Source organism: Allomesorhizobium aridi (assembly GCF_043769475.1).
Classification (GTDB): Bacteria; Pseudomonadota; Alphaproteobacteria; order Rhizobiales; family Rhizobiaceae; genus Allomesorhizobium.
Window position 1 is genome coordinate 3702501 of sequence record NZ_CP171729.1, and the last position, 112613, is coordinate 3815113.

Sequence of the window (112613 nt, forward strand, 5' to 3'; positions counted from 1 at the left end):
ACGACGGTATATATCGTGCAGCCTACGCCTACGGCATGTCCCGCGGCGTGACCAAGCAACTGATCAAGCTCCTGGCGTCGGACGTCGATTTCCAGTCGCGGCTGAACCCGGCCGATCGCGTGGAGGTGTTCTTCTCGCAGCCCGACGGCGACGATTTGATGTCGGAAGATTCCGAACTGCTTTACGTGTCGGCGACTTTCGGCGGCAACACGCGCAACTTCTACCGCTACAAAATGTCGGACGGAACGATCGATTATTTCGACCAGGACGGCCGCAGCGCCAAGCAGTTCCTGCTGCGCAACCCGCTCCCCAATGGCCGCTTCACGTCGGGATTCGGCGGACGCAACCATCCGATCCTCGGGCGTTCCGCCATGCACACCGGCGTGGACTGGGCCGCACCGCGCGGCACGCCGATCATCGCCTCGGGCAATGGTGTCGTGGAAAAAGCCGAATGGGCCGGCGGCTACGGCCGCCAGACGATAGTCCGACATGCCAATGGCTACGAAACCTCGTACAACCATCAGAGCGCCTTTGCCAAGGGCATCAAGGCCGGCGCCAAGGTCCGCCAGGGCCAGGTCATCGGCTATGTCGGATCCACCGGCCTTTCGACAGGCAACCACCTGCACTACGAACTGATGGTCAACGGCCGCAAGGTCGATCCGATGCGCGTCAGGCTGCCGGTCGGCCGGGTCCTGAAAGGCGACGACCTCGCGAAATTCGAGAAAGAGCGCAAGCGCATCGACGACCTGCTCAAGGAAGAGAGCGGCGGCCCGCTGAAGGTCGCGAGCGCCAAGGCCGAAGGCTGATCCATCCGCGATTGCGATATCATTCCGCCGAAGCCGTATCCCCGGCTCGCTCCGCATCTTCGGTGCGGCCGCCTCCGGGCACAGTCAGCCAGGCGGTCAGCGCCGAGAGAACGCAGAGCGCGGCCGTGACCCAGGCTATGGCGGCAAAGGCGGCATCGCTTGCGGCGAGCCGGATGCTTTCGACTTCAGCCGGAAGCGCGCTCGCCGGTTGCTCGCCAAATCCTGGAAGTGTACCGCCGCCCTCGCCCAGCAACGATGCGTAGCGGAGCGCGGCAACGCCGCCCATCACCGCGACTGCAAACAAGCCTGCCATGCGGGCGACAGCATTGTTGATGCCCGAAGCGGCCCCGGTGTCGCTGTCGGCAACGGCCGTCATGATCGCCGTCGACAGCGGAGACACGACAAGCGCCATGCCCAATCCCATCAGGGCCATCAGGGGGAAAATGCCTAACCAGAAGCTGTGGACGCCGCCGCCCGTCAGAAGAGCAAGGCCTGCAAAGGCGGTCGCCACCACGAGGCTGCCGGCCGCGATCGGCAGACGCGCGCCGATGCTGTCGGAGGCCTTTCCGACCGGCCCCGAAAGAACTGCGATCGCAAGCGAAAGCGGCAGGAAAATGAAGCCGGACTCGGCCTCGCTCAAACCCCATCCCGCAATCAGCAGCATAGGCAGATAGAAAAGGATCGCCGAAAGCGCGAAGTAGAGGAAGAACGTCGAGATGTTTGCTCCCGAAAACGGTCTGCTGGCGAACAGGCCGAGATCGACCATAGGTTCTCGCTGACGCCGCTCCCAGACGAGGAATGCCGCCATGACCACCAGGCCGGCGGCCACCCAGGCGGCGGAGTGCAGCAGGCTCGCCGTGCCGAAAACGGTGAAGCCGTAGGCAAGCGCGCCGAGCGAGGCCGTGGCGAGCGCCGCGCCGCCGAGATCGAGGGCGCGCGTTGCGCCCGGCGCATCCGCCGGCACCTTTGCCGCCAGGAAATAGATTGCCAGACCGCCGAGCGGAAGGTTTACGGCGAATATCCAGCGCCAGACGCTGTCGTCGAAGGAAGAAAGCAGCACGCCGCCGATCACCGGCCCCAGCGCCGTGGTGAGCGCCGAGGACGCCGCCCAGATGCCGATTGCGCGCCCGCGCTCCTTCTTCGGGTAGGCCTTTGCGATTATGGCGAGGCTGCCGGGCACCATGATGGCCGCGCCCACTCCCTGCGCGGCGCGCGCGAAGATAAGAAACAATGGGTCCGGAGCAACCGCGCAGATCATCGAGCCGCCGATGAACAGTGCAATGCCGACGATCAATGTGCTGCGCAGGCCGAACTTGTCGCCCGCGGCCCCGCCGGCGAGAATGAGCGCCGACAGCGTCAGCGCATAAGCGTTGGAAATCCACTGCGCTTCGACAAGGCTGGCGCCGAGGTTGCTGCGCATCGCCGGAATGGCGATCGCCACCACCGACCCGTCGATGAAGCCGAGGGCCGAAGCGAGAATCGCCGCGACCAGCACATAACGGCGGCGTTCCTTCGGGCAGAACGTCCCATCGCTGGGCGGAGCCATCGTCTCTGGGACAGCGCCCTCATGTGCTTCGCAAGGCGATCGCATGCGCCGAAAATAGCGCAACGCGCAACCGCAGCAATCCCGTCAGATGGAAAGAGCCGATACATCCGCAAGGTCCGGGACCGCGCGGAATTATTCGACGAACTCGACCGTGACACCGGGGCTGACCAGCTTTGCCAGCTCCTGCGCGTCCCAATTGGTCAGGCGCACGCAGCCATGGCTTTCGGTCTTGCCGATCTTCGACGGGTCCGGCGTGCCGTGGACGCCGTAGGTCGGCTTGTTGAGCGCGATCCAGATCGAGCCGACGGGTCCGTTCGGGCCGGGCGGAATGGTCAGGATCTTGTCGTTGTTGCCCTGCTTGAAGTTCACCTTCGGATTGTAGGTGTAGTTGGGGTTGAAGGCGACCCGCGACACGGTGTGGGTGCCGGTCGGCGACGGCGTCTCCGTCGATCCGATCGTCGCCGGATACGCCGTGACCAGCTTTCCGGCCTCGTCGTAGGCGCGGACCTGCTTGCGGCCCTTGTCGGCCACGATGCGCTGGACCTTCCTGGTGGCCGGCGCGCCGACATTGGCGACGCGGATGATGGTTCCCGGACGGGAGAAATTGGCCTCCGGATTGAGCGCCTTCAGATAGGTCTCGTCCATATGGAATTTTTCCGCCAGCATTTCCGAAACCGAGGTGAAGCTCAGATTCTCGAGTTCCGCCTTGCGGCTGTAGTCGGCCGGAACGGCGGCGACGAACGGCCCGGCGGCATCGGCGGCGGTGATCGTGTAGGTGGTGAACGGATCGCCGCCGGAGGCCGCCAGCGCTGCCTTGATGCCCGCCGAATCGGTCGACCGCAGGCTGGTTCCGGTGATCTCGCGGTAGGCGTCGAAGGCCTTGTCGACATTCGAGCCGAACTTGCCGTCGATGACGCCCGGCGATGCGCCGGCCCGGTCCATCAGCACCTGGATGCCGGCGACATCCTCGCGCGCGGTGAAGCTCATCGGCGGCGGCGTCACCGGATCGACGACAATGGTGTCGCCTGGCGCGGAAGGATCGGCAGGCGCTTCCTCGAGCGGCTCGCGTTCGACGACGCGGGGCTCTTCCCTGAGTTCGGGCAATGCGCGACGCCCCGGCGCCGGCGGAAATTCATCGACGAACGGTTCGCGCGCGGCATCGGGATAGTCGTATTCGTCGACCGGCGGCGGAAGGAGGCGATAATCGCCGAGCTTGCGCCGGCGCAGGCGCTCCATGTCCTCGGGGTCGTCGAGATAATAGCGCTCTTCCCGATCCAGTTCCTGCTCGCGCAGCGCGCGGCGCAGCGCCTGGCGGTTCATGGGGCGGACGCGCCGCGGCGGCTGCACGGCGATGATCTCGCCGGTATAGGCGTCGATGATGACGCGGTTGCCGTTGCCGTCGTAGAATATTTCCACATCGCCGGCCTGCGCGAGATGGACGCCTTCGGCCTGGCCGGCCGTTAGGCCATCGCCCCCGCGATCCGCATCGGCCGATCGGGACGCCAGCGCATCGGGCGAATGGACGCCGGCGAGGAGGACCGAAAGCATCAAAACCTTGCCGAGCATCTGTCCCTGTGTCTCCAGTGCGTTGCCTGCCGGCCGGGAGCATCCAGCCTGCAATGCTGTTTCAGCTTAGAAGTTCCAATATGAACCGGGCATGAAAATGGCCGCGCTGTGGCCGCATCCATGCATTTCAATGACCACGCATCTTACCGGCCCGCGACAGGTCGCGCTACGCCATCCGACGCCTGGGATAGCTCGCTTTTCACCCGCTTCGGCAACGCCCGGAAAATGAGGCCGTGGCTTTCGCGGATGTAATCCTTGAGAGCCTCGGCATCCATGCTTTCGCCGGTCCGGCGCTGGATCCATTTCATGCCGCGCGAGGCGAGATAGGGCGCCGGACGGCAGCCCGGCTGCTCCCTCAAAATTTCAAAGGCGAATTCGGAGCATTTGAAGGTGACGGCCAGTTCTTCCCCGCCGCTCCACCCGGCGATGGCGAAAACCTTGCCGCCAACTTTCCAGACATGCGCGCCGCCCCACTGGACGACATGGGTCGCGAACGGAAGCGAGGCGCAGAAGCTGTTGTATTCGTCGAGGGTCATGGTCCCTGTCTTTCGCACACATGGAGGAGCCTTGCCACGCTCCGGAGTTTCACCGGCCTGGCTATTGATTGTCTCCCGGCAAGTGCAGGTCCCAGGCATCAGGATGTATCCGGGTGTTCCAGCGCCCAGAAGGCCAACCCATGGGCGGCGGTCAGAACCTCGTCGACCTCATGGGAAGGCCGCCGGCGAGAGCCGGGCGGGCGTCCTATCCGCAGCGGCCAAACGCGGCGAACCCGGCCGCGAGCGCGGGGCTGTTTGCCTTGCGCACCTGCGGCGTCGCGGTGTTCCTTATCCCGCGCGGCGGCGTCCGCCCCACGAACCCGCCAGCGGGCGAAGCGCATGGCCTGTCGCGGCAGGTCGTCGAGTGCTGAAGCCAGCGCCTCGAGCCGGCGGCCAAGACGGCCCGCGTCGACCGCATCGTCGGGCGCGGGCGGGCGGCGGTCCGCGACGGGAAACGGCTGGGTGAAGCCGGGAAGAGAGATGCGCGGCACGCCGTTCTGCTTCGGCCGGCGCGGGCGGAACGGATGCTGCGGCGGATCGAAAAGCGGCAGGCTCAACGCGCGCGGCTTGGTACAGGCGGATGGGGAGCCGCCTGGGATCGCGGAAGGCATCGTAATGCCGGTTCCGACACCGTTGCGCAGGATCGTCGGAATGATCCTGGTTTTGCCAGGCGTCGCGGGGTCTGCCTTGCGCGGACGCGGCAGCGTCACGACAAGCCCACGCGCTAGCGCGATGATGAGCCGCCGCGTGGCGGACTCCGCCGGACGCAGGAGGCGCAGCACGGCGAGGCGGAGATGGCGCTGCAGGGCCGGGGACAGTTTGCTTTTTTCCGCCTGCGCCAGACCTCGAGGCGACGCGCCTTCCTGCGGAAAGAAAGTAAACTGTCCCCCGAGGCCAGCCATGGCGACGAGCGCCGCCACGATGTGCGTCAGCGCCTCGCGGTGCTTCTCGATCGCTGCATTCCAGTCCATCGCCGCCCTCCCGCCGCCGCCCTCCCCTGATCCCCGTCCGGACCCGGGCTTCCGCGAGGGCGGTGCGGGGATTATGCGCGCGGGGCGGAGGGGTGGGGAGAAAGGTGGGAGAAAGACTGCTGACAGATGGTGACAGTGCGGAGGGCTTTGCCCCAACTGCCGACGCTCGGCATTGAGACGATGCACATCCTATTTCACATCGAAGGCCGCCGGTTCGCTTTCGGTGTGAACTGACCAGAAATTGGCCATTCCGTTGAGCGGCTACTACCTCGGGCTGTATACAAAATTCGATCTGATCTGATTGCCGTCAGATCGCCTCCTCACGAGCGCTGAAGCAACTAAGTGGCGAGGTCGAAGAAGTTCTCTACATCGGCCAGCCACCCATCAATGATACGCACTCCAGTGCTCGGCCGCCCTCGCACAATTAAATGCTCCGGCATGTTCACGCCGACGATCCCCAAATTGGCGGCAAAAGCCTGAACGGCTTCGTACGTATTCCTTGCGCGATGGGCAAAGAAATGTCGGCATATTTTTGCCTCTGCGAAGATCTCCGCGTTCAGCGATAGAGCAAGAGTGAAATTCGGCAAATTCGAAGTCGCATAATCCATGAGTACTTTCTCTGCCATCTTCGGGTCACGGAAAACAATTTCGTCCTTTTCTAGAATTGTTGATGGACTTCTATTATTTGAATAACGCGTCGGATTAAGAGATCGGAAGATAAATGCGGCAGCTTCTTCAGTTGACGCAGGATGGACCGTAGCGGTTATTCGTGCACCCGCAGCAGTACGGCTCCGAAGCAAGGAGCTCTTCGTGTACTGCCGCAACCCGACAACGACCAAATTGTCGAGCTCTATCGTGACGAATGCTAGAGCTCGCCTATCTTCGGATGCGAGTGGTACGTTGATAGACGATACGATCTGTCGAAGGTATCGCACGCGCGAAATTATCGAATCTCGCAGTTTAACTAAGTCAGTGGCGCACTGCATTCAGACAGCCGCATCTAGGTAAAGGAAGCGCACCGCCTTAGCACGACCGACATTTGTCCCTTTCGTGGCTTCGACAAACTCTGTGAGCGTGGGGTGACTCTCCGGATCCCTCAACCCGTCGATCAAGATGGCCAAATCAACCGCACCTGTCTGAAGCGCGGCGGCAATGTCCGGCGCTGCCTCAACTGCCTTCTGCTTGAGATCTAGATTAAAGTGACGATCAATGAAGATCAGCGCGAGACTTTGGAACATGTACCCGCGTTGCAATTCGCGCTCGCCAACTGCAACCTCTTGGACTGCACGTTCAATGCCGGCCTCAAGGTAAGCGAAATACTGATCTTCCTCCCCGAACGTCGTATTGAAACGCTTGTAGAGCGCATCAATCTGCGGACCCTTGGTTGTCACAAAACCGTTCAGGATCGTGTGGATAATTTCCGAGTAAAGCCGACTGTCTCCCATTCGTATTATGTCTCGACGGCTGAGAACTCCAACGGCGCGAAGCGGTTCGGAGAACCGATGCGCCACGCGCTGTATGAACCACTTGAATGGACCCTGAAACTTGGCGTTCCTTTGCTCCTCGTCATTTAGTGTCCGTTCCAAAAAGAGTTGAGTGATTTCAGCAGGTTGTGATTCCGTCGGATTTGCGAGATTCGATGGAGATCACGATGGCCTGGACTGAAATCACCCGTGCGCATTATGAGCGGCGTTGCGCCCGTTACGCAAGCGATCTGACCGATGCGGAGTGGGCGCTGATTGCGCCGATGATGCCGTCGGCGAACCGCATCGGCCGGCCGCGCAAGACGGACCTGCGCGAGGTCGTGAACGCACTTCTTTACCTCGCCTCGTCGGGCGGCGCGTGGCGATTGCTGCCGAAAGACTTCCCACCCTTTTCAACGGTGCAGAAGTACTTCTATCGCTGGCGTGAGGAGGGCCTGTTGCGGACCATCAGCAACAGCCTCGTCATGGCGGCGCGCGAGGCCGAGGGTCGGGAAGCGAGTCCGACGGCGGGCGTGATCGACAGCCAATCGGTCAAGACCACGGAAAGCGGCGGAATTCGGGGCTTCGACGCAGGAAAGAAGATCAACGGGCGCAAGCGTCACATCGTTGTCGACACCATCGGGCTGATGGTCGGTCTCGTCGTCCATGCCGCCGATATCCAGGACCGGGACGGCGCACCGGCTGCCCTCAAGACCATTCTCGAACGCTGGCCGTGGCTGCGACACGTCTTCGCCGACGGCGGCTATGCCGGGCCGAAGCTTAAGGGCGCGATGCAAAAGATCGGCACGTTCACCCTGGAGATCGTCAAGCGGACGGACAAAGCCAAAGGCTTCGAGGTCCTGCCGCGCCGCTGGGTCGTGGAGCGCACATTCGCATGGCTGGGGCGATGCCGCAGGCTGGCTAAGGACTGGGAGAAATCCATCGCCTCCGCAGAAGCCTGGTTATACGTCGCCCACATTCGCCTGCTCACACGCAGGCTCGCAAGAGCTTGATATCAAAACATCCTTTTTGATTCAGGCTCTTAGTGTCCGTTCCAAAAAGAGTTGAGTGATTTCAGCAGGTTGTGATTCCGTCGGATTTGCGAGATTCGATGGAGATCACGATGGCCTGGACTGAAATCACCCGTGCGCATTATGAGCGGCGTTGCGCCCGTTACGCAAGCGATCTGACCGATGCGGAGTGGGCGCTGATTGCGCCGATGATGCCGTCGGCGAACCGCATCGGCCGGCCGCGCAAGACGGACCTGCGCGAGGTCGTGAACGCACTTCTTTACCTCGCCTCGTCGGGCGGCGCGTGGCGATTGCTGCCGAAAGACTTCCCACCCTTTTCAACGGTGCAGAAGTACTTCTATCGCTGGCGTGAGGAGGGCCTGTTGCGGACCATCAGCAACAGCCTCGTCATGGCGGCGCGCGAGGCCGAGGGTCGGGAAGCGAGTCCGACGGCGGGCGTGATCGACAGCCAATCGGTCAAGACCACGGAAAGCGGCGGAATTCGGGGCTTCGACGCAGGAAAGAAGATCAACGGGCGCAAGCGTCACATCGTTGTCGACACCATCGGGCTGATGGTCGGTCTCGTCGTCCATGCCGCCGATATCCAGGACCGGGACGGCGCACCGGCTGCCCTCAAGACCATTCTCGAACGCTGGCCGTGGCTGCGACACGTCTTCGCCGACGGCGGCTATGCCGGGCCGAAGCTTAAGGGCGCGATGCAAAAGATCGGCACGTTCACCCTGGAGATCGTCAAGCGGACGGACAAAGCCAAAGGCTTCGAGGTCCTGCCGCGCCGCTGGGTCGTGGAGCGCACATTCGCATGGCTGGGGCGATGCCGCAGGCTGGCTAAGGACTGGGAGAAATCCATCGCCTCCGCAGAAGCCTGGTTATACGTCGCCCACATTCGCCTGCTCACACGCAGGCTCGCAAGAGCTTGATATCAAAACATCCTTTTTGATTCAGGCTCTTAGAGGAACATTGCTCGCATTCATCCTCCTGAATGATTCTTGTATCTCAGCCGGCTGAACTCCACGAAACTCATCGATCGGCAAGCTATAAGATATGAAACTTGACTGATATTCTTCAGAAAGCTGATTGTAATTCTTTCCTCTTAATTCCTCAGTGTCGAGCTTTGAGGAAAGCCTGAATTTTCTATTAAAAAGCTCTGTAGGGTATGACTCCTCTGCTGACCGTCTACGATTTCTTTGACCGTGCTACGGGTTCGGAGGTCAACCTTAGAGTACAGGAAGATTTTTGGTATAGGATATTCGAGAAGAATGGATTCTATGAAGAATGATCGTGCATAGGAGGCCCAAATTCCAGCATTCCTTTGGTACTCCTCGTTCACCGTGATAATGTTATCGTTAAGCGCTTTGCAGTAGTCACCTACTGACATCGGCGAATAAACAGCCAGCATGTCATTCCTTTCTGAAAAATACTGTAAACTCGTTCTTTGGCTTACGTGCATCTTCGTGAGCCCTAGAATTTACGAGTGATATCGAGCGGCGGGAGTCTAATTCAAAGGTCAAATGATGGCGCAATCCAAATTCTTCGCCCAGCGAAATTATCGCGGCAGCAAGGTTGACCTCAACCTCTTTGTAATGGCTGGATTGCACAACCATGCAGCCAAAAGCGCCCCCCTTCAGCACTTTTGCAATATTCCGCATCGACGCTTGTAGGTCAACGAAATAGGTCGAGAAAAAGCGGTGGTAATATGATGCAGATGCCTTCGATGCATGGGTTTCAATCCGCTTTAGAAGTTCTCTAATGTCGGTGGGAAGGCGCTCCAAACTGTGTGCGGGTCTTTCGCTTGTCAGAGGCGAGCCAAGCATAGAGCGCCGGAGTCGCTGCATGTCTGGAACAGCGTCGAACTCTTTTAGAAGAAGGAATTCCGGGAGTGTTGCTTGCACGTAGTCGAGTCGGGTTAGGTAGGGCGGCGAAGTCAAGATACCGTCGAAAGCATCCTTGCGGCCCAGAGACTTCCGTGAATCACCTCGTTCGATCGAAATGACAACACCGTCAGCATCGTCTTGCGTGCTCCGCCAAAGGGAAATTTCCCGAAGAAGCAATTTCCACGATGCAAAGAGTTCGCTTCTGGTCAGAGATAATCCGTCGAAAGTGGCGCCCTTTTTAAACCACGAAGGATTCTTCGTCCGACTTAAATTCAGTAAGCCCCTCGCATAGGGGAACAGAGCAGCAATTGCGACGCTGTGTGCAGATTCGTTGCTCACGGGCAGTTCCCTAAATGCCGAGCCAACCGTTTGTATGTCGATGAATTGGTCTCCGCTGACGATCTCGTCAACCGTACTGATCAGTTCCTCCGCTTCCTCGAAGTCAACGCTTGATGCCACGCGCGCGCGGCCGAGATGCACCATAACAGGGTTTATGTCGTACCCTTGGCAGGACACTCCGAAACGCGCACATGCCGCGGCGGTCGTTCCAGATCCGTTCCACGGATCGATGACTAACGCGCCGGGGGGAAGTTTGAGCTCCCCCAAAGCCCACTCAGCGAAATTCAAAGGATAGCCAGCGTAATAGCGATAGAATTCGTTATTCGAGCGGCGTGACGGGAGCTTCGATGAAATCGGTACGGAAGCGATGACAGCTACTCCACTTCCATCCGCAACGCTGCGATGAACGCCCCCTGCTTGATCGACACCTTGCTGTACTCCCCTGTCCTAGTTGGCGATTCAAAGAGGCTCCGTAGCTTCCGCCGCGTCCAGCTTGCCCTTATTCTAGGTTGCTGAGAAAGCCTATTCCTCGCCCATCCGCAAGGCCGCGGTAAAGGGTTCGTGGGATCCACCAATGCATATTCCCGCGCTCGCCTTCCCATTCTTTTTTCTCATGACAGTTTCTTCTTGCGTATCCCTCCGAAGCAGTTCGCCGCGGTGTTCGGGTCAAAAGCCGCCAACAAAAAATGCCCCGCCTTGGACAGGGCATTTTGGTTTCTCGGATAGGCTGATGCCCCTCACCCGGATTGCCAGCGGCGGCGCTTCGCGCCGCCGGGCAATCCGACCTCTCCCGCTCCTTCGACAAGCTCAGGATGAGGGAGAGGTAAGGGCCGCGTCTTACGCCGCCTTCTCCGTCTCAGCCGGCTCGCCGGCCTTCGCGCGGAAGTTCAGCCGGTCGGAGCCGGCGGTGACCTTTACGGTCGAGCCGTCGAGGATTTCGCCCAGCAGAATGCGTTCGGCGAGCGGGTCCTGCAGTTCTTTCTGCATGACGCGCTTCAGCGGGCGCGCGCCATAGGCGGGGTCGTAGCCCTTGGCGGCCAACCAGTCGATCGCTTCCTGGTCGAGCTTGAGCTGAATCTTGCGGTCGGCGAGCAGGGCTTCCGGATGGCAGCAATGGGGCCACAGGAGGATGGTCAGCTTTCAAGTTGGATTGGCTTGAAAGGAGACCAGCGCGTTGGATGTGGTAAAGTCAGCTTCGCGCCTCTCGGTGCTGAAGGTTGCAAGGCCGCCTGGATAGGGTCGGGGCGCCTCGGAGATCTTTGCGTCCGAAACCAACCATTCAGCCACGGTCAGCCCGCGAGGCGCGCACGAAACAACGTGGAGCCGTCCGCCAGGCGCGACCTGGAGATATCCCGGAATCCAGCCTCGGTCATCCACGCGCGATACTGACCTTCAGTGTACGATTCGCCGTGGCGATAGAGGTTCAAGAAGGTGAGATTGAGAAAGACACCCTCAGGCGGGCCGAGGCGGTCGTCGTCGACGACACCCGACCCCGCAATTGCGATCTCGCCTCCGGGTGTGAGGCAACGCGCAGCGTTCAGGATCGAACTGCGCGCCTGGTCCGGCGGAAGGACCTGGACGACGGCCTTCAGGATCGCCAGATCGTGCCGACCGATCGATGGCGCGACAGTTATGTCCCCCTCTTCGACAACCACGTCGTCGGCACCGTATTCCGACAGGATATCTGGCGCGACCGCTGCGACCGTTGGCAGCTCCATCAGCGTCGCCGCGATCTGCGGCCGCCGCTCGCGAAGTCCGACGAGAATGGTCCCGGGGCCCCCGCCGATGTCGATCACCGAACCGATCGCCGAGAGGTCGATCTCGCGGGCCAGATGTCGGCCGAAAATCACCCCGCCCGGTGCGAGCATGCGGCTGAAGGCCGCCGCTGACCTCGGGCCCCGCTTCGGAAAAGTCGTGAAGCGCGGCCGGCCGGTTCTGTCGCAGCGACTCTGCGGTCAGCAGGTCGGCTCCCCAGAGCTCGCGCAGGAGCGCATGATCGCCGCCGCGATAGGTCGGCTTGGACGCGTCGAGGAAGGCCGACGCTTCGGCTCCGTTGCGAAATCGGCCATCCTTGACTTCGAGGAGACCGATGCTGGCGAGCGCGTAGAGGAGCCGCGACAGACGATCGGGCTCGACTTTGAGCGCGGCCCCAAGGCTGTCAGCAGTCACCGCGTTGCCACCGAGCCGGGTGAAGATGCCAAGGTCCAGCCCGGCGCGAAGCGCCAAGGCGGGGGGCACCGCTGCGATCAGCTTGTCGATCCGATCAGAATCCACCATGCCACATCCCCTTCCGCGATCCAGGACGTAAGCGGATCAACAGCTTTTGATTGCGGCTTCTTTACGAGCGGACAGTCAGCTCGGCGTGGACAGCTTTTGAGACAATGGCCGGCGACCTGCTGCGCATCAGTCGCGCGATACAGACAGTCCCGCGAGAAGCGGCGCGTACGCGGCGAGCCTGCGGGATACGAACTCAGTGAAGAGCCGCACGCGCTTCGTCTTGCGTGTCTCCCCCTGCGTGAGAAGCCAGAGCGTTCCATGCATGTGCAGATCGGTGCCCGGCACCCTCACCAGTAGGGGGTCGGCATCTCCGACGAAGCACGACAGTGTCGTCATCCCGAGCCCTTGCCGTACTGCAACGATCTGCGCCTCGCCGTCCGTGGTCCTGAACGGAATCCCCGTGGTGCGAACCTCACCCTCGCTGGCCCAATCCGGGATGCCATGAAGGCTTATGACGATCCACCGGATGGGATCAGGCGCGCCCGCACGCCACGCGGCTAGCCGATCGCGGGACATGTAGACGCCGCCGAACAAGTCCGGCCCCTTCAGGCCGTGAAGGTTGAGCGGCAGGGTTTTGCGGTCGTAGACGACGCGGATCGCGACATCGGCCTCTCGGTTGGTCAGATTTGCCAGTTCGCCGGACGACAAGATTTCCATCTCGATGTCCGGATGCAGACGCGCAAACTCAGCGAAGTCGGGCATGAGCAAGTGCGTCGCGAGGGTCGGCGCCAACGTCACCCGCAAGAGTCCGCGTACGCCCTGGTCGCGCCCGAAGATCTGCGTCTCCAGCCGGTTCGACGACGCCTCCATCTGCTCCGCGAACTCGAGGACCTCCTCGCCCGCAGCCGTCAGGCGGTAGCCCGAGGGCAGCTTCTCGAACATCTGCGCCCCGAGGCGTTCCTCGAGCTGAGCGATGCGCCGCAGCACGGTCGAGTGATTCACCCCGAGGCGCTCGGCGGCGGCCCGGACCGAGCCCCCACGCGCGACGGCAAGAAAGTAGCGAACGTCGTCCCAGTCGATCATGGTGCAATCCCGCACCGCTGGGGTGCGCCTTCCAAAGCCCGTATCTAACACATCGAACAGCAGTACGGGCGGTCATCATAGCCTATGTCGACGAGCGCGGCCCAATTCCGAACGGCGGACACCGATCGTCGCGGCTGGCGCCAGTCGTCCAGCCGGATCGATTTCGCACCACCGATGTGCGCGCTTCCGCACTCAACAACTGACGCCTGCGGACCCATTTCGACGTTCTCGGAGGCAGATGCTGTCCCGACACCACGAAAAAGGAGAAGTCATGGGAAAGCTAGACGGTAAGGTTGCAGTCGTCACGGGTGGATCGAGCGGCATGGCGCTGGCGAGCGCCAAGCGGTTCGTTGAAGAAGGCGCCTATGTTTTCATCACGGGCCGGAGGCAGGAGGCGCTCGACGAGGCCGTCAAGCTGATTGGCCGGAACGTGACCGGCGTGCGCGGCGACGCGGCCAATCTCGACGACCTCGACCGCCTGTTCGATACGGTCAAGCGGGAAAAGGGCAAGATCGACATCCTGTACGCAAGCGCCGGCACGGGCGAAGCCGTCCCACTGGGCGAAATTACCGAGCAGCATTTCGATGCGGCCTTCAACCTGAATGCGCGCGGCACGCTGTTTACGGTTCAGAAGGCGTTGCCGCTGTTCAACGATGGCGGATCGATCTTCATGACCGGGTCAGTTGCTTCGATCAAAGGTTTTCCCGGTTACAGCGTGTATGCGGCGAGCAAGGCGACGCTGCACGCATTCGCACGCGGGTGGCTCAACGAACTCAAGGGCAGGAATATCCGGGTGAACGTGCTGCACCCGGGGCCGATCGCCACACCGATGCAGGACCAGGTTCTCACCGAGGAGGCGAAGCAGATGTTCGAGTCCCTGATCCCGCGGGGAAAGATGGGTCGTCCTGAGGAAATTGCGGCGGTCGCGCTGTTTCTTGCTTCAGACGATTCGAGCTTCGTGAATGGGGTGGAGCTGTCTGTCGACGGCGGCTTCTCGGCCATCTGAATTCGCGCCGGATCGCGGGAAGCGGCTGACCGGCGGGAACTAGCGTGTCCATGGTGGAACGGCGAGACGTCTGCGCAAAGGTCGCCACTCAGCAGAACGGATAACCCAGCGCCGTTGAAGGCCGGGGAATCAATACCAACACGGATCGGAGAAGTATTATGAGCTATGCGATTTTAGGATTCGGTAAGATAGGCCAGGCCCTCGCCCACGCCTTCGCCCGTAAAAACATCGACGTGACCGTCGCGAGCCGCCGGCCGCCCGAGGCGTTGGCGCCGCAGGCCCGGGCGATTGGACCCACGGTCGTCGCCAAGTCGCTGCGGGATGCACTCGAGGCCGACACGATCATCCTGGCGGTCCCATTCGGGGAGCATCGCGAGGTTGCGAAGGCCCTGCCGAGTTGGGAAGGCAAGACGGTCATCGACGCGATGAACGCGTTTCCAGCCCCTGAAGAACTGGATGGTCTCCCGGCCTCCGCCTTCGTCGCGAAGGCGTTCACAGGCGCCAAGTTCGTGAAAGGTTTCAATCACTTGGTTGCGGCCACCCTGGCTGCCGATCCGATAGTCGAGGGCGGGCACCGGGTCGTCTTTCTGTCGAGCGACGACGAGGACGCGATCGCTCCCGTGGCGGCCTTGGCGAAACAGCTCGGGTTCGCACCCGTCAAGCTGGGAAAGCTCAACGAGGGTGGCGCGCTGGTGCACGCACGCGGCCGCACTTGGGGCCAGCTCATCTTCCAGGATTTGTTCAAGAAGGAGCAGTAACGGATTTACTGTCCACTGTCAGAGCTGGTGCCTGGTTGCCAAAGCCACCAACAAAAATGCCCCGCCTTTCGACGGGGCATTTTCGTCTCTCGGATAGGCTGATGCCCCTCACCCGGAGGTAAGGGTCGCGTTTACGCCGCCTTCTCGGTCTCGGCCGGCTCGCCGGCTTTCGCCCGGAAATTCAGCCGGTCGGAGCCGGCGGTGACCTTTACGGTCGAGCCGTCGAGGATTTCGCCCAGCAGAATGCGCTCGGCGAGCGGGTCCTGCAGTTCCTTTTGCATGACGCGCTTCAAAGGCCGCGCGCCATAGGCGGGGTCGTAGCCCTTGGCGGCCAGCCAGTCGATCGCGTCCTGGTCGAGTTTGAGCTGGATCTTGCGATCGACGAGCAGGCTTTCCAATCGCTTGAGCTGGATTTCGACAATGCGGCCCATGTCCTGCCTGCGCAGCCGGTGGAACAGGATGATCTCGTCGACGCGGTTGAGGAACTCCGGCCGGAAGGAAGCCCGGACCATGTTCATCACGTCGTCGCGCACCAGATCGACATCCTGATCCTCCGTCAGGTTGACCAGGTATTCGGAGCCAAGATTCGAAGTCATCACGATCAGCGTGTTGCGGAAGTCGACCGTGCGGCCCTGCCCGTCGGTCAGCCGGCCGTCATCGAGCACCTGCAGGAGCACGTTGAAGACATCGGGATGCGCCTTTTCGATCTCGTCGAAAAGGATGACCTGATAGGGCCTGCGGCGCACGGCCTCGGTAAGCGCGCCGCCTTCCTCATAGCCGACATAACCGGGAGGCGCGCCGATCAGCCGGGCGACGGAGTGCTTTTCCATGAATTCCGACATGTCGATGCGCACCATCGCGCTCTCGTCGTCGAACAGGAAGTTCGCCAATGCCTTGGTGAGCTCGGTCTTGCCGACGCCGGTGGGGCCCAGGAACATGAACGAGCCGAGAGGCCGGTTCGGATCCTGCAGGCCCGCGCGCGCGCGGCGCACGGCCTTCGAAACGGCCTGCACCGCCTCGCCCTGGCCGACGACGCGCTTGCCGATCTCGTCTTCCATGCGAAGCAGCTTCTCGCGCTCGCCTTCGAGCATCCTGTCGACCGGAATGCCGGTCCAGCGCGACACGATGTGGGCGACGTGGTCCGGCGTGACCACCTCTTCCACCATGCCGACCTTGCCGTCCTGCGCCTCGGCCGCCTTCAGCTTCTTCTCGAGTTCCGGAATCTTGCCGTAGGCCAGTTCGCCGGCGCGCTGGAATTCACCCGTGCGCTGAGCGATGGCGAGTTCGTTGCGCGTCTCGTCGAGCTGCTTCTTGAGGTCCGCCGCCAGGCCGAGCTTCTGCTTCTCCGCCTGCCATTTGGCGGTAAGTTCGGCCGATTCCTCCTCGAGCCCGGTTAGCTCCTTTTCCAGGCGCGCTAGCCGGTCCTTCGATGCCTCGTCCTTCTCGACCTTCAGCGCCTCGCGCTCGATCTTGAGCTGCATGACGCGGCGGTCGATCTCGTCCAGCGCCTCCGGCTTGGAATCGACCTGCATTCTGAGCCGCGAGGCCGCCTCGTCGACCAGGTCGATCGCCTTGTCGGGCAGGAAACGATCGGCGATGTAGCGGTTGGACAGCGTGGAGGCGGCGACCAGCGCCGAGTCCGAAATGCGCACCTTGTGGTGCTGCTCGTATTTTTCCTTGAGGCCGCGCAGGATGGAGACAGTATCCTCGACGGTCGGTTCATCGATAAAGACAGGCTGGAAGCGGCGGGCGAGTGCTGCATCCTTCTCGACATGCTTCCGGTATTCGTCGAGCGTGGTGGCGCCGACGCAGTGAAGCTCGCCGCGCGCCAGCGCCGGCTTGAGCAGGTTGGAGGCGTCCATGGCGCCCTCGGCCTTGCCGGCGCCCACCAGCGTGTGCATCTCGTCGATGAAAAGGATGATGCCGCCGGCGGCCGCGGTGACTTCGGAAAGCACGGCCTTCAGCCGCTCCTCGAACTCGCCGCGGTATTTTGCCCCGGCGATCAGCGCGCCCATGTCGAGCGCCATCAGCTGCTTGTCCTTCAATGATTCGGGAACGTCGCCGTTGACGATGCGCAGCGCCAGGCCTTCGGCGATCGCGGTCTTGCCGACGCCGGGCTCGCCGATCAGCACCGGATTGTTCTTGGTGCGGCGGGACAGCACCTGGATGGTGCGCCGGATCTCGTCGTCGCGGCCGATAACCGGATCGAGTTTGCCGGCGCGCGCATCCGCGGTGAGGTCGCGCGCGTATTTCTTGAGCGCGTCGTAGCCCTGTTCGGCGCTCGCCGAATCGGCGGTGCGGCCCTTGCGGATCTCGTTGATGGCCTGATTGAGCGCCTGCGCGGTGACGCCGGCCTTGGCCAGGATCTCGGAACTCTTCGCCGACTTCTCGACGGCGAGCGCAGTGAGCAGCCGCTCGACCGTGACGAAGCTGTCGCCGGCTTTTTTTGCCAGTTCCTCGGCGGTGGAAAAGACCTTGGCCAGGGGCTGCGCCAGATAGAGCTGGCCGCCGCCGCCCTCCACTTTCGGCATCGCCTCGAGAGCTGCCTCGACGGCGAGCTTGACGTCGCGCGCGCGGCCGCCGGCGCGCTCGATCAGCGATGCAGCGAAACCTTCGTCGTCATCGACGAGGACCTTCAGGATATGTTCGGGGGTGAACTGCTGGTGGTTGCGGGAAAGCGCCATTGTCTGGGCCGATTGTATAAAGCCCCGGACGCGCTCGGAATATTTCTCTAAATCCATGCCTGTCTCCTTGGATCACCGGCCCGCTTTGCGGCGCCGGATCAGCTTGCGGTGACGAGCCCGCTCTTCGAGCCGGGCCCATTATGGCAGAGATATGGGACGCAGATGGATTTCCCTCAAGGTCGGGCAACCCTCGCTCGAAACAAAAACGGCGGAGACAATTGTCCCCGCCGCAATATGCCTGAATTTCAGTGTCGCGATCAGCTTTCCGCCGGCGTCAGCGCGGCTTCGCCGCCGGTGTCTTCCGCCGCTGCGGGCGCTGCCGCTTCGGCGCCAGCCTCGCCTTCATTCGCGGATCCGGCCTCGGAAGCCTGGTCGGGGCGGCGTTCGCCACGGCGTGGACGGCGTCCGCGACGCGGCGCGGCATCCTGCTCGCCTTCGTCGCCGTTTCCGTTGGCCTGCGAAGCCTCGGGAGAAGCGGCCTCGGCCGCAGGGCTGGCCTCAGGGCGCGGGGGGCGCGGCGTATGCGGACGACGCTCGCGATTGCGTCCGCCGCCCGGCGCGCCGGCGGCTTCCGAGTTCAGTGCGACCTCAGCCGGAGTGCCGTCGATAACCGGCTGCGGACCCGAGCCATTACTCACCGGCGCGGACTGAGGAGCGGCCCGCGACTGCTGCGCGGGCTCTTCATTCTCGACATTGCCTGTCGAGGCATTGCCGGCGCTCTCGAACTCGTCGCGGTCTTCATCCTGGTCGTCGCTGAAATCGTCGCGATTGTGCTGGACCTGCTGGATCGGCATCTGCGCCTGAGCGGCCGCGATGATGCGATTGTAGTGCTCGGCGTGCTGGAGATAGTTCTCCGCCATCACGCGGTCGCCGGAGCTTTGCGCGTCGCGGGCCAGCGTGGTGTATTTTTCGGCGATCTGCTGAGCCGACCCACGGATTTTCACATCCGGTCCGTTGCTCTCGTAGTTGCGCGTCAGGGGGTTGGGCCCCTTGCGGTTGGGATTGTTGCCTCCGCCGCCGCCACCGCCGCCGTTATTGCCGCGACCGCGCATGCGCCTGTTCTGCTGTTGTGGCCTCATTAGACTCTCTTCAATTTGAAATACATTTCACGAACGGGGGCGCCTCGGCAGCCAGCCGTTTCGTACTTTTCCGACGGTGTTCGCCCGCATCGATTGCGTTGGCGTCACGTGCCATCCCATTCCGGTCTCTGTCACTTGCCGGGCGATCCCCGTACGAAGCTAAAGCGTCGTTCACGCAAGAAGGCAGCTTGTTTGTTCAAATAGGGAACCGAATCGGTAACAGCACTGCCTGCTTCGTCTCATCCGGTAGTTCGACCCTAGCTGCATTCGCCACCATTGCCAAGGCTTTTTTAAGCGTCTTCCGGTCTGCTTTCCTGGAACATAAGGACGCGGTCATTTCCTGCGAGATCCCGCACGGCTTTCGTCAACCGGTACCCTGCCCCTTGAAAAATGCCCGTTACGGCGTCCTTCTGGTCATAACCGATTTCAACGCCGATAGTTCCGCCGGCTGCAAGACAGCGATGTGCGCCGTCCGATATCAGGCGATAGGCATCAAGCCCGTCTTCGCCGCCATCCAGCGCCCTGCGCGGATCGAAATCTCGCACGCTCGTCTGCAGATGGATGATGTCGTTTGTCGGTATATAGGGAGGGTTCGAGACGATTGCATCGTATCGGCCGAAAATATTTGAGAACCAGTCGGAACGAACAGCGGTAAAGCGGTCGGCGAGCCCGAGCCGTTCGGCGTTTCGAGCCGCGGTATCGAGCGCGCCCTCGGAAATATCTACGCCTTCCGCCACCGCGGCTTCGACGCTGCGCAGAAGAGCCAGCGCGATCGCGCCGGTTCCGGTGCCGAGGTCGAGAATGCGGCATTCGCCCTTGCGGGCGGCCACCGCCCGCACGAAAGGCAGCATGGCTTCGACCAGAGTCTCGGTGTCCGGCCTCGGCTCCAGCGTCTCGGGCGAAAGCAGGAGGTCGAGGCCGTAGAATTCGCGGTGGCCGAAGATGCGGTGGACCGGCTCGCCGCTGATTCGGCGCTTCACGGCAGCCTCGACGACCGCGGCCGTAGCATCGTCAATCTGGATATCTGGCCGAACAATCAAGTCGCTCTGCGACAAGCCCGTGACGTGCTCCACTATCAGGCGGGCATCCAATTCAGGAGTTTCCACGCCAGTTCTGGCCAATCGCTCGCGCGTGTCTCGTTGAATTGCCACAAGAAATTTCATGTCATGCCATTAGCAATAACCATCAGACGTCATCTATTTCGGCGCGATAGCCCTTATCTATGCGCTCGACTAGGAGCGGCGCACTGATAATTCCTCGAAGCGGATACCTTTTCTCTGCATCCGTCAAAAGCCGGTCAAGGCGAACCTCATCTTGCCCATCCCATAGCCACCAAGAACCACGTTCCCCATTCCTGCCGTAGCCTGTGGTTCGGAAGGTAGGAAAGGCTTGATTTCGCGGGGCGACGGGTACATTGGCAACAATCGCAAAAAGGCCTTGATTAATGCCCGTCTGAACCAGGAAGAACGTACTGAACTGTGGTTCTTGATCGACCACAGCCGAGAACTCCTGCGGCTTCCGGTCATAAGTGCCAGGCATTACTCTAATGAGAAAGCCGTACTGCGTATGCTTGTGGCTGACCTGAGCATAGGAGACGCCCTGCGACGATAGGATTTGCATTACGTCGCCAATGCGAACCCGTTTGGCCATCTATCGGCCGCCTATGCATAACCAAGGCAAGGCGATCTTCACCGGCTTGTCTCGATCTGCGCGAGCAGCTTTGACTGGTGGTCGGAGATCAGCGCCGAAACGAGTTCGTCGAGTTCGCCCATCATCACCCGGTCGAGCTTGTAGAGCGTCAGGTTGATGCGGTGGTCGGTGACGCGGCCTTGCGGGAAATTGTAGGTCCTGATCCGTTCCGAGCGGTCGCCCGAGCCGACCTGCAGCCGGCGGCTTTCGGACCGCTCGCTGTCGGCCCGCGACCGCTCCATGTCGAACAGCCGCGCGCGCAGGATCTGCATGGCGCGGGCGCGGTTCTGGTGCTGCGACTTCTCGGCCTGGACCACCATGATACCGGTCGGCAGATGGGTGATGCGCACTGCCGAATCGGTGGTGTTGACGTGCTGGCCGCCCGAGCCCGAGGCGCGCATCGTGTCGATGCGGATGTCTTCGGAGCGGATCTCGATGTCGACCTCCTCCGCCTCGGGCAGCACAGCCACCGTCGCGGCCGATGTGTGGATGCGGCCGCTGCCTTCGGTCTCCGGTACGCGCTGGACCCGGTGCACGCCCGATTCGAACTTCAAATGGGCGAAGACGCCCCTGCCCGACACGGTGGCGATGATCTCCTTGTAGCCGCCCGCCTCGCCTTCGCTCGCCGATGCGACCTCCATTTTCCAGCCGCGCGTGGCGGCATAGCGCTCATACATCCGGAACAGGTCGCCCGCGAAAAGCGCCGCCTCGTCGCCGCCGGTTCCGGCGCGGATCTCGAGGATGGCGTTCTTCTCGTCGGCCGCGTCTTTCGGGAGGAGCAGAATCTGGATGTCCGTCTGCAGAGCCTCGATGCGCTCCTCCACCGCCGGCAGCTCGGTCTCGGCGAGCTCCCGCATCTCGGCGTCGGTCGTCCTGTCGGCAAGCATCGCCTTCAGATCGGCCTCTTCCTGTTCGGCGGCGCGCAACTCGCGGATTTTGGCCACCATGTCCTGGATGTCGGAATATTCCGAGGCCATCTTCACATAGGCGTCGGCATCCGGCCCGGCCGACATCTGCGCTTCGAGCATCTCGAAACGCTTGACGACTTGATCCATGCGGTCGTGGGGCAGGGAAATCATCTTGTATGCCTTGTTGCCATCTGACCGGCATGTAGGAGGCCGGCAGGAGGGCTGCCAATATCGGAGATCGCGAAAAAGCTCAATGTTGTCGGAAGGTGGCTGCTGGTCCGAAGCGTGGATGCGCGCCAGAGCAGTGAGAGCCCGTTTGATAATTCTACTCCGGCGGGCACCTGACGCAGTTTTCTCCGCTTCCGGTGCTCACGGACCCAAATGTCCGCTGCGCTCCGGTTCTCGAAAACCACGCCATCTGCCTCGCCAGAGCGAATTCTCAAACGGGCTCTGAGCACATCTGGACAAAACCGATTTGTTCTTGATTTCCAGCAAGTAATTAAAGAATCTTCCTTTAATCGACAAGGTCGACGGTGTCATTACCAAGCGACGTCATTGTATTTTTCTAAATATAAGCTTATTGTCCGCTTCAAATGCACGGACGCTGGGCAGGCTTGTTGCCGGCTCACGTGTCTCAGAGACTGCGAAAAGTTCGGCAAACGAAAGGAGCAGCGGGATCATGGCGCAGGTCGTGGTGACGATGAAGACGATCGACCTCAGGAAGGCCGAGCAGCAGCCGGTCACGGGCGAGGACGTCAAGACGCTGCAGGCATTGCTGAACCTCTTCCTCACCGCCGGCGATGTTGGCGAGGACGGCACTCCGATCCCGCCACTGACAGTGGACGGGACAGCGGGCGGCAAGACCAAGCAGGCCACGCTGGCCTTTCAGACGGCGGCCCATCTCGCCACGGACGCCATTGTCGGCCCGCTGACCTGGGGAAAGCTCATCGAACAGGACTTCTGAGGCGTGCAGGCGGAAGAAGGACGGCAGGATCGACATGCCAACGACAATCAAGCTGGGCGACACCGGGGACGACGTAAAGCGGCTTCAACGGGTGTTTGCCCGTACGAAGGTGCTGGGAGCCGACAAAGTCGACGGGGTCTTCGGACCTGAGACGGAGGCGGCCGTGAAGGATTTTCAACAATCGAACGGGCTGGTGGTGGACGGCATCGTCGGTCCGATCACGTGGAGCCACGTGCATCCGTACCGTGAGTCATCGCCGACGCTCCAGGCCGGATCGCTCGGGCCGGTGGTGGCCATGCTCCAGGGCGTGCTCAAGACCGGATTCGGCTACGCCGGCGCCATCGACGGCGTCTACGGCCCGGCTACCGGGGCCGTCGTGCGCCAGTACCAGACAAACTCCGGGCTCCCGGCCACCGGGGTCATGGACGAGCGCACATGGATGGCGCCGGCCGGCGCCGCCGGCGCAACGCTCGAAAGCCTTTCGGGCCTGACCCTCTGACAGTCGCCCGCGCCAGTCGGGTTCATGTTTCCAGCAAGGAGGCACACCATGGCAGAACCGGTACTGAAAAAAGGATCCACCGACCCTGCCGTCAAGGACCTGCAAGAGGCGCTCAAGACCCTGGGATTCTGACCCCGGACCGGTTGACGGCGTCTTCGGGGAGCAAACCGAGAATGCGGTCAAGCAGTTTCAGCAAGCGCGGGAAATCCCGGTCGATGGCGTGGTCGGCCGGGTGACGTGGATAAACATAGACGAAGCCGACCAGAGCCATCCCGTGCTGACGTTGAGTTCGATCGGCCTGCCCGTCCGCCGGCTGCAGAGCCGGATGAGCGCAGTCGGATACGACATGGGCGGTGTCGACGGCCGCTTCGGCCCCAAGACCGAAGCGGCGGTCAGGAAGTTGCAGCAGGACTTCAACCTGACCGTCGATGGCATCGTCGGCCAGCAGACATGGCAGGTCGTCGACGCACTGGAGGATGAAGGCGGCACCGGTTGATCCCGGTGCAGGTGTGATCGATCGCGCTGTCGCCTCGAAATTACCCGCCGGCGCAGTGCAAGCTCGGCAGGCGTCCCAGCGGTCGCGATCAGCCGCTAGAGCGAGGTACCCGATTTCGGAATCGGGCATCTCGCTCTAGCTTTTTTGTTTTCGCATCGTTTTTGCCGAAAACCGGCATCCACTTTTCGGCACGATGCTCTAGAAAGAAAGCATGCCGCTTACCAGCGCCTGCCAGGTGACCGGGCCAACGATGCCGTCTACCGCTACAGAAGGAATGTCGGCCGCAAGGGCTTGCTGAAAACCACGTACCGCAGCATCCGTCACCGGTCCGAAGATCCCGTCGATCTGCGGGCCATTGCTCGGATCGCCGGACAGGTTGCGGAACTGGAACTCCTCCTGCACCCCTCTGACTGCGTCGCCCTGGCTTCCCTTCTTGACCTGCACGACAAGAGCGGCCCAGGTCAGCGGACCGACGATGCCGTCGGCCGCCAACCCGTGGCTTGCCTGAAACGTCTTCACCGCAGCTTCGGTGCTGGGACCAAACTCGCCATCAACGGCGACATTCTGGCCCCGCGCGCGCAGCAGATGTTGCAGTGTCTTTATCGGGTGCCCGTTGGAACCGCTCTTGACCACGGGCCATGGGCTGATGGCGCCAGACATTATCGTCCTCCCCAGTGACATTGAACGAAAAACGAAGTCGATCAGCCCCGGCCGGAAGAATACCATGGTCGTCAACGGATCGGCGCCGTCGTGGTCAAAACCGATATCCACGGTCCGTGAAACCGGCGCGCTGATCTCGAACTCGGTCCGGTGGGCGCCGATATCGACGACGACCACTCCGGTCGCGCCCTGATGAGGCCAGGCTTCGAAGACGAGGCTGAGAACGGACGGGCCCGAGGGCAGATTGCGGGCGGAGAAATTGCAGCCGGCCATGAACTCCGTCGGAAAGCTCGAAGGCAGCCGCCACCATATCTGGTCCACGCCCGGCCCGGCGCTGTATGTGCCGTCGAATGCGTCCAGCCAAGCCTCCGGCGCCGACTGATAGGGCGCCTGGGGCGTAATGCGGTACAGCGGCGTATCAAAGACCGCAGCATGCGCTTCGAAGCCGAGCTGTGCTAGCCGCTTTGCCCGCGCCGCTGCCGTGAGTTCGCGTGGGACGGTTTTCGTGTCGATTCTTCGGCCTGCAAGATCGACGGCATCGTGGAGATGGCGCTCGATTTTCGGAAGCCCGGACCTTTGGGCCGCCCGCACGACACTGATGGGTTGTCGCTGGTCGGTGCCGGACCGGGTACCCATCGCCGTTCTCCAAGGCCCAGGAACGTTTGTGACAGTACAACTTTCCGCGCCGCTGAGAAATCGGAAAATCCGCCGGTCCCAACTTGCGCCATAACCCGATCAAATCCGGAATGTCTGCAACGGCTCGCCAGCCGCTCTCCTGGACCTTCTGCGCGTCACCTAAAGCGGGATGCCGCGGTCGTCGGCGAAGGTGTGGAGCAGTGCGCGCTTAGGGAGTGGCAAACGGTCATCGGTTTTCGCCAGCCGCCTGAGACTTTCCGATGGTACGTTAAAACTGCAAATTGAGGCGGAGACTTGAGAGTCGTGGAACTAACAGACGAAAGGCTCGACCAGATCATCATGTCGGTGACATTGGCCAATTGGCAAAAAGTGGCGATGATCCTCGCAAGATCACTCCACCAAATAGGCGACGCGCATACAAGTTTTGAGAAGCTCGCGGCGCGGATCAAGTTCCTAGTGCGTGCTGGTCGTCTTGAAAGGCAAGGCGATCTTTCCAGTTGGCGACATAGCGAGATACGCATTCCGGTGCGTGCTCAGTAAACAATCAGGAATATCTGCAGAGGGCTCCGCCAGCCGCAACCTCGACCTTCCGCGCGTCGCTACAGCGGTATTCCCCTGTCGTCGGCGAAGGTGTGGAGCAGCGCCCGCATCGGGAGATTGGCGGCTGGTCCGGCCAGATTGTCGGCCAGGAAAGCCTGGAGTTCGGCCAGCGGCAGTTCGGCCAGCATGGCCTTGACCGGGCCGATCGAGGCCGGCGACATCGAGATGGAACGGTAGCCGAGGCCGACCAGCGCCATGGCCGAAATCGGGCGGCCGGCGAGTTCGCCGCACAGCGTGACCGGCGTGTGGTTGCGTTTGCCGCTGTCGGCGATCTGCTTGAGCAGGCGCAGGAACGGCACCGACAGCGGGTCGAAACGGTCGGCGAGCTGCGTGTTGCCGCGATCGGCGGCCATGACGAACTGGAACAGGTCGTTCGATCCGACCGAGACGAAATCGACGGCATGCATCAGTTCGTCGAGCTGCCAGAGCAGCGACGGCACCTCCAGCATCGCGCCGAGCTTCAGGCTGGTGGGCAGATGATGGGCGAAGCGCGACAGGTGGCGGACCTCGCGGTCGATGATCTCGCGCGCCTGGGCGATCTCGCCGAGTTCGGTCACCATCGGCAGCATCATGCGCAATTCGCGGCCGCCCGCGGCCTTCAGGAGGGCGCGTATCTGGGTGCGGAGCAGCCCGGGCCGGTCGAGCGTCAGGCGGATCGCGCGCCAGCCGAGCGCCGGGTTTTCCTCGTGCACCGCGCCCTTGAAATAGGGCAGCACCTTATCGCCGCCGATATCGATGGTGCGGAAGGTGACAGGCTTGCCGTTCGCCGCGTCGAGCACGTCGCGGTATAGCCGCTCCTGCGCCTCGGCGCGCGGAAAGGTCGAGGCGACCATGAACTGCAGTTCGGTGCGGAACAGCCCGATGCCGCCGGCGCCCGCCTCGGCGAGCTGCGGCAGGTCGACGGCCAGCCCCGCATTCATCATCAGGTCGATGTCGACGCCGTCCTTGGTCCGCGACGGCTTCTTCCTGAGCTCGCGATAGAGTTCCTGCCTGCGCGCGCGGAACCGCGCCTTTTCGGCATAGGCAGCCTCGAGGTCGGGCTGCGGCCTGAGATGGATCGAGCCCTCGTCGCCGTCGACGACGATCGCGTCGCCGTTCTCCGCCATCGAGACGGCGCCCTTCATCTGGCCCGCCACCGGTATGCCCATTGCGCGCGCCACGATGACGACGTGGCTGGTGACCGTTCCGTCTTCGAGCACCAGGCCGCGCAGCTTATCGCGCGGATAATCGAGGAGCTCGGCAGCCCCCATCGACCGCGCGACGATGATCGCGTCCTTCGGCAGCGCCGAGGCGATGTCGTCGGGCGAGCGGCCCATAAGCTGGCGCAGGAGCCGGTTGGCGAGATCGTCGAAATCGCTCATGCGCTCGCGCAAATAGGGATCGGTCATGTGCAGCATGCGCGCCCGCATATCGCTCTGCACCTTTTCCACCGCCGCTTCGGCCGTCAGGCCGTTGCGGACCGCCTCCTCGAGACGGCGTACCCAGCCGCGGTCGTTGGCGAACATGCGGTAGGCTTCCAGCACCTCGCGGTGCTCGCCCTCGAACGCCACTTCGCGGCGCGACAGCATGTCGTCGATGGAGAGCCTGAGCGAGCTCAGCGCCTTCTCCAGCCGGCCGATCTCCTCGTCGCTGTCCTCGTTGAAGAGGTTGGTTACGACGATGCGCGGCTCGTGCAGCACGACGTGGCCGAGGCCGACGCCCTCGTTGAAGGACAGGCCCTTGAAGCTGACCGGACGGCGCAGGTCGAGTTCCAGCCCCGGCCGCGTCAGCCGGGCGAGATCGCCGGTGGCGATCATCTCGGCGATGACCATCGCCGTCGTCTCCAGCGCCTCGACCTCGTCCTCGCGGTAGTGGCGCTTGGTGCGGTTCTGCACTACCAGCACGCCGAGCGTGCGCCCTGCCCTCAGCACCGGCACGCCGAGGAACGAATTGTAGATTTCTTCCCCGGTTTCCGGGAGGTAGGCGAAGGCGGGATGCTCCTGCGCGTTCGGCAGGTTCAGCGCCCGCGCGCTGGCCGCGATGGTGCCGACGAGGCCCTGGCCGAGCCGCAACTGCGCCAGGTGGACCGAACCGGGGTTGAGGCCTTCGGTGGCATAGAGTTCGAGGACCGAATCGGCGCGCAGGACGTAGAGCGAGCAGACTTCGGCGACCATGTTCTGGGCTATGTCGTGGACGATGCGGTCGAGCCGGTCCTGCGGCTCCAGCGGCTCCGCCATGAGCTCGCGAAGCCGTTTCAACAGAACGCGCGGGCCGCCGGCCATGTCACGCATCAAGCGTCGTCTCCAAAAACCTCAGTTCCGGCGCCGCTCCGCGCCGCCGGGCGAATCCGAGACAGCAAACTCGTCTGACTACTGCTTATCCAGACCGTAGACGGAATGCAAAGTACGAACCGCAAGTTCCGTATAGGGGCCGTCGATCAGGATCGATATCTTGATTTCCGACGTGGTGATGGCTCGGATGTTGATCGACTTGTCGGCCAGCGCCTTGAAGGCGGTGGCGGCGACGCCCGCATGGCTTCTCATGCCGATGCCGATGACCGAGACCTTCGACATGCCCTCGTCGTGCTGGATCACGTCGAAGCCGACGGTTTCCTTTATGCGGTCGAGCACGGCCAGCGCCTTGTCGACGTCGCCGGACGGCACGGTGAAGGTCATGTCGGTGCGCGAACCGTCCTCCGAAATGTTCTGGACGATCATGTCGACATTGATGTTGGCCTCGGCCAGCGGCCCGAAGATGCCGGCGGCGACGCCGGGGCGGTCGGCGACGCGGCGCAGCGATATCTGGGCCTCGTCCTTGGCGTAGGCAATTCCGGTTACGACCTGCTGTTCCACGATTTCATCCTCGTCGCAAATTAGCGTTCCGGGCGGATTTTCGAAATCCCCCATGCCGGGCGCATCCGGATCGTCGAAGGACGACCGCACGAATGTGCGCACCCTGTGCACCATTGCAAGCTCGACCGAACGCACCTGCAGCACCTTGGCCCCCAGCGAGGCCATTTCGAGCATTTCCTCGAAGGAGATCTTGGCCAGCCGCCGCGCCTTCGGCTCGACGCGAGGATCGGTGGTGTAGACGCCGTCGACATCGGTGTAGATGTCGCAGCGGTCGGCCTTGACCGCGGCGGCGATGGCCACCGCGCTGGTGTCGGAGCCGCCGCGCCCGAGGGTCGCTATGCGGTTGTCGGGACCGATGCCCTGGAAGCCGGCGACAACGGCGACCTGGCCCTCGCCGAAGCGCGTGATCAGGAACGAACCGTCGATATCGAGGATGCGCGCCGCGCCGTGCGCGTTGTCGGTCTTGATCGGGATCTGCCAGCCCTGCCAGGAGCGCGCATGCACGCCCATGTTCTGCAAGGTGATCGCCAGAAGCCCGGCTGTGACCTGCTCGCCCGAGGCCACCACGGCGTCATATTCGCGGGCATCGTGCATGGGTGACGCCTCGCGCGTCCAGGCGACCAGCTCGTTGGTCTTGCCGGCCATGGCCGAGACCACCACCGCGACCTCGTGGCCGGCATCGACCTCGCGTTTGACATGGCGCGCCACATTGCGAATGCGGCTGATGTCGCCGACGGAGGTTCCGCCGAATTTCATCACGATGCGCGCCATGAAGACTTGATGCCTTTTTCGTGGGTGCCCGAGCCGGAAGCCCAAGGGATTGAATGAAGGAAACCGCACTGATGCCCGGCGCGGAAGTCGCGGCCTCCTTATCCAAATCGTCCTGTTTCCGCAAGAAGCGCAAACGTATCCCTCCCCGGGAGGAGAGGGATACGCGAGTGGGCATCGTCACCGTGAGCAGATCTTTACGCGCCTTGCGCGCCTCGCGGCAGCTTCGACTGGCGCCGCCGCAAAACAGTCACAGCCGTTCCAGGTTCAGGAAACCGGGGGTCCCGCGCCATGTCTTTGCGAGTTCCGCAGCGGCCTTGCTCTGGGCAGCCGCATCGCCCTTGGATTTGGCTGCCTGCTCAAGACCGTAGAGCGCCCAGGCGCTGCCACGGGCGTGCTCGAGCCGCGGAGTTGAACTCCTTCTCCGCTTCTTCCGGCTTGCCGTCCTTCAGAAGGGCCGCACCAAGCGATTGCCTCACCGGGTAATACCAGAAGGGCGGTTCCATATATGGGATGGTGTCCTCGGCTTCGGCGGCCTTGCGCCAATGGCCGATTGCCGCGGTGTTGTCGCCTTCGGCCTGCGCGATGCGCGCGAGAACCACACCTTGCGCCACATCGAGAACCGGACGCGCGGGAATGGCCCAGGCGTCGAGCGTCGACCAGTCCGTCTCTCTGGCAATGCGCTGGATGGCCTCCGCTTCCTTGCGGGCACCGGCGGTATCCTTGCTGGTCGCAAGCGCCACGCCTCGGGCGTAGTGCCACATCGCCTTCACATAGGGCGGCGCGCCGGGTGGCTCTGGCAGCGCCATGACCTTGTCCGGATCTGCATATTGCGCCCACGCGAAGTACGGAGCGGCCTTTACCGGCTGCGCGATGGGAATGGCGGTTGCGACCTCGTTGGTCAGCCACTTGTCCAACTTGTCAGCCTCGGCAAGCACAGTTTCCTTGTCGCCAAGAAGCTGCGCCGAAACCAGTACGAAATGCACATTATGGGAATAGTAGCCGATCGGATAGACGCCCATCGCCCCTGTCTGCGAGATATAGGTCTCGTCGACCTTGGAGGCCGCCTTGTTCGCCGCGAGCGAGTCGACATAGCGGCCGACGCGATAATAGATGTGGCTGGGCATGTGGACGATGTGTCCGGCGCCCGGCATCAGGGCGGCGAGCCGGTCTGCATATGGTTCGGCCCGCTCCGGCCGGTCCGAAGCCTCAACCAGGTGGATGTAGAGGTGCATCGCCCAAGGATGATCGGGGGCCTTGGCGAGAACGCTCTCCAGACGTTTCTGGACATCGGCTGTCCGCCCCTTTGGCTGTTTGCCACCCGGCTCCCAGTAATCCCAGGGCTGGGTGTCCATTCCCGCCTCTGCGGCCAGCACCGCCAGTTCGAGATCGTCCGGATACTTGTCCGACAGGGCGGCCATCGCTTCGGCGAAAGCCAAGTCGAGCTTCGGCCGTTCCGCCGTCGGATCATCCGAATAGCGGGCAGCCATCGCTTCGATCAGCGCTTTTTCCTTCTCGCTTGCGCCGTCGGCAAGGCTTTGCGCCTTCCTGAGTGCGGCGATGGCCGGCGCGTTCGCTTCAGGGGCCATCGGCACGTTGATGTTTGGTCCCAGCACCAGCGCCTCGCCGAGGAAGCACAAGGCGCAATCCGGATCGAGGCGTTGAGCCTTGCGGAACGCGCGCCTGCCTTCCGCGTGATTGAAGTTGGCGGCCATTCTGAGGCCTTGGTCGAAATAGCTCTGCGCCTCCTCGTTCGCTGTGGTGACGGGGTAGGTCAGCGTGCCGAGGTTGGTCCACAGCGGTGGTTCCGCCTCCTCATAGGCCTTCATTGCCTCGGGGGACTGGATCTGTGTCGGAATGTTCGCGACACGGCAGTGAGGCGCCGCGGCAAGCTCGGCTGGAATTTCGGGAGCGCCGAAATTGGCAGCGGCCGCGCCCACTCCAAGGCCGACGAAGACAAGCGTAGGCAATCCTGCGTTCTGCAGGAGATCATGCATCCTCATGGGAGCCCTCCACATTTGTCTGTTAGTGACAATCCGCACAGGATTGCCACCCCCGAATTATCCGCCCGGAATGCTTGGTTGGCAAATCAACTAACGAGGCGAAGCATAGTGGAGGGAGCATTACTCAGGGGGAAAGCGTCCCATCTGGCGCCGTCTCTGGCGCGGGGGTGAAACTTCGGATAAAAGCCGTCAATCGGGCCGGGGACCTGACCATGACTTTCGCGGCAATTGAAAATTACGCCCGGCCGGCATTGAAGCCGTTCGCACGTTATCTCAATTATGGCGTCAGCGATCCCGACAAGCGCCAGGAGCGCGGCGCCGCACTCCTCAACTTCGTCAGCCTTGCGGCGGTTTTTTCCAATACCGGGTTTGCCGTCATCTACCTGCTGATCGACCCCGAGCGCTATTTTCCGTTCATTGCAGCGCTGCTGGCGTTTTCCCTGATCTGGCTACTGACGCCGCTGCTGCACCGGTTCGGAACGCTTGCTGCAGGCACCTATCTGTGGGCCACGGCCGCCGTGGGTCTGTCGACCTATGCGCTGATCGCCGGAGCGGATGCCGGCCTGCAATATTTCCTGCTCGCCGGGCCGGGCATACTGATCATGATCCTCGGATCGAGCCGGCTTGCGCTCGCCTCCATGTATTTTTCCGCATATCTCGTGGTTTTCGCGATCATCGAACTCGCCTTCCCGCGCCAGTCGGCCATCATGCCGATGCCGGGAAGCATGGCGACGTTCACCTTCATCCTGTCGGTCTCGATGTCGGCGATCATCAACTTCATCGCCGCCTTCTACACATTCCAGCGCGCGGAAGCCTCCGAGGACGCGCTGGAGGCCGAACATGAGCGGTCGGAGCGGCTGCTGCTCAACCTGATGCCGGCCTCGATAGCCGCGCGGCTGAAGCAGCGGCCGGGCGAGATCATCGCCGACGACCTGCCTGCCGTGACCATCCTTTTCGCCGACATCGTCGGCTTCACGCCGCGCGCCGCCCGGTTGCCGGCAGACCGGCTGGTGTCGTTCCTGAACCGGGTCTTCTCCGAGTTCGACGTGCTTGCCGAACGGCACGGCCTGGAAAAGATCAAGACGATCGGCGACGCCTATATGGTGGGCGGCGGCCTGCCCGAGCAGAGAGGGGCACGCAAGCGCGGTGGCCGAGATGGCGCTCGACATGCTGGACGTGGCGCGGGCGCTGTCGACGGAGTTCGGCGAGGAGATCGCCGTGCGCATCGGCATCCACAGCGGGCCTGCGGTGGCCGGCGTGATCGGGTCGCGCAAGCTGTTCTACGATGTGTGGGGCGACACGGTGAACACCGCGGCGCGCATGGAGCAGCACGGCCAGGCGGGCATGATCCAGGTTTCGCAGGAGGCGAAGCAGGCGATCGGCGACGGCTACAGCTTCAAGGAGCGAGGCGCGGTCGGCATCAAGGGCAAGGGCCGGATGACGCTATATTTCCTGACCGGCCGCATCGAAGCCTCCGACAGTTCCACTCCGGCAGCCGCCTGACGAGCTTTTCCACGAAAAAATACGCTGGCGGCCATCCGGCGCGAGCCTTTGCAATAACAGGCCCGATGCGACTTCCGGAACACCGCGGCGGCGACCCGCCGCGATTGCCGCCTTGACAAGCGCGCCTCATATCCCGACTTGGTTCTGCTCGAAGGAGACCACGCCATGCACGAACCGACACGATCCACGATCGATGCCGGAGAAGTGGAACGCTTCTCCGCGCTGGCCGCCGAATGGTGGAACCCGAACGGGAAATTCCGGCCTCTGCACAAATTCAATCCGGTCAGGCTTGCCTATATTCGCGACCAGATCGCCGCCAGGTTCGGGCGCGATTCGCACGCGGCGCGACCCTTCGAGGGCCTGCGCATCCTCGACATCGGCTGCGGCGGCGGCCTGTTGTGCGAGCCGATGGCCAGGCTTGGCGCCGAAGTGGTCGGCGCCGACGCTTCGGAGACCAATATCGAGGTGGCGCGGCTGCATGCGGCGGCAGCCGGCGTTGAGGTCGACTACCGCGCGACCACAGCCGAAGCGCTGGCGGACGCGGGCGAGAAGTTCGACGTCATCCTCAACATGGAAGTGGTGGAGCATGTCGCCGACATCGAGCTGTTCATCGGCAAATGCGCGGAAATGCTGAAGCCGGACGGCATCATGTTCGTCGCCACGATCAACCGAACGTTGAAGGCGCTCGGTCTGGCGATCGTCGGGGCCGAATACCTCCTGCGCTGGCTGCCGCGCGGCACGCATCAATACGGCAGACTGGTGCGGCCGGAGGAACTGGAAAAAGCGCTTTCCAACGCCGGCATGACGATAGCTGACCGCACCGGCGTCACCTACAACCTGCTTGCCGATCGCTGGCAGCGCTCGCGCGACATGGACGTGAACTACATGGTGCTGGCGGAGAAGCGCCGCCCATCGTGAGGGCGGCGGCCGACGGCGATGGCGTCAGGCTGCCTCTATGTCGGTAAGCGGGAAATCGTTCCCCTTGAACATCAGCGGTTGGCCGAAGTGCCGGGCGCATGCATAGGCGAAACAATCGCCCATGTTGAGTTGCGCCGGATGTCTGCCCTTGCCGAAGCGGTCGAAGGCGTCGAGCGCGATGTTTGCGGCTTCGCGTGGAATCGGCAGCATCTGGATACTTGTCAGTTCCAGAAACCGATCGAGGCCGGTGGCCGCATCCTTGATCGATTTGCCGGTGAGTCGCGCCACCGCCACGGCCGCCTCCCAGACCGCGACCGGCGACGTTACGCGAACCTTGGCCTGCCGCATCCTTGCCATGAGTTCGAAGCCATCCGCCTCGTCGGCCAACATCGTTGTCAATGCCGAGGCATCAACGAACATCACTCGTCCTCATACAGGCTGTCGATGAAGGCCTTGTCCGCCGGAAGGCCTTTCTCCGGATTGCCGCTAGCGCGAAAATCGCGGACGAACTTCACCCAGGTATCGATCTCTGACGGCTCGGCCTTCGCGCGCGCCAGTTCGTTCTCCAACGCCACGTGCACCGCTTCCGTGAGACCAACCTTCCTTAGCTTCGCCACGCGGCGAGCCAGCGCATCGGTCTCCGCATTCTTTATGTGAAATGCCATCGGATATCCTCAGAGTGTATCAAGATACACCCGCAGGATACACTATACAAGGTCGAAGCCGCTCAATTCTGGCGCTGCGCCTTGGTCGTCATGATGACGCCGATCGTAACGATTACCGCGCCGAGCCAGGTCAGAAGCTGGTAGCGCTCGCCGAGGAAGAGCACGCCGGCGATCAGGCCTATGGCGGCGGCGACATAGCCGATCTGGCTCAGATAGACCGGGCCGCCGACTGCCTGCAGGCGGAAGAAGAAGGCGAACATCGCCGCGGCCGCGGTCATCTGCGCAAGGACCACGACGGGCATGCCGGACAGGACGGCGAACGAGCCTGCTCCTTCTATCGATAGCAGACCTGCGAGCAGCATCGCCGCCGCCGCGAGATGACTGCCGACGGCAAGCTCAATCGGCCCTGCGTCGCGCGGCCAGTCGAAGGTACGATAGATGTTGCCGGCGGCGAGGAAGAAGGGGATCAGGAGGCCCACGGCCACCCAGAACAGGTCCGCCGGCGCGCCTGCCTCTCCGCGCGTCGCCGCCACCATCACCGCGCCGACGAAGCCGACAGCGATGCCTGCAACGCCGAGCAAATTGGGGCGGCGCACGCGAAGCAGGATGGACAGGACCAGCGTGATCACCGGCGACAGCGTGAACATGATGCCGGTGTAGCCGGCGCCGAGATGCGGAATGGCCGAGAACATCAGGAAATTGGGAATGGCGTAGGAGACCGCCGCCGTGATCGCGAAATAGCGGACCTTGTGCGCGTTGAGGACGATGCGCTTTCCTCTCGCAAGGAGCATGGCAAGAAGCACGCCGCCCGCGCCCAGGGAGATGACGAAGGCCCACAGCATGCCGGATGCGCCGGTCTCTGTGGCGATCTTGCCGAAGGGCAGCGAAAGGCCGAGCAGGCCGCCGGTGACGAGGAGGAGGGCGAAGGCGGAGTTCCAGAGGTGTTTCATCGACTTTCCCGAGGCCATGCCGGCCGGTTCGACAGCGGTTTGATTTTCTGCAAATCGGGTGTTGGCCAGCGCCGTTCTCTGCGATATGATTTAATGAAAAGATTCTTGATGTCAAGATACTTTACGGTGAGACAATGGACAGAGCCGCAAGGGCTGTCGAACAATGGCAAAAAGAACGTCCGGACCTCGACGTCCGTCCGATGTCGGTACTGGGGCGATTGAAAGAAGCGGCCTCGCTGATCTCTCGCGACCGGCTCAATCCCCTGTTTGGCCGGTTCGGCCTGCAGGCGGGCGAATTCGATGTGCTGGCGACGCTACGGCGTTCCGGCGCGCCTCATGCGCTGACGCCGACAGCACTTTACGAGGCGACCATGGTGACGTCCGGGGCGATGACCAACCGGCTCGACCGGTTAGAGAAAGCGGGGCTGATTGCACGCGGCCCGCACCCGGAAGACCGGCGTGGCGTGATCGTGCAACTGACGGAGAAAGGCCGCGCGCTGATTGACGAAGCAGTCACCGCGCATGTCGAAAATGAGCATCAGGTGCTGGCCGGGTTGACGCGCGCGGAGCAGGATCGGCTGGCGGAACTGCTGGAAAAGTTGATCAGGAGCGTGGGTTAGAGTTTTTTCGGCTCGGTCTGCGCAGCCCCTCACCTGCCTGCCGGCATCCTCTCCCCGTAAGGACGGGGAGAGGATGACAAGCGGTAACGCTGGCGACTCCCTCTCCCCGTTCTTCACGGGGAGAGGGTAAGGGTGAGGGGGCAGCTCAAACCAACCAGAAACGCTCCAGGCTCCGAGACCGCCGCTCAGTTCCGGTCCTCAGGGAAAACCGGGATCGGCATGAATTCGACGCCGTCCTCGATCAGGCCGCGCGCCTCCTCGGTGGTGGCTTCACCGTAGATGCCGCGCGGATCGGTCTCGCCGAAATGGATCTTGCGCGCTTCCTCGGCGAATTTGTCGCCTACATAGTCGGCGTTTTCGCGCATTTTTTCCGACAGCGCCTTCCACTGCGCCATCGCCTGCTTCTGCGCCTCGCCCATGGCAAGCGCGATCTTTTCCTGCTTGCGGCCGGTGGAGACGGCGGGCGCCATCAAGGCCTTCTCGACGTTGTGCGAGCCGCAGGCCGGGCATTCGACGAAACCGCGTTTTTTCTGCGTCTCGAAATCGTCATTGTTGCGGAACCACGCATCGAAGCCGTGCTCGTGCTCGCATTCGAGCGAAAACCGTATCACGACGCCGCTCCCTTGAGCGCGGCCTCGGGCAGCCCGGCCTGGGCGATGCCGAATTCGCGCGCGTTCTTCAGATTGGGTATTTTCTTGCGGGCGGCAGCCGAAAGCGCGGTGTCGATCTCGGCCACGATGACGGCGGGCTTGTCATGCGCGGCTTCGGCCAGCACGCGGCCCCACGGGTCGACGATCAGCGAATGGCCGTAGGTCTCGCGGCCGTCCTCATGCAGGCCGCCCTGCGCGGCGGCGATTACGAAGGCGCCGTTCTCGATGGCGCGGGCGCGCAGCAGCACATGCCAGTGCGCCTCGCCGGTCTGCCGCGTGAAGGCTGCAGGGACGGTCAGCACATCGGCGCCGGCGAGCGCCTCGGCGCGGAACAGTTGCGGAAAGCGCAGATCGTAGCAGATGGCGAAGCCGAGCCGCGCAAAGGGCAGGTCGGCGACGACGCCTTCGCGGCCCGGCTCATAGGCGGCGGATTCGCGCCAGCTTTCGCCATTGTCGAGATCGACGTCGAACATGTGGATCTTGTCGTAGGCCGTGACGAGCGCGCCGTCCGGCGCAAACAGCAGCGCGCGGTTGGCGAGCTTGCCGTCGGCGCGCAGGATCGCGGTCGAGCCTATGTGCAGGAAGACGCCGAGTTCGGCCGCGAGCCGTGCGGATGCAGCGGCGATCGGGTCGCGGTCCTGCGTCGTGAACAGCGCATTGCGCGCCTCCCGGTCGCGCACGATAGCGCCGGTCATCTCGGGCGTCTGGATGTAGGTCGCGCCTTGCGAGGCCGCGTCGCGCACCAGCGCCTCCAGGTCTATGGCGTTGCGCTGCGGATCGGTGCCGGAGCGCATCTGGATCGCGGCGGCCTTGAACATGCTCATAATGCTGGTTCCTACTTCAAGGCGCCGGTGGCGAGCAGACCGTCGAGGCGGCCCTGCGCATCGAGCGCGTGCAGATCGTCGGAGCCGCCGACATGCACGTCGCCGACGAAAATTTGCGGGAAGGTCGAACCGCCATTGGCGCGCTCGATCATCTCGCGGCGCAGTTCGGGCGAGAACGAGGCGTCGTGCTCGGTGTAGGCCACGCCCTTCTTGTCGAGCAGCCGTTTGGCCGCCGAGCAGTAGCCGCACATCATGCGGGTATAGATCGTCACATCAACCATGATCGGTCCTGTTGGCTGAAACTTATATAGTCTGCGCTTCGCCGGGCTGAAAGTCCCCCGGCAGGACGCGCGCGAAGGTCAGCACGTCGACAGCTTTGGCGCCGCTTTTCCTGAGCGCGCGGGCAACGGCCGAGACCGTCGCGCCGGTGGTGTAGACATCGTCGACGACCAGCACGCGCCTGCCGCGAACCGCGATGTCGGACGCCGGCGGCACGCCGAAGGCGGCGCGGACATTGTCCTCGCGCTCCTGCCGAGGCAGCCCGACCTGCTGGCGCGTGCGCTTGACGCGCCTGACCGCGTCCGGTTCGAAGGGCAGGCCGGACATCGCCGCGACCGTGCGGGCGAGTTCGGCCGACTGGTTGAAGCGTCGCTCGAGGAAGCGCCGCCAGTGCAACGGTACCGGCACGACGACATCGGCGTCAGCCAGGAGTTCGGCACCGGCCCTCAGCATCCAGCGCGCCATCCACGGCGCAAGATCTGTCCTGTCGTGGTATTTCAGGCCCTGCACCATCTGCCGCGCCACGCCGGAATATGCGACCGCCGCCCTCGCCCGCGCGAAAGGCGGCGGGCTGACGATAGCCTCGGCCGACAGGAAGCCTTCGCCCATATCCTGCGAGAACGGCGTACCCATCACCGCGCACCACGGCTTTTCCAGGAATTTGAGCCTCGGCCAGCATGCGGCGCACAGCGCGCCCGGCTGCGAGACATGGCGGCGGCAGCCGGCGCAGACCGGCGGAAACAATATTTGCGCCGGCCATCTCATGGCGGCCAGGGCAAGCGACTTGATCTGCGGCATCGGATCGGTCACGAGGTTGCTGCGTTGACCGACCATAGCAGAAGTGCTGGGAGGCGCAGCCGTCTTCCGCGAACCCGCCGGAAAGGATTTCGCCCGTTGCAGAAGCTGTTCGACACGGAACTTTCGATCGCGCGCAAGCGCCGGGCGCTGGCGCAGGCGGTTCCGGGCGCGGATTTCCTGATGGAACGCGTGGCGGAAGACCTTGGCGAACGCCTTTCGGCCGTCGAGCGGCGTTTCGGCAAGGCGGCTGCGCTCTACTGCGTGACGCCGGCCGCGCGCGATGCGGTGCTAGCCAGCGGCAAGGCGGACGAGGTGATCCGGATCGAGGCGGACGTGGCGTTCCTTGCCGGCGGGCCAGGCATCGTGGCCGCGCCCGAACATCTGCCGCTGGAACCCGGCAGCATCGACCTAGCTGTCTCGCTGCTGGCGCTGCACGAGGCCAACGACATTCCCGGAATGCTGGTGCAAATCCGGCGCGCGCTGAGGCCCGATGGCCTCTTTCTCGGCTGCATGGCCGGGGCGGCGACGCTTTTTGAACTGCGCGACGCGCTGCTCGCTGCCGAGGTCGAACTTCACGGCGGCGCAAGCCCGCGGGTAATCCCGTTCACCGACGTGCGGGATGCAGGGGCGCTGCTGCAGCGCGCCGGCTTCGCGCTTCCGGTCGCCGATGTCGAGACGGTGACGGTGCGCTACGACAATTTGTTCGGGCTGATGACGGACCTGCGCGCCATGGGCGCGGCCAGCGCGCTGGAGGCGCGCTCGCGGAAGCCGGCGACGCGGACGCTGTTTGCCCGCGCGGCGCAAATCTACGCGGAGCGCCATTCCGATGCGGACGGGCGGATCAGGGCGACGTTTTCGCTTGTCTGGATGTCGGGCTGGACGCCTGATCCCTCGCAGCAGAAGCCGCTGAAGCCGGGTTCGGCGCAGGTTTCGCTGGCAAGGATACTGGGCGATGAGAAGGGGCGGTGACCGGCCGCCTGCGCGGCTTTCAACGATCGGAGCCGTCGGCCTTACTGTGAAAAGACGTTGACAAGCTTGTTGCTGTTGTCGTTCCAGAGCACTCCCAGCACGTCGGAGAAGCCGCCGACGCCGCCGAAGATCGCCACCGCTATAAGCGTCGCGATGAGACCGTATTCGATCGCCGTCGCCGCCGAGTCGTCATTGAGAAATCGCCGGATCAATGGTCGCATAGGTCGAACTTCCTTTGCGCTTTACCCTACCGTCAACGTGTTAAGAAAGGTTAACGCCGCAGGCTTAACGGGCGGTGAAGCAGAGAAGCCGACTCAGCAATCGCCGCTGCGCGCGCCGTCGGAGTGGATGACGCAAACCGCGTCCGGAGACGACTGCAGGACACTCCTGCGGATCGTGTAGGTTTCGCCGCGCCCAATGCTGCCTGTGCTCATCAGGTCGATGTCGCCCGCCAGCCTGTCGGAGTTCCGGCCTTCGAGCAGCGGAACCGCGATGAGCGCCAGCGCCACTGCTGCCGAGCCGAACAGCAGCGTGATGCGCAGAGCGCCCCATTCACTTGCGGAGTCCATGCTTATTCTCCCTTGGCCATCGGATATCTGTCGACGCTTCCTTCAATTTTTCATGGTTGGATAAACGTTCCATTAACGCTGAATGGGCGGTCAGCTCGAGGGAGCAAGGTGCGGCAAGGCCCTGGTCTTGCCGCTCAACGCGGCCCCAAGCGGCAGAATTCCCGGCAGCAGGGCGACCAGCGGGCCCATCGCAAGCGCGCCAGCCGGATTGAGCGCAATCGTCGCGAAGGCTGCGGCGGCATGGATGCGCGTCGCGAACTGCCGGCGCCATGCGGCGGTGTAGAGCCTGCCGGACTTCTCGCGCGCCGTCCCGTCATATGCATCGAAGCGCGCGAGCGTTGAGGCCAGCAGCCAAGCCGACTGCAGGGCCATGGAAATGCCCTCGGCGACGATCGGGTGCGATTCGCCCGCGCTGTTGCCGACGCGGAAAATATCGTCTGCGTAGCACGGGCGGATGCCCGGCCGGATCGGCCCTGCGGCAAGCCACCGCCCGTCGAGGGAAGCCGATGCCAACGCCCCGCGCACGCCGCGGCACGAGGCCAGTATATGGCGGTGAACCGCCTCGGCGGCCGAAACGCCGCCATAAAGCCGGCGGAACTCGGCCAGCTTGTCGCGCCGGACGCAACAGGACAGCGACAACCGGCCATGGTCTGCCATGATCATGCCGCCATAGCCGCCCGGAAAGACCAGCAAGGGCATCAGGTCGGTGGGAAGGGCCGAATTCACAAAATGCGCCTTGAAGCCGAGAAGGTCGGACGGGCGGGCGCTCTTCGGCAACTGGCTGGGCAGGCTTCCCTGCTCCCACGATCCGTGGGCGGCTATGACGACCGGCGCGCACAGCCTCAACTCGCGGTCTCGCGATGCGATACGGACGATGCTGCGATTTCCGTCGGTGGCGATGTCCGTTGCGCGGTACGGCTGGAAGACTTCCGCCCCGGCACGGCGCGCAGCGTCCAGAAACATCCCGTCCAGAATATCACGGCCCAGCGCCCGGCCGTAACCGCCATTTCCGGCAGGCGGCATTGCTGCCGTCACGCACCGTTCGCCGACGAAAAGCGCGATGCGCCGGATTTCCGGCCCGGCTTCTTTCCGCCAGGCATCGCCGATGTCCAATTCGTCGAGGAGGGCGATGTTGGTCGCCGAGATGAATTCGCCGCACACCTTTCGGCGCGGGAATTGCGCCTTTTCGACGATGGCGACGCGGCGGCCCTGCCGCGCGAGCGCCAGCGCGATGCAGGCGCCCGCCGGACCCGCCCCTATGACGACGGCGTCGTGAGTCATGCGCCCTCCGACACCGCCCGCGTCGCGGCGAAGACATGCGTGAACAGGCCCGCGGCGCGTTCCTCCAGACGGTCGCGCTCCGCCGGCCAGAGCGCGGAGAGTTCAAGGCCGCGAAAGCCGGCGCGCACGCTTGCCGGTGCATCGTGGCGGGTGACGGCGCCGGCGCCGGCCGCCCAGAGCAGGCGGGAGGCAGTGAGCGCAAATCCGCTGCGGCGCGGCTCGGCCGCGACGAAGACAGGCGTCAGCGGCCGCAGCGCCAAAAACAGGCGGGCGAGATCGGCATCGGCGAAATGGTGCAGGAAGAGATTGGCGGCGACGGCGTCGAAACGGGCGGCGCCGGCCACGCTGAGCCAGTCGAAAACGTCGGCGGCGACTGCCTCGACACGCCAGCCGAGCTTTCCGAATGCGGCGCGCCGTTCCGGCGTGACCAGATCGGCGCGGTCGAGCAGGGTCAGGTCCACGCCGGGCCAGCGCTTTGCAAGCCGGCGCGCGACGCCGAGCATGAACACGCCGTCGCCGGCTCCGATTTCGAGGATGCGGTGCGGCGGCCGGACGCGATCGGCGAGCAGGCGCGTCATGATCGTCTGCTGGAACATCAGGGCGTTGACGCGGACGAGATCGCGACGCGCAGCGACGGCGAGCGGATCGGCCTCGCACAGCCCGTCCAGGATTTCCGGCTCCACCAGGCGATGCGCGAGGCCGGGCATGGTTCACCCCGCCGTCCGGAAAAGCATCGTCTCGGCGGTCAGGCCCGGCCCGAACGCCATGGCGCAGCCGAGGAGACCAGGCGCGGCGGCGCCCAGCATCCGCTCCAGAACGAACATCACGGTGGCCGACGACATATTGCCGTTCGCCCGCAGCACTTCACGCGAATCGTTCAGTGCATGCGGGTCGAGACCGAGCGCCCGCTCGGCTGCGTCCAGCACGGATCGCCCGCCGGGATGGATGGCCCAGAGGTCGATCCCGGCTGCCGGCCGCCCGCCCAGCATGTCGCCGATGCCGCCGGCGAGAATTTCATGAAGCGCTGCCGGCACCTCGCCCGACAGGTGCATGTCGAAGCCGTCGTCGTGGATGTGCCAGGTCATCAGTTCCCGGCGCGCCGGCGCGATCGCCGCATGGAAGCCTTCGATCAGCAGGCCCTTGGCTTCGGCAGTGACAAGCGACGCGGCGCAGCCATCGCCCCACAGGCAGAAGGAGAGCAGTTTTTCCAGATCGTGCGTCTCCTTGATGTGCAGCGTGCAAATTTCGAGATTGACGACAAGGACCCGCGCCTCTGGCTCGGAGCGCACGATGTGGCGCGCCAGCTTCAAGGCGTTGATGGCCGCGTAGCAGCCCATGAAACCGATCATGGTGCGCTCGACGGATGACGGCAGGCCGCATCGCGCCACGACCTCGAGGTCGACGCCCGGCGCTGAAAAGCCGGTGCAGGTGGTGACGACGAGATGCGTGACGCGCGAACGGTCCTCGCCAGCCAGCAGCCGGTCGACGGCCTTCTGCGCCAGCTCCGGGGCGGCGCGCTCGAACATCTCCATCCGCTGCCCGGTTCCCGGAAACGCGCCGCGCCTGAAGACGCCGTCGAGGTCGAGCGCCGTTGCCAGCGGATCGCCGCTCGGCGCGAAGCAGGAATAGCGCCGCTCTATGCCGGCCTTGTCGGCCATGCGGTTGAAAATGGCCTGACTGCGCGGATCGGCGGCGAGAAGGGAGACCGCGAAGTCCAGGAAGAAGCGGTGCACTTCATGGTCAGGCACAGCCGTCGCGAGGCGGTTCACATAGGCGTCGGCTGGCATTGGGGTTGTTTCCGGCTGCTTCACGTTAGAAGTAACGTTTTCGCCGGGGCGTTTAGTTCCGCGCGTGGGTTTTTAGGGAAACCGTGGAGCGCCTCGACATCTCTCTAGACCGATTCTGATTTCCTCCCGCGTCGAGGCCTGGATTCCAAAATCGGTGCAAGGCAGGGCGTTACACGCGCTCTTCCTTAAGTGGCTACCGCCACATGCGGCACAACCAAAGCCTCGCCAGTCCAGCCAGCTAAAGCAGGTCGATCAGGAACGGGATCAGCGGCTCGTCGGCCGGCGGCATGGGATAGTCGCGCATCTGTCGTGGGCGCACCCATTTGAGCGCCTGGCCTTCGTGCGGGTGGGGCGTGCCCCAGAAGCGCCGGCAGACGAAGAGCGGCATCAACAGGTGAAAACTGTCGTAGGAATGGCTGGCGAAGGTGAGCGGCGCAAGGCAGGCGACCTTGGTCTCGATGCCGATCTCCTCGCGGATTTCGCGGATCACGGTCTCTTCGGGCGTCTCGCCCGGCTCGACCTTGCCGCCCGGAAACTCCCACAGGCCGGCGAGCGGCTTGCCCTCGGGGCGTTGCGCCAGCAGCACGCGTCCGTCGGCGTCGACGAGCGCGCACGCGGCAACCAGCAATATGGGCTTGCCGCCGATTTCGCTCATCAGGCCTCCGGCGGCCGGCGATAATGATAGCGATAGATCTCGGAAAAGCCGATCGAGCGATAGAGGCCGAGCGCCGGCTCGTTGTCGGCCTCGACCTGCAGCCAGGCCTCCCGCGCGCCGCGCAGGCGGGCCCATTTCAGGGCGGAGAGCACGATGCGCCGGCCATGGCCCTTGCCGCGCCAGGCGGCGTCCGTAGCGATCTCGAACAGGCCGGCGAGGTCGCCGTCATGCACGCAGATGGCGGTGGCGAGCGGCTCCTCGTCGTCATGCTCCAGCACGAACAGCCCGGCTTCCGGCTGGATCGAGCTGATGATTTCGGAGAGGCCCGGCCGCAGCGAGGCGTCGAGGCCGTGGACCTTAAGCGCAGCACCTATGAAGCGGCCCATGTCCTTAAGCGGAATCTGGTCCATCGCCTCGCTCACGGCCGCGTCGTCGAGCGGCATGTGCATGACCAGCGACTGCGAGAATGTCGACCAGCCCTCCCGGTCGAGGTGCCGCGACAGCGTCAAGCCCGAAAGCGGCGACATACGGAAGGTCAGGGGCCGGCCGTAGGCATCGAAGCGGCGCGCGGCGCGGGCGATGCGCTCCCCGATATTGACCACGTCGCCCGGATCGAGCGGATTGACCGAGTTCAGCCGCTTGGCGGGATGGCCCGCGGTCAGCCGCACGACCCAGGTGCCGTCATAGTGCACGGCCGCCGCCGGCCAGGCGCGGAAGCCCGCCGCCTCGTAGCGGCGAACCTGGGCGAGTTCGGGAATGAAGGATATTTCCGACACGCGGCGTCAGCTCCGGTAGTCGCCATTGATGGCGACATATTCCTTGGTGAGATCGCAGGTCCACACCGTCGCCTTGCCGCGCCCGATGCCGATATCGGCGCGGATCCTGATCTCGTCGCGCTTCATATAGGCCGAGGTGGCGGCTTCCGAATAGTTCGGGTCGCGCTCGCCCTCTACCGCCAGGCGGTTGTCGCCGAACCAGATCGACAGGCGGTCACGGTCGGCCGGCTCGCCGGACTTGCCGACGGCCATGACGACGCGGCCCCAATTGGCGTCCTCGCCGGCCACCGCCGTCTTGACCAGCGGCGAATTGGCGATGGAGAGCGCGATCTTCTTCGCCGAGCGCGAGGATTTCGCGCCGGTGACGGTGACCTCGACCTGCTTGCGCGCGCCCTCCCCGTCGCGCACCACCTGCAGCGCCAGCGATTTGAGCAGCCTGTTCAGCGCCCGGCGGAACTGCGCCAGCCGCGCATCCTTCGGGTCGGCGATCGCAGGCGCGCCGCGCTTTTGAGCGGCGCCGGTGGCAAACAGCATGAGCGTGTCGCTGGTCGAGGTGTCGCTGTCGACCGTGACGGCGTTGAAGGTGGCGCCGACGCCCTTCGACAACAGGTTTTGCAGCACCGCGGCCGAGAGCGGCGCGTCGGTCGCCACAAAGGAAAGCATCGTCGCCATGTCGGGTGCGATCATGCCGGCGCCCTTGGCGATGCCGTTGATCGTGACGTCGGCGTCGCCCAGCCTCACCGTGGCGGTGGCGACCTTCGGATAGGTGTCCGTCGTCATGATCGCCTTGGCGGCCTCGGTCCACAGGTCGGGCTTGGCGTCTCTCGCCATGCCGGCCAGAAGGTGGCTGAAACGGCCGGCATCGAGCGGTTCGCCTATAACGCCGGTGGAGGCGAGAAAGACCTCGCCTGGTGTGCAGCTAACGGCTTCAGCCGCCGCCTTGCCGGTCAGGGCGGTCGCCTCGCGGCCTTTCTTGCCGGTGAAGGCGTTGGCGTTGCCGGAATTGACCACCAGCATGCGCGCCTTGCCGCCGGCCAGGTTTTCGCGGCAGAGGTCGACCGGGGCGGACGGACATTTGGAGCGGGTGAACACGCCCGCCGCCGTCGTGCCTTCATCGAAGACGATCGCCAGGAGATCGGTCCGGTTCTTGTATTTTATGCCGGCTTCGGCGGTGGCGATGCGCACGCCCCCGATCGCCGGCATTTTCGGATATTTCTTGGGCGCGAGCGGTGAAATGGCGGTTGACATGGGCGTCTCGGTCGGCAAGGGCAGGAAAACGAAGCTCGTTTGCCCGATAGCGCTTGCCGGCGCAAGGCGTTTTGCGACGACGCCGGGCTCTATGATCGGAGGACACGCGACGCGCCTGAAATCAATCGGCCTTCATGCCGGACGCCACGGCGTCGACGAAACGGGCGACAATCGATCCGTCCTTGTCGAGCGCCGGATTGAGGATGGTGATGTTCATGCCGATAACCCGTCCGGTCGCAAACGCCTGCCGCAGGACATGGACGAGTTCATCCCAGGCGAGCCCCCTTCCACGATGTGATCCACCGCAGGCATGATTTCGGCGTCGAGCACGTCGGCATCCAGGTGCAGCCAGAAGCCGTCGAGCCCGGCGAGGCGATCGAACGCCTGCTGCGTTGCCGCGGCAATGCCCACGTCGCGAATGCGCGCGAGATTGATCAGCTCGATGCCGCTGTCCTCGATCCGCTGGCTGCCATACTCGTCGGAATCCTGTTCGTCGCGGCGGCCGAACGCGACGACATCCTCTTCCCGGATCAGGGGCGAGCGGCCCTCCGGCCTGGCGAGAACCGTGTCGTGGCGGCCGACGGCGATTGCAAGCTCCATCGAGGCGACCTCCCCCTTCGGCTCCGCCGAGGGTTGGAAGAAATCCGCATGCCCGTCGAGGAAGAGCAGGCCGGAACGTCCGCGCCGCCGCGCGGCAAGGAGGCATCCGAGCAGTATCGAGCAGTCGCCGCCCAGCACGACCGGCATCTCGCCTCTCGCGAGCAGCGGCTCGATCGCATTCGCCAGCGCGACGGTATAGGCGGCGATCCCGGCGAGGTTCAGAACGCCTGTCGCGGCATCGATCGTCTCATCATGCGGCGGTGGGGGAACTTCGCCGCCGAGCCGCGCGCCGATCCTTTCGGCAAACCCGGCGGCGAGCAGCGCCTTGGGCAGCATTTCCACGCCCCCCGACGACAGGCCCAACCTCGACGGGGCTTCCAAGATGGTCCTTCCCTTCATGCCGGGTGAACGGTCTCGACCCGCTGCGGTTGCATCGCTCCTGCCATCCACTGACTTGCCGGCTAGGCGATCAGCGGCTGGCTGGATTGATGAAGCCGCGAAACAGCTTCTGCACGCCTGGGATCAGGCCCCAGATGATGGTGACGACCATCAGCGGAACAATGACCAGCGTGCGCTGCCACGTGCTCCAGCCTTCGGTCAGCGGAATGACTAAATAGAGCAGCCCGGTAATGAGCGGATAGACGCCGAGCATCACCAGCAAGGCGAAGCGCGGACGCGAGAAGCGGGTGGATGCGGGGGAAGCCGTCATTGGGAATCTCCATCGAAACGGTACGTTCCGTTAAATAGAACGAACCGTTTCGTTTCGTCAAGCCTGTGTGCTACGTTGCGCCGAAAATTCAGGGAAATTGATGGAAAAGCCACCCGAAAAAGCGCGCCGCTCGATCGGCGCCAAGCGCAATCCGGACAGCGCCGATGCCATTCGCGATGCGGCGGAGGCGGTCTTGCTCGAGGCCGGCTATGCCGGTTTTTCCATCGAGGCGGTCGCCCGTCGCGCCCGCGCCGGCAAGCCAACCATCTATCGCTGGTGGCCTAGCAAGGCTGCACTTCTCCTCGACGTCTATCAGCGCCAGAAGCGCGACATCGACTACGCCGATACGGGTTCGGTCGAGGAGGACATGTTCCGCTTCCTGAAAAGCCTGTTCAGGCAGTGGCGGGAGACGCCGGCCGGCAGCATCTTCCGCTCCTTTGTGGCAGAGGCGCAATCGGACGAGACCGCTTCCGCCGCGCTTGCGGACTACATGAGGGAGCGTCGCGCCCACAACGGCCGGATGGTCGAGCGGGCCAAGGCCAGGGGCGAAGTCGCAGCCGGCGTCGATTCCACTCTCATCGCCGACCTGCTCTCGTCCTACGCCTGGATCCATCTTCTGACGAACCGGCTCGACGAAGACGACGAGACGATCCGCAAGGCGGTGCGGGTCATCGTCAAGGGCATGCTCGCCAAAGCCTGAGATACTTCCGGCCAGGGACGCGCGGCGTTCACCTAAATCTAGTTGGTGGCGACCGCTTCCAGGACGCGGATCTGATCGGCTGTCCTGCTGATCTCGACCTTCACCGGCGGCATTCCCGCCGCGCGCGGCGTCGACAGCGTCATGGTCTGGCCGGATACCAGGACCGTCTCGAAGCGAACAGGCGGCGCGCTGACGTCGTTCTGGGCGAGGGTGGCGACCACATGGTAGCCGTCCGGTTCGACGGTGTAGTAGGCGACGCCGGACATGGCGCCGAGATCGATGCTGCGCGAGTGCATCGGCTTCAGGTCGCCGGCCGTGGCAACGCCGCCGAGTGCAAGGACGGAAAAAAAGCCGCGACGGCAATACGCTTGAATGTCATGTTCCGCTCCTGTTTCAGGCCGATGCGCGGCCCTCTTCTTCAGTGGCGCGGAGAACTATGGCCCGGATGTTTCAGGCAAATGTCGCGGCCCGAGCGGTTTGTTTCAGGAGCAGAAACGAAATTGGTACGAGCCTGATTGCGGCTCGTACCAATGATGATGGCCTACGCGGCGGCGCGCGGCTGGCGATTGACGCGTTACTGCGCGCCGTCGACCTGCTCGATCGCCTTTTTCAGCTCGGCATCGGCGATGTCGACGTTGGCGGCGTCACGCAGCGACTTGACCAGCGCGAAATAGTTCTCGCGCAGCAGGAGCGAGCGGATCTGGTCCTTCACCTGGTCGAATGCGGGCAGGCGGCACGTGAAGATATCGCCCATTCCGAGCGTTTTATCAGCGTTTTAACAATTTAGGCGCAATTTTGGCCGCGGCCGGCATCGGCGGGACCTGCCCGTGCTGGCAGCAGCCTGGGGCAGGCTTTCCGCGCGGGGATATTGCAGCATGTCCGACACAACAATGCCGTTGACCACGCCTCTGGCATGGCTGCGCAGTCCTCGATTCGATCTCACGTTTATCGTCGGCCTCCCGCTTCTCGCCATGCTGACCGGGCTTGTCATCATCTGGCAACCGGATCTTTTCATTCCGATCCTGATCCTCGATCTCTGGTTTCTCGGTTACCACCACGTCATTGCAACCTATACGCGACTCTGCTTCGACCGAAAGAGTTTCGCCGAACACTGGTCACTGCTCGTGGTGTTCTTGCCGGCGGTAACTGTCGGCACACTGGCCGTCGCCTATTTCGTCGGCCTGTGGATCATAGTCTCGATCTACTTCTACTGGCAGTGGTTCCACTATACGCGGCAGAGCTGGGGCATTTCGCGCGCCTATCGCGGCAAGGAACGCGGCGCGCGCTATGAAGATGGTTGGCTCGACCAGGCGATCTTCTACGCGTTGCCGGTGCTGGGCATTCTGCACCGCTCGAACCAAGACCCCGGGCTCTTCATCGGCCTGGAACTCAGAGTCATTCCTGTTCCGTCTGTGCTGGTCGATATCGCCGCAGTTGCCACGATCTTGCTCCTGGCCATCTGGGGGTATCACCGCCTACAGGCTTGGCGGGAAGGCCGTCTCGCCCAGTTGCATACGCTGTACATGATCACCCATTTCGGCATCTTCGCCATGGGTTACCTGGTGATCGGCGATATCACGATCGGATGGCTGGTCATCAACATTTGGCACAACGCCCAGTACGTCCTGTTCGTCTGGATGTTCAACACCCGCCGGTTCAAGGACGGCATCGATCCCGAGGCGCGGTTCCTCTCCTACATCAGCCAGCCGCACCGGCTTTGGCTCTATCTCGCCACCTGCCTTGCGATCACGGGCGTGCTCTATTGGGGCCTGCTCGGCACGCTGGACGCGATGCTGTTCACCGGCCTCAGCGCAACCATCGTGCTCTACCAGATCGTCAACTTCCACCACTATATGGTTGATGCCGTGATCTGGAAGGTTAGAAAGGCGCCGATGAGGAAGACGCTCGGCCTAGACCTTTGAACATCGATGGCTGAAAGCCGCAACAATCCGTGGCTCGATCTGGTTCGTTGCGCCGCGATCCTCCTCGTCCTGTTTCGCCACGGTGAACGGGCGGTCACGACGACTTCCAACGGCGGCCAAGGCTTCGTCGAGACGCTTTTTCTCAACGGCTGGGTCGGCGTCGACCTGTTCTTCGCCCTGTCAGGCTATCTGATCGCCCGTCACCTGGTCGGTGCGGGCATCGGCACCGGCCGGTTCGCGCTCGGCCGCTATCTGGCCCTGCGCGCACTGCGCATCGTGCCCGCCTACGTTGCCGTGATGGCGTTGATAATTGCCGGCGCCTTCCCGTTTTTCGAGATCGGCAGGGAAGCGCTTCCCATGCGTGTCGCCTACCATCTGCTCTTCCTGCAGGATTACCTACCTTCGAACATCAATGTCGTTTTCTGGTCGCTTGGCGTCGAAGAGAAATTCTATCTGCTGGCGCCGTTGCTTGTCGCGGCTCTGCTACGTCTGCCTATGATCGCCAAAGCGCCGCTGCTGGTTGCATGCTTTGGACTTCCCTTGATTTTCCGGTCGGCCACGTTTCAGGGTCTCGACTCCTCGATCGGCTATACCGAGTTCTTCCAGATGTTCCGCAGCCCGTTCCACATGACGCTGGAAGGTTTCGTGGTCGGCGTTGCAATCGCCATGGCGGAGCACGCCGGATTGATACGCCCGCGGCGTGGGAGAGGACTGGCGCTGCTGTCCGTCTCCGCGTCGATACTTTGCGTCTGGTTGGCCAGCCACGACTTCATGGCAAGGATCGGCTTCCACGATGCAGCCTTGCAGCCGGCACTGATTGCCTTGCTGGCCGGCGCAATAATCCTTGGCGCGGTAATGCTGGCAGGTTCGCCGATGCCGCTCACACAGCCGGCGCGGGCTCTATCGCGTCTCAGCTACAGCCTTTATCTGGTTCACCTGCCGCTGATCCCACTGGCGAAAGCGTTGTCCGGGACCCAGGGGGCGCCCGGCTTCTGGGCGATCTACCTGGCCGCCAGCCTCGCCGTCGCGGTCCTGTTGCACCGCGGGGTGGAGAAACCCTTCCTTGATTGGAAGGACCGTCTCGCTGCGCGGCCCGTGACGGAACGCGGGCACGGCGCTGCCTACCCTGTTGCGGTCGGCAGCGACAGACCCTGAAGCCAGACTTTTTCCTGCGTTAGCAGTCGGAATATTGGTCCGAATTACTGCTGCTTTTCCATCTGTTCGACGGTTGTCTTCAATGCCGGATCGGCGATGTCGACCTTGGCGGTGTCGCGCAGCGACTTGACCAGCGCGAAATAGTTTTCGCGCAGCAGCAGCGAGCGGATCTGGTCCTTCACCTGGTCAAATGCGGGCGGCTGCTGCGCGCGCTTGTCCTCGACCTTGATGACGTGGAAGCCGAACTGGCTCTGCACCGGCTGCTTGGTATAGGCGCCGACATCGAGCGCGAATGCCGCCTTCTCGAATTCGGGCACCATCTGGCCGGGGCCGAAATAGCCGAGATCGCCGCCCGTGGCTTTGCCGCTGGGGTCGGTGGTGTTTTCGTTGGCGAGCTTTTCGAAATCACCGCCCGTGTCGAGCTGCTTGATGATCGCGTCGGCTTCTTCCTTGGTCTTGACCAGTATGTGCCGGGCCTTGACCTCGTTGACCGGCGGCGTGTTCGACATCTCGGTGTCGTAACGCTTGCGGATCGCCTCGTCGGTGATCTTGGAGGAGACTTCGCTGTCGATGACGGCGCTGTGCAGCGCGCGTTGCTGCAGGAAGGCCATGCGGCGTTCGAATTCTGGATCCTTGTCGAGGCCCTTTGCCTGGGCTTCCGAGGCGAGCAGCCGGATCTCGATGACGGCCGAGAGGGCGGCGGCCCGGCGCTGTTCGGGCGGAAGCTGCGCGAATTGCTGGTCGAGGTCGGCCTCTGCCAGCGCCAGGTCGGCCTGGGTGATGGTCTGGCCGTTGACGGTGGCGACAACCGTTGCCGGGTCGGGAGCCGCCTGTGCCGGGGCCGCCGGCGTGGCGGGAGCCGGTGCGGTTTCCTGCGCACCTGCGCCGATCGCCGAGAGGACGCTGATGCCAACGGCCATGCCGATGCCGGCAAGCGCGGCGCGTGGGTGCTTGATGCTCATGACTATACTCCGATCCGGTAACTGAACGCGTTTCAATCAGCCTGAATGTGGCGGAATTCGGCGCGCCGGGCAGCATCGCTGCAACGTTGACATCGCTTGTGCCCCCTCTTATCTGTCCTTCGTCTTTGCGTCCAGAACCGTTTTCCGGGCGCTTTTTCACGTTCGAATCTGCCTCGGCACATTCTGGCGGGTTCAGCCGGCGCCCGGTCGGCATATACGGATTGAAAGAGTACTTGATGGTCAGTCTCGGCGGCATCGCCCGTAAGATTTTCGGTTCCTCCAACGATCGCCGCGTCAAGGCGACGCGGCCTCGGGTGGAAGCGATCAACGCGCTGGAAGGCGAAATGCAGGCGCTCTCGGACGAGGCGCTCAGGGCCCGCACCGACCAGTTCCGGCAGCAGTTGGCCGAAGGCGCCGACCTCGAAGACCTGCTCGTTCCGGCCTTCGCCACCGTGCGCGAGGCGGCCAAGCGCGTGCTGGGGCTTCGGCCCTTCGACGTGCAGCTCATCGGCGGCATGGTGCTGCACGGCGGCAACATCGCCGAGATGCGGACCGGCGAGGGCAAAACGCTGGTCGCCACGCTGCCCGTCTATCTCAATGCGCTCGAAGGCAAGGGCGTCCATGTCGTCACGGTCAACGATTACCTCGCCAAACGCGACTCCGAATGGATGGGTCGCGTCTACAATTTTCTGGGCCTGACCGCCGGCGTCATCGTTCACGGCATGACCGACGACCAGCGCCGCGCCGCCTATGCCGCCGACGTGACCTACGCCACCAACAACGAGCTCGGCTTCGATTATCTGCGCGACAACATGAAATACGAGCGTGCGCAGATGGTGCAGCGCGGTCACAATTACGCGATCGTCGACGAGGTGGACTCAATCCTGGTCGACGAGGCGCGCACGCCGCTGATCATTTCCGGTCCGCTCGAGGACCGTTCGGAAATGTACAACACGGTCGACGCCTTCATCCTCAAGCTGGAGCCGGCCGACTACGAGATCGACGAAAAGCAGCGCACCGCGATCTTCACCGAGGACGGCACCGAGAAGCTCGAAAACATGCTGCGCGAGGCCGGCCACCTGAAGGGCGAGTCGCTCTATGATGTCGAAAACGTCGCCATCGTCCACCACGTCAACAACGCGCTGAAGGCGCACCGCCTGTTCAGCCGAGACAAGGACTACATCGTCCGCAACGGCGAGATCGTCATCATCGACGAATTCACTGGCCGCATGATGCCCGGCCGGCGCTATTCCGAGGGCCTGCACCAAGCCCTGGAGGCGAAGGAGCATGTCCAGATCCAGCCGGAAAACCAGACGCTGGCCTCGGTGACGTTCCAGAACTATTTCCGCATGTACAAGAAGCTGGCCGGCATGACCGGCACGGCGTCGACGGAAGCCGAGGAATTCGGCAACATCTACGGCCTCGAAGTGACCGAGGTGCCGACCAACCTGCCGGTCATCCGCATGGACGAGGATGACGAGGTCTACCGGACGGTCGAAGAGAAATACAAGGCAATCATCCGCGAGATCCGCGAGGCCAACTCCAAGGGCCAGCCGACGCTGGTCGGCACCACCTCGATCGAAAAATCCGAGCTACTGGCCGAGCGCCTGCGCAAGGACGGTTTTCACGATTTCGAGGTGCTGAACGCCCGCCATCACGAGCGCGAGGCGGCGATCGTCGCCCAGGCCGGCAAGCCCGGCGCCATCACGATTGCCACCAATATGGCCGGCCGCGGCACCGACATCCAGCTCGGCGGCAATGCCGACATGCGGATTGCCGAGGAGCTTGGCGACATGCCGGCCGGGCCCGAGCGAGAAGCCAAGGAAAAGGCGATCCGCGAGGACGTGCAGCGGCTGAAGGAAAAGGCGCTCGCCGCCGGCGGGCTCTACGTGCTGGCCACCGAACGGCATGAATCGCGCCGCATCGACAACCAGCTCAGAGGCCGCTCCGGCCGCCAGGGCGATCCGGGCCGCTCGAAGTTCTTCCTGTCGCTGCAGGACGATCTGATGCGCATCTTCGGCTCCGAACGCATGGACGGCATGCTGCAGAAGCTCGGCCTCAAGGAAGACGAGGCGATCATCCACCCCTGGATCAACAAGGCGCTGGAGAAGGCGCAAAAGAAGGTCGAGGCGCGCAATTTCGACATCCGCAAGAACCTGCTGAAATTCGACGACGTGCAGAACGACCAGCGCAAGGTGGTGTTCGAGCAGCGCCTCGAACTGATGGACGGCGAAAATCTCTCCGAGACCATCGCCGAGATGCGCGAAGGCGTGATCGAGGAACTGGTCGCCAAGCACATTCCCGAAAACGCCTATTCGGAACAGTGGGACGCCGTCGGCCTCAAGGAGGGCGTGCTGCAGTTTCTGAACCTCGACCTGCCGATCGACGATTGGGTCAAGGAAGAGGGCATCGCCGAGGAGGACATCCGCGACCGCATCACCGAGCGCGCCAATGCGGCAGCCGCCGAACGCGCCGAACGGTTTGGGCCGGAAGTCATGGCCTATGTCGAACGCTCGGTCGTGCTGCAGACGCTAGACCATCTGTGGCGCGAGCACCTGGTCAACCTCGACCATTTGCGCTCGGTCGTCGGCTTCCGTGGCTACGCCCAGCGCGACCCGCTGCAGGAATACAAGGGGGAGGGTTTCGAGCTTTTCCAGGCCATGCTTGGCAATCTACGCCAGGCGGTGACGGCGCAGCTGATGCGCGTCGAACTGGTGCGCGAGGCTGCCGATGCGCCGCCTCCGCAGGCTCCGGAAGCCTATGGCCAGCACTTCGACGCCACGACCGGCGAGGACGATTTCGGCGACACGGCGGTCGCCGTGATGCAGGATCTGCGCGTAGTCGCACCAGAGGACCGCGACCCGGAGCGGCCCGACACCTGGGGCAAGGTCGGCCGCAACGAGGCCTGCCCTTGCGGCTCCGGCAAGAAATACAAGCACTGCCACGGCGCGTTCGCCTGATGCCGGCGCGCCGCCGCGCGCTTCAGATGCCGGAGCCGTCGATCTGGATCTCCTCGCCTTTGTAGGGATCCGGTCTGGAAAGCGGCTCCCGGCCGGGATTGGGCGTCGGCAGCGGCATCCAGCAAATCAGCTCCGGTTCGGCATAGCCGACGACCGCCCCGGGCGTGGAGTCGGCGGCGCGCCAGCCTTCCATGCCGAACTGGTCGGAGCGCGCCCAGTAAACCACATCGACATCGGCATCGCCCTGTTCGACGGGCCTTATCGTCGCCAGGAACCGGCTGCCATCCCTCGGCGCCGTCGACATGTGCAGCCATTTGTCCGGTTCGCTCATCGGCTTCTCCCCTGCCTCATTGTCGTGCGCGAAGGAGACCTGGTCAATGTGGGATGGACGCCGCCAATGCGATGAGGTTGCGCAGCGCTTCCACCCCGAGCCGGTTCATGTGCTTGCGGCCGAGCGCGATGTCGATGCGCATGGCGAGTTCCTCCGCATCGGCGCCGCGGATATCCGATAGCCTCTCGATGCCGATTTCCTCGAGATAGGAAATCATGCGCGGCCCGATCGAATGGGCCTTCAGCATCCTCGCCCGTTCAGCCGCGTCGATCATCGCCAGACTCCCGCCTTTCCAGGTCGGCATGGGGTGTGGCCGAACCGTTTCTTAACGTGTGTTGTCTAGACCGAAACAGGTGCGGCATGATCCCGAAAAGTTGCAGACTTTTCGGACAAGATCATACGCCCACGTTGAATTGGCGGAAATCGGAGAGTTCTCGCGTGCGCTTTTCCGCGGCAACGACGGCAGAGCGGCTTTTGCCCGAGCGCCTCGCTGAGCGCGCACGGCCGCTGCTCGGCCAGATCGATGCGGCCCTGTTCACCGCCGACGAGCGCGGCGAAGCCGGCCGCATGTCGCTCATCGCCTTCTCGATCCGTATCGTCAGCGCCGCGATCGCCTTCATCAGCCAGGTCCTCCTGGCGCGCTGGATGGGCAGTTTCGAATACGGCATCTTCGTCCTTGTATGGGTGACGATGGTGATAGCCGGCAATATTTCCTGCTTCGGTTTCCACACCTCCATCATCCGCTTTATTCCCGAATATCGCGAGCGCGGCATGACGGCCGAACTGCGCGGCGTGCTCCTGACCAGCCGGCTGTTCGTGCTGCTCGCCTCCACCGCAATAGCGATGCTCGGGGGCTTAAGCGTCTGGTATTTTTCCGGCGCGATCGAGAGCTACTACGTCGTGCCCTTCATCCTCGGGCTGATCTGCCTGCCGATGATCGCGCTGTCGGATGTCGTGCAAGGCATTTCGCGGGCGCATTCCTGGGCGGTGTCGGCGCTGTCGCCGACCTATCTGATCCGTCCCGTGCTGATCCTCGCCTTCATGGCCGGCGCGCTCCTGGTGGGCTACGAGCCTTGCGCCGAGACCGCCCTCATCGCCGCCATCCTCGCCACCTATGCCACCACCATCATTCAACTGGTCAGCGTCACCGCGCGCGTCGACCGCCGCCTGCCGCACGGCCCGCGTGAAATCCGTTTCCGGATGTGGTTCGCCATCTCGCTGCCGATCTTCCTGGTCGAGAGTTTTTTCTTCCTCCTGACCAATGCCGACGTGCTTATGGTCGGCTTCTACATGCAGCCCGACGACGTCGCCGTCTATTTCGCCACGGTGAAGACGCTCGCGCTGGTCCATTTCGTCTATTTCGCCGTCAAGGCCGGCGTCGCCCAGCGGTACGCCGCGATCGCTCATGGCGAGCCGGACAAGCTTGCGAGCTTCGCGCGAGAGACGGTGGCGTGGACGTTCTGGCCGTCGCTGGTTATGGCGCTGGCGGTACTGGCGCTCGGCAAGCCGATGCTGATGCTGTTCGGGCCTGGCTTCGACGCCGGCTATCCGCTGCTGTTCCTGCTCGTCTTCGGCGTCGTGGCGCGAGCGGCTGTCGGCCCCTGCGAAAGCCTGCTCACCATGAGCGGCTACCAGAATGTCTGCGCGCTGGTTTATGCCACGACGCTCGCCTTCAACATCGGACTGAGCGTGCTTCTCATCCCCAGCCTCGGCCTCTGGGGCGCGGCGATCGCCACCTCGCTCGCCATGATCTTCGAGGCAGGGGCGCTCTCCTTCACCGTCTGGCGCAAGCTCGGCATCGCGATGGCGATCTTCATGCCGGCTGCCGCCGGCCCGGAGGCGCGCTGATGGCCGCTATCCCGCTGCTGGAGGAGATGAGCGCCGGCCCGTCGGGAACAATGATTTCCGGGCTTGCCGGCATGGGCGGCGCCGCCGTCGAACCGGGGCACATCGAACTGCTGGAAAGCCATCGTCCGCCGCGGCGGCTGGCGATATATTCGGCTTCGGCGGGCTTCGACCTGGTCGAGGAACTCGACTATCTCTGCTCGCGCACCATCGAGCCGAACGTGTTCTTCAACCCCCGCTTCCTCGCCCCGGCGATGCCGAGGCTGGAGGACCGCGAGGTGCGGCTGGCCGTCATCCGCGACGGCCACGACTACAAGAACCGGCTGCGGCTTCTCGTGCCGTTCTCCGTCGAGCGGCCGGCGACGCCGCTCGGCGTCTCCATCATGCGCACATGGGCGAGCCCATTCGGGCCGCTGGGGACGCCGCTGGTCGACCGCGACGACCCGGAAGGCGTGATCGAGGATTTCTTTTCCATGCTGTCGCGCCCGCATCTGAAGCTGCCAAAAGTGCTGGTGCTGCCCGATATGCGGCTCGACGGCGCGGTGACGGCAATGCTGAAATCGGTCGCCGAAACGCGCAGCCTGCCGCTGGTGACCACGACAGAGGCCGAGCGGCCCTTCCTCGAAAGCACACTAGACGGCAACGCCTATTTGAAAGCATCGCTGCGCTCGCATCACGACCGCGAATTCCGCCGGCTGAAGCGCCGGCTGGCCGATCTCGGCACGCTCGAACACATTGTCGCGCGCGGCCCGGAAGACATCCGTCACGGGATCGAAGCGTTCCTGACGCTGGAAGCGGCCGGCTGGAAAGGCCGCAAGCGCACCGCCATGGCGACCGACCGCTACCGCGCCGCCTTCGCCCGCGAGGCCGTCCACCGCCTTGCCGAGCAGGATATGTGCCGGGTGCATTCGCTGACGCTCAACGGCGAGGTCATCGCCTGCCTTATCGTTTTCGTCGAGGCGGGCGTGGCCTATACCTGGAAGACCGCCTATGACGAGGCCTACGCCGCCTTTTCGCCGGGCACGCTGCTGATGATCGAGGTGACGAAGCAGCATCTCGACGATCCCAACATCATGACGACCGACTCCTGCGCCGTGCCCGACCACCCGGTGATGACTAGGCTGTGGTCGGAACGCAAGACGATGGGAACGATCGTCATCGGCATGACGCCCGGCGCAGACCGCGCGACGCGCCAGGCGGCTTCGCAACTGCACCTCTATCGCGAGACCCGTAACATAGCCCGCCTGCTGCGCAACCGGGTGCGAGGGCTGCTGAAGAGGCGGTAAGGCTCCGCCAGGAAGCTGCTGTTCGCTATCACCAAGGCGGAAGGCAAATTTTGCCTGCGTTTCGCAGCAGTTTTGGTTTATGCGCCTCGGTATATCCATGGATTACGGGCATATTCCCTGCGAAAATCCGACGATTGATCGTCTAGCAGACCAGCCTTCAATTGTCGAAGCTCCCCGAAGTTAAGCATTGCCAGCGTGGCATGTCGTGGTGGCCCGGTTTGATAGCCGGCTCCGCGGGCGTGCTCGCCTTTAGCGGCACCTTGCCGGCAACGCGTGCCGCGCTGTCGTTCTTTACCCCGCTGGCGATCACGAGCGCCCGAATCGAAATTGCTGCCCTTCTTGGTGTCGGGACACTGGTGGCTATAGGGCAATTGCGTTTGCCGGACAGAGAATATTGGCTCGGAATTTTGTGGACGGGGCTGGGGCTTGCCGTCGGCTATCCGCTCTTTGTCGCCATCGCCCTTCAACATGTCCCGGCCGCGCATGGCGCCGTCGTTATCGGCCTCGCCCCGGTCGCCACGGCGTTGATTGCGGTGTTCCGACTGGGCGAACGCCCCGGGCCGGTCTTCTGGCTGGCATCCATCACAGGCGTCGGCGCCGTGCTACTCTTTGCCTTGCATCAGGGCGGCGGCGTCACCCTTGCCGACGCATGGCTCGTCGCCGCTATCGCGAGCGTCGGCCTGGCCTATGTCGAGGGTGGCCGCGTGTCGCGTGCGCTCGGGGGCACCGTGACACTCTGCTGGGCTATGATCGTACTTGCTCCATTCGCAGCGATCCCTCTCATTCGTGAGTTGTGCCTCCTCGACTGGACACAACCGATCGGGACAGCCGCTTGGATCGGCTTCTGGTACGCTGGTGTCGTCAGCATGTTTCTTGGCTCGGTATTCTGGTATCGTGGCCTCGCCGCCGGTGGGGTAGCGCGTGTTGGCAAGTTGAACCTTATCCAGCCGCTTCTGGCGCTGTTCTGGTCAGCCCTATTGCTTGGTGAACGCGTGACCGGAACAACTGTTCTTTGCGCCGTCGTCGTGCTCGGCGCGATGATCGTCTGCATCAAGAGCCGCGTGCCCGTCGCTATCCAGGCGGACGCAAAGTGATCAGAGGCTCGACTTCCCGGCTTCCTGCCTCGCCCGATCGCGAAAAATGCGGCGGATGACCTTGCCGGTCGTGGTCAGCGGCATCTCGTCGACGAACTCGACCTCGCGCGGATATTCGTGCGCCGACAGCCGCTCGCGCACCCACAGCTTGATCTCCTCGGCCAGCGCCTCGCTGGCGACGGTCCCGTCTTTCAGCACGACATAGGCCTTGACGATCTCGGTGCGCAGCGCGTCGGGCTTGCCGACCGCGGCAGCGAGCGCGATGGCCGGGTGGCCGGTCAGGCAATCCTCGATCTCGCCGGGTCCGATGCGGAAGCCCGCCGACGTGATGACGTCGTCGTCGCGGCCAAAGAAATGCACGTAGCCGTCCTCGTCCTCGATGCCCTGATCGCCGGTGGTCATCCAGTCGCCGATGAATTTTTTCGCGGTCGCCTGCTCGTCGTGCCAATAGCCGAGGAACATCACCGGATCGGGCCGCAGGATAGCGATCTGTCCAGCCTCGCCCGCCTTCATGCGGCGGCCGTCCTCGCCGATCACCGCCACCGTATGACCCGGCACGGCCTTGCCGATCGCGCCGGCGCGGCTGACGCCGATCGCAGCGCAGGACGACAGCACCAGGTTGCACTCGGTCTGGCCGTAAAATTCGTTGATGGTGATGCCGAATTCAGAGCGCGCCCACTCGTAGGTCTCGCGGCCGAGCGACTCGCCGCCGGAACCCACCGTGCGCAGATCGAGCCGGAAGCGACGGCCGATATCGGGCACGGTCCTCAGCATCCGCAGCGCCGTCGGCGGGATGAAAGCGTTCCTGACCCGCATCTTCTCGGCAAGTCCGAGCGCTTCTTCGGGATCGAATTTCTCGAACCGTCCGGCAACCACCGGCACGCCGAAATAGAGGCCGGGCAACAGCACGTTGAGCAAGCCGCCCGCCCATGCCCAGTCGGCCGGCGTCCACAGGAGGTCGCCCGGCTGCGGCAGGAACTCGTGATGCGTCTGCACGCCGGGCAGATGGCCGAGGAGAACGCGGTGGCCGTGCAGCGCGCCCTTGGGCGGGCCCGTGGTGCCGGAGGTGAAGATCATCATCGCCGGGTCGTCCGGACCTGTGTCCTCGGCAACGAAATGCGGTGAATGGTCGGCGACCAGCCGGTGGAAATCGATCGCGTCGCCATCCGCGCCGTCGATCGACACGATCAGTTCGAGGTTGGCCGGCCTGTCGCCGATCTTGCGGATTTTCGCGTCGCCACCGGCATTGGTGACGATCGCCCGGATGCCCGCTGCCTGCAGGCGGTATTCGAGCGCGTCCGTGCCGAAGAGCAGGGCCAGCGGCACGGCGATAGCGCCGAGTTTGTAGATCGCGACATGGGCAATGGCGGTCTCGAAACATTGCGGCAGGAGCAGCGCCACCCGGTCGCCGCGCCGGATCCCGAGCGCGCGCAGTCCGTTGGCGAGCGCGTTGGAGCGCGCCGCAAGTTCGCCGAAGCTCAGGCGCTGAGCTTCGCCCTCGGCCCGGTAATCGAGCAGCGCCGTGCGGCCCGGATCAGTTGCGGCCCAGCGGTCACAGACCGCGACGCCGATGTTGAAACGCCCGGGAATGTTCCAGCGGAAATCGCGGTAGAGAGTGGCATAGCTGTCGCGCCGTTCAAGCATCGGGAATGGTTATCCCGGCGCGACGCCCTTTGACAACCTGACGCAACGGAACGGGCGATTAGCCCTTGCCGGAATTGCCGACGCAGGCGCTCAAAACGTGAATGGTGACGGTCACCTGTGCAATGGCGTCGAAGCCTGCGCGCTTTGTCCTATGGAACCATCCGGCCGGTCTGCATATGTTAAAGGGGCGGCGGGATGAACCGGGGCGGGATGAACCGGGGAATGAGGTGGATCTCGATTTTGCCAGGTTTGCGTTGGGCATGGTCGTCGGCGTCACCGTCGGCGCGCTCATCGGATACGTAGTCGGCGACCAGGTATTCAACGACGCCTCGGTCGGGCTTGGCTTCGGCGTGGTCGTGGGCGCCGGCGTCGGCTCGCTCATCGGCATCATCGCGAACTCGTAGCACGCGGCGGGCGGCGCCGGTCGGCCGGACGATGATTGCGTCGGGAAAAGTGGTGCCCCCTGCCGGGATCGAACCAGCACTCCTTTCGGAACCTGATTTTGAGTCAGGCGCGTCTACCAATTCCGCCAAGGGGGCGCACGCGCAAAGGGCGCGAACGGCTGCGGACTATACGGCCAAGCCCCGCCGCGTCAACTGCCGTGCACGATTTCGTGCCGCGCCGACCATTGTGCAATGCGTCATTTGTTTCTAGACAGGCACGGCAAAACCAGAGGGGCGCGGATGCTTCGAACATTGTACGACTGGACCTTGTCGCTCGCGGCGCGCAAATCCGCCGAGTGGTGGCTGGCCTTCATCGCCTTCGTCGAAAGCTCGGTGTTCCTGGTTCCGGCAGACGTGCTCTACCTGCCGATGGCGCTGTCGCGGCCGGACCGCGCCTACCGATACGCCCTCGTCGCCACCGTCGCCTCGGTGCTGGGCGGCATTGCCGGCTGGTTCATCGGCTTCTACGCCTATGAGACGATCGCCCGGCCGGTGCTGGAATTCTACGGCAAGCTCGACGCGTTCGACGCGTTGCGGCTGTCGACGGGCACCGGCTTCATCCTGCTGATGCTGGTAACGTCAGGACTCGCGCATCTGCCGCCGATCAAGGTGGTGACGATCCTGGCCGGCGTCATCGGCTTTCCGCTCGGCTGGTTCATCCTGTCGGCGATCGTGGCCCGCGGGGCGCGGTTCCTGTTCCTCGCCTGGCTGCTGCGCAACTATGGGGAACCCATCCGGCACTTCATCGAGAAGCGGCTCGGGCTTATCGCCGGCGGGGGCGCCGCCGCCCTCATTTCGCTCTACATCCTCGTCAGATACGCGTTCTGAACGGAATGATGATGCCCATGTCGTCGCTGACCAAACCCACCAGCAGCGTCCAAACGGTGACCGCACTGCTGCTCCTCTTCGGCATGGCGGCGACCGTCGGGATTGCGCTCGGCTTCGAGCACATAGGCGGCTACATACCCTGCAAGCTCTGCCTGGAGCAGCGCTGGCCCTATTATGCCGGCGTGCCGCTGATGGCCGTGGCGGTGCTCTCGTCGCATTTCCACTGGCCGGCCTGGATGACGCGCGGCCTGCTGCTCATCGGCGCACTGCTGATGCTCTACAGCCTCTATCTCGGCGTCTTCCACTCGGGCGTCGAATGGGGCTGGTGGGCCGGCCCGACCGATTGCGGTGTAGTCGCGGCGCCGACCGACACGGGCGGCGCCGGCGTTCTGGATGCGATCGACACAGTCGTTCCGCCTGCCTGCGACAAGGCCGCGCTCCGGGTGCTGGGGCTTTCCTTTGCCGGCTGGAACGCCGTGGCGAGCCTCGCTCTCGCCATCGTCGCGTTTCGCGGCGCGTTCGGAAAGGGCGCGTAAGCCACCTCCCTTTACGCCATGCTCCACGCCGCCTTATATCGGAGGTCGGCAAGGGGCCGGCCGCCAGGGCCGGCCACGACACGACCGGGGGATCTCCCATGGCGAGAACGATCGACCGCCAGCGGCGCGAAAGCGAGTTGCGGCTTCGCCTGGCCATCCGCGCCGCCCATATCGGCATCTGGGACTGGAATCTCGAGACCGGCGAGATAAACTACTCGCCGCGCGCCCGCGAGATCTACGGCTTCGCACCCGACCAGCCGATCACGGATGAACTGGTCAGCGCCATGACGCATCCGTTCGATCTTGCGCGCAACGTTGCGATAACGGGCCGCGCAATCGACCCGACGACACAGGACAAGACGGTCTCCTACGAATACCGGATCAGGCTGCCCGGGACCGGCGAGATCCGCTGGGTGCTGGCCCATGGCGAAGCGCTGTTTGCGGAAGTGGAAGGGAAGAGAACCGCCGTTCGGTTTATCGGAACGCTCCAGGACATAACCGACCGCAAGAACAGCGAGGCTGCACTCGCCAAGAGCGAGACGCGCCAGCGGCTGGCGATCGATGCCGCCCGGATGGCGATCTGGGACTACGATTTCATAACCGATACGTTCCGGGGCTCGCCCGAACTCAACCGCATCTATGGCCTCGACCCGGCGGCGAAGCCGACAGCGGAAGACCTTCAGGCATGTTACGCGCCGGGCGAACAGGAACGGATACGGCAGGAAACCCAGAAGGCGATAAGCGAAGGAGAGAGGCAGATCGAAGTCGAATTCCAGTTGCGCCGGCCCGGCGGCGATCTGCACTGGGTCCTGCTCAGGGCCGAAGTGACGCTTGCCGACGACGGATCCTACGAGCGGGCGATCGGCGTGCTGATGGACATCGACGCCAGGAAGAGGAACGGCGAACGGCAGGCGCTGCTGCTGCGGGAACTGAACCACCGCGTCAAGAACTCGCTGAGCGTGGTCCAGTCGCTTGCGGCGCAATCTCTGCGGGGCGACAAGGCCAAGCCGGAAGCCGTACGGGATTTTCGTGATCGCATAGAGGCGCTTGCGAGGGCCAATGACGTGCTGCTGCAGCAGGATTGGGTGGCTTTCAGCTTGCCTTCGCTGGTGGCGCAGATCATCGAGCCCTACCGCGACGACGAGCATCGGCGTTTCGTCGTCGAAGGCGACAATCTCGACCTGCCGCCCTCGCTCAACGTGCCTGTGGCGCTGGCGCTGCACGAACTGTGCACGAACGCCGCAAAATATGGCGCTCTCTCGAACGACGAAGGGTTCGTCCGGATCAGTTGGCGGCGGACCGGCAGGCATATCGAATTCGACTGGTCGGAACATGGCGGACCGCCGGTCGCCGCACCGCGCGACGACGGCTTCGGCACCCGGCTGGTTTCGAAAGTGCTTGCATCGCAGATCGGGGAGGTCGACCTGAGCTTTCCCGAAAGCGGGGTCCGCTGCCGCATGCGCCTGCAGGCGGATTCGCTGGCGCAGCGGGGCTGATCCCGCCGGCTGGCGTCATCGCCTGAGCGCGAAAACCTCGATCATCTCCGGGTGACCTTTCACGGCATGGCTGCCGGCGGACTGGAAGAGATCGCGGCCCTGCTCCCAGCCTTGGAGGAAGGCCGTGCTGGCCAGGATCGGCTCGTCGAGCTGGCGCGTCAGCCCTTCGATCCGGAACGCGATGTTGACGGCATCGCCAAGCGCCGTGTTGATCCCCCTCCCCATCGCGCCGATGGCCACATCACCCAGATGGAGCCCGATCCGGCAATCGAGCACTATGTCCATCCGCGCCTTCAGGAACTCCCGCGTCGGCGACGTCGCGCCAATTTCAGCAGCCCGCAAGGCCAGCGCGGCCTCGACGGCCGAGGCGCGGATGACCGGATCCGTACCGTGCCAGTAGGCGAAGACGCAGTCGCCGATGAATTTGTCGATGGACGCGCCGTGCTGCTGGAGGATCGCGTTGCAGTCGGCGTACCATTCGCGCAGCAGGTTGGCGACCTGCTCGGGCGAAAGCCGCGAACTCATCAGGGTAAAGCCTTTCAGGTCGGCGACGAAAAGCGTCACCGCGTCGTGCCTCAACGGCGCCGGTTCGGCCAGAAAGACCTGCGTTTTCATGCCCGCGCCGCCGGCATCGCTGGCCTGCCCGGCTCCGCTCTGGACGAAATGGAAGATCGAGCCACCGAACCGCACACGGTCGCCGTTGCGCAGGACTCGCGCGGAGGTGAGCGCCATGTCGTTGACATAACTGCCGTTGGAGCTTCCGAGATCTGTTAGCCAATAATGGACGCCGTCGCGCCGGATCGCGGCGTGCTGGCGCGAGACCCCAGCGTCGGACAGGCAGATGGTGGCTTCACTGCTGCGGCCGATCAGGGAATAGTCTTCGAGCGTGAAGACCTCGCCGGTGGCGGAAGCTCTGAGAGTGGCCGGCATGCGTCCTCTCTCATCTCATGCAAAAAAAGGTGGCTTCGACATCAGGCCCGCCTCCCGGAGCCGCCCGCGAGATTTCGCAGCGGCTTCGACGCCTGAATTTTGCATTCCGCCAAGAAACAATCAACGACATCTCGGCAGGCAAATGTTCGAACAAGGCCGACGGCCCGGGGACAGTGAACGATGACAAGACCAGGGCCGCGTGTTATTCATGAAAGGACGAATAAAGCCAAGGTATTGCAGCACGGCTATTTTTCCGTCCGGCCTTGTTGAATGCCAGAAGGAGGCAGAAATCCCCTATGTCCTGGTACAGCAAGGTCGCCTGGTCCGAAGGACTATTTCTACGCCAACATCACCTGCAGCAGAATGACCGCTATTTCGAGCGTCTCGTCGAGAACAGGACCCATTATATCAGCCCCTACCCCTGGGGATTTGCTTCGATCGAAATAGATCGCGACCTGGCGCAGCAGAACAAGTTCGCGCTGCGGCGGGCGAGCGGCGTGTTTCAGGACGGAACGCCGTTCGACATGCCGGGATCAAGCCCGCTTCCGCAGGCGATCGACCTGCCCGAGGGCGCAGAGAAGCAACTGGTCTGGATGACGATGCCTGCGGCTTCGGTGAATTCGCGCGAGGTCGACATGCCCGAGGCGACCAGCGGCAGCCGCTACACGCGCGACATCGAGCCGATCATCGATTCATCCTCGGGCATGCATGTCGAGGAGGAGGTAGAGGTCGCCCATCCGCGCATCGCCTTCGAGGTGAGGAAGACGCCGAAAGCCGGCTTCCACTGCCTGAAGCTGGCGCGCATCCTCGAGGTGCGCGACAAGACCATCATCTTCGACGAGACTTTCGCGCCGCCCGTGCTTGTCTCGCGCGCCCACCCGGTGGTGCTCGGCTGGCTGGAGCGGGTCATCGGCTGGTGCGACACCAAGCTGGAGACGCTGGCGCGCTATGCCGCCGATCCCAGTTCCGGCGGCGGGCTGCAGACCTTCGACTATTTCCTGCTGCAGATGCTCAACCGCGAGATCAACGTGCTGAAGCACCTGCGCCACTCGAAATATGCGCATCCCGTCGAGATCTACCAGGAACTGCTGCGCATTTCGGGCGAGCTCTGGACGTTCTCGCCCAAGCGGCTGGCGCCCGAATATGCCGAATACGACCACGATTCCCCGGAAGCGGTGTTCGAGCCGGTGCTCGCCGACATCCAGCGTTTGCTCAGCCTCGATATCGGCCGCGCGATCCGGCTGAACCTCACCGAACTCACCCCCAACGCCTACCTGGCACAGGTGCCGGACCGGACGCTGTTCCGCAATGCGACCTTCATCATCGAGGTGGCGGCGGGCAAGAGCCTGACCCAGATCCAGCAGCAGTTTCCGGCGCTCTGCAAGATCGGTCCCAACACCAAGATGAAGGAGATCGTGCAGACGCACCTGCCGGGAGTGGAAATCGTTCATGTGCCGACGCCGCCGCGCCAGATACGTTCGGTCTCGGATCACGTCTATTTCTACCTCGACAAGTGTTCGCCTTTGTGGCCAGAATTTAGCGTGGCCAGCGGGCTCGGGCTGCACTTCGCCGGCGACTGGCCGGATCTTCAGCTGGACCTCTGGGCCATCATGGAAGACCGAAGATGAGCGGGAAGAACGATCCGTTCGGCGGCGGCAAGACCGTCATCATCCCCAATCCAGGCGGGATGCCGAGACGCGATCAGATCGAGCCGCTGCCGCCGGCTACGCCGCATCGCATGCCGCCTCTGCCGAACTCAACGGTCATCGGCGTGCCTCTTTCCGGCAGCCCGCAGGGCTTCGGGATGCCGCAGCATGACGATTGGGTCCATGAGCGGGCGCCACCGCCGCCAAGCGGAATGCCGCCGCCGAACCTCCACTCGAAACAGGTGGCCGAACCTTCCATCCGCATCCCGCTGGACGTCGCGCTGAACGCTTCCGACGCAGTCGAATTTCCGGCCGCGAACCCGATCACCGCGGCGGCAGCGCCGCTGCTCATCCTGCTCGGACGCCTTCGCTTGCATATCGTGGACATGCAGGCCGTGCCGCTGATGAACCACGTCGCCCAATCGATCATCGAGTTCGAGAAGAAGGTCATCGAGGCAGGCGTCAGCCGCGAAGAGGCGCTGATCGCCAAATACGTGCTTTGCGGAACCGCCGACGACATCGTCCAGAACCTGCCGGGCGCCGACCGGCATGTGTGGATACAATACAGCATGCTGGCGCAGTTCTTCCAGGTGCGCACCTCCGGCATCGGTTTCTTCGAGGAGCTGAACAAGGCGATGGCCAATCCAGCGGCGCGCTACAACCTGCTCGAACTCATGCACGCCTGCCTGCTTCTCGGCTTCGAGGGCCAGTACCGCAACGCGCCGGGCGGCGACAGCGAATTGCAGCGCATCCGGCGCGACGTCTACCAGACGCTGCGCCATGTGAAAGCGCGCACCGACGACGACGTGTCGCCGCGCTGGCGCGGCATGCCGCTGCGCATGCGCGACCTGTCGAGCCGGGTGCCGCTCTGGGCGGTCGCGAGCTTCGCAGGCGTGGCATTGGTCGGTGTGTTCTTCCTGCTGAGGTTCCTCATCTCCAGCGACGGCGACGCGCTGGCCGACCGTCTCGTGGCGCTGCATCCCGCCGCAAGCATCGGCATCACGCGGCCCGAATTCGAAATCTACACGCCCGTGGCGGCGCCCGATACGACGCAACTGGAGCGGATACGGGCGGCGCTGGCGGACGAGATCAAGGCGGGCGGCATGGCCGTCGAGCCTTCCGGCGACCAGATCGTCGTGAGGGTCAACAACCTTATCCTGTTCGCTTCCGGCAAGGCCGACGTGAAGGACGAGTTCGGCCCGGCCGCCCAACGCATCGCTGCGGCACTCGACAAGGAGCCCGGCCCGATCCACGTCATCGGCCACACCGACAATGTGAAGCCTAAGCTTTCCAGCGCCTTCAAGTCCAATCACGACCTGTCGGTCGCACGGGCGAAATCGGTGGAGGCAGCGCTTGCGCCTTCGCTGTCGGATTCTTCGCGCCTGCAGGTCGAGGGCAAGGGCGACCTCGAGCCGATTGGCGACAACAAGACAGCCGAAGGACGCGCGCAGAACCGGCGCGTCGAGATCATGATCCCCAAGGAGGAAACCCTGCAGCAGGTCAGCGCGGGGCAATAAATGAACCTGAAGAGCCTGATCACCAGCTGGCTTAAGAAGTCGCCCGTAATCCTCGGGCTGCTGTGCTTTGGCCTGGCGGTCTGGTTCGGCGGCCCGCTGATCGCGCTGGGCGAGTCGCGTCCTTTCGAGCCGGTCTGGCTGCGGGTGACCATAATCGCGGTCGGCGTGGCAATCGTCGGCGTCTTCTACGCCGTGCGCTACATCCGCAAGCGCCGGGCCGAAAAGGCGATCGAGAACGCCCTGAAGTCGAGCGAGGACAAGAGCGGCGACGGCCAGGTCCTGGCGACCCGCATGTCCGAGGCGATCGAGACGCTGAAGCGTTCCAGCGGCAAGCAGTCGTTTCTCTACGAACTGCCCTGGTATGTCATCATCGGTCCGCCGGGCGCGGGCAAGACGACGGCGCTGGTCAATTCGGGCCTGAAGTTCCCTCTGGCCGGCAAGGACGGCGCGGCTTCTATCACCGGCGTCGGCGGCACCCGCTACTGCGATTTCTGGTTCACCGAGGACGCGGTGCTAATCGACACGGCCGGCCGCTACACGACGCATGATTCCGATTCCGAAACCGACCGGAAAAGCTGGCTGTCCTTCCTGTCGCTGCTGAAGGAAAACCGGACCAAGCAGCCGATCAACGGGGTCGTGCTCGCCATCAGCGTCGAGGACCTGCTGACGCTGCCGGCGGACGAACTGGCAGCGCATGCCGACGCCATCCGCAAGCGCTTGTTCGAATTGCACCAGGAACTGAAGATCGACTTTCCGGTCTATGCGCTGTTCACCAAGGCCGACCTTGTGGAGGGTTTTAGGGAGTATTTCGGCGGCTTCACCGAAAGCCGCCGCCGCAAGGTATGGGGCGCGACGTTCCAGACCCAAGACCGCACCAAGAACCATGTTTCCGATGTTCCCTCGGAACTGGACGCGCTGATCAAGCGGCTGACTGAGGAACTGCCCGACCGTCTGCACGAGGAGCCCGACGCTATCTCGCGCATCGCCATCTTCGGATTCCCGGCGCAGGTCGCGGCGCTGCGCGAAAAACTGTCGGAGTTCCTCAACCGCATCTTCGAGCCGACGCGCTACCAGACCAACGCCAACCTGCGCGGCTTCTATTTCTCGTCGGGCACGCAGGAAGGCACGCCGATCGACCAGGTCTTGGGCGCGATGGGCCGGAAGCTCGCGATCGACAGCGGCGGCCAGCATCTTTCCGGGCGCGGCAAGAGCTTCTTCCTGCACGACCTGCTCACCCAGGTGATCTTCGCGGAATCCGGCTGGGTCTCGTTCGACAAGGGCGCGGTGCGGCGAGCCGCGCTGCTGCGTTATGGCGGCATGGCGGCGATCGCCTGCATCTCGGTGCTTACGCTCGGCGCCTGGGGCTGGAGCTACGCCAGCAACAAGGCGCTGATCACCGCAGCCGGCTCCGCGGTCGAGGACTACCGGGTCGACGCCGGCCAGGAACTGGGCAGGACGGAAATCTCGGGCGTGGAGCCGATCTCCGGAAGCGACCTCGGCGTCATCACCTCGCTGCTGACGCAGTTGCGCGACATTCCGGCCGGCTACGCGCATCGCGACGAGGACACGCCGCTCGGCGAATCCTTCGGGCTGAGCCAGCGCGACCGGCTGCTCGCCGCCTCCGAGGCGACTTACCGCAACGCGCTCGAAACCATGCTGCGGTCGCGGCTGATCCTCAGGCTGGAGCAGCAGATACTGAGCAGCATCGCCGACCCGACCGTCGTCTACGAAGCGCTCAAGGTCTATCTGATGCTTGGCGGCGAGGCGCCGAAGGTTGAGGACGACTTCGTCATCGCCTGGATGACGCAGGACTGGGAGACCAATCTTCTGCCCGGAAAGGCCAATGAGGGCTACCGGCAGCAGCTGACCGAAAACCTGCAGGCGATGCTCGAACTCGGCCGCTCCCACAGCCCGGCCTTCGAACTGAACGGCAAGCTGGTGAAGGAGGCGCAGGCCTCGCTGGCGCGCATGAAGATGGCGGACCGCGCCTATGCGCTGATCAAATCCTCCGCCTACTCCGCCGGCCTGCGCGACTACGACATCGGCAGCCAGGCGGGCACCGACGCGCTGCTGGTCTTCGAGACCCGCGACGGCAGCGACATCAGCCAGATGAAGATACCTGGCCTCTATAGTTATGCCGGCTTCCACAATTTCTTCTTCAAGCAACTCGAGGCGGTCGCCGCCAAGCTCGAGAGCGAAAACTGGGTGATGGGCGATGCGGGCAAGCAGAGCGGCGTCGAAACGCAGTTCCAGCGGCTCGGCATCGAACTCCTCGACCGCTACAGCCGGGATTTCATCGAGGCTTGGGAGAAGGCACTAGCCAATCTCAAGCTGAAATCGATCTCGCAGGACAAGCCGGACTATCTCGTTCTTGCAGCAGCCTCGTCGGAAGCGACCTCGCCGATCCGCCAGTTGCTGGAATCGATCCAGGCCGAAACGGCGCTGACCCAGTCGCGGGAGGAGGAAGCGCCGCCTGAGCCGGCTTCGGAGAACGGGGCCGAAGCGGCAGCGAATGCCGCCGCGGTCGCCAAGCAGATTGCCCCCGACCCGACCGGGGGCCTGGCCCGGATCGGCATCAACCTTGCACTCAGGAAATCGGAAGTGCGCGCCGGCGACGTGGAGAGCATGGCGGCGTCCGGCGTTTCCAATCCTGGCTCCAACATCGAGGCCTATTTCAAGCCCTATCACAACTGGGTCCAGGGCGACCCCGGCAACCGGCCGATCGATGTACTCCTGAAGAACCTTTACGATGTGCGCGAGAGCCTTCTGGTGATCGCCAACTATCCCTCGCAGTCGGGTCCGGCCAATGAGAAACTTCGGCTCCAGGTCGTCAATCTGCGCGGTACGATCTCGCGGCTGCCGAAGCCGTTCGCGGTGATGGTGGCGGAGGCGGTCGAGGAGTTCGAGGGCGAGGAGGCCGGCAGCTCGAAATCCCAGCTCAACCAGGCGCTGGCGTCGGGCGTCACCAAATTCTGCCAGCGCGTCGTCTCGGGCAAATATCCTTTCGTGCGCGACGCCGCCAGCAACGCGCAGATCGGCGAGTTCGCGCAGCTCTTCGGCCCGAACGGGCTGATGGACAAGTTCTTCGCCGAACATCTTGCGCCGATCGCCGACATGAGCGGCGAGGCTTGGGACTGGCAGAAGGACACGAGGCTGGGGCGGGAGCTTTCGCGCGACACGCTGCGGCAATTCCAGCGCGCGGCCGAAATCCGCAGCGCCTTCTTTCCCGACGGCGGGCCGACCCCAAACGTCCAGCTGACCGTCGCGCCGCACACCATCTCCAGAGACTCCGAGGCGCTGTTCGAGGTCAACCAGATCGTCATCCAGACGTCCATGGCCGGCAACGCGCCGCAAACCTTCGCCTGGCCCGGCAATGGCGGGTCGGGAACCGCGAACATCAGCATCTATCCCGAAATTCCCGGCCGCGAGACGCGCATCGGCAGGGACGGACCATGGGCCCTGATGCGCCTGATCGACGCCGGCTCGGTCAAGCGCAGCGGCGAGGAACTGATCGCGCGGTTCCTGGTCGGTGGGCGCGAGGTCTCCTACAAGATCAGGGTCGGCTCCTCATACAATCCGCTTTTCCTTCCAGCGCTCAGCGAATTCAGATGCCCAGCCGCGTTTTGAAGCTTGCTTCGCACCCATCCATGCAGGAAGAGCTGTAGAATGGGCTTCGGCGTTTTCGGAAAGCTCCCCCAGAAACGCGACTTCGTCACATTCAACGTGCCGCGCGCCACGCTCGAACCCTTCGAGACGTGGCTGCAATCGGCGGTCGCCGCCAGCCGCAGCGCATTGGGCGGCTCCTGGCAGGAGCATTATCTGGTCTCGCCCATCTGGCGCTTCTGGATCGGCGGCGACATTCTGGGCTCGACCTGCGCCGGATCGCTGGTCCCTTCGGTCGACGGCATCGGCAGGTTTTTTCCGCTGACGATCCTCTATTGCGCCGAAATCGGGGAGGACATGCCGCCGCCGCCCTTCGACCCATTGGACGACTGGTACACGGCAATCGAAACGCGTCTGCTCGGCGTCCTGGACGACAAGGCGGAGGTGCAGGTCGACCGTCTGACCGAGGGGCTTCTTGCCCCGGATAGCGACGCCCAGCCGCCGGAGCCGCGGCCGCTGCCGGTCAAGCGCGGCCGGGTCTGGCAGGAGGATGGCGTCGGCGCCGGCGCTCTTCTCGCCGGCCTCGTTGCGGCCGACTACTGGGCTTCGGCTTCCGGCAAGAGCTTCTGGTGGACGAATGGCGGCACGGCGGCTGAGCCGCTCGTCTATGTCCGCAACGCGCTGCCCGATCCCTTTTTTTATGTCGATATGATAAAAGGCAAGTCAGGCTGAACGGATGACAGGATCGAAAGCCTATATGCGCGCTGCCGGATCGCTTGTCGTCCAAGGGACCGCGACAGGACGGGATGGCGAGCCATGAACCGGGCCGTGTTCGACGTCGACAGCTGCGGCATGACACATACCGGACGGATCCGCGATCTCAACGAGGACCGCTACCTGGTGAAGGCCGACAGCGGCGTGTTCGCCGTCGCCGACGGAATGGGCGGCCACGATGCGGGCGAGATCGCCAGCACCAGCATCGTGGAGCACCTGAAGTCGATCGGCATTCCGAGTTCGGCGCCCGATCTTCGCGCGCGCTTCGAGGACCGGGTGACCTTGGCCAATCGCGAGATCCGAGCGATCTCGGCCTCGCGCAAGGCCGGCACGATCGGTTCGACGCTGGCCGCCCTGTTGGCGTTCGAGTATCAATATGCCTGCATGTGGGCCGGCGACAGCCGCATCTACATGCTGCGCGACGGCCGCTTCTCGCAATTGTCGCGCGACCATACCGAAGTGCAGGATCTGCTCGACAAGGGGCTGCTCAGCCCGGCGGAAGCCGAGAACTGGCCGCGGCGCAACGTCATCACCCGCGCGATCGGTGCAATGGAAGATCCCATGCTCGACATTGCCCACGGCAAGATCCAGCCGGACGACAGGTTTCTTATCTGCAGCGACGGGCTGACTGCCCACGTTTCCGACGACGAAATCCGTGATACGCTGAGCGCGCGCTCGGCGCAGGAAGCCTGCAAGGTCCTGATCGATCTGACGCTCGAGCGCGGCGCCACGGACAATGTGACGGTGGTGATCGTGCGGTTTCGGGTGAACGCCGAGGGAAAGCGGGACCGGTGGTTGGGATGACGCCGACGCAGGATGGATCCCATGTCCTCTGACGGGAAAACCCGCATCATCGTGAACAACAGCCTCGATCCGGGCGTGCAGCTGAACGACACCTATGAGATCGACGCCCGCATCGCCTCGGGTGGAATGGGCGAGGTCTATCGCGGCCACAACATCCAGACCGGCGAACCGGTGGCGATCAAGGCGATCCTGCCGGAACTCGCCGACAACGAGGCGATATACGCCTTGTTCAAGAAGGAAGCGACCATACTCGGCCGCCTGCACCACGAAACCATCGTCCGCTACTACTCGTTTTCGCGCGACCCGCGCATCGGCCGGCCCTATCTGGCGATGGAGTTCGTCGACGGCCAGTCGCTCGCCGACCGCATTTCGCTTGGTCCGCTGAGCGCGGCCGAGGCGCGGACGCTGTTCGTGCGGGTGGCCGACGGCCTGGCGCTGGCGCACAACGCGGGCGTCGTCCACCGCGATCTTTCACCGGACAACATCATCCTGCAGAACGGTGACGTCAGGCAGCCGAAGATCATCGATTTCGGCATTGCGCGCTCGGCGGCGGCCGGCGGCGGCACGCTGATCGGCGGCAATTTTGCCGGCAAATACAATTTCGTTTCGCCCGAACAGCTCGGCATCAAGAACGGCGAGGTCACGGGCCGCTCGGACATATACAGCCTCGGGCTGGTCATGGCCGCAGCGCTTCGCGGCGAGGTGCTCGACATGGGCGGCTCCCATGTCGAGGTGGTCGACAAACGGCGCAGCGTTCCGGACCTGACCGGCGTCGACGAAAGCCTGAGGCCGCTGGTCGAGGCCATGCTTCAGCCCGATCCGGAAAGCCGGCCGCAAAGCGCCTCCGATGTCGCCGAGTGGCTGCGCGCCGGGAGCGCCGGCGCAACGGTGCGTGGCGCCGACGTGTTCGCTTCGCCCACAATGCCGCCTCTGCCTGCGGCAGCGACATCACAGCAAGGAACGTGGGTTCAGCCCTCGCCGGAGGCATCGCAGCCGCCCGGCGGATCGCAACCGCCCGCTTCCGCAGCGCAATTTCCCGCATCCCTGCCTCCGGCCGCCGCACCGTCGCAGCCTTTCGCGGGCTCAACCGGCTGGCCGGATCAAGCGAGCGCTTTTCCGGCATCGCAGCCGTCGCAATCTCCCTTCGGCGGCCCGGGCCCGAACGCGGGATCGCCGTTCAGGCAATCGGAATCGCCCTTTGGCGACGCCCCGCCGCCGCAGCTTGCCGGAGAGCCGGGCATGGGCGGAACCGGCCAGGCGCCGCCTACGCGGGCGGGTTCCGCCAGATACGCGATGTTGGGCGGAGCGCTGGCGCTGTTGCTCGCGGGCGGAGCGGGCGCGGCCTACATGCTCGGCTATATCGGGCCTGCCGATCAAACCGAGATCGCGCGGCAGGATCCTGTGGCCCCGCCGCCTGTAATGGAAAAGCCGGCCGAGAATCCGCCGCCCGCGACGCTGCCGCCGGGCACCACATTCGAGGACATCCTGAAAGAGACAGCGCCCGCCGAGTTGCAGGAAACCGGCCGGCCGCCGGATGCCCAGCCGCCGGTAGAAACCGCGCCGCCCGAGACGGTGCAGGAGGCCAAGGCTCCGACTGACGAGCGGCCGGAAGCCCTGGAGCCAGCTCCGCCGATCACGGACGAGCCTTCTGTCGACGCCGGGCCGCCGCCGGAGACGACCCAGCCGAGTGTGGAAGAAACGCAGGAAGCCGCAAACCGGATGTCAGACACGGTGGATTTCGGCGTCTCGGAGATGCGCGACTATGATGGCGGCAGTTGCTTCTTCGCGGCAGTCACCACGGTTTCGGACGATGCCATCGACATAAAGGGGTTCGGCCTGTCGGCGGAACCTTTCGAGAAGCTCTACGCGACGCTGAAGAAATCCAGCCCGATCGAACCCGAGATAAACGGGCATCTGATCACCGACGCCCAATGCGCGGTGGCCGACTTCCTGAAGAGCGTGCAGCCGTCGGCCAGGAACAACCCGTCGCTGACGCTGACAGCCGACAATCTGCAACTGGGCGAAAGCCTTGTCGCGACCGTTCAGAAGCCCGCAAGCGGCGTTCTCGATCTGATCCTCGTCGACGGTGACGGCTTCGCCTACAACATGGACAGCTATGCCGAGCGGACGACGAGCGGCGACACCGACATTTTCGAGATGACGTTCAACGACCGGCGCATCAGGCAGGAATCGCCCGAGATGCTGATCGCGATCACCAGCGACACCGGCCTGCATGTGCCGGAGGGCAGGACGCCGGCGCGCGCCGCCGACCTGTTTCCCAAGCTCGCTCGCGAAATCAAGGGCATGAACGGCGAGGTAGGGCTCGACTTCGGCTATTTCCGGCTGAACCGATAGCCGGCTAAAGGCTTGGCGGATCAGCGGACGCTGAACGCTTCGACCGCGATATTCAGCTCCGCGTCGCTGGCCGCCACCTGCCTGGCCAGCCGGGCAAAGAACTCGCCCGCCGGCTGGTCTACCTCGTTGCGCAGCATCGGCACCGCGCGGTCGGAAGCGATGGCGATCAGCAATTGCTGCGTTCGCACCGGACCGCCGGTGAGGAACACCGGCAGGCTGAAGCGCCGTTCCGTCCGGCTGGCGGCGGAAATGAACTCGTCGGCCAGTTGTACGCGGCCTTCGTCGTCCACCAGAAGCAGATGAACCTTTTGCTCCCCGGCGTCGAGAATGCTGCCGGAAAGCACCGTCCCGCTCGGCACCTCGGGCGTGTCGAGGCGGAGGGACAACGAGAACTCCGGATAGCCATCCGATTTGCGGATGAATCCCAGCGCCTGACACTGCGCTTCGGCCAGTTCGCCCGAACGGATGTTGGCCGGTGCGCCGGAAATCTTGGCATATGCCCGCGCGAAGTCCACGTGGCGCGACGCCTCCGTCCCGAAGGTGCGGAACTCCACCTTGTCGTGGCGGGTTGGGAGCGCCGCGAAGCAGTCGCCGCCATCGAAGCGCCTGATGAAATCAACCGCGTCCCGGTATGGATCTGGCTGCGGTGCCACCCTCTCGGCACTCGACGAATCCGGGCGCTCCGGAGTAAGAAGCGCCGTCTGGAGCGGCGGCTCCGCCGGCCGTATCGCTTCGAGCCTGCGCGGCGGAACAGCCGGGGAAAGCCGCTCGGCGGCGGCCGGGATCCTCTGTGTGGGCCGAGCGAGCGCCGCGACTTCCTGGGTAGCGCGGGAAGGTGTTTGCTCCGTGCGGGCCGCGTTCGTTGTAGCCGGCGCCACGGCGGACGGCGACTGGACAGGCGACGCGCTTTCCCGCTCGGCTGCGACGGTTTCCGCCAGTACGGAAGTGGACGGCGAAAGAGCGGGCTGGTCCGAAGCCAATACGCTTTCCACAGCGATGACGGCAGCGGCGGCCACTTCGGTAGCGGTGGGCTCCAGGCGCGCGGCGCTTGCCGGAGAGACGCGCGACAGGCGGGCAGACGATATCGGTTCCGCCGCGCGATCCGCCCGCTCCTCCGCGATCGTTGCCACGGCAGAACTCGGCCGGAGGGTTGCAGCCGCCGCGGTTTCCGCCCGGGACGGCGCTACCGGCTGGGCGAGTTCCCGCTGCACAGCCACGGCGGTCGCGATCTCCCGCGCATTCACGCGCTCCGATGCCATTGGCGCGATGCGTTCAACAGCTTCGGAACGCACCTGCACGGCCGCCACCCGCTCGGCGGCAGGGGCGACCGGCGCGACGGCGGACGCCGGCGCGTCCGAAAAGATGAAGTCGGTGCGCACCGCATCCCGCCGGTAGGTCTCGAACAGCATCGCAGCCGCACCGGCCGCGCCCGCATGCAGGGCAAGCGAGGCGATGACGGCTATGGCCCAGTAGCGCCGTCCGGGTTCGGCGGCGCTCATTGTCCGATGCTCCCGGTAGTCTCCTCGGCGCTGAGCGTCACGATGCGCACGGCTATGCCGGCGGCGCGCATCTCTTCGACGACCGCGAGGAAAGAGGCGGCCGAATATTCGCGGTCGGCGACGATGTTGAGGACCGGCCAGTTTGAACTCGCCGCCCGCGCCACGACCGCCGCGGTATCGACCGGCACATCATCGAGAAAAAGCCTGCCTGTTCCGTCGATCAGAAGCAGCGGGCGCGGCAGGCGCTCGGGCGGCAGGCGCTCCGTGCGCGGCGGCGCGACGGCGGTCTCGTTGCCGCCGACGATCGATCCGGTGACGATGAAGAAAAACAGCAGCAAAAGGATGATGTTGATGGTGGCGAACGGGAAATCGAGCTTGTCCTGCCGCCTGACAGAACGCAGCATCGTCCTGTTCCCGCCGGACGCCGTCACTGGCCGGCCGCCCGCTTGCGGATCGTCACCGAGGTGAACGACGCCTTCCTGAGCGCATCGAGAACGGTGACGATGTCCTGCACCGTCGCCGTGGCCCTGGTGAACACGATCACGGTTTCCGCGCCTTCGTGCCGGAGAGCCGCAAGGGTCGCGGCGACGTCGGCGAGCGCGACAGGGTTTCCATTGGCCTGTACGCCGCCGCGCGACACCGAAAGCACCAGATCCGGGCGGGCGGGCGGCGCCGCCGGTTCAACGGAAGATTCGGCTTCCTGTCCGTATTCGCCGAGCATGATCGACGAATAGGGCTCGATGCTGGAAGACAGCATGAAGAAGGTAAGCAGCAGGAAAATGACGTCGATCAGCGGAACGAGCATGAAGCGCGCGGTCTGCTTTCGCTGTCCCCTGAGCGCGCTGATCGCCATCGCCGCAACTCAGCGTCTCAACGGGACCGGTTCGGCGAACGGCTGCGCGTGGGGCGCGGCGATCGGCGACTGCGCGAACTCGATGCCGCTTCCATAGACGATCTTCAGTATGGCGCTGTCCATGGCTGCGCGTTCGCGCTCGATCCGGCCTTCGATCCAGCTGGTGAAGAAATAGAGCGGGATGGCGATGGTGAGGCCGAACGCGGTGGTCGACAGCGCGACCCAGATTCCACCGGCCAACTGCGTCGGGTTGACCACGCCACCCCCGCCCGACATTTCGTTGAAGGCGGCGATCATACCGAGCACGGTGCCGAGGAGACCAAGCATGGGCGCTGCCTGCACACAGGTCTCCAGCAGGCGCACGTGCCGGTTCATCGCATCGAGCAGGCCGAGCGCCTTGCCGGTGGCGACCTCGCGGGCGCGTTCCTTGTCGTTCGGCCATTTGAGCCGCGCGCCGGCGGCTTCGGCCACGACGCGGCCCAGGGCGGAATGGTCGGATGCAGCGAGCATCTGCGCGCCACCGACATCGCCTGCCTCCCATTTCGCCAACGCCTGATCGGCGGCCTTGCGCCGGCCGACGCCGAGCCGCGACAGCGCAATGAGCTTGAAGATGGCGACGGCGGTGGCGACGAAGGACAGGACCAGCAGAATGGCGAGGACCGGGCCGCCGATCGAATAGAATTGTCCGATGATGATGTCGCGCATTGGCTATACCCGCCTGACCCGGACGCTATTGGTCGAATGCAATTTCCGAAAGCGAACTCGTCTGCAGATTGTCGAGGCAGATCTGCGTGTCCTGGCCGCCCGAAACGCATTCGGTCGAGGTGTTGACGAGCACGCGCGATATGTCCTTGCAGCCGAGATCGGCAAACTCGAACTCGACCACCCTGGTTTTGCCGATGGGCAGCCTGCCGAATTCGAAGATCAGGAGCTTCGCCACCTGCTTGCGGGCGTCGAACACGGCGATTTCATATGAAGCCTTGTCGAGAGCGACTCCGGCGCCGTTCGTGGCGACGAAGGTGAGCCGGCATCCCGCGCCGGCGTCGGAGGTCTTGTTCAGTTCGATCGCGAGCGGCTTGTCCTGGGCCTGAGCCGCGCCGCCAACGGCGAACAGCGGTAGCGCCGCGGCGGCAAGAGCGACGGTCACGTTCCGCACGATCAGGTTCTCCCCAAAATGGCAAGCAAGAACAGCTCGCGATTTACTATCGTCCAACTGCTGGAAAACGAAAAGACCATAGCAGGAAAAAGATGGCTGCCTTCCGCCGACGATGAGTTGCAAGAAAAACAGCCGGGTGGCAGAGTCTCGCCAGAGAATAGGCGATCTTGCCGAAAGGTTGTTCCGTGGAGCGCTTGCCTGGGCCTGGCGGAATGTGGTTGCGGCTCGGCAACGGGGCGGCCTCGCAAGCCGTCGCCGATGGCTGGAAAGTGAAAAATCTCCGGGGCGCAATTGCCGCCCTGCTGACGTTCCTCGGCTTCTTCCTGGGCACGGGCGCGCCCGCAAAGGCCCAGTTCGCCGTGTGCAACCAGACGATCGACGCAATCAACCTGGCCGTCGCCACCGAAACCAGAGGCGTTTTCAGTTCGGAAGGGTGGTGGACGATCGGCGCCAACCGCTGTGTCGACGTCATCAAGGAAGAGCTGGTCAGCCGCTACATCTATGTCTACGCGACGGACGTGTTCGGCCAGCCTGTCCTTTCGGGCGATTTCGCCGGGCACGAAATGTGCGTCGGCCCGAAGAAATTCCTCATTGAAGCGACCGATTCCTGCTGGCAGCGCGGCTACCAGGCGGTCCGCTTCATGGAGGTCGATACCCAGGCGATGATCCGATGGACGCTGTTCCTGAAGGATCCGGATTCAAGCTAGATGCACCAGATCGACGACAGCTTCCGCCGCAGACGGAGGCAGGCACGGGAGGAGCGCGGCCGCGCGGCGCGAAGAAAACTGATGCTTGCCGCTGCCGGAATCGTGGCCTTGGCCGTGCTGGCGGCGTTCTATGCCGGCTGGTTCGGATGGCTCTCCGACGAAACAGCGATCGTGGCGGACGCGCCAACCCCGGAACCGGTAGTCGAGAAGCCGAAGCGGCCGGTCTTCGTCAACGCGATCGTCGACCTGGCCGGCGATCCGCTGATAATCCGCCTCGGCTCCACAGCCGAAAGGGCGGGCAAGCTGCGCGAAATTCCCCTGCCGCCCGAGCTGAAGCAGCCGGGCATTCCCGACAATGTGCAGTTTCTCGCCGACACGATGCTGTCCTCCAGCCAGCGCATCATGGCGCTGCCTTCGAGCCCGGAGGATTTCGCGTTTTTCCAGTCGCAGAGCGGCCGCCGCCGCTTGACGGCCGTCCAGCCCGTCGAGGAGACGCGGGACGTTCCGCCTGCAACCCAAGAGGCCGAGACAGGGACGGGAATTGCCGATGAAGAGGGCGGCATAGCCGACGAAACCGACGAGATTCTGGTCCCGGTCGCCGGACAGGACGATCTGGAAGGCGAGGTCATCCTGCCGCTGGAAGAGGAAGGCATCGCGATCGAGGACCTGCAGGCGGCCGTTCCCGAGCCGGGGATGATCGGCGAAGCAGGGGCCGACACCGACGCCGGCTGGGGCGAGACCGTCGGTCAGGCCGAAGAGGCCCTGCCCGGCTTCAAGGAAACGGCGATCGAGGATACGACCACCGTGCACGTGGTGAAGCGCGAGATCGACCGCTTCGCGCAGATCGAAGACTTCACGGTTTCAGTGAAGGGCGAACGGCCGCTGGAGAGCATCGTCGCCGAATACGGCTTCAGCGCCGAGGATGCGAAGAAGGCCAACGACGCGGCGAAGGCCATCATCGGAGTGGAAACGCTGGGCGACCGCTATGTGGTCGGCCTGCGCGGCTACAGGCCCGTCGCTGAGGCCCGCTTCACGCTGGTGCAGGCGTCCATCAACACGCCCGACAAATATCTCGGCACCATCGCGCTTTCCGACAGCGGCGAATTCGTCGCCGGCGCCGACCCGTGGATCGGTGAGGATCTCTCGACATTTGTGCAGGAGCAGACGCCGGAGACGCAGAACCTGAGCTACCGGCTGCTCGACGCGATCTACAGCACGGCGACGCGCAACAATGTGCCCGCCGGAGTGACCGGCGAAGCCATCATGCTGGTGTCGCGCGCCTTCGACCTGCAATCCATGGCGACTCCCGAGGACCGGCTGGTGCTCATCTTCGCACCCGCCCCCCGCGACGAAGGGCGCAACGCCGGCCGCATCCTCTATGTGGCGATCCGCGGCAAAGACCGGAACTTCGAATGCTTTGTCTATCAACCCGCGCCCGGCGCCGACTTTTCCTGCATGACCGAGAAGGACGAGCAGCACAGCGTGACTGTCGCCAACGGCATGGTGAACCCGGTCAACGGGGTGCTGACCTCGACATTCGGTCCGCGCCGCCACCCCATCCTGAAGAAGGTGCGGCTGCACAAAGGCGTGGACTGGAAAGCCCCGATCGGCACGCCGGTGATGGCGGCGTTCGACGGGACGGTGGAGTTCGCGGGCGACGGCAAAGGCTACGGCAATGTCATCCGCATCTCGCATGGCGGGGTCAAGGCGACGGCCTACGCCCACCTCAGCCGCTTCGAGGACGGCGTCAAGCCGGGGCTGGCTGTGAGCGCCGGCGACATTGTCGGCTATGTCGGAACGACAGGGCTCTCGACAGGCCCGCATCTTCATTTCGAGCTCTATATGAACGGCATCGCCATAGACCCGCTGGCGACGGCCGTGGCCGAGATCTCCGACGGATCGGCGGTGGACAAGCTGGTGAACCGCATTATCCGCGTCGAAAGCGGCGGCAACGCCCGCGCCAAGAACCCGCTCTCCAGCGCCACCGGGCTCGGCCAGTTCATCAAGTCGACCTGGCTCCGCATGATGCAGACCTACCGCCCGGACCTGTTCCGCTCGATGTCCACGGAGGAACTGCTGGCGCTGCGCTTCGACCCGACCATCTCGCGCGAGATGGTCGCCAACCTGGCGCGAGAGAACGAGGCGCGGTTGCGCTCACGCGGGCACGCCATCACCGCCGGCCGGCTCTACCTGGCGCACTTCCTCGGACCCGAAGGCGCAAACATCGTGCTTTCGGCGCCGGCCGACGCTCCGCTCGCCGTGGTCCTGGGCGCGCAGGTCATCAGCGCAAACCCATTCCTGACCGGCAAGGACGCTTCCTATGTCGTGGCCTGGGCCGAGAAGAAGATGAGCGGCAAAGCGGCTCCGATCCCGTCCGGTCCCAGCGTTACCACCAAGACCGTGGTCAGAACCTCGCCGGAATTTTTGAAATACCGCGAGACGATGCAGAAGGTGGTCGAACTGGCGGCTACGGCGATTTGAGAGACGACATCTGGCGGTGGTGATTATGCGCTCTGCAGATATGCCGCGATCTTGTGTCGGTTGGCGTACAGTTGTTGCGCGGGTTGATTTTCAGACAGCGCGACGGTGAAGGATGGCGTGATCGCAGTTCCGTCAGGCCGTACTTCCATCGCGACCAGGAACTTCTTCTTCTTGACCAGCGTCCATTGCAGTCCGCCGCCGCCCATCGGATATTGCAGATCCGGGGGCATATTGGCGTCGTGTCGGGTGACCGGCCGCACTTTGGCGATGCGATTGGAGCCGACGATCTGAATTGAACCTATCACCTGCTGCTTGCAGCGCCCGGTAACCAGCGACTCCCCGTTCAGCCATTATCTGGTCGTGAACGCGCGTGCGCTTTGCATCCTCAGCGACGTTGGACGCCGGCAGGCCTAGCCGACCTCCTGAGCGAAGCGTGTTGCCGGAAAATTCGAAATCATCCGGCTCAAGTCGCTCCTTGAGCAGCAGGACCCAATACCCGGCGGAGAGTCGTCCGGCAGCGAACCCCAGCGCTGTTTCGATCGATCTGGGCGGGCGGGGGCCGATCCAGTTCAGCGTCGTGACATCTCCTGCGATCTGTTCCTGCGACCCGACTTTCATGTTCAAATTCCCCGCAATCGTACGCGACATTACTGGACCGCGTATTCGAACGTCCCTTCCTTCACATCGACCTTCGCGGTTGAAATCTCCGCTTTCTCCAGCGCGCGGTTGAGGAAATGCCGCGACAGCTCGGGCAGCAGCGTGTTGGTGATGATGTTGTCGATCATGCGCCCGCCGGAATCCGGGTCGTTGCAGCGTGACACGATATGTTCCACCACCGCGTCGGTGTAGGCGAACTCGGCATCGTGATTTTCGGCGATGCGTTTGGCGATGCGGTTGAGCTGCAGCCGCACGATGCCGCCCAGCATATCGGGCGACAGCGGGAAATAGGGAATGGTGACGATGCGGCCGAGCAGCGCCGGCGGAAACACCTGCGTCAGATACGGCCGCAGCGCCGTGCCGAGCGTCTCGGGATCGACCTCGGTCTTGCCCTCGTCGGCCATCTTCATGATGACTTCCGTGCCGACATTGGAGGTCAGGATGATCAGCGTGTTCTTGAAGTCGATGACGCGGCCGGTGCCGTCTTCCATCTGGCCCTTGTCGAAGACCTGGAAGAAGAGCTCGTGCACGTCGGGGTGCGCCTTCTCGACCTCGTCGAGCAGCACCACGCTGTACGGCTTGCGGCGCACCGCCTCGGTCAGCCGTCCGCCCTCGCCATAGCCGACATAGCCGGGGGCGCGCCCTTGAGCAGGGAGACGGTGTGCGCCTCCTGGAACTCCGACATGTTGATGGTGATGATGTTCTGCTCGCCGCCATAGAGCGATTCCGCCAGCGCCAGCGCCGTCTCGGTCTTGCCGACGCCCGACGGCCCGCACAGCATGAAGACGCCGATCGGCTTGTTGGGATTGTCGAGCTTGGCGCGGTTGGTCTCGATGCGCTTGGCGATCATCTTCAGGCCGTGGCTCTGGCCGACGACACGCTTGTTCATGATCTCCGCGAGTTGCAGCACCGTCTGCACCTCGTCGCGCACCATCCGCCCGACCGGGATGCCGGTCCAGTCGGAGACGACGGACGCGACCGCCTGCTCGTCGACATGGGCGTAGATCATGCGGCTGTCGGGGCTGCGCTCGTCCAACTCGCCGAGCTTGCTCTTGAGTTCGGCGCGTTGCTGGCCGGAGTCGCCGGTGCCGTCGGCGGTCGCCACGACCAGCACATTGCCTTCGGCCACTGCCTCGACGGGGGTGGTGACGTTGTCGTTCACCGCAGCTTCGCTCACAGGCCCGGTAACCGACTCGGCGGCCTCGGCTGCCATCGGCGAGGTTGTCGCACTCGCCGCCTGCGACAGTCCGGCGCCGATCGCGTCGCGCAGCTTCCTGATCTCGCCGACAATCGCGCTTTCCTTTTCGAACTCCGCCTGCAGGGCGGTGAGTTTCGTCTCGGCCTCGGCGATCTCCGTCTTGAGTTCGGCCATGCGCTCCTCGTCCTGGCGGCCGATATCCTCTTCGCGCTGCTGCGCTTCCAACTCCTTCTGGCGCGATTCGATCAGCACCTTGAGATCCGCGATTGCGGCGGGTGTCGTCGACTGGCTGATCGCCACACGCGCGCAGGCGGTGTCGAGCAGGCTGACGGCCTTGTCGGGCAGTTGCCTAGCCGGAATGTAGCGCGCCGACAGGTGCACGGCCGCGACCACGGCCTCGTCCGATATGCGCACCTTGTGGTGCTTTTCCATCGGCGCGAGGATGCCGCGCAGCATGTAGCAGCACTTTTCGATGCTGGGTTCTTCGACGTTGACGGCCTGGAACCGGCGGGTGAGCGCCGGATCCTTCTCGAAATACTGGCGGTATTCGGCCCAGGTGGTTGCCCCGATCGTACGCAGCGTTCCGCGCGCCAGCGCCGGCTTCAACAGGTTCGCCGCGTCGCCCGTTCCCTGAGCGCCGCCCGCGCCGATCAGCGTATGCGCCTCGTCGATGAACAGGATGGTCGGCACCGGCGACTGTTGCACCTCGTCGATGACCGAGCGCAGCCGCTGCTCGAACTCGCCCTTCATCGAAGCGCCGGCCTGCATCAGGCCTATGTCGAGCGCGCAGAGCCGCACGCCCTTCAGTTGTGGCGGCACGTCGCCGCTGGCGAGCCGCTGGGCAAAACCTTCGACGACGGCGGTCTTGCCGACGCCGGCCTCGCCGGTCAGGATCGGGTTGTTCTGCCGCCGGCGCATCAAAACGTCGATGATCTTGCGGATCTCCTCGTCGCGCCCGACCACCGGGTCCATCTCGCCGGATTTCGCCTTGGCGGTCATGTCGATCGAGAAACGGTCGAGCGCCGTCGTGCCGCGCTTGCCCTCGGCGCCATCGCCCGGCGCCGCCACCGCGTCGCGCGCGGCAAGGCCCGAGCCGTCCATCGGGCGCAGGTTTTCCTCGTCCGACTGCGCCCACACTGTGCGCGAATCGCTTGCCACACGATCGGCGTCGAGCTGGCCGAACTGCTTCGAAAGCTGGTTGATGGCGCGGCGAATCTCGTTGGATTTCAGCGCAGCGACCAGTATGTGGCCGGTGCGTATCTGGGTTTCGCCGAAAAACAGCGTCGCATAGTGCCAGCCGCGGTCGAGCGCGTCGGTGATCTGCGTCGAGATGCCGGGCATCTCGGTCTCGTTTTTGCGGAAGCCATCGACGACCTCGGCGAGATCCTTCAGCACCCTCGCCCTGTCGATCTTGTAGTGGTCGAGCGCCAGGGAAACATCCGAGCGGTCGTTCGACAGGATATGGAAGAGCCAGTGCGCCAGTTCGACATTGCGGTTGCCGGCCTTCTTGGCGTGGCGCAGCGAGCGCATGAACGCGTCGTAGCCGAGCCGGTTCAGTTTGCCGGTCACCGTTTCAAGACTGATCTCACTCATGGCATGCCCTCCTGAGGGGTTACTGCCGCTTCTGCCCGGCTTGCCTGGCGCGGCGTCTTTCCAGCACGTTGAAGCGGGCGTCGTCGAAATAGACATCGTCGCCCGCATCCGCTCTGGGCGCGATCCAGGCTGTCCAGCCGAGTTCTCCCGAAACGCCGAGGCGGGTCGGCGGAGCGCAGCGGGCGGGAAGCGAAAGTTTCACATCGAATTCGAACAGATGCCCGAGATAGAAGAAAACCAGATCGGTCAGATTGTCCGACATGTTGCCGTTGGGAAGGAACTTGCGGTACTGGATCAGGTCGCGCGCCTTGATGACCACGCATATCTTTTCGTTGATGCTGTAGACCCGGGTGCCGAGGAAGGTGTCGACGCCGAGCGCGGCATCGCTGCCTAGCCTCAGCCGGTCCGACGGCTCGAACACCAGCCAGGAGCCCACCCGCTCTTCGACATCGGCGTCGACGTGAAACACGCCGCGCACGAGTTGCCGCAGCCGCGAAGCGCTCTTGACGCCGGCGCTGACGAGCCCGGCGAACGGCAGCTTCGACATGTCCGGCAGGCTGTCGCGCTCGGTGAAACTGTCGAGCCCGATGCCTGCGAAGCTCCCGACATAGCGGAAGAAGCGGTCCTTGTCCGGCCGGTCGCGCTGGGCGACTGGCCTCGCATCGGCCCATGCCCGGAAGAACAGCTGCAGGAAGCGGTTGCTGAAAATGTCGGTGAAGCGCGCGAAGGACGGATCGCGCCCGTTCGACCAATGGTAGGCTTCGACCGTGGTGTTGAGCGGCAGCGCGCCCTGCGGACCGAAAAAGCCGAGGAAGCGCGAATAGAGGCTGGGAATGCCGCGCGGCGTCTCCTCGTATTTCGAGATGTTGGACGCAGGGAACTCCAGGAACGGATCCTGGCCGAGGTCGACGACCTCTTCGGCCCGAACCGCGCTGTCGCCGATGCGGGGCTTGGCCGTCGCCGACCGCTCGAGTTCACGAAGCGCGGCAAAGAAATCCACGGTTTCGGGATCAGACCGGAGGTTGCCGCGGAAGCTCACAGCACCGCCCTCGATCCTGATCGCGGCGGCCAGCGCTTGACCACGCCGCGCTGCCTGGATTCTGATCACCGTTTCGGTAAAGCTGTTGAGCGAGGTGTATTCGGCAAAGAAACGGTCGAGAACAGCCCCGAGCAGGAATATGCCCGCACCCTCGAAGGCCCGCTCATCGAACCGGACCGTGATCTCGATTCCGCGGGCGGCGTTGAAGCCGTTCTTCTGGCGCAGGCGCCTCACGATCGGGCGGCTGGAAACGCCCTCTATGCCTCGTATCCGCTGTTCCGATACCGCGTCGGACAGATCGGAAAACAGCGCGAGCAGTTCGCGCAGCGGACCCGCCCTGTCCTGCGGACCGCGGTCGATCAGCCCGAGATGGCTGAGTGACAGGAAGTTGATGAGCTTCCACATCGTGGTGCCGTAGGGCGCCGTATCGGGATTGCGGCGTTCCATCGTGACCAGGGATTCGCGGGCCGGCGTTGGGCCGGCCACGCAACGAAGCGGGATCGAGGTGTCGTCGAGCAGGTAGAAGTCGGCGCCCGCCTCGCCTACCGGCAGTTGGTCGCTGAGGTGCCGGTTCGAGACGAAGCAGCGGACGCTGAGTTCGCGCACGCGATCGGCATCGTCGATGGTGGACGGTTCGAAAAGCGATATGAAGAGCTCGCTGCCGACATAGGGGCTTTGCGCTCCCGAGCGCCGCTCCTGCGCGGTTCGCCGGCGCGGCAGCCGGCGGAATGTGTAGTAGAGCGCATCGGACGCGCGGATGTTTTCCGCGGGCAAGCTGTACAGCGGAAAGACGCGCACCTTTTCCTTGCGGCCGGGATAGTGCGCGAAGACATCGATGATGCGATGAGCCTCGAAATCGAGAACCCGGCTGCGGTCGGGGACGACATTGTGCTCATGCTCGCCGCGGCGCACCGGCACGCGGCTGCAGTTCATCTCGAAAAGGTTTGCCGCTGGAGCGGTGTAGAGCGAGAACATGGCGGGCGAAACGACCGAGGCGAGCCGCGGCACCACCGCGCCGAATTCGAACAGTATGTCGCAGGCCGGGGCATCGATCCTCGCGAGCAGCTTGCGCAGCCCCTGCAGCCGGAAACCCAGGAACTTGTTCGGAAACGCAAAGAAATCCCGCAGCAGTTCGAAGCCCGAAAAGAACCGGTCGTCGCGCTCGAACAGGGTTTCTTCCTCGCCGAAGCCGATCTGCTCGAGCAGGGTGAGCGGCGCCGACAGGAATTTGGGATCGCCGAGCGGGTCGAGATAGCGGATGGTGATGCGCTTGCAGCTGGCGAACAGCTGCTCGTATAGCGCGACCGCATCGTGCACCGGCCCGAGAAGGTAGATCGGCAGGCTGTCGACCTTGACATCTTTGAGCGGCCCTTCCGGTTTCGGCGGGCCGGCCTTTTCCGCGCCGGGACGGGCGCTCAACCGCCGGAAACCGAGGCGCAGGCCCGAGGTTACGCCCGGCGCAACGTCGAGGCCAAGCGCGTGCAGCGGCGCCTGCACGGCATAATATTCGGCCGTCTCAAGATGCAGCGGCCAGATCGCCAGTTCGCTGCGCAGCCGGAACCGGCACGAGACGCGCCGTTCCTGCTCGACATAGACCGCGTCGATATAGTCGCCCCGCGCAAAGCGCCTGCCCTCGACAAGGCTGGAATCCTCGAAGGGCGGCGCCGCCTGGACAAGCGTCGCCGAGGCAATCGGGGCGAGATAGTTGGGCAGCAACTGGTCGAGTAGCGACGAGGTGAATTCGGCGAACTCGCTTTTGAGCTTGAGCTGGACGCGCGCAGCCATGAAGGCGCTGCCTTGCAGCAGCCCGACAAGGCCGGGGTCCATCGTTTCCTCGGTCAGGCCGCCAAGCCGCTCGGCAACGCCCGGGAATTCTTCGGCGAACTCCCTGGAGCGCTCGTAGAGGAGCTGCAATTCGCGATTGTACAGCTCCAGGAATTCGCGATTCATATCGCGACCGGAAGACGCGTCAGCCGAACCTTGCCCGACCCGACCTCCACCTCGGCGGCGAATTCCATCGGCACATCCAGCGGTTTGCACGCCATTTCCGCCGAAACAGTGAACCGTATGCGCTGCTCGACCTCGTCCTCCTCGATGTCTTTTTCGACGCGCAGCGTGTCCGACCTCAGGCGCGGCTCGTGGTTGAGCAGGGCTTCCTTCAGATTGAAGGCGATTTCCTCGACGCCGATTTCCTGGCTGGTCAGCCGCGAGACGTCGCTCAGCCCGAAATTGAGAACGGAACGGCTGACATAGTCGAGGTCCGATATGTCGACCGCCGAAGCGAGATCGATCGTGTTGACCAACGACAGGAGATCCAGTGCCAGGTTCCGCTTGAGGAGCGTCTCGTCGGCGCCACGGCGTTTCAGCGACCCGCGTCCGGATATCACGCGCTCGCCGCCGACCCGCTCTTCGATGCGCTTCCTGGCGTCGCCCTCCTCAAACGCATCGCGAAATGCGAACATCAGGGGAAGCTGGAAATGTTCCTTTCCGCTTTTGCTGTTCATCGGACCTTGTGTTTCGCTGGCGCTGCCCATTGCTACGCGCGTCCTTCGCCTGCCGGTCCACCCCGCTAACCGGCGCAACGGAGCGTCGATCTGCGGAAGCGGACCGTAAGCTTTGATCGCGATGAGCGCCGGTCAGATCTTCTCGCCGACCGCGATTTTCCACCCCTGCGTCACGTCCGGCTCGGCGGTGCCGTCCGCCTTCTGGCCTCTATACGTGACCTTCACTTCAGCGAAGTTGAGCGAGAACGTTTCCATGCCGACGTCGCCGCCCTCCGAGGCGCTGGTCTGCCATGACGAAATCAGGCAGTCCTTCATCTCGACTTCGAGATAGACGACCGGATCATCGCCGCCCGCCTTCGAAACATAGAGCGTCGCCTTGTCGATGTGCTTTCCAGACGCGGCGGCCAGGAACAGCAAAGGCAGCGCCTTGCTGTTCTTCACCATGAAGGACATGTCGCCGAAATCGCCTTTCTCGGTGCCGCCGCCGGTGGATTCATGCCGCGATCCGCGATTGCTTACGCCGAAGCTGTAGCTCAGGAGCTGAATCTGGTCCTCATGGCCCTTCACCTTGGATTCGCCTTTGATCTCGAAGGCGCCTTCGATCTTTAGATGTGCGTCTATTGCCATTTTACTTCTCCAATGCGCTGCATACAAAGCGCTTCAAGTTCAGTAACGGTTAGGCAGTTTCCAACCTGAAGACGACGGGGCTTCTACTTGGATTTCTGGCCTGGCAGGCGTGACACGAGGCTCATCCCGATATCCATGCCCTCGAGCTGGAAATGCGGCCGCAGATAAAAGCGGGCGGAATAGTATCCCGGATTTTCCTCGTCCTCGAACACCTCGACCTTTGCGTCGGCGAGCGGCTTCTTCGCTTTCTGGGCGATGCTCGAGTTCTTTGGATCCCCGTCGACATATTGGGTGATCCATTTCTGCAGCCACTTCTGCAGCTCATCGCGCTCCTTCGTCTCGCCGATCTGGTCGCGGACCATGCATTTCAGGTAATGGCTGAAACGCGAGACCGCGAACATGTAGGGGATGCGCGAGGAAATGTTGTCTGATGCGGTGGCATCGACATTGTCGTACTTCTTGGGCCTGTAGAGCGATTGCGCGCCGATGAAGGCCGCCTTGTCCGAATTCTTGCGATGGATGAGCGGCAGGAGCCCGGATTTAGACAGCTCGGCCTCGCGTCGATCGCTGATGGCGATCTCGGTCGGGCACTTCAGATCGATATCGCCGTCGTCGGTCGGGAAGGTGTGGGTCGGCAGGTTTATGACCTCGCCACCCGACTGCACGCCGCGGATGCGCACCGTCCAGCCATATTCCTTGTAGGCCCGGTTGATGTTCGCCGCCATCGCATAGGCCGCGTTCATCCAGGCGTATTTCTCGCCCTTGTGGCCGTCCGTCTCTTCCTCGAAGTTGAAGTCCTCGACCGGAACCGTCTTGGCGCCGAACGGATCGCGCGCCAAGACGCGCGGCATGCACAGCGCCATGTAGCGGGAGTTTTCCGAATCGCGGAGCGACTTCCAGGCGGCGTAGTCGGGGGTCTCGAAAATCTTGCTCAAGTCGCGCGGATTGGACAGTTCGGTCCAGGTGTCCATGCCCATCAGCGCGGGCGCGGCGCCCGCGATGAACGGGCAATGCGCCGACGCGGCGATCTTGCCGAGATCGCGCAGCAGGCGCACGTCGACTGCCGACTGATCGAAATAATAATCGCCGACCAGGCAGCCGAACGGCTCGCCGCCGAGTTGGCCGAATTCGGCTTCGTAGATTTTCTTGAACAGCGGGCTCTGGTCCCATTTCGCGTCCGGATAGTTGCGAAGATCCCGGTAGAGCTCGTTCTTCGAGACGTTCATGATCTTGAGCTTCAAGGTCGCGTCGGTCTCGGAATTGTAGACGAGATAGCTCAAGCCCCGCCAAGCGCTTTCGATGCTCTGGAACTCCGGCGCGTGAATGATGGCGTTGATCTGGTCGGAGAGCTTTTCGTCGAGCCGGGCGATCATCTCTTCGATCGTATCGAGAACATCGTCCTTGATCAGGCTCGTGTCGGCCAGCGCCTGCTGGACCAACGTATTGATGGCGTTATCGACCTCGGTCGCCGCCCGCTCGCTGCGCGGCTTGAAACTCTGCTTCAACAGGGCCGAGAAGTCGTCGGCCTCCTGATAGGCTACCTCCGGGGTGGTGACTGTCTTTTCCTGTGAGATTTCGGTCGCCATTGTCGCACCTTGTCGCAATCCCCGGCTCAGCCGGATTAACGCTTTGCCGTTGCTACTGGATTTCGGTGTTGCCGGTCGTTTCCGCGGCTTCGCTCAAGGCGCTGGTAAGCGCTTCCTGACGCCGCTCCCTCACCGCGCGCATGAGTTCGGGGCTGGCGAGCAGTTCCCTGAGCTTCTCTTCGGCGGCAACTTTGCCGTCCATGTAGCGCTGCAGGTTGGAAAGCTGCTCGCGCGCCTCGAGCAGCGCGCGCACCGCCGGCACCTGCCGCCCTACGGCGGCGGGATCGAAATCTGCCATTTTCTGGAAAGTGAGCTTGAGGCTCATCTGTTCACCGCTATGCTCGCCTCCGAGCCGGTTCTCGACACGGAAGGACACCGCAGGCTTCACGCTCGCCATGTAGCTGTCGAAATTATCCATATCGACATTGGCGAATTTCCGCTCCGCCATCGGCGGTTTGGCGACCTCCGAGGCATTGCCCGACAAATCGGCCATGACGCCCATGATGAAGGGCAATTCGACCTGCTTCTCGGCCTCGTACGGATCCTGGTAGGAAATATGCACCCGCGGCGGACGGTTGCGCTTGATGAACTTCTGGCCACTGTCTGACGCCATAGCGAAAACTCCCCTTCCACACTTGCAGAAACTTGCGACGCGATATCGAACAATCAGAAGCGTCGGCTAGTGCACTGCAAACAAGATGTCATGTTGTCGGGCCGATCAGGTCCTTTAGTATCATATCAAAATTCCGATTAGTAAAGCCGTTAGCCTTCGCCAAAAGCATCGGAATCGGACTGGAGGGCTCGGCAGTCTTGAAGAACAACTCTACTTCCGCGATCAAGGCCATCGCTTCGCTGCGCGACTGCGCGACATAGACGCCGCCCGAAACCGGCGTTACACCTTGCGCCGGCTCAGATTTGGTCACAGTGTCTGTCAGGTTTTTCATGGCGGGCATTGCCAATTGAAAAGCAATTCCCGATTGAAACTTTATCACCGCCTTGGCCGCTGCTTCGGGCACCAGCGCCTCGATGGCGTAGACCAGCGGCTTGCCGACCAGCATTCGGGCCTGATGGACGAGGATCAGGGCGGGCGACGACGGCTCGCGGCTGGCGAAATAAGCTTCGACCGCCAGCAGCGCCGCGGTCGCGTCCGCGTGGGTGGCTATCGTCCCGGCATAGGCAGGATCGCGCGACGCCGCCGCAGCGGGCTGGGCGCCGTTGATCGTGGCATCCGCGCCGGACGCCTCGCCTTCGCCGGGCTCGTCGCTGCCGGAAGCGCCGAGTTGCAGGTCCGGGCGCGCTACCCCGAACAGCGCCACTGCCTTCGACAGGAAATCTGAAAGCTTGTCGAAGCTCGGCACATAATCGTAGCCGGCATTGGCGATGAAGGAGTTGCGGATCGAGGCGAGCGCCTGCTCCGTCCTGGTGATCGCCGCTATCGAGGCATCCGAAGCTTCGCGGTTTTCCTCGGCCGACAGCGCGCGGTAGATGTCGGAGAGGTCGACCGGCGTTTCGTCGGCGCGTTTTTGCGCCGCGCCGCTGGCGACCGCAAAATGGCGAAACGTCACCGGGCCCAGGCGCTTGTCGCGCACCAGCGGCAGATGCTGGAGGGGATGGATGATCTGCCACCAGTCGTCCAGTCCGCTGAGCACGTTCTGACGCAGCGTGAAATCGCCCTCGGACGATTTGGGGTGCACATCTTCCCAGAACCGCTCGACCAACCCCGCTATCGCCTGGATGCAGTCCGCAAAGCCGGGAAGATCGCCCGCAAAGCTCTGGAAGCGGGCCTCGATGCACAACAGCCTGATATCGCGCGAAGCCTCCAGCAGCGCGGCGATCTCCTCGACCTCCGCCTTCAGCTTAATTTCGCTGCGCTCGATCGGCTTGTCGGTATCGGCCTTATAGAAACGCTCCGGAACGCGGCTGGCGGCAGGCAGCACGTAATTCAAATATTTTTCGTCGCCGATCTCGTCGAGATCGGGCCCGCACGGTTCCTGCTCGGTTACGGGTTCCAGCAGCCGGTCGTAGCGCATAGGCCCTCCACGGTCTTTCGGATACGAAGGGCGATCCGGATGCGGCGGCGCAGGAAAGCCGGCCTGCCGGTCATTGCAGCTGGATGCGCATCTCGACCCGGCGGTTGACCCCGTCGAGGGGATCGCTGACGCGCGGGTTCTTTTCGCCCATGCCGACGGCCGAGACCTTTTCGTTGGAAACGCCGTTCCTGTAGAGAAAATCGGTTACTGCCTGCGCCCGCCGTTCGGACAGCTGGAGATTATAGGTTTCGGCGCCGGACGCATCGGTATGGCCCTCGACCACGAAGCGCGCGGACGACAATTGCCGATCGCTCAGCGCCTTGGCGAATTCGTTGAGGTTTTCCTGCGCCTTCGGCGTCAGGTCGGCCGAGTTCAGGTCGAAATTGATCAGCATGTCGAAACCCGACGGCTTCTCGCCCTCGCGGTCGCACTCCTGCGCGGTTCCGATACAGATGCCCCGTGCGGCGCCCAGTTCGGCCGATTTGACGAAGAACTCGACGATCTCCTTCGCCTTCACTTCCGAATCCGCTGCCGCTTGCGGAATTCCCATTAGCCCGGCGCTGCATACAACAGCCGCCAAATACCGCGAAAACATCGGATGACTCCCATTTCCACCAGAAGGAAGTTAAGGTGGACGATAAAATTACAAGCGTGTTATGTCAACCGGCAGTAATCTTTGCCGTTCTGCAAGGCAGGGGGTATTTCTGAATGCCAGTTTCTCTTCGGCAAGATACCCGGACCGCAAAACTCGAAACGCCGCTAGGAACGGACAAGCTTACTCTTGTAGGTTTTCGTTGCGTCGAGGGTCTTAACGAACCGTTCGAATTTGAAATAGACGCTATTAGCCGGGACAAGGACATCGATTTCAATGTAGCGATCGGCAGTCATTGCACCGTAACTTTCACATCCGTTGAACACGGCAAGCGTTATTTTGACGGAATGCTGGTCAAAACCCGCTGGACCGGGCGCAAGAAGGACACCCACAAATACCGCCTGACATTGCGGCCCTGGCTATGGCTGCTCTCGTTCCGCAAGAATTGCCTGATCTTCCACGAAAAAGACCGCCCCGCAGATCATACGCGAAATCTTCGACAAGCACGGCTTCGCGAAATTCAGCATCGAGGCGTCGCGCAACTACCCGGTGATGGAATACTGCGTGCAGTACCGCGAGTCGGACATGGCGTTCGTCTGCCGGCTGATGGAGCAGCACGGCATCAGCTACTATTTCGAGCATTCGGATGGGGAGCACAAACTCATCCTCGCCGATGAAATCCCCTCCTACAAGACGGTTCCGGGCGGCCGCCGCCGCTATGTCGAGAACGTCGAGGACCATCTGCGCGACAAGGAGATGTTCTACAGCTGGTCGGCGGAGCGGCGCTTCACGTCGGGCAAGGTCACGCTCAAGGAATTCGACTTCAAGAAGCCTTCGGCGGACCTGACCGCGGAAGAGACCGGAGACGCCGAATTCGAGAACGGCAAGCTCGAAGTCTACGACTACCCCGGCGAATATGTGGAGCGTTCCGACGGGAGCGACTACGCCCGCGCCTTCGTCAATTCCGAACGGGGCCCGGATGGCCATTTCCACGCCTCGGGCAATTGCGCGAGCTGCTTTCCGGGCGCGCTGGTGACGATCGAGGGCCATCCGATCGGCGAGCAGAACGTCGAGTACCTCATACTGAAGGCGATCCACGAATATTCCGACCAGACCTACCGGAGCGACGCTGCAGCCGGGGAGGGTGAGGCCTACCAGGGCGTTTTCGAGTTCATCAAGAGCGACAAGCCCTACGCTCCGCCCAGGGTAACCGCCAAGCCGTTCATACGCGGGCCACAGACCGCAAAGGTCGTCGGCGAGGGCGATATCGACGTCGATGAATATGGACGCATCCTCGTGCGGTTCCACTGGGACGGCAAGGATGACCAGTCCATGCGCTGCCGCGTCGCCCAGGTCTGGTCGGGACGGGAATGGGGCGGCATCTACATTCCGCGTGTCGACATGGAAGCGGTGGTGCAGTTCCTGGAGGGCGATCCGGACCAGCCGCTGGTCATCGGCACCGTCTACAACGACGAGAACATGCCGCCCTATCCGCTGCCGGACGAGCGCAACATCGCCGGGGTGAAGTCGCAGTCGACGCCATCGGGGGACGGCTACAATGAGTTCGTTTTCGACGATTCCGCCGGGCGCGAACTCATCCGCATGCATGCCGAGAAGGATCTCGAAGTGCTGGTCGAGAACGACGAGAAGCGGACCGTCAAGCACGACCGGGAGACGACGATCGGCAACAACGACACGCTCGACGTTACGAACGTGCTCAAAATCGACGCCGGCGTGAAGATCGAGATGACGGTCGGCGCCAGCAAGATCACCATGACCCCGTCCAAGATCACCATCGAGGCGCTGTCGATCGAGGTATCGGCGCAAAGCTACAAGACTTCGGCCCTGACGTCCGAGCACAGCGCGGCCGCGCTGATGGACATCAAGGGAGCCATCGTCAAGATCAATACGTGACGGCCGCTTAGCCTGAACGAAGAGTGGGGGTCGGCTCAGCACCATGTCGCAGAGGCTTCGTTTCAGCACGGCGCGAGAGGTGTTCGAAGCGTTTCCGGCCGCTGTCGAGGACATGGTGGCGACGCCGACCGACCGTCCCTCGCTCGAATTCCTGGCCGGGCTGGTGGCCGGCCCGACGCCCGAGGACGCGATTACCTTCTGCGCCTACCTCCTGCCGCGGCGAGAGGCGGTGTGGTGGGGTTTTCAATGCCTCAATCACAGGCCGGAACTGCTCACCGCGGAAGATCGCGTTATGCTGGCAGTTGCCGAAGCCTGGGTGCGCCGGCCGGAAGAGGAGCAGCGCAATGCGGCGCTCGAAAGCGGGTTGGCCTCGCCGACCAAGACGCCTGGGGCATGGATTGCGCTGGCCGCGGGCTGGAGCGGTGGAAGCATGCTTGCCGCGGATGAAGCCGCCATTGCGCCGCCGCCATACCTGACCCCGAAGGCCGTGAACGCCGGCGTGCTGAGCGCGCTCGCGAGGGTCGAGCGCAATGCGCGCGCCTCGACGCTGCGTCTCTTTGCCGACATGGGCGGCCAACTCGCGGCCCGGACCTGAGCGAGCCGGACAGGTCGTGCCACGGCCGGCGACCGGAACCGGCGCAGGGCCGATTGCTTGCAATATATTCGCACCGGCAGCTAAACTGTCGCGATGAAAAGGCAATCGGGGACTGCCCGGCGCGACCGGCGGTCCAGTGACGGATCCTGATGACGATCAGACTGCAGATCGACAATCTCGACGCGCTGCCCGATGGCGGGCCGCTCTTCTATGAGGCGCAGGAGCGCGGCTTCGAGATCGGCCGCGAGCACCGCGACTGGACCTTGCCGGATCCGAACATGTTCATTTCCGGCAGGCATTGCGAGGTCCGCTTCGAAAAGGGCGGTTACTGGCTGTACGACTTTTCCCGCAACGGCACATTCGTCAACGGCTCGCGCCAGCGCGTCAGCAGCCCCTACCGGCTGAACAGCGGCGACCGCCTGACCATCGGCCACTATACAGTTTCGGTCGCCATCGAGGCCGGCGCTGCCGTTGCGCCGGACGAAGCCGGCGCAACGCCGTTCGCATCTCCGGTCTCGGACGACATCTGGGAAACCGGCGCGCCTTCGCCGCCCCCGATCAGCCGCCGCGACCTGATGGCGCCGCAGGCGCGCGGCCGCCGCAGCGCCGACTTTTCCGAGCAGTATCTCGAACTGCCGCCGATCCGGCAGGACGACGGATTTGCAGACCGGCAGCCCGCGCCGCGCGTTCCCACGCCGGGCGGCGACCCGTTTGCAAAGGCGGAGCACGCCTCGCCCTTCGGCGAGCCGCCGCCTCGGCCCGTTCAGCCGGTTCCGGAACCGGCGCCCGCGTTGTCGCACGGCAATTCTCCCTTCCCGTTCGAGGGCGAATCCTTCGCTCGCCCGCCCTACGCCGCGCCGCCGACGCCCGCCGCCCCGCGTACGCCGGAGCCTCCGGCGATGCCATCGGCGCAAGGGGGCAGCGCGGAATCCATCCTGCGCAGCATCGCGGTCGGCGCCGGCATCTCGCCCGACATACTGCTGCAGCGCGACCCGTCCGATGTCGCGGCCGAAATCGGCGTGGTGCTGCGCACCGTGGTGGAGGAACTGGCCCTGCTCCTGAAGGCGCGCGCGGCGGCCAAGGTGCTGGCCAAGAGCGCCAACCGCACGATGATCAGCGCCGTCGACAACAATCCGCTAAAATTCGTGCCGCGGCCGGAAGAGGTTCTGGAAATCATGTTCGCCCGGCGCAGGGCGGGTTATCTCGACGCCAAGCACAGCATCGACGAGGCCTTCCGCGACCTGAAGACGCACGAATTCGCGACCTATGCCGCCATGCAGAAGGCGCTGGGCCGCCTCCTCGAGGACCTGTCGCCCGAGGCCATAGACAAGAAGGTGTCGGGCTCCGCCTTCGCCTCGCGCAAGAGCCGGGCCTGGGACACGTTCGTGGCGACCTGGGACGCCAAGGAGAAGCCGCACGAAAACGGCATGCTCGACGTGTTCCTCGCCTATTTCAGCGACGCGTATGCCAAGGCGTCGAAGCCGAAATAACGCTCACGCTACAGGCGCCGTCCCGTCGTGGAGCCGGCCGTCGCGCAGATTGTATTCGTGGAATCCGCCTGCTTCTCCCTCTTCGACCAGGAAGGACGACACGCCCTTGAACCAGGCCGACAGTTCCTCCGGCGTGCAGGTCGGCAGATATGTCCGGAAGACGCGCGGATCGTAGAAGCGGAACTGGACGACCATGCCATCAGGCAGTTTCGCGACGAGAAAGCGCCTCAGGTGCCGGCGCAATTGCGCGAGCGGCAGCGTGGACCGGCACAGTATCCCCCATGCCCGGCCGCGCCCAATGTCTCGCCACGTATGGAAGAGTTGCTCCTGCGCCCGCAGGTTGACCAGATAGGGCGACGCCCGATCGAGCGGCTCGCCGATTTTGCCGGCGAACAGGCAGGCATGTTCAGCCGCCTGCATGACCATCGGGTAAAGACGTTCGTCGCGCGCGGCATCGACGACCGCATAGAGAGTTTCGGCTGGCGCGGACTGGCTCATCCGGCGCAGCGCTCGCAGAACGGAACGCCATCCTTGGCGGCCTCGACCAGCGCGGTTGCCTGCTCCTTCAGGGCAGGCAGGCCCGGAGCGCTCGCCAGCAGGTCGGAAGCGGAGCCGCCGGCTCCCTCACCCGCACCGGCGCCCATATAGGGCGAGCCGCCGCCGGATTCGCCGATCAGGACCGTCGGCAATCCGGTGACGATGGCGCCGCCATGGGCTGTCTTGTCGCCGATGCGCGCCGCCGGCATCCCGCAGATCAGCACCGTCCACGCGCCCGTGATGATGACATCGGGAGGCCCGACGCAAACGCAGAGGTCGCTGACCCTGGCCGCGGGCAGGCCGCCGATAAGCACCGTCGGCGCACAGGGCGGCAGGATCGGGCCGCCGACATGCGGAATGGGCACCACCGCCGGCGTCATCATCGGACAGGCGTGCATGTCGGTGACACGGGCGGCAGGCGGCATCGATGCGCACCGTTGCTTGAGGACCGGCAGTCAATATACGTTGCAGTCGCCGCACCGTGCAACCGGTGGAACAAACCGGCTTCCCAGGTTCGAGATCCGAGAAGGCCAGATAAAGCCTTCACAGCCGCCCTGGGTCCGCGAGAACATCGCGAAGTTGGTCACGCAGGACTACGACGATATTCTTTCTGGCATACCGCGGAACCTCGTTTTCCACATGGTGGACGGCAATAACGCGACGGCCCGCTATTTAACCGCCCCAGCCTCCGCCATTGCCGCCCCCTCCAGGCTCACGAGGAACTATGATGGGCGGGGGCGCAGGAGGGAGCATTGGCTCTACGTCAACATTAGGCTCGACCACACGCCGGGTCTGTACGCGCTTCGGTGCGGGCCTGACGACCCTCGGCGGCGGAGGCGCCGGCCGGACGACGACTCTCTGTTGAGGCGCGATCAGCGGTATCGGTTGGAGGTCGGATTGCGGCGCGCATCCCATGAGCACCGCGAAGGCGCCGGACAGTATCGTTCCGACGATTGCCTGTTTGCTTGTCCTGCGCACCATTGCCTCCATTGTCATCAAAACACGTCCCGCCGCGGGTTGGCTTCTTCCCATACCCGTCTGGCGGCGGCGACCAGTTGCGCGTCCAGCGAACCGGACGCGGGAATTTCCGATTTGAGTTCCTGGCGAAGCTGCTTCAGCGCCGCTTTTTTCGGCTTGTCGCCGAAATTCGCGAGGTTGGCCTCGGCCTCCGGCAGCTTGTCGCGGAAATCCAGCGCGGCTGCGAATGCAAGGAAGCGCACGGCGGTTACTTGTTCGGCCTTGTCGCCCCGCTCCATTTCCATGACTGCGCGATCGAATGCCGCAAACGAGTCGCCCCGCATCGCACCCATCTCCAGCAGCCTCTGCGTTTCCGTCAGGTCGCGCTTCACCCCCACGCCGTCCCGATACATCCGCGCCAGATTGGCCGGCGCGAAGGGCTGGCCGAGCTCGATGGCCTTCTGGAAAAGCGCCAGCGCCGTTTCCGGATCTTTCTCGACGCCCTCTCCAGACAGATAATTCCGGCCGAGCAGGTTCATCGAATACATGTCCTGCCGTTCGACGCCCGCCTTCAGAAATGCGACGGCGCGCGCCTGGTCGGCGGGCACGCCGTTGCGGCCTTCCGTGAAGATCGCGCCGAGATCGTTCATGGCATAGGTATGTCCCATCGCCGCGGCCTGAAGCATAAGATCCAGCCCTTTCCCGGTATCGCGCTCAACGCCGTTGCCGTGGAACAAGGCCCGGCCCCAAGTGGTCATTCCGTAGGGGTCGCCCTTGTCGGACGCCTGCGAGTAGAAGGCGTTGGCCTGCTTGCGATCGACAGCCGTTCCTGTCCCGGTCGAGTGCATGTAACCGAGCTGAAACAGCGCGCGCACATGTCCCTTGTCGGCGGCCTCCTGGAAGGCCGTCATGGCCTGGTCGACATTGCCCGTCGCAAGGAGCGCACGCCCAAGCTGATAACGGAAGCGGGGCACGTCCGGATATGCCTTCACCGCGGCCTCGCAGGCTTCCACCGCGTCGGCGCCGACGATTTCGTTGGGAAGCAGGCCGGGGACGACGCCTTGGAGATCGAGGGGCTCTCCGGCAGCCGAGTCACACGGATCGACGGTCGGCGACAGCGTCATCCTGGCCGGTTTGGAAGTTTCGTTGTCCGCCCGGATTTCGAAGGCGACTTCGACCGCGTCGCCGGCCCCGATCTGCGGTTCATAGCGCAACAAGTCGACTTCATTGGCCATCAGGCTCGATTCGGGCGACAGGGTTCGATCGGGCAGCGAGAGGGTTCCCGTGGCGGGGTAGCTCGACACTTTCAGGCTGACCTCGGGGTCATCGGCCGGGACATCCACGCCGAGCGCAACCGGGCCTACGCCGACCGGAACGGCTATTTCGCGGCTTTCGATGGCTTCGGCGGCGCCGGTGATGTGAACTCCACGCTCGAGGGTCCGCTGCTCCTCTTTGGCTTCGAGGGCCGCCATGACCTGCTCGCCCTCGGCTCCTTCGCCGCTTTTGACCCGAAATACCAGAATGCCCTTGGCTTCACCGCCCCAACTGTCGCGGGCGGAATAGGCCAGCATGTCCACCTCCTCACGCGAGATGGCGTCCTCGGGGACTTCCATTTGCAAACGGGGCAGGTCTCTACCCTGGATCAGTTCTCCAGCCGCGAGTACCTCGCCGTCCAGCATCAGGCGGCCGAGCGCCGGGAGTCTCTCGATGCTGACGGTGATGGTTCCGCCGTCGACCTCGACCGGTTCGGGAAGGCCCAAATTGATCGGCCCGGCTCCGGCCAACACCACCTTCTCAAGCACCGGCGGCAGCGAGGGGCGGTTGCCGCGCCGCACGAGAACGACTTCGTCAATCAGCGACGAATTCTCCCAGGGAACCTGCAGGCCCTTCGTAGCCTCGACCACGTCGCGCCGGACGGCAGCCATGACACTGCGGATTTCCTGGTTCGGAGCCAATGCGCGCCGGGAAAAGGCGAACGAGAAGGGGCTGAGTTCGCCGGCGCCATCGAAGGCAACGGCCCCGGGTTCGGTGGCAAAGGCAATCAGCGTGTTCAGCGAGCTTTTTACTTGCGCAAGGCCCGTATTGCCGGCGGTCAAGAGCTGGTCCCTGAGCCAGTAATCCTTGCGAGGGAAAGGACTGTTGCGGCAGGCATCGAGGATGATCACCTGGATCTTCGACTTCGAACGCATCTGCTGCAGCACGTCGTTCAGCTTGATCGCCTGAACCTCCACGTCCGCCGCGTCCTTCAACGAAGCGTCCACCGGGATCAGGAAGTTCTCGCCGCCGATCTGGAAGCCGTGGCCGGAATAGTAGACGACAGCCACCTCGGCGCCATCCACGGCCGCCAGATAGTTGCGGAACTGCTCTTCGAACTCGAGTTTCGTGAGATCGTTCGCTACGAACACTTCAAAGCCGGCCGCCCGAAACGTCTCGGACACGTCCGCGGCATCCTTGGCCGGGTTCTTGAGCGCCGAGATCTCCTGGTAATTGGAATTGCCGATTACGAACGCGACCCTGCGTTCAACGGCAAAAGCTTCGAAGGTCGTCAAGCCTGCGAGGATGAAGGCTGCAACGAATCCGAAACGCGGGAACATGGCAAATCCCCTCAACAGCTGTTGCAAGCGAAAGCAAGAACACAGCTTGTGGTATCAAGTCCTGGTTGAAAACATGCGGCAGGCCGTAACAAGGAAAATAAAGAAAAGCCATCACGGCAGCGGGCATATTTCTCACCCGGTCAAGTCTTAAGGTACATCAGAGGCGAAGTATGCGCAATGATTGTCGAAAGCTTTGCTAGGCCGTGGACGCGCGGGTCGGGGTCTTACCCCGGCCAAGCGTACGACAACGCCTGATCCAAAGCCCCTCGATTGAGCGCTAGGTCATCCGCCGACGATGGAACAGGGAATTCCGGAAAATCGGAACATCCGGCCGCAGCCCAACCCGAAGCTCATGGCTCCAGTTCGACATCCCAGTAGAGATAATCCATCCAGCTTTCGTGCAGGTAATTCGGCGGGAAGCGCTTGCCGTTATTATGCAGGTCGTGGACGGTCGGGTGGTAGGGCTTCTGCAACGGCCACATCTTGGCTTGCGCCGGCATCAGCCCGCCCTTGCGCAGATTGCAGGGCGAGCAGGCCGCGACAACGTTCTCCCAGGTGGTCGCGCCGCCGCTGTGGCGCGGGATGACATGGTCGAAGGTCAGATCTTCGGAGGTGCCGCAATACTGGCACTGGAAACGGTCGCGCAGGAACACGTTGAACCGGGTGAACGCAGGGTGGCGCGACGGCTTGACGTAGTTCTTGAGGCTGACGACGCTGGGCAGCTTCATCGAGAACGACACCGAGGAGACCGAGCGGTCGTACTCGGCGACGATGTTGACCCGGTCGAGAAAGACAGCCTTGATCGCGTCCTGCCAGCCCCAGAGCGACAGGGGGTAATAGCTGAGCGGACGATAATCCGCGTTCAGCACCAGCGCTGGAAGCCCATCCGGAGACACGGCGACCGTCACTTTGATTCACCTCCATGGTTGCGAACCGTTCGGCGGCGATACTGTAAGCCGGAGATGACAACGATGTGAAGCGGCTTCACAGTCACACAAGACTGCAAAAAGTCAGAAAATAGCGGCTTTTTCATGAGTTTGCACGGGCGGAGCGCCGTCACGGCCCCGCGTTTCGCGATAATAGGCCCAGAAAAGCCGTGCCGCGACGCCCCGCCAAGGGGCCCATGATTCGGCCAGAATGGCCAGCGCCTTTTCGCCCGGACGCGGCTCCAGGCCCAGTGCATGGCCGACCGCGCTTTGCAACGCGACGTCGCGCGCCGGGAAGATATCGGGGTGTCCCGCCGAAAACAGCAGGTACACTTCCGCCGTCCACGGACCGATGCCCGGCACCGCCACCATCCGCCGGATCGCTTCGCCGGCGTCCAGGCCGCAGAGGTGGTGCAGGTCGAGCCCGTCGCGCACGGCTTGCGAGATGGCAAGCAGCGCGCGCTGCTTGGGCCGCGACAGGCCCACCTCGCGGAACATGTCCTCGCCGGCGGCAAGGATCGCCTCCGGCGTCAGCGGATCGACCAGCCTTGTCAGCCGCCCGAAGATCGCATCGGCGCTGGCGCGCGAGACCTGCTGCGACACGACGATCGAAGCGAGGCTGGCGAAGCCGGGCTCCGCAAGGCGCAGCGGAACCTCGCCGGCGACCGCGCGCACCGCGCCGAGGCGCGAATCGGCGGCGCAGAGCGCATCCAGCCCGTCCGAAACATCCCCGAGCGTTGAAATGCGGCGCATCGCGTCCCTTGTTCCTGATCCGCCGGCAAAGTAGCAATCGGTTGAAGTCGCGCAACCCGGTTTACGCATTCCGATGAACACTCCTGTCTTTCGCTTTGCGCCGAGCCCGAATGGCGAATTGCATCTCGGCCATGCTTATTCGGCGCTGCTCAACGCGAAGCTGGCCCGGCAGACCGGCGGGCGCTTGCTGCTGCGCATCGAGGACATCGATCTGGCGCGCTGCACGCCCGAGTTCGAGGCGGGCATATATCGCGATCTCGAATGGCTCGGTATCGAGTGGGAACGACCGGTGCGGCGCCAGTCGGAGCATTTCGGCGATTATGAGACGGCCCTGAAAAGACTGATCGCCGAAGAACTGGTTTACCCGGCCTTCATGAGCCGCGGCGAGATCCGCGCATCGATCGCCGATGCCGAGGGGCGCGGCCGGCTCTGGCCCCGCGACCCCGACGGCGTGCCGCTCTATCCGGCCTTCGACAAGGCGCTTTCGCGCCGCGAGCGCGAACGCAGGATGGCCGGCGCACCGTTCGCCTGGCGGCTGGACATGGAAGCGGCGAAATCCCGCGTGGGCGGAGCGCTGTCGTGGACCGAGTTTTCAAGCGAGGAACTGGCCGCAGCGGAACAGATCGATGCGCGCCCAGAGCAATGGGGCGACGTGGTCGTCGCCAGGAAGGAAATTCCGACGAGCTATCACCTCGCGGTGGTGATCGACGACGCGCTTCAGGACATAAGCCACGTCGTGCGCGGCCGCGATCTTTATGCGGCCACCGGCGTCCAGCGCCTGCTTCAGGAACTTCTGGGCCTGCCTGCGCCACGCTATTTCCATCATCGCCTGATCCTCGGACCCGATGGCCGCAAGCTTTCGAAAAGCCTCGGCGACAGCGGGATCGCGGCGTTGCGGGAGAGCGGCGCAAGCGCCGCGGATGTGCGCGGGAAGGTCGGCCTCTAGGCTAGAAGCGGGCGAACACGCCCTTGACGCCGGCGAGCACGGCTATGACGGCGAATGCGCCACCCAGTCCCGTCGCCACGGCCAGCGTCAGGTTGCGGAAATCGATGCCATAAGTGTTGGCGACAAGGATGGCGGTGAAAAATCCGGCCGTGAACAGCACCATGTTGCCGATCGGCCCGAACCCGTCCTCCTGCATGATGGCGTGGAGAGCCGACCCGAAAAACAGCGCCATGACGATGACGCCCGCCACGCCCATCATCAACCATGAGGGCTCAAGATTCCAAAGCATGCCCGGTCCTCTCAAAGTCCCCGACAGCGATCGTCCCTCGAACCCCCCGGTTCAATATATTAGAAGATATGCATCAATCGTTTCGCTTTGCTTGCCGGAATATTTCGCATTAGAGCTTTCGCCGCTCTCTTCCCTCGATCGGCCGGCTCTTCATGACAATTCCCAAACGGCTGGTTCCGGCCACCTTCGTCGTGCTCTGGGCGACCGGCTTCATCGGCGCCCGCTACGCCATGCCCTGGGCAGAGCCGTTCACCTTCCTGGCCGCGCGCTTCGTGCTGGCGTTCGCCGTCCTGGGCGCGATGATGCTGCTGCTCCGCTCCCGCAGGGCCGGGCCGCGTGAGGCGCTGCACGCCATTGCCGCGGGCGCGCTGATGCACGGCGTCTATCTCGGCGGCGTATTCTGGGCAATCCGCCAGGGCCTGCCCGCCGGCCTGTCGGCGCTGATCGTCGGCCTGCAGCCCTTGATCACGGCTGTCCTCGCCGGCAGGCTGCTCGGCGAAGAGATCCTGCCGCGCCATTGGGCTGGCTTGGCGGCGGGTTTCGCCGGCGTGGTGATCGTACTGTCGCCGAAGCTCGGCGCGATGAGCGGCGGCGTTACGTGGCCAATGCTCGCCGCCTCGTTCGTCGCCGTCGCCGGCATGAGCGCCGGCACAATCTGGCAAAAACGCTTCGGGACCGGCGGCGACATGATAACCGGAACCTTCTGGCAGTATGTCGGCGCGGCCGCCATCATGGTCCTTTGCTCGCTGGCGTTCGAGACGCAGACCTTCACTCTTACCGGCGAACTGGTCTTCGCCATGGCCTGGCTGGTGCTGGTGCTGTCGATCGGCGCGATTTTCCTGTTGATGGCGATGATCCGCGAGGGCGAGATGTCGAAAGTCTCATCGCTGTTCTACCTCGTGCCGGCCGTCACCGCCGTGATCGCCTGGGTGCTGTTCGGCGAGGATTTGTCGCTCGTGCAGATATTCGGCACGGCAATGGCGACGTTGGGCGTCGGCCTCGCAACCGCGCGAAAGCCAGTGAACAAATCTGGACCGCCGGCAGAATAAATCTAGCCGCCGACGCGGGCGCGCGCTTCCAGATAGCGGCTGATGGAGGCGTTGAGTTCGCCGCCCAGGATGAAGATCAGCGAGACGATGTAGAGAAAGACGACGGCGACCATGATCGAGGCAAGGCCCGCATAGGTGGTCACGTAGGACGAAAAGCGGTCAAGATAGGCCGCGAAGATGGTCGAGCCGATGAGCCAGGCGACGAGCGTGAAGATGATGCCGGGCACGATCTGCGTGAGGCGGCGCTTGCCGGCCGGCAGCCAGTAATGGACGGCGAACAGCCCCAGCACGATGACGGCGGAGGCGATGATGTAACGCCAAAGCGTGATGGTTCCCATATAGGGCTCGATCCAGTCGAAATTGGCGACCGCCAGGCGGGCCAGCAGCGGCGCAAACACCAAGAGCACGCTGATCGCCAGGAAGCCCGCGGTGGCGATGAGCACGAAAACCAGGCTCTGCACGCGACGGAAAATGAATGATCGCGTCTCGGTGACCCGGTAGGCCCGGTTGAGCGAAGTACGCAGCGCCTCGATGCCGTTGGACGCAAAAAAGGCGGCAAGCAGCACGCCGTAGGTCAGGAGGTCTGTGCGCTGGACGGTCAGCACATTGATGACTTCGCGCGAGATCGGCGCCGCGATCTGTTCGGGCCATGTGTCGAAGACGAGGTGGACGGCCGTGTCCGCAAACGCCTGCGCGCCGAGAAAGCTGGCGAGCGTGGTGGCGAAGATCAGGAACGGAAACAACGCCATCAGCGCGGTGATCGCAAGATGGCTGGCCATTGACCAGCCGTCATCATCGTTGAAGTGTCCGAGCGCATCCGAAAGCACGCGCCGAATGGCTACGATCTTCCGCATTGCGCCTCCATGTCGTAGCACCGTCGATTGTTTCCCGACCGCGAATATGGGAAGGGATTGCGGCGATTGGCAACCCGTGGCGGAACTGCGGATGAAAGAGTTGCGCACGATCATCGTCACCGGCGCGTCTTCCGGCATCGGAGCCCACTGCGCCCGCGCGCTGCGGGACGATGGCTGGCGGGTTTTCGCCACGGCGCGCAAGCCCGAGGATATCGCCGCGCTTGAATCCGATGGCATCGAGACGTTCTACCTCGACTATCGCGAGCCGGACTCGATCGCGGCCCTCGTGGCGGCCGTTCTCGAACGGACCGGCGGCAGGCTCGACGCCCTCTACAACAATGGCGCCCATTCGCAGCCCGGCGCGGTGGAGGATCTGCCGGTGGATGCGCTGCGCGAGCAGTTCGAAGCGAACCTGTTCGGCTGGCACGACCTGACCCGGCGCGTCGTGCCGGTGATGCGCGCACAGGGCCACGGCCGCATCGTCCATTGCTCGTCGATCCTGGGACTGACGCCGGTCAAATGGCGCGGAGCCTACGTGGCATCCAAGCATGCGCTGGAAGGCCTGATGCTTTGCCTGCGCGCGGAACTGCAGGGCTCCGGCATCCATGTGTCGCTGATCGAGCCGGGCCCGGTCGAGATCGAAGATAGCGGCAAACGCGCTCGCCTGGTTCGAGAAGCACATCGATTGCGAGCATTCCGTGCACCGCGACGCTTACGAAAAACAGCTTGCGCGGCTGAGGGCCGGTGGTTCGAAATCGAGGCTGAAGCTCAAGCCCGACGCGGTCTATGCGGTATTGCGCCACGCCCTGCTGTCGCCGCGGCCGAGGCCGCATTATGTTGTCACGCTGCCCGCCAGGATCGGCGTGATTCTGAAACGCGTCCTGCCTGCCTCCCTGTTCTATCGCGTGCTCGCTTCACAGGCCTGACCGCGCTCAAAACGACTGGATCCTGATGGAAACGATCTTCAATATTCTCGCCCTGCTGGTCATGGTCGCCGTGGTCATCGTGCTGATCCGCGGGCTGGTGAACATGATGCGCGGCGGTTCGGGCATCACGTCCAACAAACTGATGCAGGCGCGCGTTTTCCTGCAGTTCATCGCCCTGGTCCTGATCCTGATCGCCGCCTGGTTCGCCGGACGCATGTAGAGGCAGTCGCTAACTCGATGGTAAAGCTCAACAAGATCTACACCCGCACGGGCGATGGCGGCACGACGGGCCTCGGAACAGGCGCGCGGCGGCTGAAATCGGACGTCCGGATCGACGCCTACGGCACGGTCGACGAAGCCAATGCCTGCATCGGAATGGCGCGCGTCCACACCGCCGGCGCCCATCCCGAAATCGACGCGATGCTGGCCCGCATCCAGCACGATCTCTTCGACCTTGGCGCCGATTTGTGCGTGCCCGACGAAGGCAAGGCGCTCGGGTACGAACCCCTGCGCATCGTTGCCTCGCAGGTCGCCCGCGTGGAGGCGGAGATTGACCTCCTGAACAAGGACCTGCAGCCGCTGCGTTCCTTCGTGCTCTCCGGCGGCTCGCCCGCCGCAGCCGCCCTGCATCTCGCCCGCACTGTGGCGCGGCGCGCCGAGCGCATCATGGTCGCGCTGGCTCAGGATCCGCAGGAGCACGTCAACCCGGAAGGCATCAAATACATCAACCGCGTCTCGGATTTTCTGTTCGTGGCCGCGCGCGTGGTCAATGACAATGGAAATGCCGATGTGCTATGGGTTCCGGGCAAGAACCGCTGAGATATCCTTCGGAAATTCCATTTCTGGTGGGCATTGATACGACTATACCGCTGAGGGGCGGCAACAACGCATGTTTATTCCGCTCCACGACGCCAACAGCCTGAAATACATCAAGCTGCAATATGTGACGTTCGGCCTGATCGGTGTGAACGTGCTGGTGTTCCTGGTCACCGGCCTGGGATCGGAAGAGTTCACCGGCGCCGCGGTCTATGGCCTCGGTTATATTCCTTCGGTGGCATTCGACACGGTCGAGCTTTCGCCCGAACTGGTCATCGTTCCCGAGGACCTGACCTACGTCACCTATGCCTTCCTGCATGGTGACTTCTTCCATCTGGCGGGCAACATGCTGTTCCTCTGGGTGTTCGGCGACAATGTCGAGGACGCCCTCGGACATTTCCGCTTTCTGGTGTTCTACCTGCTTTGCGCCATCGGCGGCGCGGTAGTGCACGGCCTGATCGCGCCGGATTCCCAGATACCCCTGATCGGCGCTTCGGGAGCAATCGCCGGCATCGTCGCCGCCTATCTCATCCTGCACCCGCGCGTAAAGGTATGGATCCTCGCCTTCGGCCGAATTCCGCTGCGCATACCGGCCTACCTCACGCTCGGCCTCTGGGTCGCCTTTCAGTTCTTCATGCTGGCGGCGGGCGGCGAGGACCAGATTTCGTGGGCCTGCCATGCCGGCGGCATTGTCACCGGCGCGGTGCTCGTCCTTATCCTGCGCCGCCGCGACGTGCCGCTGCTGGACAAGGAAGTCGTCACGCCCCGCGCGGTCGAGGTCGAACAGCCGAGCGCGGTGCACCCGGTCGAAACCCAGCCAGCGCCGCGCTGGGGAAGGCAATGATTCAAACGATTTGGGCCATCGGCGGATATTGACGCACCGATCGACGCTGACTAGGGTCCGCGCGCTTGCGGCAGCCGGCAAGCGCGCATGCCCAGTTTCCGTATTTCGCCCTTTATGTCGTCAATCGACAAACGGACCGAGCCTCGCTCTGCTAGTGAACGCTCCAAATTTTTCATCAGAGAGGTGAGAAGCACATGAAAGTTCTCGTCCCGGTCAAACGGGTTGTCGATTTCAACGTGAAAATCCGGGTCAAATCGGACGGTTCGGGAGTCGAGCTGGCCAATGTGAAGATGTCGATGAACCCGTTCGACGAAATCGCGGTCGAGGAGGCGATCCGGCTCAAGGAAGCCGGCAAGGCCGACGAGATCGTCGTCGTTTCGATCGGGCCCCAGCAGGCGCAGGAGACGCTGCGCACCGCGCTGGCGATGGGCGCCGACCGCGCCATCCTGGTCAAGACCGACGGTGAGACCGAACCGCTCGGCGTCGCCAAGGTGCTGAAGGGCGTGGTCGAGGCGGAGCAGCCCGGCCTCGTCATCCTCGGCAAACAGGCGATCGATGACGACGCCAACCAGACCGGCCAGATGCTGTCGGCGCTGCTCGGCTGGAGCCAGGGCACCTTCGCCTCCAAGATAGAGATCGACGGCGACAAGGCCCGCGTGACGCGCGAGGTCGACGGCGGCCTGCAGACCGTTGAGCTGAAGATGCCGGCGATCGTGACCACGGACTTGCGGCTCAACCAGCCGCGCTACGCCTCGCTGCCCAACATCATGAAGGCCAAGAAGAAGCCGCTCGACGAGAAGACGCCTGCCGATTTCGGCGCCGACATCACGCCGCGCCTCACCGTCTTGAAGACCGAGGAGCCGGGCGGCCGCAAGGCCGGCGTCAAGGTCAAGACCGTCGCCGAACTGGTGGACAAGCTGAAAAACGAAGCCGGGGTACTGTAACGGATTCAGACGAGGCCGGTCTGCAAACGCCGGTCTTCTCCGCTTCCGGTGCTCACGTACTGAAGTACGCTCCGCTCCGGTTCTCGAATCCCAACGTTTTCGACTCGGCCTGACCTGAATCCCGGAGCGGGCTCGAAAGTAAGGAAAAACAAATGGCTATTCTCCTGATTGCCGAACACGACAATGCCAGCCTTTCGGAACAGACCGCGAAGGCGATGAGCGCTGCCCTCAAAATCGGCTCGGACGTGCATATCCTGGTCGCCGGCAAGGGCGCCAAGGCGGCCGCCGACGCCGCCGCGAAGCTCCAGGGCGCGACAAAGGTGCTGCTGGCCGAGGCGGACGAACTCGAACAGCGCCTCGCCGAGCCGCTTGCCGCGCTCGTCGTCTCGCTCGCCGCCAACTACGATACGATCATCGCGCCGGCGACCTCGTCGGGCAAGAACGTCGCGCCGCGCATTGCCGCCTTGCTCGATGTCGCCCAGATCTCGGAGATCATCGAGGTGATCGCCCCCGATACGTTCAAGCGTCCGATCTATGCTGGCAACGCCATCCAGACGGTGAAGTCGGGCGAGGCGAAGAAGGTGATCACTGTCCGCACCGCTTCCTTCCAGGCTGCCGGCGAAGGCGGCTCGGCTCCGGTCGAAACGGTCGCCGCTGCGGCCAATCCAAGCCTCTCGACCTTCATCGAAAACAAGCTCTCGGGCACCGACCGTCCCGAACTGACCTCGGCGAAAATCATCATTTCGGGCGGCCGCGCGCTGGGCTCCTCGGAGAAGTTCAAGGAGGTCATCCTGCCCGTCGCCGACAAGTTGGGCGCGGCGGTCGGCGCCTCCCGCGCCGCAGTCGACGCCGGCTACGCGCCGAACGACTGGCAGGTCGGCCAGACCGGCAAGGTCGTGGCTCCCGATCTCTACATCGCCTGCGGCATCTCCGGCGCGATCCAGCACCTCGCCGGCATGAAGGATTCGAAGGTCATCGTCGCCATCAACAAGGACGAGGAGGCGCCGATCTTCCAGGTCGCCGATTACGGCATCGTCGGCGATCTCTTCGTTATCCTGCCGGAACTTGAAAAGGCGCTCTGAGCACTTTTTGAGCAGTTATCAAGCCCCGTCCCGAGACGATCGGGACGGGGCTTTTCATTGTGCGCCCCGGCCGACCGGACGATAACGCGGCCGATCTTTGACGCCTGTCCGAAAGTCTGCAAACTTTTCGGGATCGTGCTCTAGACGAAACCCACCCAGTCCTTCTAGTTTGCACTGCACAAAAAACGGGCGGCAAGCCTTTTTGACGGGACCAGTGTCATGACCAGCAACATCGAGACGATCGGCATCATCGGCGCGGGCCAGATGGGCAGCGGTATCGCGCATGTGGCCGCACTCGCGGGCTACAAGGTTTCGCTGTTCGACATTTCCGGTGAGAACATCGAAAAGGGCATCGCCACGATCAGCGGCAACATGGCGCGGCAGGTCGGCGCCGGAAAGCTAGACGACAAATTGCGCCAGCAGGCGATGGCGCGCATCTCGGCAGCCCCTTCCATGTCGGATCTGGCGGGCGCGGATCTCGTCATCGAGGCTGCGACCGAGGACGAAACCGTCAAGCGCAAGATCTACAGCCAGCTCTGCCCGCAGCTCAATCCCGAGGCGATCCTCGCCACCAACACCTCTTCCATCTCGATCACGCGGCTGGCCTCGGCGACCGACCGGCCCGAGCGCTTCATCGGCATCCACTTCATGAACCCGGTTCCGGTGATGAAGCTGGTCGAACTGGTGCGCGGCATCGCCACCGAGAACTCGACCTTCGAGACCGCCAAGGACTTCGTCCACCGCCTCGACAAGACCATAACCGTGTCGGAGGATTTTCCGGCCTTCATCGTCAACCGCATCCTGCTGCCGATGATCAACGAGGCCATATACACGCTCTACGAGGGCGTCGGCTCGGTCGAGGCGATCGACACGGCCATGAAGCTCGGCGCCAACCATCCGATGGGTCCGCTGCAACTCGCCGATTTCATCGGC

At 63.8% G+C, this 112613-nt stretch carries 105 protein-coding genes, 1 tRNA gene and 6 pseudogenes (2 of these 112 cut by a window edge); 46 read left to right on the forward strand and 66 right to left on the reverse strand.

What is annotated here, in order from left to right; translation table 11 throughout:
• Nucleotides 1-806, forward strand: the end of a protein-coding gene (locus tag ACG873_RS20150; RefSeq protein WP_394887030.1) for a M23 family metallopeptidase. The gene continues 1150 nt to the left of window position 1, outside the view; 806 of the gene's 1956 nt are visible here — the last part of the coding sequence; its start codon lies off the left edge, out of view; the stop codon is at nt 804-806.
• A 19-nt stretch (nt 807-825) separates the two neighbouring features.
• Here ACG873_RS20150 and ACG873_RS20155 read toward each other — a convergent pair whose 3' ends face one another.
• The 6 genes from ACG873_RS20155 to ACG873_RS20180 all read right to left on the reverse strand — a co-directional run bounded on the left by ACG873_RS20155 (nt 826) and on the right by ACG873_RS20180 (nt 6870).
• Nucleotides 826-2397: an MFS transporter gene (locus ACG873_RS20155; protein WP_394887032.1), complete on the reverse strand. Its 1572-nt coding sequence runs from the start codon at nt 2395-2397 to the stop codon at nt 826-828.
• A gap of 87 nt (nt 2398-2484) precedes the next feature.
• Complete coding sequence (locus ACG873_RS20160) at nt 2485-3918, reverse strand: L,D-transpeptidase (protein WP_394887034.1); 1434 nt, start codon at nt 3916-3918, stop codon at nt 2485-2487.
• Between the two features lie 143 nt (nt 3919-4061).
• Nucleotides 4062-4454 carry an MmcQ/YjbR family DNA-binding protein gene (locus ACG873_RS20165; protein WP_394887036.1) on the reverse strand — a complete coding sequence of 131 codons (393 nt, stop codon included), beginning with the start codon at nt 4452-4454 and terminating at the stop codon, nt 4062-4064.
• Nucleotides 4455-4552: 98 nt separating this feature from the next.
• A complete protein-coding gene (locus ACG873_RS20170) occupies nt 4553-5425 on the reverse strand; it encodes a hypothetical protein (protein ID WP_394887038.1) in 873 nt (290 codons plus the stop codon).
• A gap of 338 nt (nt 5426-5763) precedes the next feature.
• Nucleotides 5764-6033, reverse strand: a complete 270-nt coding sequence (locus ACG873_RS20175) for a hypothetical protein (protein ID WP_394887040.1) — start codon at nt 6031-6033, stop codon at nt 5764-5766.
• 378 nt (nt 6034-6411) lie between these two features.
• Complete coding sequence (locus tag ACG873_RS20180; RefSeq protein ID WP_394887042.1) at nt 6412-6870, reverse strand: hypothetical protein; 459 nt, start codon at nt 6868-6870, stop codon at nt 6412-6414.
• Nucleotides 6871-7076: 206 nt separating this feature from the next.
• On the opposite strand from ACG873_RS20180, the gene ACG873_RS20185 reads away from it, so the two are divergent.
• Nucleotides 7077-7901, forward strand: a complete 825-nt coding sequence (locus ACG873_RS20185) for an IS5 family transposase (protein WP_394885740.1) — start codon at nt 7077-7079, stop codon at nt 7899-7901.
• A gap of 110 nt (nt 7902-8011) precedes the next feature.
• Nucleotides 8012-8836: an IS5 family transposase gene (locus ACG873_RS20190; RefSeq protein ID WP_394885740.1), complete on the forward strand. Its 825-nt coding sequence runs from the start codon at nt 8012-8014 to the stop codon at nt 8834-8836.
• 173 nt (nt 8837-9009) lie between these two features.
• On the opposite strand, the gene ACG873_RS20195 is transcribed toward ACG873_RS20190, so the two are convergent.
• The 5 genes and pseudogenes from ACG873_RS20195 to ACG873_RS20220 all read right to left on the reverse strand — a co-directional run bounded on the left by ACG873_RS20195 (nt 9010) and on the right by ACG873_RS20220 (nt 13429).
• On the reverse strand, nt 9010-9366 hold the full coding sequence (locus ACG873_RS20195; RefSeq protein WP_394887044.1) for a DUF262 domain-containing protein: 357 nt from the start codon (nt 9364-9366) through the stop codon (nt 9010-9012).
• Nucleotides 9317-10417 carry a hypothetical protein gene (locus ACG873_RS20200; RefSeq protein ID WP_394887046.1) on the reverse strand — a complete coding sequence of 367 codons (1101 nt, stop codon included), beginning with the start codon at nt 10415-10417 and terminating at the stop codon, nt 9317-9319. The genes ACG873_RS20195 and ACG873_RS20200 overlap by 50 nt, the downstream gene beginning before the upstream one ends.
• A 549-nt stretch (nt 10418-10966) precedes the next feature.
• Nucleotides 10967-11230 (reverse strand): annotated as a pseudogene (locus ACG873_RS20205) (ATP-dependent chaperone ClpB); the annotation flags it as partial.
• Nucleotides 11231-11418: 188 nt separating this feature from the next.
• A complete protein-coding gene (locus ACG873_RS20210; RefSeq protein ID WP_394887048.1) occupies nt 11419-11997 on the reverse strand; it encodes a methyltransferase in 579 nt (192 codons plus the stop codon).
• Between the two features lie 535 nt (nt 11998-12532).
• On the reverse strand, nt 12533-13429 hold the full coding sequence (locus ACG873_RS20220) for a LysR family transcriptional regulator (protein WP_394887050.1): 897 nt from the start codon (nt 13427-13429) through the stop codon (nt 12533-12535).
• 271 nt (nt 13430-13700) lie between these two features.
• Between ACG873_RS20220 and ACG873_RS20225 the strand changes: the two genes are divergently transcribed.
• Both ACG873_RS20225 and ACG873_RS20230 read left to right on the forward strand, forming a co-directional pair.
• Complete coding sequence (locus ACG873_RS20225) at nt 13701-14435, forward strand: SDR family NAD(P)-dependent oxidoreductase (protein WP_394887052.1); 735 nt, start codon at nt 13701-13703, stop codon at nt 14433-14435.
• A gap of 158 nt (nt 14436-14593) precedes the next feature.
• Complete coding sequence (locus tag ACG873_RS20230) at nt 14594-15193, forward strand: NADPH-dependent F420 reductase (protein WP_394887054.1); 600 nt, start codon at nt 14594-14596, stop codon at nt 15191-15193.
• A gap of 131 nt (nt 15194-15324) precedes the next feature.
• Here ACG873_RS20230 and clpB read toward each other — a convergent pair whose 3' ends face one another.
• The 5 genes from clpB to prfA form a co-directional block, all read right to left on the reverse strand.
• On the reverse strand, nt 15325-17934 hold the full coding sequence (gene clpB / locus ACG873_RS20235) for an ATP-dependent chaperone ClpB (RefSeq protein ID WP_394887056.1): 2610 nt from the start codon (nt 17932-17934) through the stop codon (nt 15325-15327).
• A 200-nt stretch (nt 17935-18134) separates the two neighbouring features.
• The gene (locus ACG873_RS20240; protein WP_394887058.1) at nt 18135-18956 is read right to left on the reverse strand and encodes a DUF4167 domain-containing protein; all 822 of its coding nucleotides are present in this window, start codon (nt 18954-18956) and stop codon (nt 18135-18137) included.
• 290 nt (nt 18957-19246) lie between these two features.
• Nucleotides 19247-20119, reverse strand: a complete 873-nt coding sequence (prmC, locus tag ACG873_RS20245) for a peptide chain release factor N(5)-glutamine methyltransferase (protein WP_394887060.1) — start codon at nt 20117-20119, stop codon at nt 19247-19249.
• 22 nt (nt 20120-20141) lie between these two features.
• Nucleotides 20142-20606 carry a hypothetical protein gene (locus tag ACG873_RS20250; RefSeq protein WP_394887062.1) on the reverse strand — a complete coding sequence of 155 codons (465 nt, stop codon included), beginning with the start codon at nt 20604-20606 and terminating at the stop codon, nt 20142-20144.
• 38 nt (nt 20607-20644) lie between these two features.
• Nucleotides 20645-21724 carry a peptide chain release factor 1 gene (gene prfA / locus ACG873_RS20255; protein ID WP_394887064.1) on the reverse strand — a complete coding sequence of 360 codons (1080 nt, stop codon included), beginning with the start codon at nt 21722-21724 and terminating at the stop codon, nt 20645-20647.
• A 508-nt stretch (nt 21725-22232) separates the two neighbouring features.
• On the opposite strand from prfA, the gene ACG873_RS20260 reads away from it, so the two are divergent.
• From ACG873_RS20260 to ACG873_RS20275, 4 genes and pseudogenes are all read left to right on the forward strand, one after another.
• A complete protein-coding gene (locus ACG873_RS20260) occupies nt 22233-22517 on the forward strand; it encodes a peptidoglycan-binding domain-containing protein (protein WP_394887066.1) in 285 nt (94 codons plus the stop codon).
• A 34-nt stretch (nt 22518-22551) separates the two neighbouring features.
• Nucleotides 22552-23016 carry a peptidoglycan-binding domain-containing protein gene (locus ACG873_RS20265; RefSeq protein ID WP_394887068.1) on the forward strand — a complete coding sequence of 155 codons (465 nt, stop codon included), beginning with the start codon at nt 22552-22554 and terminating at the stop codon, nt 23014-23016.
• Nucleotides 23017-23101: 85 nt separating this feature from the next.
• Nucleotides 23102-23206, forward strand: a pseudogene (locus ACG873_RS20270) (peptidoglycan-binding domain-containing protein); the annotation flags it as partial.
• A gap of 42 nt (nt 23207-23248) precedes the next feature.
• A complete protein-coding gene (locus ACG873_RS20275; protein ID WP_394887070.1) occupies nt 23249-23512 on the forward strand; it encodes a peptidoglycan-binding domain-containing protein in 264 nt (87 codons plus the stop codon).
• 198 nt (nt 23513-23710) lie between these two features.
• On the opposite strand, the gene ACG873_RS20280 is transcribed toward ACG873_RS20275, so the two are convergent.
• The gene (locus ACG873_RS20280; RefSeq protein ID WP_394887072.1) at nt 23711-24445 is read right to left on the reverse strand and encodes a peptidoglycan-binding domain-containing protein; all 735 of its coding nucleotides are present in this window, start codon (nt 24443-24445) and stop codon (nt 23711-23713) included.
• Between the two features lie 666 nt (nt 24446-25111).
• On the opposite strand from ACG873_RS20280, the gene ACG873_RS20285 reads away from it, so the two are divergent.
• Nucleotides 25112-25348: a DUF3658 domain-containing protein gene (locus ACG873_RS20285; RefSeq protein ID WP_394887073.1), complete on the forward strand. Its 237-nt coding sequence runs from the start codon at nt 25112-25114 to the stop codon at nt 25346-25348.
• A gap of 59 nt (nt 25349-25407) precedes the next feature.
• Here ACG873_RS20285 and ptsP read toward each other — a convergent pair whose 3' ends face one another.
• From ptsP to ACG873_RS20300, 3 genes are all read right to left on the reverse strand, one after another.
• Complete coding sequence (gene ptsP / locus ACG873_RS20290; protein ID WP_394887075.1) at nt 25408-27678, reverse strand: phosphoenolpyruvate--protein phosphotransferase; 2271 nt, start codon at nt 27676-27678, stop codon at nt 25408-25410.
• Nucleotides 27679-27756: 78 nt separating this feature from the next.
• The gene (locus tag ACG873_RS20295) at nt 27757-29010 is read right to left on the reverse strand and encodes an aspartate kinase (protein ID WP_394887077.1); all 1254 of its coding nucleotides are present in this window, start codon (nt 29008-29010) and stop codon (nt 27757-27759) included.
• Between the two features lie 356 nt (nt 29011-29366).
• The gene (locus tag ACG873_RS20300; protein WP_394887078.1) at nt 29367-31010 is read right to left on the reverse strand and encodes a hypothetical protein; all 1644 of its coding nucleotides are present in this window, start codon (nt 31008-31010) and stop codon (nt 29367-29369) included.
• Between the two features lie 212 nt (nt 31011-31222).
• Between ACG873_RS20300 and ACG873_RS20305 the strand changes: the two are divergent.
• Together ACG873_RS20305 and ubiG are read left to right on the forward strand one after the other, a co-directional pair.
• A pseudogene (locus ACG873_RS20305) lies at nt 31223-32513 on the forward strand (adenylate/guanylate cyclase domain-containing protein).
• 165 nt (nt 32514-32678) lie between these two features.
• Nucleotides 32679-33431 carry a bifunctional 2-polyprenyl-6-hydroxyphenol methylase/3-demethylubiquinol 3-O-methyltransferase UbiG gene (gene ubiG / locus ACG873_RS20310; protein WP_394887080.1) on the forward strand — a complete coding sequence of 251 codons (753 nt, stop codon included), beginning with the start codon at nt 32679-32681 and terminating at the stop codon, nt 33429-33431.
• A gap of 24 nt (nt 33432-33455) precedes the next feature.
• Here the strand turns inward: ubiG and ACG873_RS20315 are convergent, their stop codons facing one another.
• From ACG873_RS20315 to ACG873_RS20325, 3 genes are all read right to left on the reverse strand, one after another.
• Complete coding sequence (locus ACG873_RS20315; protein ID WP_394887082.1) at nt 33456-33851, reverse strand: type II toxin-antitoxin system VapC family toxin; 396 nt, start codon at nt 33849-33851, stop codon at nt 33456-33458.
• Nucleotides 33851-34096, reverse strand: a complete 246-nt coding sequence (locus tag ACG873_RS20320; protein WP_394887083.1) for a type II toxin-antitoxin system VapB family antitoxin — start codon at nt 34094-34096, stop codon at nt 33851-33853. Before ACG873_RS20320 ends, ACG873_RS20315 begins: the two co-directional genes overlap by 1 nt.
• 62 nt (nt 34097-34158) lie before the next feature.
• Nucleotides 34159-35046, reverse strand: coding sequence for a DMT family transporter (locus ACG873_RS20325; protein ID WP_394887085.1), 888 nt, complete (start codon nt 35044-35046; stop codon nt 34159-34161).
• Between the two features lie 134 nt (nt 35047-35180).
• On the opposite strand from ACG873_RS20325, the gene ACG873_RS20330 reads away from it, so the two are divergent.
• On the forward strand, nt 35181-35666 hold the full coding sequence (locus tag ACG873_RS20330) for a MarR family winged helix-turn-helix transcriptional regulator (protein ID WP_394887086.1): 486 nt from the start codon (nt 35181-35183) through the stop codon (nt 35664-35666).
• A gap of 185 nt (nt 35667-35851) precedes the next feature.
• Here ACG873_RS20330 and ACG873_RS20335 read toward each other — a convergent pair whose 3' ends face one another.
• From ACG873_RS20335 to ACG873_RS20350, 4 genes are read right to left on the reverse strand one after another with little or no spacing between them, the layout of a single operon-like run.
• Nucleotides 35852-36277, reverse strand: a complete 426-nt coding sequence (locus ACG873_RS20335; protein WP_394887088.1) for a DUF1178 family protein — start codon at nt 36275-36277, stop codon at nt 35852-35854.
• Nucleotides 36274-37140: a carbon-nitrogen hydrolase family protein gene (locus ACG873_RS20340; protein WP_394887090.1), complete on the reverse strand. Its 867-nt coding sequence runs from the start codon at nt 37138-37140 to the stop codon at nt 36274-36276. Before ACG873_RS20340 ends, ACG873_RS20335 begins: the two co-directional genes overlap by 4 nt.
• 11 nt (nt 37141-37151) lie before the next feature.
• A complete protein-coding gene (gene grxC / locus ACG873_RS20345) occupies nt 37152-37421 on the reverse strand; it encodes a glutaredoxin 3 (RefSeq protein WP_394887092.1) in 270 nt (89 codons plus the stop codon).
• Nucleotides 37422-37443: 22 nt separating this feature from the next.
• The gene (locus tag ACG873_RS20350) at nt 37444-38229 is read right to left on the reverse strand and encodes a ComF family protein (protein ID WP_394887094.1); all 786 of its coding nucleotides are present in this window, start codon (nt 38227-38229) and stop codon (nt 37444-37446) included.
• 84 nt (nt 38230-38313) lie between these two features.
• On the opposite strand from ACG873_RS20350, the gene ACG873_RS20355 reads away from it, so the two are divergent.
• Entirely contained in the window at nt 38314-39186 is an 873-nt protein-coding gene (locus ACG873_RS20355) for a class I SAM-dependent methyltransferase (protein ID WP_394887096.1), read from the forward strand.
• Between the two features lie 41 nt (nt 39187-39227).
• Here the strand turns inward: ACG873_RS20355 and ACG873_RS20360 are convergent, their stop codons facing one another.
• From ACG873_RS20360 to ACG873_RS20405, 10 genes are all read right to left on the reverse strand, one after another.
• Complete coding sequence (locus tag ACG873_RS20360; RefSeq protein ID WP_394887097.1) at nt 39228-39407, reverse strand: Flp family type IVb pilin; 180 nt, start codon at nt 39405-39407, stop codon at nt 39228-39230.
• Between the two features lie 93 nt (nt 39408-39500).
• Nucleotides 39501-39755: a hypothetical protein gene (locus ACG873_RS20365; RefSeq protein WP_394887099.1), complete on the reverse strand. Its 255-nt coding sequence runs from the start codon at nt 39753-39755 to the stop codon at nt 39501-39503.
• Between the two features lie 90 nt (nt 39756-39845).
• Entirely contained in the window at nt 39846-41036 is a 1191-nt protein-coding gene (locus ACG873_RS20370; protein WP_394887101.1) for an NAD(P)/FAD-dependent oxidoreductase, read from the reverse strand.
• The gene (locus tag ACG873_RS20375; RefSeq protein WP_394887103.1) at nt 41033-41743 is read right to left on the reverse strand and encodes a class I SAM-dependent methyltransferase; all 711 of its coding nucleotides are present in this window, start codon (nt 41741-41743) and stop codon (nt 41033-41035) included. Before ACG873_RS20375 ends, ACG873_RS20370 begins: the two co-directional genes overlap by 4 nt.
• A gap of 3 nt (nt 41744-41746) precedes the next feature.
• Nucleotides 41747-42823: a type III polyketide synthase gene (locus ACG873_RS20380; protein ID WP_394887104.1), complete on the reverse strand. Its 1077-nt coding sequence runs from the start codon at nt 42821-42823 to the stop codon at nt 41747-41749.
• A 238-nt stretch (nt 42824-43061) separates the two neighbouring features.
• Nucleotides 43062-43478 (reverse strand): (deoxy)nucleoside triphosphate pyrophosphohydrolase, encoded by a 417-nt coding sequence (locus tag ACG873_RS20385; protein ID WP_394887105.1) that lies wholly within the window; start codon nt 43476-43478, stop codon nt 43062-43064.
• Nucleotides 43478-44254, reverse strand: a complete 777-nt coding sequence (locus ACG873_RS20390) for a GNAT family N-acetyltransferase (protein ID WP_394887107.1) — start codon at nt 44252-44254, stop codon at nt 43478-43480. Before ACG873_RS20390 ends, ACG873_RS20385 begins: the two co-directional genes overlap by 1 nt.
• A 6-nt stretch (nt 44255-44260) precedes the next feature.
• Entirely contained in the window at nt 44261-45502 is a 1242-nt protein-coding gene (gene argJ, locus ACG873_RS20395; RefSeq protein ID WP_394887108.1) for a bifunctional glutamate N-acetyltransferase/amino-acid acetyltransferase ArgJ, read from the reverse strand.
• A gap of 213 nt (nt 45503-45715) precedes the next feature.
• The gene (locus ACG873_RS20400) at nt 45716-46483 is read right to left on the reverse strand and encodes an arginase family protein (protein ID WP_394887110.1); all 768 of its coding nucleotides are present in this window, start codon (nt 46481-46483) and stop codon (nt 45716-45718) included.
• Nucleotides 46484-46571: 88 nt separating this feature from the next.
• Nucleotides 46572-46811, reverse strand: coding sequence for a hypothetical protein (locus ACG873_RS20405; RefSeq protein WP_394887111.1), 240 nt, complete (start codon nt 46809-46811; stop codon nt 46572-46574).
• 100 nt (nt 46812-46911) lie between these two features.
• Here ACG873_RS20405 and ACG873_RS20410 point away from each other — a divergent pair, with 100 nt between their 5' ends.
• Nucleotides 46912-47511 (forward strand): TetR/AcrR family transcriptional regulator, encoded by a 600-nt coding sequence (locus ACG873_RS20410; RefSeq protein WP_394887112.1) that lies wholly within the window; start codon nt 46912-46914, stop codon nt 47509-47511.
• A gap of 38 nt (nt 47512-47549) precedes the next feature.
• On the opposite strand, the gene ACG873_RS20415 is transcribed toward ACG873_RS20410, so the two are convergent.
• Nucleotides 47550-47807 carry a hypothetical protein gene (locus ACG873_RS20415; RefSeq protein WP_394887113.1) on the reverse strand — a complete coding sequence of 86 codons (258 nt, stop codon included), beginning with the start codon at nt 47805-47807 and terminating at the stop codon, nt 47550-47552.
• 278 nt (nt 47808-48085) lie between these two features.
• Nucleotides 48086-48265, reverse strand: coding sequence for a hypothetical protein (locus ACG873_RS20420; protein WP_394887115.1), 180 nt, complete (start codon nt 48263-48265; stop codon nt 48086-48088).
• A gap of 121 nt (nt 48266-48386) precedes the next feature.
• Between ACG873_RS20420 and ACG873_RS20425 the strand changes: the two genes are divergently transcribed.
• Complete coding sequence (locus ACG873_RS20425; protein ID WP_394887116.1) at nt 48387-49433, forward strand: hypothetical protein; 1047 nt, start codon at nt 48387-48389, stop codon at nt 49431-49433.
• Nucleotides 49434-49439: 6 nt separating this feature from the next.
• On the forward strand, nt 49440-50588 hold the full coding sequence (locus tag ACG873_RS20430; RefSeq protein WP_394887118.1) for an acyltransferase family protein: 1149 nt from the start codon (nt 49440-49442) through the stop codon (nt 50586-50588).
• Between the two features lie 44 nt (nt 50589-50632).
• On the opposite strand, the gene ACG873_RS20435 is transcribed toward ACG873_RS20430, so the two are convergent.
• Complete coding sequence (locus tag ACG873_RS20435; RefSeq protein ID WP_394887120.1) at nt 50633-51550, reverse strand: peptidylprolyl isomerase; 918 nt, start codon at nt 51548-51550, stop codon at nt 50633-50635.
• A gap of 236 nt (nt 51551-51786) precedes the next feature.
• Between ACG873_RS20435 and secA the strand changes: the two genes are divergently transcribed.
• Nucleotides 51787-54510, forward strand: coding sequence for a preprotein translocase subunit SecA (gene secA / locus ACG873_RS20440; RefSeq protein WP_394887122.1), 2724 nt, complete (start codon nt 51787-51789; stop codon nt 54508-54510).
• 22 nt (nt 54511-54532) lie between these two features.
• Here secA and ACG873_RS20445 read toward each other — a convergent pair whose 3' ends face one another.
• Entirely contained in the window at nt 54533-54841 is a 309-nt protein-coding gene (locus ACG873_RS20445) for a hypothetical protein (protein WP_394887124.1), read from the reverse strand.
• Nucleotides 54842-54884: 43 nt separating this feature from the next.
• Complete coding sequence (locus ACG873_RS20450) at nt 54885-55115, reverse strand: hypothetical protein (protein WP_394887126.1); 231 nt, start codon at nt 55113-55115, stop codon at nt 54885-54887.
• 164 nt (nt 55116-55279) lie between these two features.
• Between ACG873_RS20450 and ACG873_RS20455 the strand changes: the two genes are divergently transcribed.
• The 3 genes from ACG873_RS20455 (at nt 55280) to ACG873_RS20465 (ending at nt 59066) form a co-directional block, all read left to right on the forward strand.
• Nucleotides 55280-56689: a lipopolysaccharide biosynthesis protein gene (locus tag ACG873_RS20455; RefSeq protein WP_394887128.1), complete on the forward strand. Its 1410-nt coding sequence runs from the start codon at nt 55280-55282 to the stop codon at nt 56687-56689.
• Complete coding sequence (locus ACG873_RS20460) at nt 56689-57972, forward strand: GNAT family N-acetyltransferase (RefSeq protein ID WP_394887130.1); 1284 nt, start codon at nt 56689-56691, stop codon at nt 57970-57972. The genes ACG873_RS20455 and ACG873_RS20460 overlap by 1 nt, the downstream gene beginning before the upstream one ends.
• 161 nt (nt 57973-58133) lie before the next feature.
• Complete coding sequence (locus tag ACG873_RS20465) at nt 58134-59066, forward strand: DMT family transporter (protein ID WP_394887132.1); 933 nt, start codon at nt 58134-58136, stop codon at nt 59064-59066.
• Here ACG873_RS20465 and ACG873_RS20470 read toward each other — a convergent pair whose 3' ends face one another.
• The gene (locus ACG873_RS20470; RefSeq protein ID WP_394887133.1) at nt 59067-60710 is read right to left on the reverse strand and encodes an AMP-binding protein; all 1644 of its coding nucleotides are present in this window, start codon (nt 60708-60710) and stop codon (nt 59067-59069) included.
• A 101-nt stretch (nt 60711-60811) separates the two neighbouring features.
• Here ACG873_RS20470 and ACG873_RS20475 point away from each other — a divergent pair, with 101 nt between their 5' ends.
• Nucleotides 60812-61114 (forward strand): hypothetical protein, encoded by a 303-nt coding sequence (locus ACG873_RS20475; RefSeq protein WP_394887135.1) that lies wholly within the window; start codon nt 60812-60814, stop codon nt 61112-61114.
• Between the two features lie 50 nt (nt 61115-61164).
• Here ACG873_RS20475 and ACG873_RS20480 read toward each other — a convergent pair.
• Nucleotides 61165-61249, reverse strand: a tRNA-Leu gene (locus tag ACG873_RS20480).
• 144 nt (nt 61250-61393) lie between these two features.
• Between ACG873_RS20480 and ACG873_RS20485 the strand changes: the two genes are divergently transcribed.
• The 3 genes from ACG873_RS20485 (at nt 61394) to ACG873_RS20495 (ending at nt 64013) form a co-directional block, all read left to right on the forward strand.
• Complete coding sequence (locus tag ACG873_RS20485; protein ID WP_394887137.1) at nt 61394-61981, forward strand: YqaA family protein; 588 nt, start codon at nt 61394-61396, stop codon at nt 61979-61981.
• Nucleotides 61982-61998: 17 nt separating this feature from the next.
• The gene (locus ACG873_RS20490) at nt 61999-62517 is read left to right on the forward strand and encodes a disulfide bond formation protein B (protein WP_394887138.1); all 519 of its coding nucleotides are present in this window, start codon (nt 61999-62001) and stop codon (nt 62515-62517) included.
• 98 nt (nt 62518-62615) lie between these two features.
• The gene (locus ACG873_RS20495) at nt 62616-64013 is read left to right on the forward strand and encodes a sensor histidine kinase (RefSeq protein WP_394887140.1); all 1398 of its coding nucleotides are present in this window, start codon (nt 62616-62618) and stop codon (nt 64011-64013) included.
• A gap of 15 nt (nt 64014-64028) precedes the next feature.
• Here ACG873_RS20495 and ACG873_RS20500 read toward each other — a convergent pair whose 3' ends face one another.
• Complete coding sequence (locus ACG873_RS20500; protein WP_394887141.1) at nt 64029-64943, reverse strand: FHA domain-containing protein; 915 nt, start codon at nt 64941-64943, stop codon at nt 64029-64031.
• Nucleotides 64944-65239: 296 nt separating this feature from the next.
• On the opposite strand from ACG873_RS20500, the gene tssK reads away from it, so the two are divergent.
• The 6 genes from tssK (at nt 65240) to ACG873_RS20530 (ending at nt 75642) form a co-directional block, all read left to right on the forward strand.
• A complete protein-coding gene (tssK, locus tag ACG873_RS20505; protein WP_394887143.1) occupies nt 65240-66571 on the forward strand; it encodes a type VI secretion system baseplate subunit TssK in 1332 nt (443 codons plus the stop codon).
• Entirely contained in the window at nt 66568-68106 is a 1539-nt protein-coding gene (gene tssL, locus ACG873_RS20510; protein WP_394887145.1) for a type VI secretion system protein TssL, long form, read from the forward strand. Before tssK ends, tssL begins: the two co-directional genes overlap by 4 nt.
• A complete protein-coding gene (tssM, locus tag ACG873_RS20515) occupies nt 68107-71733 on the forward strand; it encodes a type VI secretion system membrane subunit TssM (RefSeq protein ID WP_394887147.1) in 3627 nt (1208 codons plus the stop codon).
• 39 nt (nt 71734-71772) lie between these two features.
• Nucleotides 71773-72441, forward strand: a complete 669-nt coding sequence (tagF, locus tag ACG873_RS20520; protein WP_394887149.1) for a type VI secretion system-associated protein TagF — start codon at nt 71773-71775, stop codon at nt 72439-72441.
• A gap of 84 nt (nt 72442-72525) precedes the next feature.
• Complete coding sequence (locus ACG873_RS20525) at nt 72526-73287, forward strand: PP2C family protein-serine/threonine phosphatase (RefSeq protein WP_394887151.1); 762 nt, start codon at nt 72526-72528, stop codon at nt 73285-73287.
• A 21-nt stretch (nt 73288-73308) separates the two neighbouring features.
• Nucleotides 73309-75642: a serine/threonine-protein kinase gene (locus tag ACG873_RS20530; RefSeq protein WP_394887153.1), complete on the forward strand. Its 2334-nt coding sequence runs from the start codon at nt 73309-73311 to the stop codon at nt 75640-75642.
• Nucleotides 75643-75662: 20 nt separating this feature from the next.
• On the opposite strand, the gene ACG873_RS20535 is transcribed toward ACG873_RS20530, so the two are convergent.
• The 5 genes from ACG873_RS20535 to ACG873_RS20555 are packed head-to-tail and all read right to left on the reverse strand — an operon-like array spanning nt 75663 to nt 79150.
• On the reverse strand, nt 75663-77141 hold the full coding sequence (locus ACG873_RS20535; protein WP_394887155.1) for a hypothetical protein: 1479 nt from the start codon (nt 77139-77141) through the stop codon (nt 75663-75665).
• Nucleotides 77138-77545: a biopolymer transporter ExbD gene (locus ACG873_RS20540; protein ID WP_394887157.1), complete on the reverse strand. Its 408-nt coding sequence runs from the start codon at nt 77543-77545 to the stop codon at nt 77138-77140. Before ACG873_RS20540 ends, ACG873_RS20535 begins: the two co-directional genes overlap by 4 nt.
• Before the next feature lie 23 nt (nt 77546-77568).
• The gene (locus tag ACG873_RS20545) at nt 77569-77994 is read right to left on the reverse strand and encodes an ExbD/TolR family protein (protein ID WP_394887159.1); all 426 of its coding nucleotides are present in this window, start codon (nt 77992-77994) and stop codon (nt 77569-77571) included.
• A 9-nt stretch (nt 77995-78003) separates the two neighbouring features.
• Nucleotides 78004-78699 (reverse strand): MotA/TolQ/ExbB proton channel family protein, encoded by a 696-nt coding sequence (locus ACG873_RS20550; RefSeq protein ID WP_394887161.1) that lies wholly within the window; start codon nt 78697-78699, stop codon nt 78004-78006.
• Nucleotides 78700-78724: 25 nt separating this feature from the next.
• Nucleotides 78725-79150 (reverse strand): hypothetical protein, encoded by a 426-nt coding sequence (locus ACG873_RS20555; protein ID WP_394887163.1) that lies wholly within the window; start codon nt 79148-79150, stop codon nt 78725-78727.
• Nucleotides 79151-79368: 218 nt separating this feature from the next.
• Here ACG873_RS20555 and ACG873_RS20560 point away from each other — a divergent pair, with 218 nt between their 5' ends.
• Nucleotides 79369-79857 carry a DUF1036 domain-containing protein gene (locus tag ACG873_RS20560; RefSeq protein WP_394887165.1) on the forward strand — a complete coding sequence of 163 codons (489 nt, stop codon included), beginning with the start codon at nt 79369-79371 and terminating at the stop codon, nt 79855-79857.
• Entirely contained in the window at nt 79858-82338 is a 2481-nt protein-coding gene (locus tag ACG873_RS20565) for a peptidoglycan DD-metalloendopeptidase family protein (RefSeq protein ID WP_394887167.1), read from the forward strand. It abuts the gene before it with no gap.
• A 23-nt stretch (nt 82339-82361) separates the two neighbouring features.
• Here ACG873_RS20565 and ACG873_RS20570 read toward each other — a convergent pair whose 3' ends face one another.
• The 9 genes and pseudogenes from ACG873_RS20570 to ACG873_RS20610 form a co-directional block, all read right to left on the reverse strand.
• Nucleotides 82362-82643, reverse strand: a complete 282-nt coding sequence (locus ACG873_RS20570) for a hypothetical protein (protein ID WP_394887169.1) — start codon at nt 82641-82643, stop codon at nt 82362-82364.
• A gap of 342 nt (nt 82644-82985) precedes the next feature.
• Nucleotides 82986-85786: pseudogene (tssH, locus tag ACG873_RS20575) on the reverse strand (type VI secretion system ATPase TssH).
• Nucleotides 85787-85805: 19 nt separating this feature from the next.
• Nucleotides 85806-88775 carry a type VI secretion system baseplate subunit TssF gene (gene tssF / locus ACG873_RS20580; RefSeq protein WP_394887171.1) on the reverse strand — a complete coding sequence of 990 codons (2970 nt, stop codon included), beginning with the start codon at nt 88773-88775 and terminating at the stop codon, nt 85806-85808.
• Nucleotides 88772-89329 carry a type VI secretion system baseplate subunit TssE gene (locus tag ACG873_RS20585; RefSeq protein WP_394887173.1) on the reverse strand — a complete coding sequence of 186 codons (558 nt, stop codon included), beginning with the start codon at nt 89327-89329 and terminating at the stop codon, nt 88772-88774. Before ACG873_RS20585 ends, tssF begins: the two co-directional genes overlap by 4 nt.
• Before the next feature lie 132 nt (nt 89330-89461).
• Entirely contained in the window at nt 89462-89956 is a 495-nt protein-coding gene (locus tag ACG873_RS20590) for an Hcp family type VI secretion system effector (RefSeq protein ID WP_394887175.1), read from the reverse strand.
• 83 nt (nt 89957-90039) lie between these two features.
• Complete coding sequence (gene tssC, locus ACG873_RS20595) at nt 90040-91542, reverse strand: type VI secretion system contractile sheath large subunit (RefSeq protein WP_394887177.1); 1503 nt, start codon at nt 91540-91542, stop codon at nt 90040-90042.
• 52 nt (nt 91543-91594) lie between these two features.
• Entirely contained in the window at nt 91595-92155 is a 561-nt protein-coding gene (gene tssB, locus ACG873_RS20600; protein WP_394887179.1) for a type VI secretion system contractile sheath small subunit, read from the reverse strand.
• An 88-nt stretch (nt 92156-92243) separates the two neighbouring features.
• Entirely contained in the window at nt 92244-93572 is a 1329-nt protein-coding gene (locus ACG873_RS20605) for an ImpA family type VI secretion system protein (protein WP_394887181.1), read from the reverse strand.
• Between the two features lie 70 nt (nt 93573-93642).
• The gene (locus tag ACG873_RS20610) at nt 93643-94122 is read right to left on the reverse strand and encodes an OmpA family protein (protein WP_394887183.1); all 480 of its coding nucleotides are present in this window, start codon (nt 94120-94122) and stop codon (nt 93643-93645) included.
• Between the two features lie 158 nt (nt 94123-94280).
• Here ACG873_RS20610 and ACG873_RS20615 point away from each other — a divergent pair.
• From ACG873_RS20615 to tagH, 4 genes and pseudogenes are all read left to right on the forward strand, one after another.
• Nucleotides 94281-94565 (forward strand): annotated as a pseudogene (locus tag ACG873_RS20615) (contractile injection system protein, VgrG/Pvc8 family); the annotation flags it as partial.
• A gap of 91 nt (nt 94566-94656) precedes the next feature.
• The gene (locus tag ACG873_RS20620; protein ID WP_394893621.1) at nt 94657-96078 is read left to right on the forward strand and encodes a type VI secretion system Vgr family protein; all 1422 of its coding nucleotides are present in this window, start codon (nt 94657-94659) and stop codon (nt 96076-96078) included.
• A 43-nt stretch (nt 96079-96121) separates the two neighbouring features.
• Entirely contained in the window at nt 96122-96673 is a 552-nt protein-coding gene (locus tag ACG873_RS20625) for a DUF6931 family protein (protein ID WP_394887185.1), read from the forward strand.
• 149 nt (nt 96674-96822) lie between these two features.
• Entirely contained in the window at nt 96823-98163 is a 1341-nt protein-coding gene (gene tagH / locus ACG873_RS20630; protein WP_394887187.1) for a type VI secretion system-associated FHA domain protein TagH, read from the forward strand.
• 3 nt (nt 98164-98166) lie between these two features.
• On the opposite strand, the gene ACG873_RS20635 is transcribed toward tagH, so the two are convergent.
• The 5 genes from ACG873_RS20635 to ACG873_RS20655 all read right to left on the reverse strand — a co-directional run bounded on the left by ACG873_RS20635 (nt 98167) and on the right by ACG873_RS20655 (nt 103930).
• Nucleotides 98167-98661: a DUF4123 domain-containing protein gene (locus ACG873_RS20635; RefSeq protein ID WP_394887189.1), complete on the reverse strand. Its 495-nt coding sequence runs from the start codon at nt 98659-98661 to the stop codon at nt 98167-98169.
• Nucleotides 98658-99125, reverse strand: a complete 468-nt coding sequence (locus ACG873_RS20640; protein WP_394887191.1) for a PAAR domain-containing protein — start codon at nt 99123-99125, stop codon at nt 98658-98660. Before ACG873_RS20640 ends, ACG873_RS20635 begins: the two co-directional genes overlap by 4 nt.
• Nucleotides 99126-99695: 570 nt before the next feature.
• Nucleotides 99696-102251 carry a caspase family protein gene (locus tag ACG873_RS20645; protein WP_394887193.1) on the reverse strand — a complete coding sequence of 852 codons (2556 nt, stop codon included), beginning with the start codon at nt 102249-102251 and terminating at the stop codon, nt 99696-99698.
• A 350-nt stretch (nt 102252-102601) separates the two neighbouring features.
• A complete protein-coding gene (locus ACG873_RS20650; protein WP_165027444.1) occupies nt 102602-103159 on the reverse strand; it encodes an HNH endonuclease in 558 nt (185 codons plus the stop codon).
• Nucleotides 103160-103261: 102 nt separating this feature from the next.
• Nucleotides 103262-103930 (reverse strand): DNA-3-methyladenine glycosylase family protein, encoded by a 669-nt coding sequence (locus ACG873_RS20655; RefSeq protein ID WP_394887195.1) that lies wholly within the window; start codon nt 103928-103930, stop codon nt 103262-103264.
• Nucleotides 103931-104003: 73 nt separating this feature from the next.
• On the opposite strand from ACG873_RS20655, the gene gluQRS reads away from it, so the two are divergent.
• The gene (gene gluQRS / locus ACG873_RS20660; protein ID WP_394887197.1) at nt 104004-104876 is read left to right on the forward strand and encodes a tRNA glutamyl-Q(34) synthetase GluQRS; all 873 of its coding nucleotides are present in this window, start codon (nt 104004-104006) and stop codon (nt 104874-104876) included.
• A gap of 1 nt (nt 104877) precedes the next feature.
• Here the strand turns inward: gluQRS and ACG873_RS20665 are convergent, their stop codons facing one another.
• The gene (locus ACG873_RS20665) at nt 104878-105165 is read right to left on the reverse strand and encodes a hypothetical protein (protein WP_394887199.1); all 288 of its coding nucleotides are present in this window, start codon (nt 105163-105165) and stop codon (nt 104878-104880) included.
• A 152-nt stretch (nt 105166-105317) separates the two neighbouring features.
• Here ACG873_RS20665 and ACG873_RS20670 point away from each other — a divergent pair, with 152 nt between their 5' ends.
• Nucleotides 105318-106214 (forward strand): DMT family transporter, encoded by an 897-nt coding sequence (locus tag ACG873_RS20670; RefSeq protein ID WP_394887201.1) that lies wholly within the window; start codon nt 105318-105320, stop codon nt 106212-106214.
• A gap of 2 nt (nt 106215-106216) precedes the next feature.
• Here the strand turns inward: ACG873_RS20670 and ACG873_RS20675 are convergent, their stop codons facing one another.
• Complete coding sequence (locus tag ACG873_RS20675; RefSeq protein ID WP_394887203.1) at nt 106217-107068, reverse strand: YihY/virulence factor BrkB family protein; 852 nt, start codon at nt 107066-107068, stop codon at nt 106217-106219.
• A 91-nt stretch (nt 107069-107159) separates the two neighbouring features.
• Between ACG873_RS20675 and ACG873_RS20680 the strand changes: the two are divergent.
• The 7 genes and pseudogenes from ACG873_RS20680 to ACG873_RS20710 form a co-directional block, all read left to right on the forward strand.
• Nucleotides 107160-107994, forward strand: a pseudogene (locus ACG873_RS20680) (SDR family oxidoreductase).
• Between the two features lie 25 nt (nt 107995-108019).
• Nucleotides 108020-108214, forward strand: a complete 195-nt coding sequence (locus ACG873_RS20685; RefSeq protein WP_394887205.1) for a twin transmembrane helix small protein — start codon at nt 108020-108022, stop codon at nt 108212-108214.
• Between the two features lie 17 nt (nt 108215-108231).
• Nucleotides 108232-108813, forward strand: coding sequence for a cob(I)yrinic acid a,c-diamide adenosyltransferase (locus tag ACG873_RS20690; protein WP_394887206.1), 582 nt, complete (start codon nt 108232-108234; stop codon nt 108811-108813).
• A gap of 70 nt (nt 108814-108883) precedes the next feature.
• Nucleotides 108884-109654 carry a rhomboid family intramembrane serine protease gene (locus ACG873_RS20695; RefSeq protein ID WP_394887208.1) on the forward strand — a complete coding sequence of 257 codons (771 nt, stop codon included), beginning with the start codon at nt 108884-108886 and terminating at the stop codon, nt 109652-109654.
• Nucleotides 109655-109848: 194 nt separating this feature from the next.
• Nucleotides 109849-110598 (forward strand): electron transfer flavoprotein subunit beta/FixA family protein, encoded by a 750-nt coding sequence (locus ACG873_RS20700; RefSeq protein WP_394887209.1) that lies wholly within the window; start codon nt 109849-109851, stop codon nt 110596-110598.
• A 152-nt stretch (nt 110599-110750) separates the two neighbouring features.
• On the forward strand, nt 110751-111680 hold the full coding sequence (locus ACG873_RS20705) for an electron transfer flavoprotein subunit alpha/FixB family protein (protein WP_394887210.1): 930 nt from the start codon (nt 110751-110753) through the stop codon (nt 111678-111680).
• A gap of 219 nt (nt 111681-111899) precedes the next feature.
• Nucleotides 111900-112613: the 5' portion of a 3-hydroxybutyryl-CoA dehydrogenase gene (locus ACG873_RS20710; RefSeq protein ID WP_394887212.1), read on the forward strand. The gene runs 168 nt beyond the window's last position; only the first 714 of its 882 coding nucleotides appear in the window; its start codon is at nt 111900-111902; its stop codon lies beyond the right edge, outside the window.

Excerpts from the sequence above, each read along its gene's own strand:
- ACG873_RS20155 (WP_394887032.1), bottom strand. The coding sequence starts at position 2,397 with ATGCGATCGCCTTGCGAAGCACATGAGGGCGCTGTCCCAGAGACGATG.
- ACG873_RS20160 (WP_394887034.1), bottom strand. The coding sequence starts at position 3,918 with ATGCTCGGCAAGGTTTTGATGCTTTCGGTCCTCCTCGCCGGCGTCCAT.
- ACG873_RS20165 (WP_394887036.1), bottom strand. The coding sequence starts at position 4,454 with ATGACCCTCGACGAATACAACAGCTTCTGCGCCTCGCTTCCGTTCGCG.
- ACG873_RS20170 (WP_394887038.1), bottom strand. The coding sequence starts at position 5,425 with ATGGACTGGAATGCAGCGATCGAGAAGCACCGCGAGGCGCTGACGCAC.
- ACG873_RS20175 (WP_394887040.1), bottom strand. The coding sequence starts at position 6,033 with ATGGATTATGCGACTTCGAATTTGCCGAATTTCACTCTTGCTCTATCG.
- ACG873_RS20180 (WP_394887042.1), bottom strand. The coding sequence starts at position 6,870 with ATGGGAGACAGTCGGCTTTACTCGGAAATTATCCACACGATCCTGAAC.
- ACG873_RS20185 (WP_394885740.1), top strand. The coding sequence starts at position 7,077 with ATGGCCTGGACTGAAATCACCCGTGCGCATTATGAGCGGCGTTGCGCC.
- ACG873_RS20190 (WP_394885740.1), top strand. The coding sequence starts at position 8,012 with ATGGCCTGGACTGAAATCACCCGTGCGCATTATGAGCGGCGTTGCGCC.
- ACG873_RS20195 (WP_394887044.1), bottom strand. The coding sequence starts at position 9,366 with ATGCACGTAAGCCAAAGAACGAGTTTACAGTATTTTTCAGAAAGGAAT.
- ACG873_RS20210 (WP_394887048.1), bottom strand. The coding sequence starts at position 11,997 with ATGCTCGCACCGGGCGGGGTGATTTTCGGCCGACATCTGGCCCGCGAG.
- ACG873_RS20220 (WP_394887050.1), bottom strand. The coding sequence starts at position 13,429 with ATGATCGACTGGGACGACGTTCGCTACTTTCTTGCCGTCGCGCGTGGG.
- ACG873_RS20225 (WP_394887052.1), top strand. The coding sequence starts at position 13,701 with ATGGGAAAGCTAGACGGTAAGGTTGCAGTCGTCACGGGTGGATCGAGC.
- ACG873_RS20230 (WP_394887054.1), top strand. The coding sequence starts at position 14,594 with ATGAGCTATGCGATTTTAGGATTCGGTAAGATAGGCCAGGCCCTCGCC.
- clpB (WP_394887056.1), bottom strand. The coding sequence starts at position 17,934 with ATGGATTTAGAGAAATATTCCGAGCGCGTCCGGGGCTTTATACAATCG.
- ACG873_RS20240 (WP_394887058.1), bottom strand. The coding sequence starts at position 18,956 with ATGAGGCCACAACAGCAGAACAGGCGCATGCGCGGTCGCGGCAATAAC.
- prmC (WP_394887060.1), bottom strand. The coding sequence starts at position 20,119 with ATGAAATTTCTTGTGGCAATTCAACGAGACACGCGCGAGCGATTGGCC.
- ACG873_RS20250 (WP_394887062.1), bottom strand. The coding sequence starts at position 20,606 with ATGGCCAAACGGGTTCGCATTGGCGACGTAATGCAAATCCTATCGTCG.
- prfA (WP_394887064.1), bottom strand. The coding sequence starts at position 21,724 with ATGATTTCCCTGCCCCACGACCGCATGGATCAAGTCGTCAAGCGTTTC.
- ACG873_RS20260 (WP_394887066.1), top strand. The coding sequence starts at position 22,233 with ATGGCGCAGGTCGTGGTGACGATGAAGACGATCGACCTCAGGAAGGCC.
- ACG873_RS20265 (WP_394887068.1), top strand. The coding sequence starts at position 22,552 with ATGCCAACGACAATCAAGCTGGGCGACACCGGGGACGACGTAAAGCGG.
- ACG873_RS20280 (WP_394887072.1), bottom strand. The coding sequence starts at position 24,445 with ATGGCCGGCTGCAATTTCTCCGCCCGCAATCTGCCCTCGGGCCCGTCC.
- ptsP (WP_394887075.1), bottom strand. The coding sequence starts at position 27,678 with ATGCGTGACATGGCCGGCGGCCCGCGCGTTCTGTTGAAACGGCTTCGC.
- ACG873_RS20295 (WP_394887077.1), bottom strand. The coding sequence starts at position 29,010 with ATGGCGCGCATCGTGATGAAATTCGGCGGAACCTCCGTCGGCGACATC.
- ACG873_RS20300 (WP_394887078.1), bottom strand. The coding sequence starts at position 31,010 with ATGAGGATGCATGATCTCCTGCAGAACGCAGGATTGCCTACGCTTGTC.
- ubiG (WP_394887080.1), top strand. The coding sequence starts at position 32,679 with ATGCACGAACCGACACGATCCACGATCGATGCCGGAGAAGTGGAACGC.
- ACG873_RS20315 (WP_394887082.1), bottom strand. The coding sequence starts at position 33,851 with ATGTTCGTTGATGCCTCGGCATTGACAACGATGTTGGCCGACGAGGCG.
- ACG873_RS20320 (WP_394887083.1), bottom strand. The coding sequence starts at position 34,096 with ATGGCATTTCACATAAAGAATGCGGAGACCGATGCGCTGGCTCGCCGC.
- ACG873_RS20325 (WP_394887085.1), bottom strand. The coding sequence starts at position 35,046 with ATGAAACACCTCTGGAACTCCGCCTTCGCCCTCCTCCTCGTCACCGGC.
- ACG873_RS20330 (WP_394887086.1), top strand. The coding sequence starts at position 35,181 with ATGGACAGAGCCGCAAGGGCTGTCGAACAATGGCAAAAAGAACGTCCG.
- ACG873_RS20340 (WP_394887090.1), bottom strand. The coding sequence starts at position 37,140 with ATGAGCATGTTCAAGGCCGCCGCGATCCAGATGCGCTCCGGCACCGAT.
- grxC (WP_394887092.1), bottom strand. The coding sequence starts at position 37,421 with ATGGTTGATGTGACGATCTATACCCGCATGATGTGCGGCTACTGCTCG.
- ACG873_RS20360 (WP_394887097.1), bottom strand. The coding sequence starts at position 39,407 with ATGCGACCATTGATCCGGCGATTTCTCAATGACGACTCGGCGGCGACG.
- ACG873_RS20365 (WP_394887099.1), bottom strand. The coding sequence starts at position 39,755 with ATGGACTCCGCAAGTGAATGGGGCGCTCTGCGCATCACGCTGCTGTTC.
- ACG873_RS20370 (WP_394887101.1), bottom strand. The coding sequence starts at position 41,036 with ATGACTCACGACGCCGTCGTCATAGGGGCGGGTCCGGCGGGCGCCTGC.
- ACG873_RS20375 (WP_394887103.1), bottom strand. The coding sequence starts at position 41,743 with ATGCCCGGCCTCGCGCATCGCCTGGTGGAGCCGGAAATCCTGGACGGG.
- ACG873_RS20380 (WP_394887104.1), bottom strand. The coding sequence starts at position 42,823 with ATGCCAGCCGACGCCTATGTGAACCGCCTCGCGACGGCTGTGCCTGAC.
- ACG873_RS20385 (WP_394887105.1), bottom strand. The coding sequence starts at position 43,478 with ATGAGCGAAATCGGCGGCAAGCCCATATTGCTGGTTGCCGCGTGCGCG.
- argJ (WP_394887108.1), bottom strand. The coding sequence starts at position 45,502 with ATGTCAACCGCCATTTCACCGCTCGCGCCCAAGAAATATCCGAAAATG.
- ACG873_RS20405 (WP_394887111.1), bottom strand. The coding sequence starts at position 46,811 with ATGACGGCTTCCCCCGCATCCACCCGCTTCTCGCGTCCGCGCTTCGCC.
- ACG873_RS20410 (WP_394887112.1), top strand. The coding sequence starts at position 46,912 with ATGGAAAAGCCACCCGAAAAAGCGCGCCGCTCGATCGGCGCCAAGCGC.
- ACG873_RS20415 (WP_394887113.1), bottom strand. The coding sequence starts at position 47,807 with ATGCACTCGCGCAGCATCGATCTCGGCGCCATGTCCGGCGTCGCCTAC.
- ACG873_RS20420 (WP_394887115.1), bottom strand. The coding sequence starts at position 48,265 with ATGGGCGATATCTTCACGTGCCGCCTGCCCGCATTCGACCAGGTGAAG.
- ACG873_RS20425 (WP_394887116.1), top strand. The coding sequence starts at position 48,387 with ATGTCCGACACAACAATGCCGTTGACCACGCCTCTGGCATGGCTGCGC.
- ACG873_RS20430 (WP_394887118.1), top strand. The coding sequence starts at position 49,440 with ATGGCTGAAAGCCGCAACAATCCGTGGCTCGATCTGGTTCGTTGCGCC.
- ACG873_RS20435 (WP_394887120.1), bottom strand. The coding sequence starts at position 51,550 with ATGAGCATCAAGCACCCACGCGCCGCGCTTGCCGGCATCGGCATGGCC.
- secA (WP_394887122.1), top strand. The coding sequence starts at position 51,787 with ATGGTCAGTCTCGGCGGCATCGCCCGTAAGATTTTCGGTTCCTCCAAC.
- ACG873_RS20445 (WP_394887124.1), bottom strand. The coding sequence starts at position 54,841 with ATGAGCGAACCGGACAAATGGCTGCACATGTCGACGGCGCCGAGGGAT.
- ACG873_RS20450 (WP_394887126.1), bottom strand. The coding sequence starts at position 55,115 with ATGATCGACGCGGCTGAACGGGCGAGGATGCTGAAGGCCCATTCGATC.
- ACG873_RS20460 (WP_394887130.1), top strand. The coding sequence starts at position 56,689 with ATGGCCGCTATCCCGCTGCTGGAGGAGATGAGCGCCGGCCCGTCGGGA.
- ACG873_RS20470 (WP_394887133.1), bottom strand. The coding sequence starts at position 60,710 with ATGCTTGAACGGCGCGACAGCTATGCCACTCTCTACCGCGATTTCCGC.
- ACG873_RS20475 (WP_394887135.1), top strand. The coding sequence starts at position 60,812 with ATGGTGACGGTCACCTGTGCAATGGCGTCGAAGCCTGCGCGCTTTGTC.
- ACG873_RS20485 (WP_394887137.1), top strand. The coding sequence starts at position 61,394 with ATGCTTCGAACATTGTACGACTGGACCTTGTCGCTCGCGGCGCGCAAA.
- ACG873_RS20490 (WP_394887138.1), top strand. The coding sequence starts at position 61,999 with ATGTCGTCGCTGACCAAACCCACCAGCAGCGTCCAAACGGTGACCGCA.
- ACG873_RS20495 (WP_394887140.1), top strand. The coding sequence starts at position 62,616 with ATGGCGAGAACGATCGACCGCCAGCGGCGCGAAAGCGAGTTGCGGCTT.
- ACG873_RS20500 (WP_394887141.1), bottom strand. The coding sequence starts at position 64,943 with ATGCCGGCCACTCTCAGAGCTTCCGCCACCGGCGAGGTCTTCACGCTC.
- tssK (WP_394887143.1), top strand. The coding sequence starts at position 65,240 with ATGTCCTGGTACAGCAAGGTCGCCTGGTCCGAAGGACTATTTCTACGC.
- tssL (WP_394887145.1), top strand. The coding sequence starts at position 66,568 with ATGAGCGGGAAGAACGATCCGTTCGGCGGCGGCAAGACCGTCATCATC.
- tssM (WP_394887147.1), top strand. The coding sequence starts at position 68,107 with ATGAACCTGAAGAGCCTGATCACCAGCTGGCTTAAGAAGTCGCCCGTA.
- tagF (WP_394887149.1), top strand. The coding sequence starts at position 71,773 with ATGGGCTTCGGCGTTTTCGGAAAGCTCCCCCAGAAACGCGACTTCGTC.
- ACG873_RS20525 (WP_394887151.1), top strand. The coding sequence starts at position 72,526 with ATGAACCGGGCCGTGTTCGACGTCGACAGCTGCGGCATGACACATACC.
- ACG873_RS20530 (WP_394887153.1), top strand. The coding sequence starts at position 73,309 with ATGTCCTCTGACGGGAAAACCCGCATCATCGTGAACAACAGCCTCGAT.
- ACG873_RS20535 (WP_394887155.1), bottom strand. The coding sequence starts at position 77,141 with ATGAGCGCCGCCGAACCCGGACGGCGCTACTGGGCCATAGCCGTCATC.
- ACG873_RS20540 (WP_394887157.1), bottom strand. The coding sequence starts at position 77,545 with ATGCTGCGTTCTGTCAGGCGGCAGGACAAGCTCGATTTCCCGTTCGCC.
- ACG873_RS20545 (WP_394887159.1), bottom strand. The coding sequence starts at position 77,994 with ATGGCGATCAGCGCGCTCAGGGGACAGCGAAAGCAGACCGCGCGCTTC.
- ACG873_RS20550 (WP_394887161.1), bottom strand. The coding sequence starts at position 78,699 with ATGCGCGACATCATCATCGGACAATTCTATTCGATCGGCGGCCCGGTC.
- ACG873_RS20565 (WP_394887167.1), top strand. The coding sequence starts at position 79,858 with ATGCACCAGATCGACGACAGCTTCCGCCGCAGACGGAGGCAGGCACGG.
- tssF (WP_394887171.1), bottom strand. The coding sequence starts at position 88,775 with ATGAATCGCGAATTCCTGGAGCTGTACAATCGCGAATTGCAGCTCCTC.
- ACG873_RS20585 (WP_394887173.1), bottom strand. The coding sequence starts at position 89,329 with ATGAACAGCAAAAGCGGAAAGGAACATTTCCAGCTTCCCCTGATGTTC.
- ACG873_RS20590 (WP_394887175.1), bottom strand. The coding sequence starts at position 89,956 with ATGGCAATAGACGCACATCTAAAGATCGAAGGCGCCTTCGAGATCAAA.
- tssC (WP_394887177.1), bottom strand. The coding sequence starts at position 91,542 with ATGGCGACCGAAATCTCACAGGAAAAGACAGTCACCACCCCGGAGGTA.
- tssB (WP_394887179.1), bottom strand. The coding sequence starts at position 92,155 with ATGGCGTCAGACAGTGGCCAGAAGTTCATCAAGCGCAACCGTCCGCCG.
- ACG873_RS20605 (WP_394887181.1), bottom strand. The coding sequence starts at position 93,572 with ATGCGCTACGACCGGCTGCTGGAACCCGTAACCGAGCAGGAACCGTGC.
- ACG873_RS20610 (WP_394887183.1), bottom strand. The coding sequence starts at position 94,122 with ATGGGAATTCCGCAAGCGGCAGCGGATTCGGAAGTGAAGGCGAAGGAG.
- ACG873_RS20625 (WP_394887185.1), top strand. The coding sequence starts at position 96,122 with ATGTCGCAGAGGCTTCGTTTCAGCACGGCGCGAGAGGTGTTCGAAGCG.
- tagH (WP_394887187.1), top strand. The coding sequence starts at position 96,823 with ATGACGATCAGACTGCAGATCGACAATCTCGACGCGCTGCCCGATGGC.
- ACG873_RS20635 (WP_394887189.1), bottom strand. The coding sequence starts at position 98,661 with ATGAGCCAGTCCGCGCCAGCCGAAACTCTCTATGCGGTCGTCGATGCC.
- ACG873_RS20640 (WP_394887191.1), bottom strand. The coding sequence starts at position 99,125 with ATGCCGCCTGCCGCCCGTGTCACCGACATGCACGCCTGTCCGATGATG.
- ACG873_RS20645 (WP_394887193.1), bottom strand. The coding sequence starts at position 102,251 with ATGTTCCCGCGTTTCGGATTCGTTGCAGCCTTCATCCTCGCAGGCTTG.
- ACG873_RS20655 (WP_394887195.1), bottom strand. The coding sequence starts at position 103,930 with ATGCGCCGCATTTCAACGCTCGGGGATGTTTCGGACGGGCTGGATGCG.
- gluQRS (WP_394887197.1), top strand. The coding sequence starts at position 104,004 with ATGAACACTCCTGTCTTTCGCTTTGCGCCGAGCCCGAATGGCGAATTG.
- ACG873_RS20665 (WP_394887199.1), bottom strand. The coding sequence starts at position 105,165 with ATGCTTTGGAATCTTGAGCCCTCATGGTTGATGATGGGCGTGGCGGGC.
- ACG873_RS20670 (WP_394887201.1), top strand. The coding sequence starts at position 105,318 with ATGACAATTCCCAAACGGCTGGTTCCGGCCACCTTCGTCGTGCTCTGG.
- ACG873_RS20675 (WP_394887203.1), bottom strand. The coding sequence starts at position 107,068 with ATGCGGAAGATCGTAGCCATTCGGCGCGTGCTTTCGGATGCGCTCGGA.
- ACG873_RS20685 (WP_394887205.1), top strand. The coding sequence starts at position 108,020 with ATGGAAACGATCTTCAATATTCTCGCCCTGCTGGTCATGGTCGCCGTG.
- ACG873_RS20690 (WP_394887206.1), top strand. The coding sequence starts at position 108,232 with ATGGTAAAGCTCAACAAGATCTACACCCGCACGGGCGATGGCGGCACG.
- ACG873_RS20695 (WP_394887208.1), top strand. The coding sequence starts at position 108,884 with ATGTTTATTCCGCTCCACGACGCCAACAGCCTGAAATACATCAAGCTG.
- ACG873_RS20700 (WP_394887209.1), top strand. The coding sequence starts at position 109,849 with ATGAAAGTTCTCGTCCCGGTCAAACGGGTTGTCGATTTCAACGTGAAA.
- ACG873_RS20705 (WP_394887210.1), top strand. The coding sequence starts at position 110,751 with ATGGCTATTCTCCTGATTGCCGAACACGACAATGCCAGCCTTTCGGAA.